Annotated in this window: 97 protein-coding genes, 1 tRNA gene and 1 other RNA gene (2 of these 99 running past the window's edge); 65 read left to right on the top strand and 34 right to left on the bottom strand. The window is 57.5% G+C overall.

Features of this window, described 5'->3' with window-relative positions; all coding sequences use genetic code 11:
• Nucleotides 1–413, bottom strand: the 5' end (the start) of a protein-coding gene (locus U2949_RS04135; RefSeq protein ID WP_321286306.1) for an NAD-dependent epimerase/dehydratase family protein. Its footprint begins 430 nt before the window's first position; only the first 413 of its 843 coding nucleotides appear in the window; the start codon lies at nt 411–413; its stop codon lies off the left edge, out of view.
• 75 nt (nt 414–488) lie between these two features.
• On the opposite strand from U2949_RS04135, the gene U2949_RS04130 reads away from it, so the two are divergent.
• The 8 genes from U2949_RS04130 (at nt 489) to U2949_RS04095 (ending at nt 8674) form a co-directional block, all read left to right on the top strand.
• Nucleotides 489–1931: an aldehyde dehydrogenase family protein gene (locus U2949_RS04130; RefSeq protein ID WP_026485140.1), complete on the top strand. Its 1443-nt coding sequence runs from the start codon at nt 489–491 to the stop codon at nt 1929–1931.
• Between the two features lie 137 nt (nt 1932–2068).
• Nucleotides 2069–2827: an SDR family oxidoreductase gene (locus U2949_RS04125; RefSeq protein ID WP_321286303.1), complete on the top strand. Its 759-nt coding sequence runs from the start codon at nt 2069–2071 to the stop codon at nt 2825–2827.
• An 80-nt stretch (nt 2828–2907) separates the two neighbouring features.
• Nucleotides 2908–3537 (top strand): molybdopterin adenylyltransferase, encoded by a 630-nt coding sequence (mog, locus tag U2949_RS04120; protein ID WP_051316435.1) that lies wholly within the window; start codon nt 2908–2910, stop codon nt 3535–3537.
• 81 nt (nt 3538–3618) lie between these two features.
• Complete coding sequence (fba, locus tag U2949_RS04115; RefSeq protein WP_009455128.1) at nt 3619–4683, top strand: class II fructose-bisphosphate aldolase; 1065 nt, start codon at nt 3619–3621, stop codon at nt 4681–4683.
• A gap of 139 nt (nt 4684–4822) precedes the next feature.
• The gene (locus tag U2949_RS04110; RefSeq protein WP_009455127.1) at nt 4823–5704 is read left to right on the top strand and encodes a phosphoribosylaminoimidazolesuccinocarboxamide synthase; all 882 of its coding nucleotides are present in this window, start codon (nt 4823–4825) and stop codon (nt 5702–5704) included.
• Nucleotides 5705–5946: 242 nt separating this feature from the next.
• Nucleotides 5947–6459: a 5-(carboxyamino)imidazole ribonucleotide mutase gene (gene purE, locus U2949_RS04105; RefSeq protein WP_009455126.1), complete on the top strand. Its 513-nt coding sequence runs from the start codon at nt 5947–5949 to the stop codon at nt 6457–6459.
• Between the two features lie 15 nt (nt 6460–6474).
• The gene (locus U2949_RS04100) at nt 6475–7656 is read left to right on the top strand and encodes a 5-(carboxyamino)imidazole ribonucleotide synthase (protein ID WP_321286771.1); all 1182 of its coding nucleotides are present in this window, start codon (nt 6475–6477) and stop codon (nt 7654–7656) included.
• The gene (locus U2949_RS04095; RefSeq protein ID WP_321286300.1) at nt 7649–8674 is read left to right on the top strand and encodes an L-threonylcarbamoyladenylate synthase; all 1026 of its coding nucleotides are present in this window, start codon (nt 7649–7651) and stop codon (nt 8672–8674) included. Before U2949_RS04100 ends, U2949_RS04095 begins: the two co-directional genes overlap by 8 nt.
• Nucleotides 8675–8739: 65 nt before the next feature.
• On the opposite strand, the gene U2949_RS04090 is transcribed toward U2949_RS04095, so the two are convergent.
• Complete coding sequence (locus U2949_RS04090) at nt 8740–9555, bottom strand: alpha/beta fold hydrolase (RefSeq protein ID WP_257723800.1); 816 nt, start codon at nt 9553–9555, stop codon at nt 8740–8742.
• Between the two features lie 369 nt (nt 9556–9924).
• On the opposite strand from U2949_RS04090, the gene U2949_RS04085 reads away from it, so the two are divergent.
• Entirely contained in the window at nt 9925–10371 is a 447-nt protein-coding gene (locus U2949_RS04085; protein ID WP_035275531.1) for a MaoC family dehydratase, read from the top strand.
• A 263-nt stretch (nt 10372–10634) separates the two neighbouring features.
• On the opposite strand, the gene U2949_RS04080 is transcribed toward U2949_RS04085, so the two are convergent.
• On the bottom strand, nt 10635–11828 hold the full coding sequence (locus tag U2949_RS04080; RefSeq protein ID WP_257723799.1) for an acyl-CoA dehydrogenase: 1194 nt from the start codon (nt 11826–11828) through the stop codon (nt 10635–10637).
• 290 nt (nt 11829–12118) lie between these two features.
• Here U2949_RS04080 and U2949_RS04075 point away from each other — a divergent pair, with 290 nt between their 5' ends.
• The gene (locus U2949_RS04075) at nt 12119–13000 is read left to right on the top strand and encodes a LysR substrate-binding domain-containing protein (protein WP_257723798.1); all 882 of its coding nucleotides are present in this window, start codon (nt 12119–12121) and stop codon (nt 12998–13000) included.
• Complete coding sequence (ggt, locus tag U2949_RS04070) at nt 12997–14742, top strand: gamma-glutamyltransferase (RefSeq protein ID WP_026485150.1); 1746 nt, start codon at nt 12997–12999, stop codon at nt 14740–14742. The genes U2949_RS04075 and ggt overlap by 4 nt, the downstream gene beginning before the upstream one ends.
• Nucleotides 14743–15059: 317 nt before the next feature.
• On the opposite strand, the gene purU is transcribed toward ggt, so the two are convergent.
• The 5 genes from purU to U2949_RS04045 all read right to left on the bottom strand — a co-directional run bounded on the left by purU (nt 15060) and on the right by U2949_RS04045 (nt 19010).
• Complete coding sequence (gene purU / locus U2949_RS04065) at nt 15060–15914, bottom strand: formyltetrahydrofolate deformylase (RefSeq protein WP_164837966.1); 855 nt, start codon at nt 15912–15914, stop codon at nt 15060–15062.
• 25 nt (nt 15915–15939) lie between these two features.
• Nucleotides 15940–17055, bottom strand: coding sequence for an NAD(P)/FAD-dependent oxidoreductase (locus U2949_RS04060; protein WP_321286297.1), 1116 nt, complete (start codon nt 17053–17055; stop codon nt 15940–15942).
• A gap of 88 nt (nt 17056–17143) precedes the next feature.
• Nucleotides 17144–17656, bottom strand: coding sequence for a flavin reductase family protein (locus U2949_RS04055; protein ID WP_045930932.1), 513 nt, complete (start codon nt 17654–17656; stop codon nt 17144–17146).
• Nucleotides 17657–17695: 39 nt separating this feature from the next.
• The gene (gene pdxH / locus U2949_RS04050; protein ID WP_035271119.1) at nt 17696–18328 is read right to left on the bottom strand and encodes a pyridoxamine 5'-phosphate oxidase; all 633 of its coding nucleotides are present in this window, start codon (nt 18326–18328) and stop codon (nt 17696–17698) included.
• A 10-nt stretch (nt 18329–18338) separates the two neighbouring features.
• Entirely contained in the window at nt 18339–19010 is a 672-nt protein-coding gene (locus tag U2949_RS04045) for a gamma-glutamylcyclotransferase (protein WP_009455103.1), read from the bottom strand.
• A 252-nt stretch (nt 19011–19262) separates the two neighbouring features.
• Here U2949_RS04045 and U2949_RS04040 point away from each other — a divergent pair, with 252 nt between their 5' ends.
• Nucleotides 19263–20063 carry a tRNA threonylcarbamoyladenosine dehydratase gene (locus tag U2949_RS04040; protein ID WP_257723794.1) on the top strand — a complete coding sequence of 267 codons (801 nt, stop codon included), beginning with the start codon at nt 19263–19265 and terminating at the stop codon, nt 20061–20063.
• Here the strand turns inward: U2949_RS04040 and U2949_RS04035 are convergent.
• From U2949_RS04035 to uvrA, 3 genes are read right to left on the bottom strand one after another with little or no spacing between them, the layout of a single operon-like run.
• Nucleotides 20040–20690 (bottom strand): aminotransferase class IV, encoded by a 651-nt coding sequence (locus U2949_RS04035; protein WP_026485155.1) that lies wholly within the window; start codon nt 20688–20690, stop codon nt 20040–20042. The two genes, U2949_RS04040 and U2949_RS04035, sit on opposite strands and share 24 nt — an antisense overlap.
• A 10-nt stretch (nt 20691–20700) precedes the next feature.
• Nucleotides 20701–21813 carry an aminodeoxychorismate synthase component I gene (pabB, locus tag U2949_RS04030; RefSeq protein WP_321286291.1) on the bottom strand — a complete coding sequence of 371 codons (1113 nt, stop codon included), beginning with the start codon at nt 21811–21813 and terminating at the stop codon, nt 20701–20703.
• Nucleotides 21786–27488 carry an excinuclease ABC subunit UvrA gene (gene uvrA, locus U2949_RS04025; protein WP_321286289.1) on the bottom strand — a complete coding sequence of 1901 codons (5703 nt, stop codon included), beginning with the start codon at nt 27486–27488 and terminating at the stop codon, nt 21786–21788. The genes pabB and uvrA overlap by 28 nt, the downstream gene beginning before the upstream one ends.
• 225 nt (nt 27489–27713) lie before the next feature.
• On the opposite strand from uvrA, the gene U2949_RS04020 reads away from it, so the two are divergent.
• Nucleotides 27714–27842: a hypothetical protein gene (locus U2949_RS04020; protein WP_003803595.1), complete on the top strand. Its 129-nt coding sequence runs from the start codon at nt 27714–27716 to the stop codon at nt 27840–27842.
• A gap of 251 nt (nt 27843–28093) precedes the next feature.
• Nucleotides 28094–29017, top strand: a complete 924-nt coding sequence (locus U2949_RS04015) for a glycosyltransferase family 2 protein (protein WP_026485158.1) — start codon at nt 28094–28096, stop codon at nt 29015–29017.
• A 6-nt stretch (nt 29018–29023) separates the two neighbouring features.
• Here the strand turns inward: U2949_RS04015 and U2949_RS04010 are convergent, their stop codons facing one another.
• The gene (locus U2949_RS04010; protein WP_257723791.1) at nt 29024–29524 is read right to left on the bottom strand and encodes a hypothetical protein; all 501 of its coding nucleotides are present in this window, start codon (nt 29522–29524) and stop codon (nt 29024–29026) included.
• Between the two features lie 162 nt (nt 29525–29686).
• On the opposite strand from U2949_RS04010, the gene ettA reads away from it, so the two are divergent.
• From ettA to U2949_RS03995, 3 genes are all read left to right on the top strand, one after another.
• Nucleotides 29687–31360, top strand: a complete 1674-nt coding sequence (gene ettA, locus U2949_RS04005) for an energy-dependent translational throttle protein EttA (RefSeq protein ID WP_009455087.1) — start codon at nt 29687–29689, stop codon at nt 31358–31360.
• 10 nt (nt 31361–31370) lie between these two features.
• Nucleotides 31371–31907, top strand: a complete 537-nt coding sequence (locus U2949_RS04000; RefSeq protein ID WP_009455085.1) for an isochorismatase family protein — start codon at nt 31371–31373, stop codon at nt 31905–31907.
• A gap of 125 nt (nt 31908–32032) precedes the next feature.
• Nucleotides 32033–32260 carry a glycine zipper 2TM domain-containing protein gene (locus U2949_RS03995; protein ID WP_026485160.1) on the top strand — a complete coding sequence of 76 codons (228 nt, stop codon included), beginning with the start codon at nt 32033–32035 and terminating at the stop codon, nt 32258–32260.
• A gap of 115 nt (nt 32261–32375) precedes the next feature.
• Here U2949_RS03995 and U2949_RS03990 read toward each other — a convergent pair whose 3' ends face one another.
• From U2949_RS03990 to U2949_RS03970, 5 genes are all read right to left on the bottom strand, one after another.
• On the bottom strand, nt 32376–33524 hold the full coding sequence (locus U2949_RS03990; protein ID WP_321286287.1) for an aromatic ring-hydroxylating oxygenase subunit alpha: 1149 nt from the start codon (nt 33522–33524) through the stop codon (nt 32376–32378).
• A gap of 259 nt (nt 33525–33783) precedes the next feature.
• Nucleotides 33784–34062 carry a cell division topological specificity factor MinE gene (gene minE, locus U2949_RS03985; protein ID WP_009455079.1) on the bottom strand — a complete coding sequence of 93 codons (279 nt, stop codon included), beginning with the start codon at nt 34060–34062 and terminating at the stop codon, nt 33784–33786.
• A gap of 1 nt (nt 34063) precedes the next feature.
• The gene (gene minD / locus U2949_RS03980; protein WP_009455077.1) at nt 34064–34879 is read right to left on the bottom strand and encodes a septum site-determining protein MinD; all 816 of its coding nucleotides are present in this window, start codon (nt 34877–34879) and stop codon (nt 34064–34066) included.
• A 223-nt stretch (nt 34880–35102) separates the two neighbouring features.
• The gene (gene minC / locus U2949_RS03975; RefSeq protein WP_026485162.1) at nt 35103–35873 is read right to left on the bottom strand and encodes a septum site-determining protein MinC; all 771 of its coding nucleotides are present in this window, start codon (nt 35871–35873) and stop codon (nt 35103–35105) included.
• A gap of 10 nt (nt 35874–35883) precedes the next feature.
• Nucleotides 35884–37641: a glutamine--tRNA ligase/YqeY domain fusion protein gene (locus U2949_RS03970; RefSeq protein WP_257723789.1), complete on the bottom strand. Its 1758-nt coding sequence runs from the start codon at nt 37639–37641 to the stop codon at nt 35884–35886.
• 161 nt (nt 37642–37802) lie between these two features.
• Here U2949_RS03970 and U2949_RS03965 point away from each other — a divergent pair, with 161 nt between their 5' ends.
• The 8 genes from U2949_RS03965 (at nt 37803) to yfaE (ending at nt 48902) form a co-directional block, all read left to right on the top strand.
• On the top strand, nt 37803–39143 hold the full coding sequence (locus U2949_RS03965; RefSeq protein WP_026485164.1) for a cytochrome ubiquinol oxidase subunit I: 1341 nt from the start codon (nt 37803–37805) through the stop codon (nt 39141–39143).
• Entirely contained in the window at nt 39140–40189 is a 1050-nt protein-coding gene (locus tag U2949_RS03960) for a cytochrome d ubiquinol oxidase subunit II (RefSeq protein WP_009455069.1), read from the top strand. Before U2949_RS03965 ends, U2949_RS03960 begins: the two co-directional genes overlap by 4 nt.
• A gap of 8 nt (nt 40190–40197) precedes the next feature.
• Nucleotides 40198–41970 carry a ClcB-like voltage-gated chloride channel protein gene (locus tag U2949_RS03955; RefSeq protein WP_026485165.1) on the top strand — a complete coding sequence of 591 codons (1773 nt, stop codon included), beginning with the start codon at nt 40198–40200 and terminating at the stop codon, nt 41968–41970.
• A 21-nt stretch (nt 41971–41991) separates the two neighbouring features.
• A complete protein-coding gene (locus tag U2949_RS03950; protein WP_026485166.1) occupies nt 41992–43128 on the top strand; it encodes a fimbria/pilus outer membrane usher protein in 1137 nt (378 codons plus the stop codon).
• A 9-nt stretch (nt 43129–43137) separates the two neighbouring features.
• A complete protein-coding gene (recQ, locus tag U2949_RS03945) occupies nt 43138–44964 on the top strand; it encodes a DNA helicase RecQ (protein ID WP_321286282.1) in 1827 nt (608 codons plus the stop codon).
• Nucleotides 44965–45162: 198 nt separating this feature from the next.
• Nucleotides 45163–47442 carry a class 1a ribonucleoside-diphosphate reductase subunit alpha gene (nrdA, locus tag U2949_RS03940; RefSeq protein ID WP_026485168.1) on the top strand — a complete coding sequence of 760 codons (2280 nt, stop codon included), beginning with the start codon at nt 45163–45165 and terminating at the stop codon, nt 47440–47442.
• A gap of 18 nt (nt 47443–47460) precedes the next feature.
• Nucleotides 47461–48597, top strand: a complete 1137-nt coding sequence (nrdB, locus tag U2949_RS03935; protein ID WP_026485169.1) for a class Ia ribonucleoside-diphosphate reductase subunit beta — start codon at nt 47461–47463, stop codon at nt 48595–48597.
• A complete protein-coding gene (yfaE, locus tag U2949_RS03930; protein ID WP_026485170.1) occupies nt 48594–48902 on the top strand; it encodes a class I ribonucleotide reductase maintenance protein YfaE in 309 nt (102 codons plus the stop codon). The genes nrdB and yfaE overlap by 4 nt, the downstream gene beginning before the upstream one ends.
• Before the next feature lie 15 nt (nt 48903–48917).
• Here the strand turns inward: yfaE and U2949_RS03925 are convergent, their stop codons facing one another.
• Entirely contained in the window at nt 48918–50732 is a 1815-nt protein-coding gene (locus U2949_RS03925) for an ATP-binding cassette domain-containing protein (RefSeq protein ID WP_026485171.1), read from the bottom strand.
• Nucleotides 50733–50797: 65 nt separating this feature from the next.
• Between U2949_RS03925 and rnpB the strand changes: the two genes are divergently transcribed.
• The 16 genes from rnpB (at nt 50798) to lpxC (ending at nt 69622) form a co-directional block, all read left to right on the top strand.
• An RNA gene (rnpB, locus tag U2949_RS03920) (RNase P RNA component class A) lies at nt 50798–51204 on the top strand.
• 289 nt (nt 51205–51493) lie between these two features.
• On the top strand, nt 51494–51922 hold the full coding sequence (gene mraZ / locus U2949_RS03915; protein ID WP_009455053.1) for a division/cell wall cluster transcriptional repressor MraZ: 429 nt from the start codon (nt 51494–51496) through the stop codon (nt 51920–51922).
• 7 nt (nt 51923–51929) lie between these two features.
• A complete protein-coding gene (rsmH, locus tag U2949_RS03910; protein WP_026485172.1) occupies nt 51930–53000 on the top strand; it encodes a 16S rRNA (cytosine(1402)-N(4))-methyltransferase RsmH in 1071 nt (356 codons plus the stop codon).
• Nucleotides 52997–53299, top strand: a complete 303-nt coding sequence (gene ftsL, locus U2949_RS03905) for a cell division protein FtsL (RefSeq protein WP_009455049.1) — start codon at nt 52997–52999, stop codon at nt 53297–53299. The genes rsmH and ftsL overlap by 4 nt, the downstream gene beginning before the upstream one ends.
• The gene (locus U2949_RS03900; RefSeq protein WP_022983449.1) at nt 53296–55035 is read left to right on the top strand and encodes a peptidoglycan D,D-transpeptidase FtsI family protein; all 1740 of its coding nucleotides are present in this window, start codon (nt 53296–53298) and stop codon (nt 55033–55035) included. Before ftsL ends, U2949_RS03900 begins: the two co-directional genes overlap by 4 nt.
• The gene (gene murF / locus U2949_RS03895; RefSeq protein ID WP_321286278.1) at nt 55032–57809 is read left to right on the top strand and encodes a bifunctional UDP-N-acetylmuramoyl-L-alanyl-D-glutamate--2,6-diaminopimelate ligase MurE/UDP-N-acetylmuramoyl-tripeptide--D-alanyl-D-alanine ligase MurF; all 2778 of its coding nucleotides are present in this window, start codon (nt 55032–55034) and stop codon (nt 57807–57809) included. Before U2949_RS03900 ends, murF begins: the two co-directional genes overlap by 4 nt.
• On the top strand, nt 57799–58971 hold the full coding sequence (gene mraY / locus U2949_RS03890) for a phospho-N-acetylmuramoyl-pentapeptide-transferase (protein ID WP_026485174.1): 1173 nt from the start codon (nt 57799–57801) through the stop codon (nt 58969–58971). The genes murF and mraY overlap by 11 nt, the downstream gene beginning before the upstream one ends.
• Nucleotides 58968–60497, top strand: a complete 1530-nt coding sequence (murD, locus tag U2949_RS03885) for a UDP-N-acetylmuramoyl-L-alanine--D-glutamate ligase (protein WP_026485175.1) — start codon at nt 58968–58970, stop codon at nt 60495–60497. The genes mraY and murD overlap by 4 nt, the downstream gene beginning before the upstream one ends.
• Complete coding sequence (gene ftsW / locus U2949_RS03880) at nt 60494–61687, top strand: putative lipid II flippase FtsW (protein WP_026485176.1); 1194 nt, start codon at nt 60494–60496, stop codon at nt 61685–61687. The genes murD and ftsW overlap by 4 nt, the downstream gene beginning before the upstream one ends.
• On the top strand, nt 61684–62757 hold the full coding sequence (gene murG, locus U2949_RS03875; protein ID WP_026485177.1) for an undecaprenyldiphospho-muramoylpentapeptide beta-N-acetylglucosaminyltransferase: 1074 nt from the start codon (nt 61684–61686) through the stop codon (nt 62755–62757). The genes ftsW and murG overlap by 4 nt, the downstream gene beginning before the upstream one ends.
• Nucleotides 62754–64160 carry a UDP-N-acetylmuramate--L-alanine ligase gene (gene murC / locus U2949_RS03870; protein WP_321286274.1) on the top strand — a complete coding sequence of 469 codons (1407 nt, stop codon included), beginning with the start codon at nt 62754–62756 and terminating at the stop codon, nt 64158–64160. Before murG ends, murC begins: the two co-directional genes overlap by 4 nt.
• Nucleotides 64157–65107, top strand: a complete 951-nt coding sequence (locus U2949_RS03865) for a D-alanine--D-alanine ligase (protein ID WP_321286271.1) — start codon at nt 64157–64159, stop codon at nt 65105–65107. The genes murC and U2949_RS03865 overlap by 4 nt, the downstream gene beginning before the upstream one ends.
• 17 nt (nt 65108–65124) lie before the next feature.
• Nucleotides 65125–65916 carry a cell division protein FtsQ/DivIB gene (locus U2949_RS03860; RefSeq protein ID WP_009455041.1) on the top strand — a complete coding sequence of 264 codons (792 nt, stop codon included), beginning with the start codon at nt 65125–65127 and terminating at the stop codon, nt 65914–65916.
• Between the two features lie 7 nt (nt 65917–65923).
• Nucleotides 65924–67150, top strand: a complete 1227-nt coding sequence (ftsA, locus tag U2949_RS03855; protein ID WP_009455039.1) for a cell division protein FtsA — start codon at nt 65924–65926, stop codon at nt 67148–67150.
• 171 nt (nt 67151–67321) lie between these two features.
• Complete coding sequence (ftsZ, locus tag U2949_RS03850; RefSeq protein WP_026485179.1) at nt 67322–68488, top strand: cell division protein FtsZ; 1167 nt, start codon at nt 67322–67324, stop codon at nt 68486–68488.
• Nucleotides 68489–68698: 210 nt separating this feature from the next.
• Nucleotides 68699–69622 (top strand): UDP-3-O-acyl-N-acetylglucosamine deacetylase, encoded by a 924-nt coding sequence (lpxC, locus tag U2949_RS03845; RefSeq protein ID WP_026485180.1) that lies wholly within the window; start codon nt 68699–68701, stop codon nt 69620–69622.
• Nucleotides 69623–69655: 33 nt separating this feature from the next.
• Here lpxC and U2949_RS03840 read toward each other — a convergent pair whose 3' ends face one another.
• Nucleotides 69656–70138, bottom strand: a complete 483-nt coding sequence (locus U2949_RS03840; protein ID WP_257723783.1) for a DUF721 domain-containing protein — start codon at nt 70136–70138, stop codon at nt 69656–69658.
• 18 nt (nt 70139–70156) lie between these two features.
• On the opposite strand from U2949_RS03840, the gene U2949_RS03835 reads away from it, so the two are divergent.
• The 3 genes from U2949_RS03835 (at nt 70157) to U2949_RS03825 (ending at nt 75042) form a co-directional block, all read left to right on the top strand.
• Nucleotides 70157–71089, top strand: a complete 933-nt coding sequence (locus U2949_RS03835) for a M23 family metallopeptidase (protein ID WP_009455033.1) — start codon at nt 70157–70159, stop codon at nt 71087–71089.
• Between the two features lie 119 nt (nt 71090–71208).
• Entirely contained in the window at nt 71209–73935 is a 2727-nt protein-coding gene (secA, locus tag U2949_RS03830) for a preprotein translocase subunit SecA (RefSeq protein WP_257723781.1), read from the top strand.
• Nucleotides 73936–74148: 213 nt separating this feature from the next.
• Nucleotides 74149–75042, top strand: a complete 894-nt coding sequence (locus tag U2949_RS03825; RefSeq protein ID WP_257723780.1) for an NAD(P)-binding domain-containing protein — start codon at nt 74149–74151, stop codon at nt 75040–75042.
• 289 nt (nt 75043–75331) lie between these two features.
• Here the strand turns inward: U2949_RS03825 and mgtE are convergent, their stop codons facing one another.
• From mgtE to U2949_RS03810, 3 genes are all read right to left on the bottom strand, one after another.
• A complete protein-coding gene (gene mgtE / locus U2949_RS03820) occupies nt 75332–76813 on the bottom strand; it encodes a magnesium transporter (protein ID WP_026485182.1) in 1482 nt (493 codons plus the stop codon).
• 21 nt (nt 76814–76834) lie between these two features.
• Nucleotides 76835–77179 carry an acyl-CoA thioesterase gene (locus U2949_RS03815; RefSeq protein WP_003803527.1) on the bottom strand — a complete coding sequence of 115 codons (345 nt, stop codon included), beginning with the start codon at nt 77177–77179 and terminating at the stop codon, nt 76835–76837.
• 185 nt (nt 77180–77364) lie between these two features.
• Nucleotides 77365–78564 (bottom strand): M20 aminoacylase family protein, encoded by a 1200-nt coding sequence (locus U2949_RS03810; RefSeq protein WP_321286258.1) that lies wholly within the window; start codon nt 78562–78564, stop codon nt 77365–77367.
• An 80-nt stretch (nt 78565–78644) separates the two neighbouring features.
• On the opposite strand from U2949_RS03810, the gene U2949_RS03805 reads away from it, so the two are divergent.
• Nucleotides 78645–80342, top strand: a complete 1698-nt coding sequence (locus tag U2949_RS03805; protein ID WP_026485185.1) for an AMP-binding protein — start codon at nt 78645–78647, stop codon at nt 80340–80342.
• 159 nt (nt 80343–80501) lie between these two features.
• Here U2949_RS03805 and U2949_RS03800 read toward each other — a convergent pair whose 3' ends face one another.
• On the bottom strand, nt 80502–81365 hold the full coding sequence (locus tag U2949_RS03800) for an inositol monophosphatase family protein (RefSeq protein ID WP_009455018.1): 864 nt from the start codon (nt 81363–81365) through the stop codon (nt 80502–80504).
• A 132-nt stretch (nt 81366–81497) separates the two neighbouring features.
• Here U2949_RS03800 and mnmC point away from each other — a divergent pair, with 132 nt between their 5' ends.
• The 9 genes from mnmC (at nt 81498) to glnQ (ending at nt 91417) form a co-directional block, all read left to right on the top strand.
• Nucleotides 81498–83363, top strand: a complete 1866-nt coding sequence (gene mnmC / locus U2949_RS03795; protein ID WP_026485186.1) for a bifunctional tRNA (5-methylaminomethyl-2-thiouridine)(34)-methyltransferase MnmC2/FAD-dependent 5-carboxymethylaminomethyl-2-thiouridine(34) oxidoreductase MnmC1 — start codon at nt 81498–81500, stop codon at nt 83361–83363.
• 151 nt (nt 83364–83514) lie between these two features.
• Nucleotides 83515–85683, top strand: a complete 2169-nt coding sequence (locus U2949_RS03790) for a glycoside hydrolase family 31 protein (RefSeq protein WP_257723777.1) — start codon at nt 83515–83517, stop codon at nt 85681–85683.
• 265 nt (nt 85684–85948) lie between these two features.
• Nucleotides 85949–86024, top strand: a tRNA-Lys gene (locus U2949_RS03785).
• Nucleotides 86025–86270: 246 nt separating this feature from the next.
• Nucleotides 86271–87281 (top strand): methionine ABC transporter ATP-binding protein, encoded by a 1011-nt coding sequence (locus U2949_RS03780; RefSeq protein ID WP_247965900.1) that lies wholly within the window; start codon nt 86271–86273, stop codon nt 87279–87281.
• Nucleotides 87278–87937: a methionine ABC transporter permease gene (locus tag U2949_RS03775; protein ID WP_022983463.1), complete on the top strand. Its 660-nt coding sequence runs from the start codon at nt 87278–87280 to the stop codon at nt 87935–87937. The genes U2949_RS03780 and U2949_RS03775 overlap by 4 nt, the downstream gene beginning before the upstream one ends.
• A 50-nt stretch (nt 87938–87987) precedes the next feature.
• Complete coding sequence (locus U2949_RS03770) at nt 87988–88779, top strand: MetQ/NlpA family ABC transporter substrate-binding protein (protein ID WP_009455007.1); 792 nt, start codon at nt 87988–87990, stop codon at nt 88777–88779.
• Between the two features lie 228 nt (nt 88780–89007).
• The gene (glnH, locus tag U2949_RS03765) at nt 89008–89739 is read left to right on the top strand and encodes a glutamine ABC transporter substrate-binding protein GlnH (RefSeq protein WP_373568170.1); all 732 of its coding nucleotides are present in this window, start codon (nt 89008–89010) and stop codon (nt 89737–89739) included.
• Between the two features lie 173 nt (nt 89740–89912).
• The gene (locus U2949_RS03760; protein WP_022983464.1) at nt 89913–90692 is read left to right on the top strand and encodes an ABC transporter permease subunit; all 780 of its coding nucleotides are present in this window, start codon (nt 89913–89915) and stop codon (nt 90690–90692) included.
• Complete coding sequence (glnQ, locus tag U2949_RS03755) at nt 90689–91417, top strand: glutamine ABC transporter ATP-binding protein GlnQ (RefSeq protein WP_009454997.1); 729 nt, start codon at nt 90689–90691, stop codon at nt 91415–91417. Before U2949_RS03760 ends, glnQ begins: the two co-directional genes overlap by 4 nt.
• Before the next feature lie 111 nt (nt 91418–91528).
• On the opposite strand, the gene U2949_RS03750 is transcribed toward glnQ, so the two are convergent.
• The 3 genes from U2949_RS03750 to U2949_RS03740 form a co-directional block, all read right to left on the bottom strand.
• The gene (locus U2949_RS03750; RefSeq protein ID WP_026485190.1) at nt 91529–92236 is read right to left on the bottom strand and encodes a membrane protein; all 708 of its coding nucleotides are present in this window, start codon (nt 92234–92236) and stop codon (nt 91529–91531) included.
• 163 nt (nt 92237–92399) lie between these two features.
• Complete coding sequence (gene murU / locus U2949_RS03745; protein WP_026485191.1) at nt 92400–93110, bottom strand: N-acetylmuramate alpha-1-phosphate uridylyltransferase MurU; 711 nt, start codon at nt 93108–93110, stop codon at nt 92400–92402.
• Complete coding sequence (locus tag U2949_RS03740; RefSeq protein WP_321286242.1) at nt 93110–94156, bottom strand: aminoglycoside phosphotransferase family protein; 1047 nt, start codon at nt 94154–94156, stop codon at nt 93110–93112. The genes murU and U2949_RS03740 overlap by 1 nt, the downstream gene beginning before the upstream one ends.
• A 123-nt stretch (nt 94157–94279) precedes the next feature.
• Between U2949_RS03740 and U2949_RS03735 the strand changes: the two genes are divergently transcribed.
• From U2949_RS03735 to rsmA, 3 genes are read left to right on the top strand one after another with little or no spacing between them, the layout of a single operon-like run.
• Entirely contained in the window at nt 94280–96667 is a 2388-nt protein-coding gene (locus U2949_RS03735; protein ID WP_321286239.1) for an LPS-assembly protein LptD, read from the top strand.
• On the top strand, nt 96660–98111 hold the full coding sequence (locus U2949_RS03730; protein ID WP_026485194.1) for a peptidylprolyl isomerase: 1452 nt from the start codon (nt 96660–96662) through the stop codon (nt 98109–98111). Before U2949_RS03735 ends, U2949_RS03730 begins: the two co-directional genes overlap by 8 nt.
• An 8-nt stretch (nt 98112–98119) precedes the next feature.
• Nucleotides 98120–98911, top strand: a complete 792-nt coding sequence (gene rsmA, locus U2949_RS03725; protein WP_137431391.1) for a 16S rRNA (adenine(1518)-N(6)/adenine(1519)-N(6))-dimethyltransferase RsmA — start codon at nt 98120–98122, stop codon at nt 98909–98911.
• Nucleotides 98912–99081: 170 nt separating this feature from the next.
• Here the strand turns inward: rsmA and U2949_RS03720 are convergent, their stop codons facing one another.
• From U2949_RS03720 to glyQ, 7 genes are all read right to left on the bottom strand, one after another.
• Nucleotides 99082–100311 (bottom strand): nucleoside recognition domain-containing protein, encoded by a 1230-nt coding sequence (locus tag U2949_RS03720; RefSeq protein ID WP_042483507.1) that lies wholly within the window; start codon nt 100309–100311, stop codon nt 99082–99084.
• 189 nt (nt 100312–100500) lie between these two features.
• The gene (gene gloA / locus U2949_RS03715) at nt 100501–100896 is read right to left on the bottom strand and encodes a lactoylglutathione lyase (protein ID WP_003803488.1); all 396 of its coding nucleotides are present in this window, start codon (nt 100894–100896) and stop codon (nt 100501–100503) included.
• 29 nt (nt 100897–100925) lie between these two features.
• Nucleotides 100926–101807, bottom strand: coding sequence for a M48 family metallopeptidase (locus U2949_RS03710; protein WP_125303686.1), 882 nt, complete (start codon nt 101805–101807; stop codon nt 100926–100928).
• Complete coding sequence (locus U2949_RS03705; protein ID WP_042483513.1) at nt 101773–102522, bottom strand: lysophospholipid acyltransferase family protein; 750 nt, start codon at nt 102520–102522, stop codon at nt 101773–101775. Before U2949_RS03705 ends, U2949_RS03710 begins: the two co-directional genes overlap by 35 nt.
• Before the next feature lies 1 nt (nt 102523).
• Nucleotides 102524–103063: a D-glycero-beta-D-manno-heptose 1,7-bisphosphate 7-phosphatase gene (gene gmhB / locus U2949_RS03700; protein ID WP_045930968.1), complete on the bottom strand. Its 540-nt coding sequence runs from the start codon at nt 103061–103063 to the stop codon at nt 102524–102526.
• Nucleotides 103063–105195: a glycine--tRNA ligase subunit beta gene (gene glyS / locus U2949_RS03695; protein WP_321286236.1), complete on the bottom strand. Its 2133-nt coding sequence runs from the start codon at nt 105193–105195 to the stop codon at nt 103063–103065. Before glyS ends, gmhB begins: the two co-directional genes overlap by 1 nt.
• Nucleotides 105195–106100 (bottom strand): glycine--tRNA ligase subunit alpha, encoded by a 906-nt coding sequence (gene glyQ, locus U2949_RS03690; protein ID WP_026485201.1) that lies wholly within the window; start codon nt 106098–106100, stop codon nt 105195–105197. The genes glyS and glyQ overlap by 1 nt, the downstream gene beginning before the upstream one ends.
• Between glyQ and U2949_RS03685 the strand changes: the two genes are divergently transcribed.
• From U2949_RS03685 to U2949_RS03675, 3 genes are read left to right on the top strand one after another with little or no spacing between them, the layout of a single operon-like run.
• Nucleotides 106047–106292: a hypothetical protein gene (locus U2949_RS03685; protein ID WP_321286806.1), complete on the top strand. Its 246-nt coding sequence runs from the start codon at nt 106047–106049 to the stop codon at nt 106290–106292. The genes glyQ and U2949_RS03685 overlap by 54 nt on opposite strands.
• Nucleotides 106293–106342: 50 nt before the next feature.
• Nucleotides 106343–107110 carry a crotonase/enoyl-CoA hydratase family protein gene (locus U2949_RS03680; RefSeq protein WP_026485203.1) on the top strand — a complete coding sequence of 256 codons (768 nt, stop codon included), beginning with the start codon at nt 106343–106345 and terminating at the stop codon, nt 107108–107110.
• 39 nt (nt 107111–107149) lie between these two features.
• A complete protein-coding gene (locus U2949_RS03675; RefSeq protein WP_257723772.1) occupies nt 107150–108670 on the top strand; it encodes a fumarate hydratase in 1521 nt (506 codons plus the stop codon).
• 322 nt (nt 108671–108992) lie between these two features.
• Here the strand turns inward: U2949_RS03675 and U2949_RS03670 are convergent, their stop codons facing one another.
• Complete coding sequence (locus U2949_RS03670) at nt 108993–109580, bottom strand: TetR/AcrR family transcriptional regulator (protein ID WP_026485205.1); 588 nt, start codon at nt 109578–109580, stop codon at nt 108993–108995.
• A gap of 133 nt (nt 109581–109713) precedes the next feature.
• On the opposite strand from U2949_RS03670, the gene U2949_RS03665 reads away from it, so the two are divergent.
• The 5 genes from U2949_RS03665 to U2949_RS03645 all read left to right on the top strand — a co-directional run.
• The gene (locus U2949_RS03665; RefSeq protein WP_321286232.1) at nt 109714–110916 is read left to right on the top strand and encodes an MFS transporter; all 1203 of its coding nucleotides are present in this window, start codon (nt 109714–109716) and stop codon (nt 110914–110916) included.
• Between the two features lie 24 nt (nt 110917–110940).
• The gene (locus U2949_RS03660; RefSeq protein WP_321286230.1) at nt 110941–112152 is read left to right on the top strand and encodes an MFS transporter; all 1212 of its coding nucleotides are present in this window, start codon (nt 110941–110943) and stop codon (nt 112150–112152) included.
• Nucleotides 112153–112347: 195 nt separating this feature from the next.
• Complete coding sequence (locus tag U2949_RS03655) at nt 112348–112626, top strand: hypothetical protein (RefSeq protein ID WP_022983473.1); 279 nt, start codon at nt 112348–112350, stop codon at nt 112624–112626.
• 139 nt (nt 112627–112765) lie between these two features.
• On the top strand, nt 112766–113971 hold the full coding sequence (locus tag U2949_RS03650) for a putative DNA modification/repair radical SAM protein (protein ID WP_026485209.1): 1206 nt from the start codon (nt 112766–112768) through the stop codon (nt 113969–113971).
• Between the two features lie 52 nt (nt 113972–114023).
• Nucleotides 114024–115343: the 5' portion of a UdgX family uracil-DNA binding protein gene (locus U2949_RS03645; RefSeq protein WP_321286228.1), read on the top strand. 201 nt of this gene lie beyond the right edge of the window; 1320 of the gene's 1521 nt are visible here — the first part of the coding sequence; its start codon is at nt 114024–114026; its stop codon lies off the right edge, out of view.

Raw genomic sequence — 115343 nt, 5'->3', positions numbered from 1 at the left:
AGTACTCGGCCATTGAATTGCGTAGGCTCTGTGGGCGAGTTCTCGTCCACCCATTCAGTGCTCGGCCCGTAGACGGCGCTGGACGATACAAAGACAAAGCGTTTCAGGGCTTTCAGGTCCAGCTCGTTGAGCAGGTTTTCCAGACCGTGCAGAAATACCCGCTCATAAGCAGCCTGGCTACGCTGGTCGGGAGAGACAGCGTAAAGTACGTGGGTGATTTTGCGGTGTTTCAGGCGCAGGGAGGTGGGCTCGCTCAAATCGGCTTCCACCCATTCAATTCCGCTGTGATCGTCCAGGGGGATGTGGCGGCGCAGGCCGATCACCGGCCATTCGTGATGGCGGGCCAGCTTCCCGGTGCGGGTGCCCAGATCGCCAGCGCCCGCTAAGAGCAAAGTACGTTGTCGAGAGTCCAAAGCAGCAAGTCCTTGAGTAGAATGATCTCGAGCAGGGCTCGATTGGCTGAGATAACAATAGCATTGGAGGCGGTCATGGAGTGTCGCAATTGGATTGACGGACAGCAACTTGGCGCGGAGGGCGGTGGTTTGCTACCGGTTATCGACCCCTCCACAGGCGAGACCTTCGCCCGCTTGGCACAATCGTCCGAGGTGGATATTGATTGGGCCGTACAGGCCGCCCGACGTGCCAGCCAGGGGCCGTGGAGCCGCCTGACTGCCGCTCAGCGCAGCCAGTTATTGTTGCGTTGCGCTCGAACTTTGTCTGATGCCCGAGAGGAGCTGGCGCGGCTGGAGTCTCGCGATACCGGCAAGCCTTTGCGTCAGGCCCAGTCCGATGCTGCTGCCATTGTCCGCTATTTTGAGTTCTATGCGGGCGCGGTGGACAAGTTGCATGGTCAAACCATTCCGCTGGGCTGGGAGATGACGGCCTTTACCTTGCGTGAACCCTTGGGCGTTACCGCGCACATCATCCCCTGGAATTACCCCTTGCAGATCTTCGGGCGCAGCGTAGCCGCGTCCCTGGCTGCGGGTAATACCTGCGTGGTGAAACCAGCAGAGGATGCCAGCCTGTCCTTGCTGCGCGTGGCCGAGCTGTTGCACGAAGCAGGTTTACCAGCGGGAGTGCTGAATATCTGCACGGGGCTGGGGAGTGAAGCCGGGCAGGCTCTGTCCGCTCATCCGGATATCAATCACATTTCTTTTACCGGCTCTCCCGGCACGGGCCGTCAGGTGGCCTTGCAAGCAGCCCAGAATTTTGTGCCGGTCACTTTGGAGCTGGGTGGCAAGTCTCCGCAAATCGTGTTCTCGGATGCGGATCTGGATGCTGCTTTGCCGGTTGTGGTCAATGCGATTGTGCAGAACGCAGGCCAGACCTGCTCGGCAGGGAGTCGAGTGCTGATTCAGCGCGCTATTTATGGTGACTTTACCGAGCGTCTGGCCGAAGCCTTCAAGGCGCTGCTGACCGGGGCAGCCAGCGACAATCTGGATTGCGGGCCCCTGATCAGCGCGCAGCAGCAAGCGCGGGTGCGTTCCTATCTGGAAAATCTGGACCAGGACGGCATTGTGGTGCTGGCGCAAGGCAAGCTGGATTCCAAGGCCCCAGCAGGCGGCTTTTACCAAGTGCCTGTTTTATTGGGCCATGTGCCTGTTGAGCATCGTCTGGCCCAGGAGGAAATCTTCGGCCCTGTTCTGGTGGCTCAGCCCTTCGGTACAGAGGAAGAAGCCATCTCCATGGCCAATGGCACGCCTTACAGTCTGGTGGCCGGGGTCTGGACCCGCGACGGGGCTCGTCAAGTGCGTATGGCCCGGCAACTGCGAGCCGGGCAGGTCTTTGTGAATAATTACGGTGCGGCAGGTGGGGTGGAACTGCCTTTTGGTGGAACCGGCCAGTCCGGCATAGGCCGCGAGAAGGGCTTTGAGGCCTTGTACGCCCTGACTTCCCTGAAAACGGTTGCGCTACGTCATGCGGCCAGCTGATCGTAGGGGTATTTAGGGGTAAGCGCGGCTGTGGCGGCTCCGGTTTTCTGGCAGCATGGCAGCTGAACGCTAAACAGGTTTCACCGATGGCGGCGCAAAGCCGCCATTTCTATATAAAAAAGCAGAAGGAGACAAACATGCGATTGCAAGACAAAGTGGCTATCGTGACGGGCGGTGCATCGGGCTTTGGCCTGGGCATTGCGCAGCGCTTTGCACGCGAAGGAGCGCGTGTACTGATTGCCGACCTGAATGCAGAGCAAGGGCAGGCCGCAGCAGCCCAGATTCAGATACAGGGTGGTCAGGCCATTTTTGCCGCTTGCGATGTCTCGCAAGGGGACGAAGTTCATGCCCTGTTGGATATTGCCCTGCGCGAATGCGGCGGGCTGCATATTGTGGTGAACAATGCGGGCACCACGCATCGCAACAAGCCATTGCTGGAGGTCAGCGAAAGCGAGTTCGATCTGGTCTATGCCGTCAACGTGAAAAGCATTTACTGGACCGCGAAGCACTTTGTGCCCTATCTGCGGGCTCAAGGTTCGGGTTCTTTCATCAATATTGCGTCGACCGCTGCCTTGCGTCCGCGCCCCGGATTGGTCTGGTACAACGGCACCAAAGGCGCGGTGGTAACGATCAGCAAGGGTATGGCGGCCGAGTTGGGGCCGGATAACATCCGGGTGAATTGCATTAATCCGGTGATTGGTGACACGGCGTTGCTGGAACAGTTCATGGGTATGCCCGATACGCCGGAAAACCGCAGCCGTTTTCTGGCAGGAATTCCGCTGGGACGTTTTTGTACACCCAAGGACGTGGCAGCGGCAGCGCTGTATCTGGCCTCGGACGAGGCCGAGTTCATTACTGGCACGTGCATCGAAGTAGACGGCGGCCGTTGTATTTAAGCCCCACTGCGATTCGTTACAATCGTGCTATTGGCAGGCCCGTTCAGGGCCTGTAGTTTATTTCGCTTCCAAGGAAAAGCATGACATTCAATCGACAGTCTCCCCGCGAGCATCCGGATCAATTGCGTATCGGCTTGGTGTCGGTTTCGGATCGCGCCTCCAGCGGACAGTACCAGGATCAAGGCTTACCGGCGCTGCGCAGCTGGCTGGACTCCGCCTTGACGGTAGCGCCTGCCTATCTGGAACGGCTGATTCCTGACGAGCGTGCCCAGATTACCGACACTTTGATCGACTTGGTGGAAGCGGGTTGCGACCTGATTTTGACCACGGGCGGCACTGGTCCGGCGCGTCGCGACGTGACGCCGGAGGCCACTCTGGATGCTGGAACGCGCGAAATGCCCGGTTTCGGTGAACAGATGCGTCAAATCAGTTTAAAATTCGTACCAACAGCGATTTTGTCGCGGCAAGTTGCGGTCATCCGAGAAATTCAGGACCACGCTGCTCTGATTATCAATCTGCCTGGGCAGCCCAAAGCCATTCAGGAAACTCTGGAAGGATTACGGGATTCAGAAACCGGACAAGTATTGGTGCCGGGTATTTTTGCAGCAGTCCCGTATTGCATCGACCTGATTGGTGGGCCTTACGCACAAACTCACGAGCATGTGGTCAATGCGTTTCGCCCCAAGTCGGCGCGTCGGACCGCCAGTTAATACGCTTACAAACAATCGGCTGTGCACGGAACCGTGCCCGGCCAAGTTTTTCAATTATTTTAGTCTTCAGGAGGTCTTCTCATGGCCCTAGTTTCCATGCGCCAGCTGCTCGATCACGCGGCCGAGCACGGTTATGGTATTCCAGCGTTCAACGTCAATAACCTGGAGCAGGTCCAGGCCATTATGGAAGCCGCCTCGGAGACGGACAGCCCCGTCATCATGCAGGCATCGGCTGGCGCCCGTAAATACGCAGGCGAAGCATTTCTGCGTCACTTGATCGAAGCGGCTGTCGAGTCCTACCCCAACATCCCTGTGGTGATGCATCAGGACCACGGTCAGTCCCCCGAGATTTGCAAAGGCGCCATCGAACTGGGTTTCTCCAGCGTGATGATGGACGGCTCCTTGCTGCCCGACGGCAAGACCATTGCCGATTTTGAATACAACGTGGAAGTTACCCGCAAAGTGGTCGAAATGGCTCACAAGCTGGGCGTGACGGTTGAAGGCGAACTGGGCTGCCTGGGTTCCCTGGAAACCATGCAGGGCGACAAGGAAGACGGCCACGGCGCTGACGGCGTTCTGACCCTGGATCAGTTGTTGACCGACCCCGAGCAGGCTGCTGAATTTGTGACACGCACTCAACTGGACGCACTGGCCATTGCTATCGGTACCAGCCACGGTGCTTACAAGTTCACCCGCAAGCCTACCGGTGACATTCTGTCCATCGAGCGCGTGAAAGAAATTCACCGTCGTTTGCCCAATACTCACCTGGTCATGCACGGCAGCTCCAGCGTGCCTCAGGAACTGCTGGCTGAAATCCGCCAGTTCGGTGGCAACATGAAAGAAACCTACGGCGTGCCTGTGGAAGAAATTCAGGAAGCCATCAAGTACGGTGTTCGCAAGGTTAATATCGACACCGATATCCGCTTGGCCATGACCGCCGCCATCCGTCGTTTCCTGTTCGAAAACCCCGAGAAATTCGACCCACGCGAATACCTGAAACCTGCTCGCGAAGCCGCCAAGAAAGTGTGCGTGGCCCGCTACCAGCAGTTCGGCGCCGCCGGTCAGGCCTCCAAGATCAAGGCCATTCCTTTGCAGGAAATCGCCCGCCAGTACAGCACCGGCGAGCTGTCCCAGATCGTTCAGTAAATTTGTCAGGCGGAGCAGGAGTGGGCAGCACGACTGCCCGCCCCGATCTCCGCGTCTTTGCCCGGTGCCGCAGGCGCCGGGATTGTCGTCCCGCCTGCATCCATAGTCAGCGGGATGTTTTCGTTTTAAGGATGAAATCGTGCAAGAGCCCTTACATCAATCCAGCCTGAGCTCCCTGCCGCTACTCGCGCGCGGCAAAGTTCGGGACATGTATGCGGTGGGTGAGGACAAGTTGTTGATTGTGGCCAGTGATCGCATTTCGGCATTCGATGTGATTCTGGACGACCCCATTCCCGGCAAGGGTGCTGTCTTGACGCAGATGACCGAGTTCTGGCTGAACAAGCTGGCACACATCATCCCTAATCACACGACGGGCGTGAACCCGGTTGATGTGGTGGCGCCTGAAGAGCGCGCCCAAGTGGAAGGCCGCTCCATGGTGGTCAAGCGCTTGAAGCCCATCATGGTGGAAGCGGTGGCTCGTGGTTACCTGATCGGTTCGGGCTGGAAAGACTACCAGGCTACCGGCGCGGTATGTGGCATCACCTTGCCTGCAGGCCTGAAGCAAGCGGCCAAGCTGCCTCATGTGCTGTTTACGCCGGCTGCCAAAGCAGAAATGGGCTCGCATGACGAGAACGTGGATTTCGCCCACGTGGTCAAGGAAGTGGGTCAGGAACTGGCCGAGCAGATCCGTGACGTGACCTTGCGTCTGTACACCGAAGCTGCTGACTATGCGGCCAGCCGTGGCATTCTGATTGCGGATACCAAATTTGAATTTGGCCTGGACGATCAAGGCCAGCTGCATTTGATGGACGAAGTGCTGACCCCGGATTCCTCGCGTTTCTGGCCAGCCGACAGCTATGCCGAAGGCATCAGCCCACCGTCTTACGACAAGCAATTTGTGCGTGATTGGCTGGAAACCCAGGTTTGGGACAAGACGCCACCCGCTCCTCGCTTGCCTGCTGAGGTGGCCGAGCGTACGGCTGACAAATACCGTGAAGCCCTGGAACGCCTGACAGCGTGAACGGTTTACAGCCCGGACAGGCGCTCGCCGTAAACGAGTTGCCTGCTCGTCCTTCGCAGGGTGCCAAGCGGCTGCATGTCCTTGGACAACTGTGTCACAGCGAGCCGGGCTTTGGGGGAGGGCGATGGGCAGAGCAAAGTCTGCCTTGCCGCAAAACCCATCATTGGATGGACCCTGCTGTTTTTCTATTTACCAAGGCGCCTGGCAGCATGGCGCCTTCTTCCTTTTAGGGCGTATCTCTAATGAGCGTACAAACTCCTGCGGCCCCCACAGTGGGCATTGTGATGGGCTCCTCCAGCGACTGGGATGTCATGAGCCAGGCTGTGGCCATTCTGGACGAATTTGGCGTGTCCTATGAGTGCCGTGTGGTCTCTGCCCACCGCATGCCGATTGATATGGTGGACTATGGTGCCCAGGCTCCGGCCCGTGGCTTGAAAGCCATTATTGCCGGTGCAGGCGGCGCGGCTCACTTGCCCGGAATGCTGGCTGCCCTGACGCACTTGCCCGTGTTCGGCGTACCTGTGCCTTCGCGCTACCTGCGCGGTGAAGATTCCCTGTTGTCGATTGTGCAAATGCCCAAGGGCGTGCCGGTTGCCACCTTCGCCATTGGCGAGGCCGGTGCCGCCAATGCCGCGCTGCACGTGATTGCCAATCTGGCCGTCAACGATGCTGTGCTGACTGAAAAACTGATTGCGTACCGTGCCCGCCAGACCGAGGCCGCCCGAGCTATGCGTGTTCCTCCTGCTACTGCCTGATTTTATTTTGTGATGATGACCCCCATGACTGATGCTGCCCTTCTGGTCCCTGGCTCCTGGCTGGGCATGATTGGAGGCGGCCAACTGGGCCGCATGTTCTGCCATAGTGCCCAAAGCCTGGGCTACAAGGTGGCCGTGCTGGACCCGGACACCCATAGCCCTGCGGGTGCAGTGGCCGATCTGCATATCTGTGCGGCCTACGATGACGCACAAGCGCTTGCCCGTCTGGGGGGCTTGTGCCAAGCCGTCAGTACCGAGTTCGAGAACGTACCAGCGCAGTCCTTGCTGACCTTGGCCCAGCACACACGAGTCACACCGTCTGGTGATGCCGTAGGCATTGTGCAGGATCGTATTCGTGAAAAAGCCTTTATCGCGCAGGCCGGTGTGCCGGTGGCTCCCTATGCGGCCATCGAAAGTCTGGAGGACTTGCAAGCCGCCGATAGCGCCTTGTTTCCCGGCATTCTGAAGACGGCACGCTTTGGTTACGACGGCAAGGGCCAGGCACGTGTGGCAGACCGTGAACAGGCGCTGGCTGCCTTCAAGGAGTTCGGTTCCCAGGCCTGTGTGCTGGAAGCCCTGCAACCCTTGAAGTCCGAAATTTCGGTTGTCCTGGCCCGTGGCCTGGACGATCAGGTCAAAACCTTCCCATGTGCCCGTAACGAGCACCGTGATGGCATTTTGGCCGTGTCCACCATCAGCGCCCAGTTCCAGGATGATGCCTTGTCCGAACAGGCTCGTCAGGCTGCTGCCGCTATCGCCCGTACGCTGGATTACGTGGGTGTCTTGTGTGTGGAGTTCTTCATTCTGGAAGATGGCCGTTTGTTGGCCAATGAAGTGGCTCCCCGTCCGCACAATAGCGGTCACTACACCATGAACGCCTGCGTCACCAGCCAGTTTGAACAGCAAGCCCGCGTGATGGCGGCCTTGCCTTTGGGTGATACCAGCGCTTTGTGTCCTTCCATGATGCTCAACATCCTGGGCGATATCTGGTTTGATGAACAGGGCCAGATGCGTGAACCTGATTGGGCTGCCTTGCTGGCTGTGCCTGGCGTGTCCTTGCACCTGTACGGCAAGGCCGAGGCCCGTGTTGGCCGCAAGATGGGTCACGTCAATATTGTGGGCGAGTCGGATCAGCAAGTGCGTGAACGTACTGCCCGAGCCGCCGCTGCCTTGCGTATCGCGTTTGATCATGAGTGATTCCACCCGTAGCCCTTCCGAGCAGCAGATAGAGCAAGCCGCCCGTGTGCTGGCACAAGGGGGGCTGGTGGCCTTTCCAACCGAGACGGTCTACGGTCTGGGTGCGGATGCTGAGAACCCGGCGGCGGTGCAACTGATTTACAAGGCCAAAGGCCGCCCTGCGAATCATCCCTTGATTGTGCATGTGGCCCCCGGTGCCGACTTGCGCTACTGGGTGACGGATATTCCGCCTGTGGCGCAGCAATTGATTGATGCCTTCTGGCCCGGTCCTTTGACGCTGATCTTGCCGCGCAATCCAGCTATTCCGGATACGGTCAGTGGCGGACAAAGCAGCATTGGTATTCGTTGTCCTTCCCATCCGGTGGCCCAGGCCTTGCTCAAGCGCATGGCGGAACTCAAGCCCAGCGGACAGGCGGGAGTAGCAGCACCTTCGGCCAACAAGTTTGGTCAGGTATCGCCTACGGCTGCCAGCCATGTACGCGATGAATTCGCGGACATGAGTGCAGAGGAACTGCTGATTGTGGAGGCGGGCCCGTCGGAAGTGGGGATCGAGTCCACCATTGTGGACGTGTCGCGTACCCATCAAGGTGTGGGTGCCGTACTTTTGCGGCCTGGTCATATTAGCGCCGCCATGATTGCCGAGGTCATCGGCTATGAACCCGCCAGTCCGGATCAACAAGCCCCGCAAGTTTCGGGCAGCTTGAAAGCGCACTATGCGCCTCGTACCCCGCTGTCTTTATTTGATGAAAACAGCGCGGCTGCGGTGCAGGCTGCTTTGAGCCAGGGGGGCAAGCAGGCCATTGTCGCTTTTGCCTCCTTGCCGCCATTTTCGGCGGAGGTGCACGACTGGTATGTGTGCAGCCCGGATGCGCAGCCTTATGCCCAGGATTTGTACGCCATGTTGCGTCGTCTGGACCAAGGCCAGTACCAGCATATTTGGGTGCAGCGTTGCCCGGATACGCCAGACTGGCAGGCGGTCAATGACCGCCTGGGCCGAGCAGCAGCAGCCTTTGAATAAGTCTGCTGTTTAGTAGCGCGTATGTGCTTTAAGGACTGAGCTCAGGGACTGAGTGAGTTCGCTACTTAGCGGGCTGTTCGTTTCAGAAAGTCCACAATCGCCTGGTTCACCTGCGCTTCCTTATCCCGGTAAGGCAGGTGACCGCATTGCTCCAGTTCCAGCAGCTCCGTGTGGGGCACCAGCTCCTTGATGCGGCGAATCTGTTCCAGCGTGCCGTATTCATCATCCACGCCCTGAATCGCCAGAATCGGGCAGGTGATATGGCTGACCTCTTGTTCAATATTCCAGTCGCGGAATCGGGGGTCGGTCCAGGTGGCGTTCCAGCCCCAGAAAGCGGATTCCACATCATCGTGATAGCGGCCCAGACGTTCGCGTAAAAAGCCTTGCTCGTAGGCTTCGCGGGCAACCAGAATGCCGCGCAGGGAAATGTCTTCCACGAACAGGTGCGGGGCCATCACGACAATGCCTTGCAGCTTGTCGCTAAAGCCACTGGCCGCCAGCAGGGCAATCGAGCCACCATCGCTGTGGCCGACCAGTACAATCGGGCGCTTTTTGCCGTCTTCGCCCAGTTGCTCCAGCAGTTGAGGCAGCACGTCCAGCGACTGTTCATGCAGATAGTCCGGCTCTTTGGGGCGATTGTCCGGGCGTGGGGTACTGCGGCCATAGCCATAGCGGGAATACATCAGGCCGCTACAGCCGGTTTGTTCGCACAGTTGTGCCGGCCAGTCTTTCCACATGGCAATCGAGCCCAGACCTTCGTGCAGGAACACCAGCAAAGGGGCGGTTTCCCGTTCGGGGGCAATGCGTTGATATTCCAGCTGGATGGCTTGTGAGCCTTGAATCAGGCTCGCAAATTGCAAAGATGAATCGAGTGTTGTCATAGCGGTGTTGAATCAAGAAGCCCTGGGCAGGCTGGGCGTGCGAGTGATTAGGAAACTCTCTTTATGCCATAGATTGGTATAAGACGCACAGGCTGGCTTCTCCTGATACCGGATGTGGACAGTTTGCTGCGGTTTGTGGCGCTGTAGGGGCAGGGGCTGCAAATTCTGGCAGAGATGGTAGAGTGGCGATCTCGATCTTTTTTGCCGCCGGGCCGCCCCAAGGTGAAAGCTCCCCCTTGGAGGGGCAGCAAGCCGAAGGTGTAGCGTGGGGGCTTTTTTTGTCGCCGGGCCGCCCCAAGGCAAAAACTCCCCCTCGGGGGGCAGCAAGCCGAAGGCGCAGCGTGGGGGCTTTTTTCGTTGTACAACAACATGAAATTTGCTGAATTTGAAGTGGGTATGGTCATCAAGCACCCACTTGTCCCTGTGACTCGCGAAGAAATGCTGGAATTTGCCCAGAAATACGATCCGCAGTCCTTTCATATTGACGACAAGCAGGCCGAAGAGGGCCATTGGGGCGGTTTGATCGCCAGCGGTTGGCTCACTTGTGGCAAAGCCATGCGCATGGCCGTGGATTCTGCCTTGCACGATTCCGAATCCTTTGGCTCGCCCGGTCTGGAGCGTCTGCGCTGGGTCCTGCCAGTGCGGGCCGGTGATTCAATCCGTCTGGAGGCCACGGTGGCGTCCAAGCGTGTGTCCAGCAGCCGTTCGGACCTGGGCATCATTCGCTGGAATTGGAATGTGTTCAATCAGCGTGATGAGCTGGTGCTGGAAATGGAATCGACCAGCATGTTTGAGTTGAAGTCCGAACAAGAATAAGAAGACCACCATCGCATAGTTTCGGTTTACCAATTTTCCAGCGGCCACTTTGATCTTTAGACGGCCCTGCGACTGGAAAGAGCCTTCATTCCAGGCCTTGTGCCCGCTGCTTATAAAGAGATTCTGTTTGCCTCGAGTCTCTCGGCAGTAAAAACCGTAAATGCAGACGGGAGAGATGTTTCCCTACGGCATGTAATTCACCAGTTTGTTCAGGTTTGAACAGACAAGGGCAAAGCCTCTGGCTTTGCCCTGTTTGGTTTGCTTTAGAAGAAAGCCTGAATCCCGGTTTGTGCGCGTCCCAGAATCAGGGCGTGTACGTCGTGGGTGCCTTCGTAGGTGTTCACCACTTCCAGATTGACCAGGTGGCGGGCAATACCGAACTCGTCAGAGATACCATTGCCGCCCAGCATGTCACGTGCCAGTCGGGCGATATCCAAGGCCTTGCCGCAGGAGTTGCGCTTCATGATGGAGGTGATTTCGACCGCCGCTGTGCCTTCGTCTTTCATGCGTCCCAGACGCAGGCAGCCTTGCAGCGCCAGCGTAATCTCGGTTTGCATATCGGCGAGCTTTTTCTGGATCAGTTGATTGGCCGCCAAGGGGCGACCAAACTGCTTGCGGTCCAGGGTGTACTGGCGGGCGGTATGCCAGCAGGATTCGGCGGCACCCAAGGCACCCCAGGCAATCCCGAAGCGGGCCGAGTTCAGGCAGGTGAAGGGGCCACGCAAACCCGAGACATGGGGCAGCATCTGGCTGTCTGCAATTTCCACATCGGCCATGACGATTTCGCCGGTCAGGGATGCACGCAAGCCTACTTTGCCGTGAATGGCCGGGGTGGACAGACCCTTCATGCCTTTTTCCAGAATGAAGCCGCGGATCTTGCCGTCGTCTTCACCGCCCACGACTTTAGCCCAGACCACCAGCACGTCGGCGATGGGGGAGTTGGTAATCCAGGTCTTGTTGCCGCTCAGGCGATAGCCGCCGTCTACTTTCACGGCGCGGCTTTCCATGGCACCGGGGTCCGAACCGTGATTGGGTTCAGTCAGGCCAAAGCAGCCAATCCACTGTCCGCTGGCCAGCTTGGGCAGGTATTTCTGTTTCTGCTCTTCGCTGCCAAATTCAAAAATCGGCACCATGACCAGGGAAGACTGCACACTCATCATGGAGCGGTAGCCCGAGTCCACACGCTCCACTTCGCGGGCGATCAAACCATAGCTGACGTAGTTCAGACCGGCACCACCGTAGGCTTCGGGAATGGTGGCTCCCAACAGGCCCAGCGAGCCCATTTCGGCAAAGATGGCGGGGTCGGTCTGCTCGTGGCGGAAGGCCTCCAGCACGCGCGGCAAGAGCTTTTCCTGCGCATAGGCGTAGGCGGCATCGCGCACCATGCGCTCTTCATCGCTCAACTGCTGATTCAACAGCAGGGGGTCGTCCCAATGGAAAGAGGGATTGGCAGACATAGAGGTACTCCGGGAAGATCAAAGAAGGTCAGTCAGGTGGAGCCTGGACGGGCGCCATCAGTCTGGAAAATAGAAAAGAGCTGCTTAAGTATCGCTGACAGTCGCCACTATGAGCAGCACGCGCATCATCAGGTGGCTGTGGATCAGCGAGATCAATATAAAGTCTCAGCATAGTGTGCATAAAGCGCACAAAGCAATTGATAAAATTGCACAATGTCGTGTTCTGGCGTAACGATCCGGCCCTGCACTGAATGGGCAGGGCGGAGGCGGCATGATTAAGAGGGAGACCTATGAGACAAGGCGTACCCAGTTTGGGCGCATTACAGGCCTTTGAGGCCACGGCCCGTTTGGGGACTTTTTCCCGTGCGGCCGAGGAACTGTCCTTGACGCATAGCGCGGTGTACCGGCAGGTCAGCGGCCTGGAACAACGGCTGGGTGTGACCTTGCTGACACGGGTGCGGCGGCGTCTGGTGTTGACTCCGGCAGGGCGCGATTATGCTGCTCGCATCCGTCACCATCTGGAGCAAATCGGCAAGGATACTTTCAGCCTGATTGCACGCGCCGGTGTGGGTCGCAGCATCCATCTGGCCGTGCTGCCCACCTTGTCGACCGTGTGGCTGATGCCGCGTCTGGCCCGTTTCTCCCAGCGTTATCCGGACATCACAGTCAGCCTGTCCGTTCGTACCACTCCGTTTCAGTTTGGCGACCACCCCTTTGATGCTGCCATTTATCATGGACGGCAGTTATGGCCGCAAACCGAGGGCATCAAGCTGTTTGATGAAGGCGAACTGGTGCCGGTCTGCTCGCCCAAGCTGGCCGCCAGTGGCGATTGGAAAAAGCTGGTTCACCTGCATATGTCCACTCGCCCCGATAGTTGGTCGGACTGGTATCGATCTGCCGGTCTGGAGCCTGATTTGCGTGTCAGTTCCGGCCCGCGTTACGAGCTGTTCAGCCTGGTGATGGCGGCATTGCATGCTGACATGGGCGTGGCCTTGATGCCGCGTTTTCTGGTGCAACAGGCGCTGGAGCAGGGCGAGCTGATCATGCCGCTGGACCATGCCATGCCTGTCAGTGAGGCCTATTTTTTTAGTTATCCCACGGCCAATGAGCCCAGCGAAGCGGTGCTTTTGCTGGAACAATGGCTGCTTGAGGACCAAAAGGAGAACACATGAGATTGCACTGGAAACCGGCTCTGTTGTCGGCTGCCTTGACCTTGGCTCTGGCGCTACCTGCGCATGCTCGGGAAGCAGCCAGCCAGCATTTGAACCCGGAAGCCGCCAGCAGTGTCATGCAGCGTGACAAGCTGGTCACACAGAAAAGCATGGTGGTGACGGCACATCCTTTGGCGACACAAGCTGGTTTGCGCATCCTGGATCAGGGAGGCAGTGCGGTGGATGCGGCTATTGCAGCGCAGTTGGTATTGGGCTTGGTCGAGCCACAGTCCTCCGGCATTGGCGGTGGCGGCTTCTTGCTGATGTTCCAGCCCAAGGCCGGCCTGATGAGCTATGACGGACGGGAAACGGTGCCCGCAGCCAGCAGTCTGGATCGCTTCGAGCTGGACGGTAAAACCATGTCCTTCAAGCAGGCGGTCAATAGTGGTCGCTCGGTAGGCGTACCGGGTTTGCTGCGTGCCCTGGAGTTGATGCATAAAGACGGAGGTGTGCTGCCGTGGGCGAATTTGTTTGACCCGGCGATTGAGCTTGCCGAGGTGGGCTTTGAGGTCAGCCCACGCTTGAATACCTTGATTGCCGATAACCCTGAGCTGGCTGACAAGGCGGCTACACGTGCCTATTTTCTGAACGAAAAAGGCGAGCCTTGGCCAGTTGGTCATCGTTTGCAGAACAAGGAATACGCGCAAGTGCTGCGCCTTTTGGCCAGACAGGGCGCACAGGCTTTTTATCAAGGTGAACTTGCCCAGGATATGGTGGCTGCCGTTGCCGCCGACCCCATTGCGGGTGACCTGGCAGTGTCTGACTTGACGCAGTACCGCGCCTTGCGTCGTGAGCCCCTCTGTATGGACTGGCAGCAAGTGGCGCTCTGTGGCATGGCACCGCCCAGTTCCGGGGCTATCAGTGTGATGCAGATGCTGGGTATCTTGCAGCACACGCCCATTGCTGAGGCGAAGCCGCAATCTGTGGAAGCGATTCACTATTTCTCTGAAGCGGGGCGTTTGGCCTTCGCGGATCGGGATGCCTGGGTGGCTGATCCGGCGTTTGTGTTTGTGCCTCAGCAGGCTTTGCTGGCTCCGGAGTATCTGAAATCCCGCGCTGCCTTGATTCAGCCAGACCGATCCATGGGACATGCTCAACCGGGTAAGCCTTTGGCCGACTCACAGGCCGCAAGCGACAACACGCCCGAGCTGCCTTCCACGACGCATTTGTCCGTGGCGGATGCCAAGGGGCAGGTGGTGTCCATGACCACTTCGGTCGAGTCAGCTTTTGGCAGCAAGATCATGGTGCATGGTTTCTTGCTGAACAATCAGCTGACCGACTTTGCCTTGAGCCCCAAAGACGAAATGGGACGTTTGTCCGTGAATCGGGTGGAGCCTGGCAAGCGTCCGCGCAGTTCCATGGCACCGATGATGGTCATGCAGGATGGCCGCCCTGTCATTGCCCTGGGTTCACCCGGTGGCAGTGCCATCATTCCTTACGTAGCTCAAGCCCTGACCGGCATGTTGATGTGGAACCTGGATGCTCAACAGGCAGTCAGCCTGCCCCATTACGGCAGCCGCAATTGGGCGACAGAGCTGGAGGCTGGGACCGCTGTGACGGAACAGGCGCAGGCTTTAAGGGCAATGGGGCACGAGGTGCGTGAGCAGCCTTTTCCTAGCGGTACGCATGTGATTCGCTGGACTCAGGGTGGACTGGAAGCCGGGGTAGACCCTCGGCGTGAAGGTTTGGCGTTAGGGCAATAAGCAGAGCTTGTAGCCGTGTACCCTAGGTAAACATGGGTCTTGCCGACGAGACATGCTGCAAGCGTATGGTGGACTTGGGGAAGCAGTCAGTCTGCGGGAGAGGCTGTTGGCGATTTGAAGCAGATACTCGTCAGAGATTGGCAGAGACAGCAGTCGATCGTTGCCAGAGGCTGGTAGAGCTAATTGCCAAGTAGCTAGCAGGCTCAAATCGTCTGGCTTTTGAAAAATGGGAGACCAATAAAAAGCCCTCAATGCGTGGATCTATATCCACAGCATTGAGGGCTTTTTTAGGCTTAAGGTAGGCCTGATCTCGCTGCTTAGCGGAATACCACCGTGCGCTGATCGTTCAGCAAGATGCGGTGCTCTACGTGGGCACGTACTGCACGGGCCAGAACCAGAGACTCCACATCGCTACCGATCTGGGTCAGTTCGGCTGGGCTGACCGAGTGGGTCACGTGTTCCACGTCCTGCTCGATGATCGGGCCTTCGTCCAGGTCAGCCGTCACGTAGTGGGCGGTAGCACCAATAATCTTCACACCACGAGCATGTGCCTGATGGTAGGGGCGTGCGCCCTTGAAGCTGGGCAGGAAGCTGTGGTGAATATTGATGGCGCGGCCAGACAGGGACTGACACAGATTGGTGGACAGAATCTGCATGTAGCGGGCCAGCACAACCAGATCAATCTTCAGATCACGAGCCAGGTCGATGATTTGCTGCTCTTGCTCGGGGCGAGTTTCCGGTGTCACGGGCAGGTGATGGAAAGGAATGCCATAAGAAGAAGCCAGACCGGCATGATCGGTATGGTTGGAGGCCACGGCAGCAATTTCCACCGGCAGTTGGCCGCTATGGGCGCGGAACAGCAGATCGTTCAGGCAGTGGCCTTGGCGGCTGACCAGGATCAGCAGGCGGGCTTTGCGCTGGGCGTCATAAATATTGGCGTCCATGCTGAATTTTTCAGCAATGGGGGCGAAGCTGGTTTGCAGCGCGTTGACGTCCTGCTTTTCGGGCAGGGAAAACTGGATGCGCAGGAAAAAGCGGTTGGTGGCGGCGTCGCCGAACTGCTGTGCCTCAAGAATGTTGCCGTTCTGCTCAAGCAGCCAGCCCGATACGCTGTGGACAATGCCGGTACGATCCGGGCAGGATAGGGTCAAGATGTAATCGTTCATCGACAGTATTGTAAAGATTTCAGAAAAGTTTTTAAGCTGCCTGGGCCAGGGTTTCTTGGCTGTGTTGTGCAATCGCTAAACACGCGGTCAGGCCGGGCGATTCGATGCCGAACAGATTCAGCAAGCCGGGTATGCCGTGCTCGGCGGGACCCGAAAAGACAAAGTCGGCTGCCGCATGGCCTGCGGGCACAATTTTAGGCCGGATACCGCTATAGGCGGGGTTCAGGCTGTTATCAGGCAAAGCGGGCCAGTACTCGCGCACGGCCGCGTAAAAAGATTGGCCCCGCTGCGGGTCCATATCGTAGTTCTCGTCCTGCACCCATTCCGTGTCCGGGCCAAAGCGGGCCTGACCGGCCAGATCCAGCGTCAGATGCACACCCAGCCCGGCTTTATTGGGCATGGGGTAAATCAGGTGTTTGAAGGGCGAGCGACCCGTCAAAGAGAAATAGCTGCCTTTGCACAGATAGGCATTCGGGATATGGTTGGCATCCAGCCCCTCGATCTGGCGTGCGGCGGCGACCGCGCCCAAACCAGCGGCATTGATCAGGTGGGTAGTCGTCAGGCTGAAAGCTTCTGCTCCACCGACGTGGACCTCAAAACCTTGCCCGGGCAGGACACGCGCACTGACAAAGGGGGTATTGAAGACCAGTTGGGCACCGTGGTTTTCTGCATCGCCTTGCAGGGCCAACATCAAGGCGTGGGTATCCACAATGCCGGTGGAAGGGGAGAGCAGGGCGGCGCTGCAATTCAAGGCCGGCTCCAGAGCCTGGGCTTGGGCGGCATTTAGCCACTGCAAATCGTCCACGCCACAAGCGCGCGCCTGGGCCTGCAGCTTGAGCAGAGCGGCTTCCTGTTCGGGCGTGGTCGCCACAATCAGCTTGCCGCAACGGGCGTGGGCTATATGGTGTTCCTGGCAGTAGTCATACAGCCGGGCCTTGCCTTCTACACACAGGCGGGCCTTCAAGCTGCCCGGTGTGTAGTAAATGCCCGCGTGTATGACCTCTGAATTGCGGGAACTGACGCCATTGCCAATGCTGGCGGTTTGCTCGATCAGCAGAACCTCCATGCCTTGCTGGGCCATTTGTCGGGCGCAGGCCAAGCCTACGACCCCCGCTCCCAGCACTATGCAATCGACATCGTTTGCCATGAATCAGGACCTTATTGGCGCGTTAAAGCAAAAGGCGTAGTGTACTCCCGCCATGCTGTCGGCGTCAGGGCTGCGTTGCAACACCCTGTCACGCCAGGGATGGGGTCAGGTCAAAGTCGCCCGCATGGTAGATCAGGGGCTGATGGGCGCTGCGTTCGCAGTGGGTGACTTCACCGATAAAGATCAGGTGGTCGCCTGCCTCATGCACGGCATAAGGCTTGCACTCGAACCAGGCACTGCAACGCTCGTCGTCCAGCATGGGCAAGCCGTGCGGGGAGCGTTTGGTGGGGTGATCGCGAAAGCGCTCGGCTTGTTCGCCCCAGGCAAAACGCTTCGCCAGCGATAGCTGACTGGCTCCCAACACGTGAATCACATAGCCTTCACCATCCACAAAATGCGGCAGGGACTGGGAGCGCTTGGCCAGCGACCACAGTACCAGAGGCGGGTCCAGGGAAACAGAGTTAAAGGAGCTGACGGTCAGGCCAATGGCCTGATCCGGGTGGTCTTTGTTGGCTCCGGTCACCACCGTCACGCCGGTGGCGAAACGGCCCAGTGCCGAACGAAAGAAGTCGCTATCGAAGGTAGAAGAAAAAACAGTCATTGCATCGAGTCTGCGGGCAGGCGTACCCAAGGGTACGTCTTAAGGAGCCAGTCGGCTCACCTGCCAGTCAGATGTGTCCTTGCGGTCGAACACCAGCCTGTCGTGCAGGCGCGAGGCACGGCCTTGCCAGAATTCGACATGGTCTGGAGTCAGTCGGAAGCCACCCCAGTGTTCAGGGCGGGCGGGATGTTCACCTAAGCTTTCAGTGTACTGCTTGGCACGGGCATCCAGCTCTGTGCGGCTGATGGGCTGGCTTTGCGGCGAGGCCCAGGCCCCAATGCGCGAGCCCAGAGGGCGGCTGTGAAAGTATTCGTCGGATTCGGCCGCGCTGATGCGGCTGATGCGGCCTTCGAAGCGCACCTGGCGCTGCATGGAGGCCCAGAAAAAGGACAGGCTGGCCCAAGGGTTATGGTCCAGGTCCGTACCCTTGCGAGATTGGTAATTCGTAAAGAACACCAGGCCTTGTTCGTCGTAACCCTTGAGCAGAACAATGCGCGCCGATGGGCGACCTTCCGGGTTCACGGTGGCCAGCGTCATCGCCGTGGGTTCGACTTCCTTCAGCTCAATCGCCTGATCCAGCCAGCGTTGAAATTGCTGGCGAGGATCGGCACAGAGTTCGTTTTCGCTCAGGGAAAAGCGTTCGTATTCGTTACGCAAATCGGCAAGGGACATGGGGGCGCTCTTAGGCTTGTTGAGGATTAAGCAGTGCAGTCTGGCTCTGTAGTAATTGAACCACTGATTGCAGGCGTTTATCCAGAATTTTAGAGCGTTGCAGCGCCGAGGCGGTCTCCATGACGTATTCGATGCAAGGGCCGTTGGTTCCCTGGGCCGAGTACACCACTTGTCGCAGCTGTTCATCCGGCATACGGGGGACGTAGGCGTCGGTCTTGCGGTTCATGGTAAAGACCAGGGCACGAATATCGCCCTGGCTGGTGCGGCAGCGCAACCAGCGAGGAATATAGGCACCGCTGGGCATCTCGCGTAGCCATAGGGCGTCGAATACCTTGGGGACGCTTTCGGCGGGGATACGAAAAGCCATGCCCCGGCAAGAACCGCCTACATCCAGCCCGAAAACCAGACCGGGCTGCTCGGGCGTACCGCGGTTGATACGTGACCACAAGCATAGCGCCCGGTGGTAACCGCGCAGCAAGGCTTGGCGCTGCTCGGCAAATTCAAAATCGGGACGCCAGATCAGGGAGCCGTAGCCATAGACCCACAGGTCTTGTTTTTCACACCACTGCACCTCTTCCAGGGATTGACGCAAAGAGGCGTTGCGCTCTTCGTCAGTCAGGACACGAAAGCTGCACGGTGTGGGTACGGCGGAAGGCGAGGCGGAAATAGAATCGATGTTCACGGCAAAAAGGGGTGGTAAGCCAAAATCACAGATGCTTGAAACCTATGACAATTGTAGAGCAAGCACAGTCCACTGTAGCGGGCTTTGATGCTGATAACTAAGGAAAAATACTAATTTGCTTATATGAGTGTTGCTATTTGGCAGGGCCCAGTCAAGCCACCAGGGCATAAGGCCCGTTTCACAGGCTGGTCAGGGGCAATTAGACGTAGAATTAACGGGTTTGGCCGCATGGGCCGGTGATGGACAGATTGCATGACAGAGCAGCACAACATGGATGCCGAACGCCGTTTCGGCGGTTTGGATCGTTTGTATGGAGCCGGAGCGCGCGAGCGTCTGGCGGCCGCCCATGTGATGGTGGCGGGTATCGGGGGCGTGGGAACCTGGGCGGTGGAAGCGCTGGCCCGTTCGGCCGTAGGCCGCATTACCCTGATTGATCTGGATAATATTGCCGAATCGAATATCAACCGCCAGTTGCCTGCTCTGGACAGCACCTTGGGCATGGCCAAGATTGAAGCCATGGCCCAGCGCATTGCGCAGATCAATCCCCAGTGCCAGCTGCAGCTGATTGAAGATTTTGTCACCGAGGACAATGCAGCCAGCCTGATGGAGCAGCATCCCGACGTGTTTCTGGATTGCACTGACCAGGCCAGCGCCAAGATTGCTCTGATCTTGCAGGCCAGGCGCTGCAAGGTGCCCCTGCTGAGCTGTGGCGGGGCAGGAGGCAAAACTGACCCGCTGACGTTACGCCGGGGAGACTTGTCGGTAGCACGCCATGATGCCTTGCTGGGCAAGCTGCGCCAGATCCTGCGCAAGCAGCATGGCTTTGCGCGTGGCAGCGATGCTCAGGGCCGCGCCTTGAAGCGTGTGCCTCGCATGGGAGTGGATTGCCTGTGGTTCGAGCAGGAAACGCGTCTGCCACAAAACTGGACCCAGGCCGAAGACGGTGCGCTGCAAGGCTTGGCCTGCGCGGGTTATGGCTCCGGGGTCACTGTGACGGCCAGCATGGGCATGCAGGCCGCTGACTACGCCTTAAACCGGATTCTGAACCAGTAAGGCGTTCTGCCAGCCGCGCAGGGCGTTTGAAACACGAATTGCCCGTGCATGCAGCAAGTCATCCAGAAAAAGCTCCGTTTCACGGGCCAGACCGCTATTCAGAAGCGCCTGTCGTTGCACGCCAGGCAGGAGCCAGCCTTCTGCGGGTGGCGTCCACCAATGACCCTGCTCATCCTGGATATAGATATTGCTGCGGCTGCCTTCACAAACCCGGTTCTGTGTATCCAGAAAGATCACATCAAAGATTTGGGGATACTTTTCCAGCAGGGCGCTGGCCTCTTGATACCAGGGGCGATGCGTCGTCTTGTGCGAAAGCAGCGGATCCTGGGCTGGCAGAGGGGTCTTGGACAGGCACAGTTGCAATGGCCCTTCCAGAGCGGGCAAGGCCTGTGCCTCGGCCTTCGCACTGGCTTTTGCGTTCCATAGAATGCGTAGCCGCAAGGGAGTATTGACGGGAGCCTGGCCCAGCGCCGTATGCATGGCTTGCAGCCAGGTCTGGGCGTCCCAGTCGTAGCCCAGTTCCGCACAACTGCGTGCCACGCGCTCCAGATGCAGTTCCAGCAGGGGGATCTGGCCGTCCGCGTCTACCCGCAAGGTTTCTATCAATTCAGGTTTGCTTTGGCTCATGATGCTGCCTTTAAGTCAGTGTTACAGGGGCCTGCAAGACACGTGCTTTCCACAAGCACTCCAGCCATTCCTGGTCCGGGTCCGAATCCAGCACAATGCCACCGCCCACGCCAAATGTTCCTTGACCGTGATTGCCCAGTTCCAGACTGCGGATGCTGACATTCAGGGACAAGTCGCCCTGGGGGCTGAGATACCCTACCGAGCCGCAGTAAATACCGCGTCGCTGCGTTTCCAGCTGGCGTATGCATTGCATGGCAGCCAGCTTGGGGGCGCCGGTAATCGAACCACAGGGAAACAGGGCACGTAGCAGGGTCTCCAGGCTGCAGTCCGGGTCTACCTCTGCCTGAATACTGGATGTCATGGTCCAGACCGAGGCATATTGCTCTACATCGAACAGGCTGGTGGTGTGCACCGTTCCCGTGCGGGCCACCTGGCCCAGATCATTGCGTAGCAAATCCACAATCATCAGGTTTTCGGCCCGGTCTTTCAGGCTGCTTTGCAGATCCTGGGCGTTTTTCTGATCTTGAACAGGGTCGGTGTCGCGCGGGCGCGTGCCTTTCATGGGGCGGGTCCGCACAGTGTTGCCACGCTTTTCCAGAAAGAGTTCGGGTGACAGCGACAGGATATGGCGATCACCCAGATCAAGATAAGCACCGTAGGCCACAGGGTGGCGGCTGGCCAGTGCGGTATAGAGATCACGCGGCGTCATGCCCGACTGAATACTGAGGGGCATGGTGTAGTTGATCTGGTAGAAATCTCCGGCCTGCAAACCTTGCTGAACCTGGGTCAGTGCATCCCGATAGTCTTGCTGGCTGATTTGCAGTTTGACCTTCAGCTCGGGTGTGACCTGACTATCCCATAAAGCCACTTCCTGAGCCTGTTCAAATACCAGTGCGTTCAGGGGCGCATGTGGCGCAGCGTCGCGAGCGGGCAGTCGGGGTTCGAACAGCTCGGCCAGTTCGTAGTCCAGCGCCAGGGCCACCCAATGGCCGGCCTGACGAGCCTGTTCGATTTTTTCAAAAGCAGTACTTAAGTCTTCCGGGCTACGAGCCTGGATATGGCCCAGGTAGCCCTGCATTTCCAGCGCATAGCCTTTTAGTCTGTCTTCAAATCGGCCATACATGCGCCGTGTTCCTTTAAAAATTCCGCCAGGGCCATGCCAGTATGCGAGGCATGGTTGGTTTGTACTTGATCCGGCGTGCCTTGCACCACCAGTCTGCCGCCGCCCGAGCCGCCTTCGGGGCCCAGATCGACAATCCAGTCTGCTTCGGCAATCAAATCCAGATTATGTTCAATCACCAGCACGGTATGACCGGCATCGACCAGTCGGTGCAGCACCACAATCAGTTTTTCCACATCCGCCATGGACAGGCCAACGCTGGGTTCGTCCAGCACGTACAGGGTGTGCGGAGCCTTGTAGGCGCGACCGGTACGGGTCAGGCCTTCGTCCAGACGGGCTTTGACCAGTTCGCTGACCAGCTTGACGCGCTGCGCCTCGCCACCGGACAGGGTGGGGGAGGGTTGGCCCAGGGTCAGATAGCCCAGGCCCACGCTTTGCATCAGCTGCAGGGGGCGCAATATTTTAGGATGAGCAGCAAAGTATTCAACCGCCTCATCCACATCCATTTGCAGAAGCTGACCGGCGGAGACGTCGCGCCAGGTCACCGCCAGGGTTTCCGGATTGAAGCGCTGGCCGTGGCAGGCGTCACAAGGCACCTTCACGTCCGGCAGGAAGCTCATTTCCAGGGTGCGCATGCCTTGGCCTTCGCACAAGGGGCAGCGACCATCGCCGGTATTGAAGGAGAAACGTGAGGCGCTCCAGCCGCGCAGGCGGGCATCGTTGGTGTTGGCAAACAGTTTGCGCACCTCGTCCCAGAAGCCGATATAGGTGGCCGGGCAGGAGCGGGGTGTCTTGCCAATTGGGGTCTGGTCCACTTCCAGCACGCGGTCCAGGCTTTCCCAGCCGCTGATGCTGGAACAACCCTGCCACACCGGTTTTTCTTTGCTGCCGACAACGCGCTGCAAATTATCCAGTAGTACATCGCGGGCAAAGGTGGATTTGCCGGAGCCCGATACACCCGTCACCAGACTGAGCTTGCCCAGCGGAATACTGGCCTGAACCTTGTTCAGGTTGTGCAGACTGGCATGGTGCACCGTCAGCATGGGCGCATCGGCCTGGACGGGGCGGCGCGCCTGCATGGGATGTTTGAGCGGCTCGCGCAGATAGCGGCCGGTCAGCGAATTGGGGTTGGCCTCGATTTCTTCCAGTGTGCCCTGGGCGATGACTTCACCGCCACGTTTGCCCGCACCGGGGCCCATATCAATAATGTGCTGGGCACGGCGTATGGTGTCTTCATCGTGCTCGACAACCACCAGCGTATTGCCGTTGCCTTCCAGACGCGCCATGGCGTTCAGCAGAATCTGGTTGTCGCGCGGGTGCAGACCGATGGTGGGTTCATCCAGCACATAGCACACGCCCTGCAGGTTCGAGCCCAACTGGGCCGCCAGACGGATACGCTGGGCTTCCCCACCCGACAAGGTGGGGGCGGCACGATCCAGTGCCAGATAACCCAGGCCCACTTCGTGCATGAAGTCCAGACGGCTGCGTATCTCGTTCAGAATGTCGCGCGCAATATCGGCTTCGCGGCCACTCATGTTCAGGCTGCCAAAAAAGGTCTGTGCTTCGTCCACGGGCAAACCGGCCAGCTTGGCAATGGATTGGTCGCGCCATTCAAATGCCAGAGAGACCGGGTTCAAGCGCTGGCCGTGGCAGCTTGGGCATTCCACGGCTTCGCCGTCGTAGCCGTTGTTCCAGCTGTTTTCTTCGCCCGTTTGTTCCTGGTCGAAGCCGGTCAGCTTCAAGCCCGTACCAAAGCAGTCCTTGCACCAGCCGTGCTTGGAGTTGTAGGAGAACATGCGCGGGTCCGGCTCGGGGAAGCTGGTGCCGCAGCACGGGCAAGCCCGCTTGACGGAGAAGTGTTGCTGGCTGGCCGTGGATAGCGGTTGACCTTGCCGGCGTTGTTCCAGCGACAGGGAACCCGATGGCGTCAGGGGAGCCAGCACACTGAAGGAGCCGTGACCCAGTTCCAGCGCTTCGCGTATGGCTTGGCGCAGTTGCAGTTCGTGGCGTGGATCAATAATCAGGTCGGCCACCGGCAGTTCCAGCGTGTGTTCGCTATAACGGTCCAGGCGGGGCCAAGGATTGACGGGAATGAATTCGCCATCCACACGCAAATGGGTGTAGCCCTTGCCCTGCGCCCATTTGGCCAGGTCGGTGTAGTAGCCCTTGCGGGCCGTGACCAGGGGAGCCAGCAAACCAATATGCTCACCCTTGTGATCACGCAGCAATTGCGCGGCGATTTGCTCGGCCGTTTGCGGGGCCACAGGCACATGGCAGTCCGGGCAGTATTGGGTGGCCAGTTTCACATACAGCAAGCGCAGGAAGTGGTGGATCTCCGTCATGGTAGCCACGGTGGACTTGCGACCCCCACGACTGGTGCGCTGCTCAATGGCAACGGTAGGTGGAATACCGTAGATTGCGTCCACATCGGGCTGACCGGCAGGCTGCACAATCGCGCGGGCGTAAGCGTTCAGGGATTCCAGGTAGCGGCGTTGGCCTTCGTTAAACAGAATATCGAAGGCCAGGGTGGATTTGCCGGAACCAGATACACCCGTCACGACGGTGAAGGTGTTGTGCGGGATGTGCACCGATATGTTTTTCAGATTGTGCTCGCGCGCATTCAGGATGGCGATCTGGCCATCGTTGCTGCCGCCCGAGCTGGCCTTGTAATCCACCTCGGGTTCCTGGAACAGGGCCGAGCCTTTACCCAGAATGGCTTGTTCGTATTCTTTCAGGGCATGGCCGGTGTGCGATTGCTCCAGCGCCATGATGTCGCCCGGCGTACCCGTGCCCAGCAATTGGCCGCCATGTTCGCCGCCTTCGGGGCCCAGATCAATAATCCAGTCTGCCGCGCGGATCAGGTCCAGATTGTGCTCAATAATCAGCAGGCTGTGACCGGCGGCCAGCAGCTTGCGGAAGGCGCGCATCAGGCGGGCAATATCGTCAAAGTGCAAGCCGGTGGTGGGCTCATCGAACAGGAACAGATTGCCTTTCTTGGCGACCTTCACCTGGCTTAGACGGGTGCGCGAAGCCTGGGCCAGATAAGCCGCCAGTTTCAAGCGTTGTGCCTCACCGCCCGAGAGTGTGGGCACAGGCTGGCCCAGTTTCAGGTAATCCAGACCTACATCGGCCAATGGCGCCAGGCCGGTTTGCACATCGCGCAGGCCTTCAAAGAACTCCATGGCTTGATGCACGGTCATGTCCAGCACCTCGTCAATCGAGGCACTGCGACCAAAGTGTTCGATACGCACTTCCAGCACTTCGGGGCGGAAGCGCTTGCCATCGCAGTCCGGGCAGCGCAGGTACACGTCCGACAGGAACTGCATTTCGATATGTTCAAAGCCCGTGCCGCCGCACGTTGGACAGCGGCCATCGCCACTATTGAAGCTGAAGGTGCCGGGCGTGTAGCTGCGTTCCTTGGACAGCGGAGCCTGGGCGAAGAGCTTGCGGATAGGGTCAAAGGCACCGACATAGCTGGCCGGGTTGGAGCGGGCCGTCTTGCCGATAGGCGTCTGGTCCACCATCACCACTTCGGCAATCTGCTCGGCACCCAGCAGGGCACCGTAAGGGCCAGGGGCTTCCGTTGGTTTGCCTTGTTGTTTCAGGATGGCCGGGTAGAGCACGTCCTGAATCAGCGTGGATTTGCCCGAGCCGGAAACGCCGGTCACGCAGACCAGACGGCCCAGCGGAATGGAGACGGAGATATGGCGCAGATTGTGTGCGCTCACGTCTTCCAGCAGCAGGCGAGGGGTGTTGTCGGCCACAGGCATGGGGCGGGGCGATTCAATGCTCAGCTCGCCACTCAGGTAGCGGCCTGTCAGCGTTTCTGCACCGCGCAAGGCTTGGGGCGAACCATCAAACAGAATCTGACCGCCACGCTCGCCAGGGCCGGGGCCCATGTCCAGAATACGGTCGGCGGCCACCATCACTTGCGGGTCGTGTTCGACCACCACCAGGGTGTTGCCATTGCCGCGTAGACGATGCATTACTTCAATAATGCGGTGCATGTCGCGTGGGTGCAGGCCAATTGAGGGCTCGTCCAGCACGAACAAGGTGTTTACCAGCGAGGTGCCCAGTGCCGTGGTCAGGTTGATGCGTTGCACCTCACCGCCAGACAGGGTGCGGCTTTGGCGGTCCAGGGACAAATAAGACAGGCCCACATCGCACAGATAATCCAGGCGGGACAAAGTTTCTTTCAAGAGCAGATCAATGGCCGCATCGCGTGCATCGCCAAAGTGCAGGCCTTGGAAAAAGCTGCGTACGTGCTCGATAGGCAAACGCATCAGGTCCGGGACGCTCAGGCCGGGCATGGCATCCAGTTGCTCGCGCAGCCAGTTGGAGTGCACGGGCATGAAACGTGGGTAGCGGGAGTCGGCGGGGGCCGCCTGATCGCCCACACGCCACAAGCTGGCTTCGGGTTTCAGACGCGAGCCGGCGCAGGCCGGGCAGGTGTTGTAGCTGCGGTATTTGGACAGCAGCACGCGCACGTGCATCTTGTAGGCGCGCGACTCCAGCCAGTCGAAAAAGCGCTGTGCACCGTACCACTGGGTTTTCCAGGCCTGATTGCCGCCTTTCCAGTCCGGGGTGCCGTTAATCACCCAGTCGCGCTCTTCCTGGCTCAAGTCTTTCCAGGGCACGCTCAGGCGTACACCGGCTGCCGGGGCGTAGCGCTCCATCTCGACCTGACATTCTTTGTAGCTAGCCGTTTGCCAGGGACGAATCGCACCCTCCAGCAGGCTTTTGCCGGGATCGGGAACGACCAGGCCGTAATCAATGCCCATCACCCGGCCAAAGCCACGGCAGGATTCACACGCGCCCAAGGGCGAGTTGAAGGAGAAGGTGCTGGCAACGGGCGTGCTGTATTCAATATCGCACTGGGCACAGTGCAGACCCTGGCTGAAACGCCAGGCGGTTTCCGGGCCATCGGCACTAGCCGAGGCATACACCGTCAACTTGCCCTGGCCGTGGCGCAAGGCCGCTTCGATCGCTTCCATGAAACGTTCCGGCTCTACCGTGCTGGCACGGAAGCGGTCCTGAATCACATAGAGAAGCTTTTGCTCCGTGGGGGCGGCTTTGCTGCTTTTGCCCTTTTTCGTGCTGCTGCTGACCGTGACGGTCTGTGTTTCTTCGTGGTGCAGGCGGGTGTAGCCCTGCTGATGCAGCAAGGTCTCAATTTCTTGCTGCGTGAAGTTGGCCGGAACCTTGACGGCAAAGGTCAGGACTAGACGCGGATCGTCGTGGTCCACCGCCAACTGGCGAATCTGTTTGGCGATGCTGTCGGCATTGTCGCGGCGCACAGGCTGGGCGCACTGGCGGCAATACAACTCGCCCAAGCGGGCGTACAGCAGCTTGATGTAATCGTTCAGCTCCGTCATGGTGCCCACGGTGCTGCGTGAGTTGCGCACCGGGTTCACCTGGTCAATGGCAATGGCGGGCAGAATGCCTTCAATGCGATCGACCTGGGGCTTGTCCATGCGGTCCAGGAACTGGCGCGCATAAGGGGAGAAGGTTTCTACATAGCGTCGTTGGCCTTCTGCATACAGAGTGTCGAAGGCCAGCGAACTTTTGCCTGAGCCGGAAACGCCTGTAATAACCAGTAACTCGCCCGTTTTGATACGTACATTCAGGTTTTTCAGAGTGTTCTGGCGGGCGCCAAAAATGCGAATTTCTGAGCTCATGGCAAGGTCGGCTTTCTGGAGAGGGCAGAGTAGGGAAGCGGCAGCGAAAAGGCCTGTCAAACAGGCCCCATGCGCCAGTGAGAGCGGTACACGCCAGCAAGGTGTTGCCAGGGATGCACACTCTAGCCTTTGTATCTTAACGCGGATTACGGTAGAATTTCTGGTTAGCTATTGCGCTTTTGTCGGGATCATCCGGCAGGGCTTACATTAAGATCGGAGATCACCATGGCGGAAATCAAACGCACTCGCCGCAACACGCTGGAGCGTCGTTGCCTGGGTAAAGCATTCAAACGTCTGTTTGTGCGCGCACCCAAGGGCGTTTTCAAAATGCTGGAAAAGGTCAAGCGCGTCTAAGTGCCTGGCTTGAGCGGTGTACAAGCAGAAACCTGATTTTTCAGCTTGAAATCACACCCAGCAGCAAAAAAACCACAGGCTTGCCTGTGGTTTTTTTGTGCGCGTTTGATTTTGCTTCGGGTTTGTCTGGAGCCCTGCAGATAGTGCGCTGCATAGCGCCGTGCTTGCTTTATGATGATGTCATTCTGATGCAGATCTAAGTAGCTGCCCGCAACAATAATCAAAACAGTGGTTTATGGGGACACCCGCGTATGGAATGGCGCCATTTGTTCACCGTCCTGACACCTAGCTATAACCGTGCTCATACCTTGGAGCGCGTGTATCGTTCCTTGTGCGAGCAAACCTGTCAGGACTTTGAATGGGTTGTCATTGACGATGGTTCCACAGACGGGACACGGGAACTGGTGCAAGGCTGGCAACAGCAAGCCTCCTTTCCGATTCATTATGCCTGGCAGGAAAATCGTCACAAGAAGGCGGCGTTCAATCACGGCGTGGCCTTGGCCCAAGGCGAACTGGTCGTCGCTTTGGACAGTGATGACACCCTGCTGGTGAATGCGCTCTACGATATGGCGCAGATCTGGGCCGACATCCCCGTATCAGAACGAGCGGGCTATGCGGGCATTACAGGCCTGTGTGTGCGACCGGATGGCAAGGTCGTCGGTGATATGTTCCCCCAGGATATTTTTGATGCCAGCTCTTTGGACATGAGTTTTCGCTACCACGTGCGGGGCGAGAAGTTCGGCTGTTTGAGTACCGTTGTGTTGCGCAAGTTTCCCTTTCCCGATCAGATCGACGGCTTTGTGCCTGAAAGCCTGGTGTGGCGGGCGATTGCCCGTGCGGGTTACAAGAACCGCTTTGTGAATACCGTGTTCCGTGTCTACCACGACAGCCCGGACTCTTTGTCGGTGCAAGGCAAAACCAGTCAGCAGCATGCACTGGGTTTGTGGCTGCTGGCGCAGGATACGGTGGTGAAGTGCCTGCCCTGGTTTCGCTACGAACCCAAGGCGTTCTTGATGGCTGCCGCGCGTTACACCCGCTTTAGGCTGCACCTGCGGGCCAGTGGGCGCAAGCCACCAGCAGGCTATGGCTTGAAAGGCCTGGCCTCTTATCTGCTGGTGGGTTTGATGTGGCCGGTGGGTGTCGCTTTATATCTGCGGGACAAGCGACGGACCTGAACGCGATTAGTGCAGGGTGTGGCCGTGCACGCCTGGTTCCGGGCTGTCATCATCATCGTCCTCGTCGTCTTCATCCGTATCGTCTTCGGCGGCGAAGGCATCTTCGCTCAGCGCGAAAGGCAGCAACTCTTCCAGGGTTTCGGTCCAGGCGACTTCCTCGCCTTCTTCGTCCACTTTGATAAAGCGTACGGGCTCGGCATCGCTTAACTGGATGGCCCACAGGTAACGGCAGGCGTAGATCGCAGTGTCCTTGGGGTCCAGACCACCGCGGTTGCCCACGATGCGGGCCTGCTCGCCGCCTACCTGCACAATCGTGAATTCGCTCTCGTCTTCATTCTTGTCCAGGGGCATGGCAAAGATGACCCATTCAAAGCCGGTTTCTTCCGCTCCCACGATCTCGGCCAGGACGGCACGACCCAGGTAGGCACTCAGCGCATCGGCGGTGCGGCCCAGGGTTTCGATCTCTTCGGTGGTAAATACAAGTTCAGGGGCGTCAGGTGTGGGCATGGCGTTTTTGGATTGTCAGCAAAAGTGAGTATATTACCTGAGACAGGCCTGCACTCAGGCCGGGTGTTTCGTTCTGAACCTGACAGAAGCGCACCTTTCGGGCGCCAAACGCCTACAATCCCAGTTTTCCGAACACGACCTGTTTTTCCTTTTTAGGTTTATATGGCTCAATACGTTTATTCGATGAACCGCGTGGGCAAGATTGTGCCGCCCAAGCGGCAGATTCTGCGCAATATCTCCTTGTCTTTTTTTCCAGGTGCCAAGATTGGTGTGCTGGGCCTGAACGGCTCGGGTAAATCCACCTTGCTCAAGATCATGGCCGGGGTAGATACCGAGATCGAGGGCGAAGCCGTCCCCATGGCGGGGATCAAGATCGGTTACCTGCCACAAGAACCTCAGCTGAATCCCGAACACAGCGTGCGCGAAGCCGTGCAGGCCGGTTTGGGTCAGGTGTTCGAGGCGCGTCAGCGTCTGGAACAGGTCTACGCCGAATACGCCGAGCCCGATGCGGACTTTGACGCTTTGGCCGCCGAGCAGGCCGAGCTGGAATCCATTATTGCTGCCGCCGCTACCAGCGGTGCTGACGACATCGAAACCCAAATGGAAATCGCGGCGGATGCGCTGCGTCTGCCACCTTGGGATGCTTCCATTGCCAATCTGTCCGGTGGTGAAAAGCGTCGCGTGGCCTTGTGCCAGTTGCTGCTGTCCAAGCCTGATATGTTGTTGCTGGACGAGCCCACCAACCACCTGGACGCGGAAAGTGTGGACTGGCTGGAAGTATTCCTGCGCCAGTTCCCCGGCACCGTGGTGGCAGTCACCCACGATCGTTACTTCCTGGACAACGCTGCCGAGTGGATTCTGGAACTGGACCGTGGTCACGGTATTCCCTGGAAGGGCAACTACAGCTCCTGGCTGGAGCAGAAAGACGACCGTCTGAAGCAGGAAGAGGCGTCGGAAAGTGCTCGTCAGCGCACCATCAAGAAAGAGCTGGAGTGGGTACGTCAGAACCCCAAGGGGCGTCAGGCCAAAGCCAAGGCCCGTCTGGCCCGCTTCGAGGAACTGTCCTCGCACGAGTACCAGAAGCGCAACGAAACCCAGGAAATCTTCATTCCTGTGGCCGAGCGTTTGGGTAATGAAGTTATTGAGTTTGAAAACGTCAGCAAGGGCTATGGCGATCGTCTGTTGATCGACAACTTGAGCTTCAAGGTGCCAGCCGGTGCCATCGTCGGGATTATTGGTCCTAACGGTGCCGGTAAGTCCACCTTGTTCCGCATGCTGGCCGGTAAAGAGCAGCCTGATTCCGGTACGGTCAAACTGGGCCAAACCGTCAAGCTGGCTTATGTGGACCAGTCGCGCGATGCACTGGCCAATGAAAAGACCGTCTTTGACGCGATTGCCGATGGCGCAGACCTGCTGACCGTGGGCCGCTTTGAGATGCCATCACGTGCTTACCTGGGTCGCTTCAACTTCAAGGGCGCGGATCAGAACAAGATCGTGGGCAATCTGTCCGGAGGAGAGCGTGGTCGTCTGCACCTGGCCAAGACCCTGATCGCCGGCGGCAACGTCTTGCTGCTGGACGAGCCGTCCAACGACCTGGACGTGGAAACCCTGCGTGCCCTTGAAGATGCCTTGCTGGAGTTTGCCGGCTCGGTCATGGTGATCAGTCACGATCGCTGGTTCCTGGACCGTATCGCCACTCATATTCTGGCTTTTGAGGGTGATTCGCAGGTCGTATTCTTTGATGGCAACTATCAGGAATACGAAGCAGACAAGAAGAAACGTCTGGGCGAAGATGCTGCCAAACCTCGTCGTATCCGCTACAAGTCCCTGAAATAAGGAAAGTGCCATGCCTGTGCTCAATGCTCACCAGTCTTTCGTCCTGATTGTGGATATGCAAACCGGGCTCCTGCCCGCCATTGCAGACCACCAGGCCTTGGTCGAACGGGCCGGGAAGCTGGCGCAGGCGGCGCGTCTCTTAGGGGTGCCGGTGCTGGCAACCGAGCATTGGGCCGAGAAAATCGGCCCAACCGATGCTTCTTTGTTACCACATATTGATAAAGTGCTGCATAAAACCCACTTCGATGCCACGCGCGAAGCCGATTTTTTGCCGGCTTTGCCGGTAGGGCGCACACGAGTCTTGTTACTGGGTACAGAGTCTCACGTGTGTGTGTTACAAACTGGCCTGGGTTTGATGGAGCGTGGTTATGAACCCGTGCTGGTCGGGGACTGCGTAGGCTCGCGCCATCCCGAGTCCCGGCAAGCTGCCTGGGATCGCTGGGCGATGCATGGATTGGAGCGCGTTAGCGCCGAAATGGCCATGTTTGAATGGTTGGAAACGCCGGCTAACCCCGTATTCAAGCAGGTTCTGGCCCTGATCAAATAAACTGAACAAAAGCTGAATTACATCTGTTGCGTTGCCTAACAATAGGGTCTGGACTAATTGGCTCCGTAGGGTGAAGATAGACTTTAATGCCGTGTTGAGCACGGATACTTCACGGAGGTTTACGGATGAAAATGACGACTATCACTAAAGTGGGTATGGCCACGGTTCTGGCCGTCGTGATGGCGGGCTGCTCTTCCTGGGATGGTATGAGCAAACGTCAAAAGGGTGCGGTAACCGGCGCTGGTCTGGGTGGTGTGGCTGGTGCAGTCATCACTAATGGTGGCGTTCTGGGTACGGTCGGTGGCGCTGCGATCGGTGGCGTAATCGGCGATCAGGTCGGCAAGAACCGCTAGATTCAAATTTTCTGACTGAGCTGAAACGCTCATCGGAACAAAAGCCTCAAAGCTTGGGACAGGAGTCCCGACTTTGAGGCTTTTTTATGGGCTCTATCAACAACAGACTTGTGCCTTATGGTCGGCGGTCCTCGTCCATCATGGAGCGATACCATTCGTGAAAGTGCTTCATGCCGTCTTCCAGCGGTGACTGGTAGGGGCCTACCTCGCAGACTCCACGCTCCATCAAGGCGCGGCGGCCGGCATCCATGCGTTCGGCAATCTCATCATCTTCTATGGCCGTTTCCATATAGGCGGCGCGCTGCGCTTCAACAAAGTCACGCTCGAAGGCCACGATGTCCTCGGGGTAGTAGAACTCCACCACATTCATGGTTTCCTGTGGCCCCTTGGGGTACAGCGTGGAGAGCACCAGCACATGCGGATAGATCTCGATCATGTGGGTGGGGAAGTAGGTTACCCAGACGGCACCGAAGTCCGGCGCTTCGCCCTGGCGGTAGGCCAGCAGAGTGTCATGCCATTGGCGATAGGTAGGTGAGCCTGGATTGGTCAGGGCCTGATGCACGCCGACTCGTTGCAGGCTATACCAGTCGCTGAACTCCCACTCCAGGTCATCACAGGTCACGAACTGACCCAGACCAGGGTGGAAGGGGGCGACGTGATAGTCCTCCAGATAGACCTCGATAAAGGTTTTCCAGTTGTAGTTGCACTGGTGGATTTCGACGTGATCCAGCACATAGTCCTGAAAGTCGAATTCAGGGCGGCTGAACAAGGCGGCCATATCCTGGGCTGGATCGCGCGGGCCTTCAAACAGCAGGCCATGGCAATCCCGCAAGGGGTAGCGTTCCAGGTTCAGACAGGGCTTGTCCTTGAAACGGGGAGCCGCCAGCAAGTCGCCTTGCGCGTTATAGGTCCAGTTGTGCAGGGGGCAGACAATATTGCCGCCTGTGCTGCTCAGGGAGCCGTGGCTGGCCTGATTGGACTGGCCGGGCATGCCACCCAGCATCATGGCCTGGCGATGCCTGCAGACGTTCGAGAGCAGTTCTACGCCGTGTTGGTTGCGTATCAGAGTACGGGCAGCGTTTTCCTGAATCAGGGTGCGCCAGTCGCCGGGTTCGGGAACGAGCTTTTCATTGCCGACATACAAGGCCGATTGCTGAAAAATACGCTCTTGTTCGCGCTCGAACAGAGCGTGGTCAAAGTAGGCGCTAACAGGAAGCTGGGGGTGAGTGGGCACAAGACGTGCCATCTGACCGAGCTCGGTCATGATTCCCTCCGCATGGGTCAATAAGCCAGGCCTTTAGGGGGCAGCGGATGGCACCACTTGCCATCTCTGGCGCGAAGCAAAATCGGAACTGGCCGATTACCAAGGCAAAATTGTACCTTATCTATTAGCCGCCTAGCCGCATTGCGCCAGCCTTGGTGGGTGTTTTGCGTAATGCTTTTGGTATAGGGAACAGCCAAGAAAATGGCCATCCGCAAGGGATGGCCATTTCAAGCAGCAAAGTTTTTCTGTCAGCAACGCTTTACTTGTTTTCCAGCGTGCTGGCATCAATTTGCGGCATTTCGATTTTGACTTCCAGCACTTCCAGCGAGTCCTGGCGATCAAGGTTCACCTTGATGTCATCGGGATTAATCTTCACGTAGCGCGAGATCACTTCGACCAGCTCTTTTTGCAAGCGGGGCAAGTAGTCCGGGGCAACACCCCCTTGGCCACGTTCATTAATAAGGATCAGTTGCAGACGGTCCTTGGCAACTGTTGCCGACGTTTTCTTGTGACCGAGCAGGAAGGACAGGAAAGACATATTACTTTCCTCCGAACAGGCGCTTGAACAGACCTGGCTTTTCGTAATCCACAAAACGCAATGGTTTTTCGCCACCCAGGTAACGATCTACGATGTCCTGATAGGCCTGGGACACATCACTTTCCTTGATATGGATAACGGGTACTCCTTGGTTGGATGCTTGCAGCACGGTTTCCGACTCGGGGGTGACACCGATCAGCTTGATGCGCAAGATATCTTCAACGTCTTGCAAGGACAGCATCTCGCCGTCCGACACGCGTTTGGGGCTATAACGGGTCAACAACAAATATTCTTTGATGGGCTCTTTGCCCTGTTCACCACGTCGCGATTTGGCGGCCAGAATGCCCAGGATGCGGTCCGAGTCACGAACCGAGGACACTTCGGGGTTGGTCACAACCAGCGCATCATCTGCGAAGTAGGAGGCCATCAAGGCGCCGGTTTCGATACCTGCGGGCGAGTCGCACACAATGTATTCAAAACCCATGCCCTTGAGCTCTTCCAGTACTTTCTCCACACCTTCGCGGGTCAGCGCGTCTTTGTCACGCGTCTGGGAAGCGGGCAGGATGAACAGATTTTCCAGCTGCTTGTCACGGATCAGGGCCTGGTTCAATGTGGCTTCGCCCTGGATCACGTTGACGAAGTCATACACCACGCGTCGCTCGCAACCCATGATCAAGTCCAGGTTGCGCAAGCCGACGTCAAAGTCGATGACCACGGTCTTGTGACCGCGCATCGCAAGACCAGATGCAAAACTGGCACTGGTGGTGGTTTTGCCCACGCCACCCTTGCCGGAGGTCACTACAACTATACGCGCCATGACAATCGGATTCCTTTGTTTTTCAAGTCACATAATCGTAAAGCATAACGGGCCTAATTTTGACATCCGTTCTGCCACTTAGCCTACTGCTTAGAAACAAAACATATCAATTGCTTTGTTCCGTGTCAGCTTACACGGTTGCGCTTGCACTTGCTTGCTCTCATGCGGGCTCTCAGTGCAAGCCTCTATAAAAAGCGCCGGCAAAAGCCGGCGCCTTGTACTGCTAGGAGCTCAGAGGATCAAATCTGAGCGTATCTTCTTCCAGCGTGACGACAACGGGCTTGTTGCGTAGCTGCGCATCCAGTCGCGTTTCAATAATGCGGTACACACCGGCAATGGCAATCAGTTCCGGGTCCAGCTCGGTGGTGAAGATGCGTGCTTTTGCATCGCCACGGGCACCAGCCATGGCCTTGCCGCGCAGTGGACCGTAGACGTGGATATTGCCATCGGCCACCACTTCTGCACCCTGGCTGACCGCCCCGATCACGATCAGATCCGTGTGGCGCGCGTAGATGCGCTGGCCGGAACGTAACTGACGGTTGATGATGAGCGCAGCCGGAGCAATAGCGGGCGGTGGCGGGGCGACCGCCGCTGGTGCTTCTTGCTGGGCGGCTTGCGACAACACGGGCACTTCCTTGTCCGGTGCGGCCTGGGTTTGGGGGCGGGCTGGTGGGTTGGACAACTCCACATGCGGCAAGCCGCTGTCGATGGCGTTATCGGCATGGTCAGGGTGGGCAATGATACCCACCGGGTGCAGCTTGTGCTCACGCAAAGCGGCAACCAGGGTGGCCCAATCCACCGGCGCATCAATAGCGCTGGCATCAATGACGACGGGTTCGTCCTCAAAGAAGGAGCCAGCGTCTTTCATGCGTTGAGACAGAGCGGCTAACTGCTCGGCCGTGTCAGCCGAACGCAGCACCACCCGTACGGCGTACAGCGTGGCGCTTTTGAAATCCAGGGCCTGCGGCCCTTTGGCATGAGTCTGATCGTTCACGTCAATAGCCTTAGACCCAAGTGTCTTTCAGAGTCGTAGTACGGTTAAGAACGGGTTTTTCTGGCGTGGAGTCCACACGGTCCGCCACAAAGTAGCCCAGGCGTTCAAACTGCCAGCGGGCATCGGGCGTGGCTTTGGTGCCAGGTTCCAGCCACCCCTGAATCACGCGCAGCGAGTTCGGGTTGATGTGCTCCAGGAAGTCCTGGTCGGCTGCATCGGGCTGAGGGTGGGCAAAGAGACGGTCATACAGACGAATCTCGGCGGCAATCGCGTGCTCGGCGCTGATCCAGGTGATATTGCCCTTGACCTTGACCGAGTCCGCGCCGGGCGTGCCGCTCTTGGTGTCGGGCAGGTATTCCGCCAAAACCTGGGTGACATTGCCTTGCTCGTCCTTGACGCAGCCGGTGCAACGCACGACATAGCCGTATTTCAGACGCACAGTATTGCCGGGGAACAGGCGGAAGTACTTTTTGGGTGGCTCTTCCTTGAAGTCCTCGCGCTCGATGTACAGGCGCCCGGAGAAGGGGAACTCGCGTTGACCGGCTTCCGGATTGTGCGGATTGCGCGGTGCGTTGCACAGCTCGCTTTGGCCTTCAGGGTAATTGGTAATGATCAGTTCGATCGGGTCCAGAATGGCAACGCTACGGTCGGCCACCGGGTCCAGATCATCGCGCAGGGCTTGTTCCAGCAGGCTGTAGTCCACATGTTGGGCCGCCTTGGACACACCCAGGCGGTCGGTGAACAGGCGGATGGCACCGGCGCTGTAACCACGGCGGCGCAAACCGGCCAGGGTAGGCATGCGCGGATCGTCCCAGCCCGATACGTGGTTTTCCTGAACCAGCTGGCGCAACTTGCGCTTGCTGGTGACCACGTAGGACAGGTTCAGACGCGAGAACTCGTACTGCTTTGGCAGCGGGTCGGACAACTGGCCCAGTTCGACCAGGCGTTCCAGAATCCAGTTATAGAAGGGACGCTGGTCTTCAAATTCCAGGGTACACAGACTGTGGGTGATGCGCTCGAGCGCGTCTTCCACGGGGTGCGCCCAACTGTACATGGGGTAGATGCACCATTTGTCGCCAGTGCGATGGTGTTCGGCATGGCGGATACGGTACATCACCGGGTCTCGCATATTGATATTGGGCGAGCCCATGTCAACCTTGGCGCGCAGGGCCATGCTGCCGTCGGGGTGCTTGCCGTCGCGCATTTCGCGCAGCAGCTTGATGGACTCCTCGGCAGGGCGATCGCGCCAGGGCGAGTTCACGCCTTTTTCAGTCAGGGTGCCACGGTTGGCACGCATTTCTTCAGCGCTTTGCTCGTCAACGTAGGCATGGCCTGCGCTCACCAGGGCTTCGGCGAACTGGTACATATAGTCGAAGTAGTCGCTGGCAAAGTACAGGTTCTCTTCTTTATTGAAGGTCCAGTCAAAGCCCAGCCATTTCACCATGTCGATAATGGCGTCCACGTACTCCTGTTCTTCTTTTTCAGGATTGGTGTCGTCAAAGCGCAGGTGGCAGGCACCTTGGTAGTCGCTGGCCAGTCCGAAGTTCAAACAGATACTTTTAGCGTGCCCAATGTGCAGATAGCCGTTGGGCTCGGGGGGAAAGCGCGTACGGATACGCGCGGCATCAACAGCCGCCCCTTCCTGGGTACTGGCCGGGCCTGGCTGACCGGCCCAGGATTTTTGTGCGTAACGGCCAGCGCTCAGATCCTGGTCGATGATCGTGCGCAGAAAATTAGATACGGGAGCGGGAGTGGTGTCAGAGGTCATACACGTTTGAAATAAAGAAGCCGACAGACTAATCGACCATTTTGCCACGTTCTTGTTTTAGAGGGGTATTTACCCCATGAACGGGTTCTAAAAAATCAGGGAAGAACTTGGGGTAGTATGGTGGCGTTGGCAGGCCAATTCACCCTACACTAGCGCTCATTATGACGCACTCCGCCCTTTCTCTGTCTCATGCCCAGTTTTTCCTTAGCCTGGGCTTCATGCTGCTGTTTCTGGCCCTGGAGCTGGGACTGGCCTGGGTGTTGCTGTATTTCAAGATCAGAACCTTTGGCAATAAGGCCGCGGCCTGGATGGGGGCGTACCGTTTTTGGGTGCGTCTGTTTGCGCTGGCGTTTATTTTAAGCTTTGCGGCGTCCATGCCCGTGCTGCTTCAGTTTGGCAGTGTCTGGCCGGGCCTGATGGAGCAGGTGGGCGATGTCATCGGTCCCATGCTGGCCGCCTCCATGCTGTCCTTGTTCATTTTCAAATCCTGCTTTTTGGGTGTGATGCTGTTTGCCCAGCGCATGCTGTCCAATCTGGTTCATACCGTGGTGGTGCTGATGGTGGCCCTGGGCGTTACCGTCACGGCGTTCTGGCTGGTGGCGATTGTGGCCTGGATGCAGGTGCCAACGGGTGTGGATGTGATTGAAGGCCATTATGTGGTGATGGAATGGCTGGATGTGCTCAGCACACCCGCCTTGCCCTGGTATGCCGGTCTTTTGTTTGCAGGCAGTTTGCTGACGGTGGCCTTTTTCATGTTGGGTGTAACCTGCGCCCAGACCATGCAAAAGCCGGTTACCGACCAGGAGCGTCTGGCCTTTCGCAGTGCCTTGTTTCTGGGTGGGGCGGCTTGGCTGGCCCTGATCCTCGCTGTAATAGGCAATGGTTTCATGACTGCGGAGCATCAGCCTGCCAAGGCAGCGGCTGCAGCGGCGTACTGGGAAAGCGGCTCGCAGCCTGATCTGATTCTGGTGGCGGCGCCCTCCGCCATGCAGGACAGTGTTCTGGGTGTGCTGCGCTGGTCTCATGCAGGTGGACGCTGGTTGGGTCGTAATGACAGTGGCATTTTGATGGGCCTGGATCAGTTTTCCGACGCCATGCCGCCCGTCACCCTGACCTTCTGGTCCTTCCGTGTAGCCGTGCTGGCAGGAGCCTTGATGTTGTTCCTGCTGCTGTGGGTCTTGTTGCGCACTCGTCGTTATGGCCTGGACCCGCACTCTCTTTCTTATAGAGAGCGTCAGGTCATGGTGGTCGCCTCGGTGTTGGGCTGGATCATGTTGCTGGGTGGCGCAGCCTACGTCCTGTTGGGCTTTTTGCCTTATCTGGTCGGTAACGATATTCAGGCCGTGCAAGTGCAAAGCACCGAGAGCGTCTTTACCGTCGGGCTGGGTTTGCTGAGTTACGGCCTGGTCTATGTCTTGTGCATGATTGGTTTTTTCCAGAAGTTGCGACATGCCGTTCGTTTTGGTGTGGTACCGATCGCGCGTCATCGGGGGCGGGCATGATTGACTCTTTTGCAAATGCGCTGGGCCTGGGTGCCCATGATCCGGCGTTCTGGATGCCGCTGGCGTTTCTGGCCCTGTTCTTTTTGATCATTGTGGCCGGGACGGTTCTGGACGGCTTCGATATTGGCGTGGGCTGCCTGTCCTTGCTGGCACCAGACTCCTTGCGTCCCCGCATGCTGTCATTGCTGAGCCCCTGGCGCGATGCTAACGAGTTCTGGCTGTTTCTGGGCCTGGGTTTGTTTGTCTGCGCTTTCCCCAAAGCCTGGGGGGCGGTGATGGGCGGCCTGTACGGACCGTTATGTGCGCTGGGTGTGGGCGTTTTTGCCCGTTCCGTCTCCTTCGAATTCCGACTGCGCGCGCCGGTAGAGCGTCAGTCCCGCTGGCAAATGGGTTTTGCCCTGGGGTCCTGGTTGACGGCGTTCTCCCATGGTGTGCTGCTGGCGCAGGTCGTAGTGGGCTTTCAGAGCGATGCCGGTTATATCTGGTTCTCTGTCTTCATGGGCTTTTGTGCTATTGCCGCGTACTGCTTGCTAGGCGCTAGCTGGCTCATCATGCGTGAAGCCGGCGAGCTGCGTGCCCGAGCGGTCAATTGGGGCCGTCGTTCGGTACGCTGGTTTGCAGCCGGTGCCGTGGGTGTGTCCGTCGTGTTGGCCTTTGTGAATGCCGGCGTGCTGCTTAAATGGAGCGACGGGCCGTATTGGGGCTTGGTATTGTTCCTGTGGGCCTTGATTCTCAGCTGCTTTGTGTCGATTGAAATGAGCCTGCAGCGCATGATCAACAGCAGCTATCGCACCACGACCTTGCCCTTTTTGCTGACCCTGTTCGTGATGGTGTCCGTCATGGCCGGGCTGGCGTTCAGTTTCTTCCCCTATCTGATCCTGGACGAGATGACGATCTGGGACGCCGCTGCCGGGGTGCCAGCCCTGAGCCTGATCCTGTCGGCGATTGTGATTACCTTGCCCATCGTGCTGATTTTCAACGTGTGGGTGTACTGGCGCATGTTTGGATTGTCTCGCCCACCTTTGCCGCCCAGCTTTAAAGGCTGACCTTTTTTATGATTGCCCATTCCGTGCTGTCGATGCGCAAGCGTCTGCAGGGTTTCAAGTGGTTGTCTGATATGCCCGCCATGCTGGCCTGGGCGGTCTTGGCTGGTATTTTGGGTGCCTTGGCGACTTTGGCCTTTCATCAGGGCATGCGCTTTGTGCAGCAAGTTGTCACGGGTCAGCACGGGGGGATCGTCGCAGTCACGGAAAGTCTGCCCTGGTACATGCGCCTCCTGTTTCCCGCCTTGGGCGGTTTGTGTGCCGGTATCCTGCTATGGCTGGCAGGGCGTCTGCCGTCGGGAAGCAATTCTGACTATATGGAAGCTGTGGCCATTGGCGATGGCCGTTTGTCCATTCGCCAGGGGCTGCTGCGATCCTTGTCGTCCTTGATGACGGTGGCCTCGGGCGGCTCGATTGGCCGGGAAGGGGCGATGGTGCATCTGGCCTCCTTGTCCGCTTCCGCGATTGGCCGCTTCACCTTGTTTGGAGAAGCCCGCCTGCGCTTGCTGGTTGCCTGTGGCGCCGCAGCCGGTGTGGCAGCCGCCTATGGTGCCCCCATTGCCGGTGCCGTGTTTGTGGCCGAGATTGTGCTGGGCACCATGACCATGAGCAGTTTTGGCCCCCTGTTGATGGCGGCGGTCAGCGCTCACCTGACCATGCGTGTGCTGGGGGGCTATCACGCCCCTTATGAAATGACGAATGTTCAGGCCGTTGCGGGTTGGGACATCTTGCCCTTTCTGGTTCTGGGCGTCCTGATTGGCCTGGCTGCGCCTGCTTTCCTGAAACTGCTGAATCTGTTCCGTACCCTGTTCAAGCGTACCGGCCTGGGTCTGCCCTTGCGCCTGGCTCTGGGCGGCCTGTTGCTGGGGCTTTTGCTGATCGCCATGCCGCGCGTGGCCGGTAATGGCTTTAGCGTAGTGTCCTCCATGCTGCACAGCGACTGGGCCTGGTACAGCGTGCTGCTTATCCTGGCGTTCAAGGTTCTGGCCACAGGGCTGACGGTTGGTTCGGGCGCTGTCGGCGGTGTGTTTACCCCCGCCATCTTTGTGGGCGCGGCCTTTGGCACCTTGTTTGGTCAACTGACTTTGCTGATCTTGCCGGGTCTGGATTTACCGTTGTACTTGTTCACCCTGGTGGGCATGGGCGCGTTTCTGGGGGCCGCCACCAGTGCTCCCTTCATGGCCATTCTGATGCTGTTTGAAATGACATTGAGCTATCAGTTGGTGCTGCCCTTGATTGTGGCCTGTGTCATGGCTTATTTTGTGTCCCGTGGTGTGGCCGAGGTCGCCATGTATGAAGTCACCCTGGTGCGCGAGCGCGATGCCTTGCTGCGCCACAAGTTGCGTCACACCACTTTGGCCGAGCTGGTACGTCCAGCTGATACCGTCGTCAGCACCACCACCCAGATGCGCGATGCCTTGCAGATGTTCCTGGATTACCCCGTGCGTTATTTGTATGTGGTGAACGAGGAGCAGGTTTACCAAGGTGTGATTGCTCAGCCTGACCTGACTCGTATGTTGCTGGACGACAACGCTGCTCAGGAGCGTGTGGTGGGCGATATTCTGCGCATGGATTTCGTCAAGACGCTCTACCCGAATATGAGTCTGGACGAGGCTCAGGAACACTTTGTGAGCTTTGCCGGAGAGCGTCTGCCTGTATTGAATGGTGACGGCTCGGGTCGTCTGATTGGTGTAGTCTATAAGTCTGCTGTGCTGGAAAAATACTCCGCCATCAAACGCTCCCTGGATGCGAGCGGCGAAGTGATGTTGGATGCCCGGCGCTAAACTCTTTTTGTGACATAAATCATGCGTACAAAAGCTTGCCAGCGAGGCTTGGCAGGCGGGCTGTTGGTCGGTCTTGCCATGCTGTTCGCTGTTCCATTGGCCACCGCTCAAAATCGTGTTGGGCTGGAGAATTTGTCTGCTACCCGCGTGTATGGCGTGGATGAGGCGCAGGCCATCCCGGCCCAGGAGCTCCCGCCTGTGGAGCCATTTTTTGATGCTACGCAGTGGCATCGCCAAGGAGATCAGGACCTGCTCAGTCCAGCGGCCTCCATGGATTTCACATTTTCCGATTTCAGTCTGAGCGGTGCCAGCACCGCTAGCCTGGCGCGCTCCATCCAATATAGTCAGCAGTCCTCTCCAATTTGGAGTGCCCGCTGGTTGAGCAGTGCGCCCGATCAGGTCTGGCAGTTTGGCGAGCGCAACTGGCGCTATGTGAATGAAGACGGGCTGCAACTGACCCTGGGCAATGACACGGTTACCGCACCGGACTGGGCGCGGCCCGTGGAACTGGGCGGTATCAATATCACTCAGCAGTTCGAGCAGGGCCCGGCCGGACCATGGCGTTATGCCCTGGCCGTTGGTGCGCTGGATATGACGGGCAAGCAGGATAATGGGGATCTGGTGTATGGCTCTTCGGCCGGCAGCTTGATGCTCAGCACCGATGTCACCAGTCGTACCAGTATTGATACCCAGATGGAAAGCGCTCGTGATTTTGGGTTGACCGGTCTAGGTGCAACCTATCGATCGCCAGACTTTGGCGTGTGGCAGGCCAGCGTGGCCAAAGCTTCCCATGCGGTGGGGCAAGGTTGGCGTTATCAGGCAGCCTATGGCCTGGATGTGCTGGATGATTTGCACCTGCAGTGGCAGGGTGAACGCTACCAGGACAATTTTCTGGATTTGAGCCGTTACCAGGGCATGAAGGTGGATGCGGCCAGCAGTCGGCAGATTGTCGGTCTGTCCGTGCCCTTGCGCCGCTGGGGTGAAGTGAAGACTCAGTACGAGGTGCAGCAGGTAGTTGCCGGGGGGGAGAACCGCTACCTTGGGGTCACGCAGCAGTTCTGGTACAGTCCCCACCTCAGGGTGGGTTTGCAAGCTCGCCGTCATCTGGAAAGTCGTCAGTCGAACATCGCGCTGCGTTTTTCTATTCCGATTTTTTAAGCAGGCGGCATGGCCCAGTCAGCACTTGAGGTTCTTCAGGAAGTTTTTGGTTATGACAGTTTTCGTGGTTCTCAGCACGAGATTATCGAGACCCTGATCCAAGGCGGTGACGCCCTGGTCTTGATGCCCACTGGCGGCGGCAAGTCGCTCTGTTACCAGATTCCTGCTTTGGTGCGACCCGGCACCGGCGTGGTGGTGTCTCCCCTGATTGCCTTGATGCAGGATCAGGTGGACGCCCTCAACGAGTTGGGCGTTAACGCGGCGTATTTGAACTCCACTCAGGATTGGCAAACTGCCCGCGAGGTCGAGCGCGAATTTCTGACGGGGCAGTTGGATCTGCTCTATGTGGCTCCTGAGCGCTTGCTGACAGATCGCTGCCTGGATTTGCTCGCGCGCGGCCAGATTTCCCTGTTTGCCATTGACGAAGCCCACTGCGTATCGCAATGGGGTCACGATTTTCGCCCGGAGTATCTGGGTCTGGACTTGCTGGCCCAGCGTTGGCCAGGTGTGCCACGGGTTGCCTTGACGGCTACCGCCACTCAGTTGACGCGGGTAGAAATTGCTCAGCGCCTGAAGCTGGAAGAAGCCCGGCATTTTGTTGCCAGTTTTGATCGTCCCAATATTTGCTACCGCATCATTGAAAAGAACGAGGTGCGCAAGCAGCTCTTGAGCTTCATTCAGGAAGAGCACTCCGGAGATGCGGGGATTGTGTATTGTCTGTCGCGCTCGCGCGTGGAAGACACGGCCGAGTTCCTGTGCAAGAACGGTATTCATGCCTTGCCCTATCATGCAGGACTGGAGGCGCAGCAGCGCGCCATCAATCAGGCCCGCTTTCTGCGCGAGGAAGGAGTGGTCATGGTGGCGACCATTGCTTTTGGCATGGGCGTCAATAAACCGGATGTGCGTTTTGTAGCCCACATTGACCTGCCCAAATCGGTGGAAGGGTATTACCAGGAAACCGGGCGGGCAGGGCGCGATGGCGAAGTGGCCACGGCCTGGCTGGCCTATGGCCTGCAGGACGTGGTGCAATTGCACCGCATGATTAACCAGTCGCAAGGCGATGCGGCACACCGACGCCAGCAGGGGCAGGCGCTTGATGCCATGTTGGGCCTGTGCGAAACCATTTCCTGCCGGCGTCAGCGCTTGCTGGCGTATTTCGATCAGCAGATCGAACCTTGCGGTAACTGCGACACCTGCCTGGAAGCGCCAGAAGCCTGGGATGGCACAGTGGCGGCGCAGAAAATGCTCTCCACCATCTATAGATTGTGGCGTGAGCGCGGTCAGCGCTTCGGGGCCGGGCACCTGATCGACATTTTGCTGGGCAAGCTGACGGATCGTGTCAAAGAGCATGAGCACGACAAGCTTACCGTCTTTGGTGTGGGCAAGGATTTGACCGATCAAGCCTGGCGCGGAGTGCTGCGCCAGTTGCTGGCTCATAGTCTGGTCACGGTGGACCCGGAGGGCTACGGCACCTTGTTGCTGACCGAGGCCAGCCGCGAAGTGCTGAAAGGGGAGCGCACCCTGATGTTGCGGCGCGAAACCGTAACACGTGGACCGGCTGCACACCGAGTAAAAGGTCAGGCGCCTGCCGGACCTGCTCTTGAACCCGATCAACAAAGACGATTCGAGGCTTTGCGCGCCTGGCGTGCGGCCACCGCACGCGAACATGGTGTGCCGGCCTATGTCATCTTCCATGATGCCACTTTGCGCGAAGTGGCCATTCGCTGCCCTAGTTCAGAGGCTGATCTGGAGCCGATTACAGGCATAGGCGTACGCAAAAGAGAGGCCTATGGCGAGGCTTTGCTGCGCTGCGTTCAAGAGTTCCAGACTCAATAGGAAATTGTTAGCAGAGCAAAGATTAGTTGCATTTTTATGCGCTGAATCTGCTCTGCAGTCGCAAAACCGCTATTCGCTCAATCCGCTATATGTAGTAGAATGACGCCAATATCACACTATATATGGTGTGCATCAACTGACGCTGGCGGCTGCAAAAGCCGCGTCTTCCGTCAATCACCCCCGATTTCAGAGACTGACATGCAATCAACCGAACAGCTAATGGTCACCAAACGAGATGGCCGTACAGAACCTATTAACCTCGACAAGATTCACCGAGTGGTTGATTGGGCCGCTGAAGGTCTGAGTAATGTGTCCGTCTCCCAAGTAGAGCTGCGCTCTCACATTCAGTTCTATAATGGCATTCGCACTAGCGACATCCACGAAACCATCATCAAGTCGGCTGCGGATCTGATCTCCGAAGATACGCCTGACTACCAATATCTGGCTGCCCGTCTGGCGATTTTCCACCTGCGCAAAATCGCTTTTGGTCAGTTTGAACCTCCAAGCCTGTTCGATCACGTGACCTTGCAAACCAAGGAAGGTCGCTACGATCCGCATCTGCTGCAAGACTACACGCGTGCCGAGTTCGATGAGCTGGATGCTCATCTGGACCACTGGCGTGACATGAACTTCTCTTACGGTGCCGTCAAGCAGCTGGAAGGCAAGTACCTGATTCAAAACCGCGTGACCAAGCGCATCTACGAAAGCCCCCAGTTTCTGTACATGCTGGTGGCCATGTGCCTGTTCGCCCGTTACCCAGCCGACACACGTCTGAGCTTTATCAAGCGTTTCTACGACGCGGTATCGCAATTCAAGATTTCCTTGCCCACGCCCATCATGGCTGGTGTGCGCACACCCACTCGCCAGTTCAGTTCTTGCGTGCTGATCGAATGTGACGACAGCCTGGACAGCATCAATGCCACGACCAGCGCCATTGTTCGTTACGTATCGCAGCGCGCCGGTATCGGTATCAATGGTGGCCGCATTCGCGCCGTCGGCAGCGAAATTCGCGGCGGTGAGGCTCAGCACACCGGCTGCCTGCCTTTCTTCAAGATGTTCCAGGCGGCTGTGAAGTCCTGCTCGCAAGGCGGCGTGCGTGGTGGTGCGGCAACCTTGTTCTACCCCATGTGGCACCTGGAAGTGGAAACACTGCTGGTTCTGAAGAACAACCGTGGTGTGGAAGAAAACCGTATCCGTCACCTGGACTACGGTGTTCAGATCAACCGCTTGCTGTACCAACGTCTGATCAAGGGCAGCCACATTACGCTGTTCTCGCCGCACGACGTACCTGGCCTGTACGAAGCTTTCTTTGCCGATCAGGACGAGTTCGAGCGTCTGTACGAGATGTACGAGCAAGATCCTGCCATCCGCAAGCGCAGCCTGCCTGCCGTGGAGCTGTTCTCCCTTCTGATGCAAGAGCGTGCCAGCACTGGCCGTATCTACATTCAGAACGTGGACCACTGCAACACGCACAGCCCATTCCAGGCAGATCGCGCTCCCGTGCGCCAGTCCAACCTGTGCATGGAAATTGCTCTGCCCACCAAGCCTTTGAACGATCTGAACGATCCCGAAGGCGAAATCGCGCTGTGCACGCTGTCGGCTTTCAACCTGGGTGCTCTGGAGTCCCTGGACGAGCTGGACGGTCTGGCTGAACTGATTGTTCGTGCTCTGGATGCTCTGCTGGATTATCAGGATTACCCGGTCAAGGCCGCACTGAACGCAACCAACAAGCGTCGCTCCCTGGGCGTTGGCGTTATCAACTACGCTTATTACCTGGCCAAGAATGGCACCCGTTACTCCGACCCGGCAGCGTTGGGCCTGACCCACCGCACCTTTGAAGCCATCCAGTACTACCTGCTGAAGGCTTCGGTACAGCTGTCGCGTGAATACGGTCCTTGCGATGCCTTTGACGAAACAACCTATGCCAAGGGTCTGCTGCCTACCGACACCTACAAGAAAGATGTGGACGGTATTTGCAACGAGCCACTGCACCTGGATTGGGAAGCCCTGCGTGCTGACATCGTCAAGCACGGTCTGCGCAACTCCACCCTGACAGCCTTGATGCCTTCGGAAACCTCCAGCCAGATCGCCAATGCCACCAACGGTATTGAGCCTCCGCGTGGCCTGGTGTCCGTCAAGCAGTCCAAGGACGGTATCTTGCGTCAGGTGGTGCCTGAATTTGAAAAATATAAGGATCAGTACGAGTTGCTGTGGCAAATGCCCGGTAACGACGACTACCTGAAGTTGGTTGGCGTGATGCAGAAGTTCGTTGACCAGTCGATCTCTGCGAACACCAACTATGATCCACAGCGGTTCGAGGGTGGTCGCGTACCGATGAAGCAACTGCTCAAGGACTTGCTGCTGGCCTACAAATACGGTGTGAAGACCTTGTACTACCACAACACCCGCGACGGTGCCGATGATTCGCATGGCGAAGTAGAGGACGACGGTTGCGCAGGCGGCGCGTGCAAGATCTAAGCAAGGGTAAATAGCATCATGACTACCTATAGTACTTTTTCTAAAACGGATAACGACCAGCTCAAAGAACCCATGTTCTTTGGGCAGCCGGTCAACGTGGCTCGCTACGATCAGCAAAAATATCCGATTTTTGAAAAGCTGATTGAAAAGCAGTTGTCCTTCTTCTGGCGTCCGGAAGAAGTGGACATCACCCAGGACCGGATCGACTACCAGAACCTGCCTGACCACGAAAAGCATATTTTCATCAGCAACCTGAAATATCAGACCTTGCTGGACTCCATTCAGGGCCGCAGCCCCAACGTGGCCTTCCTGCCTCTGGTATCGATTCCGGAGCTGGAAACCTGGATTGAAACCTGGGCTTTCTCCGAGACGATTCACTCGCGCTCGTACACGCACATCATTCGCAATATTGCCAATGATCCGTCCGTCATTTTTGACGACATCGTGCGTAACGAAAACATCCAGCTGCGTGCGGCCGATATTTCTTCGTACTACGATGATCTGATCAGTGACACCATGCTGTATGCCCAACTGGGCGCGGGCGAGCACGAAATCAACGGTGAAACTCGCACGCTAAGCGTCTACGAACTGAAGAAGAAGCTGTACCTGTGCATGATGAGCGTCAATATTCTTGAGGCCATCCGCTTTTACGTCAGCTTTGCCTGCTCCTTCGCTTTTGCCGAGCGCAAGTTGATGGAAGGTAATGCCAAGATCATTCGCTTGATTGCGCGTGACGAAGCGCTGCACCTGACTGGTACGCAACACATCATCAATATCCTGCGTTCCGGTAGCGACGATCCCGAGTTCGCTCAGATTGCCCGCGAACTGGAGCCGGTCTGCTTTGATATGTTCAAAGACGCAGCCGAGCAGGAGAAACAGTGGGCGGATTACCTGTTCCGCGACGGTTCCATGATTGGTCTGAACAAGGACATTCTGGGGCAGTACGTGGAATACATCACCAATATCCGTATGGGTGCTGTGGGCCTGAAGCCTGCGTTTGAGTCCGTCAAACACAACCCTATTCCCTGGATCAACACCTGGTTGTCCTCGGACACCGTACAGGTGGCACCTCAAGAGGTGGAACTGAGCTCTTACCTGGTCGGTCAGATCGATTCGGCCGTGTCGGCTGGCGACTTCGACGGTATCGAGTTATGAGTCAAGTCCGGACAACTGATCATGACTTTCAGTTGCGGGACGGCGAAACTTTGTTGGAAGGTTTGGAACGAACCGGCCATCAGGTTGAGTATCAATGCAGGAGCGGCTATTGCGGCTCCTGCCGTATTCCTCTTGTGTATGGAAAGGTTGCTTATAAAGAGCAACCTTTAGCGTATGTCGGCCCAGGCGAGGTTCTGCCGTGTTGTTGCACGGTACTCGAACCGATCATGGTCGATTGTCAGCGCATTGCCCGGATTCAGGAGGAACCGGAGGATCAGTTCGGCTTTACCGGGCTGAATCCCTGATTCCTCTGTCTCCCTTTAGCTGGCCAGGCGCTTTTCTTCCAACTTTTCCCAACGCTCAAATAACTGCTCCAGGTCAGTGTTGAGCTGATCCAGTTGTTGGTTGATCTCGTCGGCTCGAGCAGAGCCATCTTTATACAGATCCGGTGCGCTCAGCTGTTCCGCCAGTTCGGCTTGCTGGCTTTCTATAGCCGCAATCTTCTCGGGCAGCGCGTCCAGTTCCTTTTCTTCCCATGGGGCCAGACGACCAGGCTTGTTGGCCTTGTTGTTGCGCTCTGCAGCAGGCTTTTCAGCGACGGCGGGAGTCGGAGTGCTGGCTGCTGGTGTCTCGGCTTTGGCCTGCGGACGTTGTGCCAGCCACTCGTCGTAGCCACCCACATACTCGCCCCAATGGCCGTCGCCTTCGGCCGCAATCACCTGGGTGACCACGTTGTCCAGGAAGGTACGGTCGTGGCTGACCAGCAGCACGGTGCCCGTGTAATCCTGAATCAGGTCTTCCAGCAGCTCCAGAGTTTCGATATCCAGGTCGTTGGTCGGTTCGTCCAGTACTAATACATTAGTAGGTTGGGCAAACATGCGGGCCAGCGCCAGTCGGGCACGTTCACCGCCAGACAGACTGCGTACCGGGGAGTGAGCGCGGGCTGCCGGGAACAGGAAGTCTTCCAGGTAGCTCATGATGTGCTTGCGCTGATTGCCAATTTCCACCCACTCACTGCCGGGGCTGATGGTGTCCGCCAGAGTGGCGTTTTCGTCCAGGCGACTGCGCATCTGGTCAAAGTAGCCAATGTTCAGTTTGGTGCCGTGGCGTACGGTGCCAGAATTAGGCTCTTGCAAACCCAGCATGATGCGTAGCAGGGTGGTCTTGCCGGCGCCGTTGTGGCCGATCAGACCAATACGGTCACCGCGCATCAGCACGGTGGAGAAATCCTTGATCAGGATGCGGTCGTCGTAGCCGTGTGTGACATCTTGCAGTTCAGCGACCAGCTTGCCGGAGCGCTGGCCTTCGGAAATGGCGAACTTGACGTCGCCCGAGCGCTCGCGTCGTTCGGCACGATCACGGCGCAATTGTTCCAGGCGGCGAACTCGACCTTCATCTCGGGTGCGGCGGGCTTGCACGCCTTTGCGAATCCAGACTTCTTCCTGGGCCAGGAATTTGTCGAATTTGGCATTTTGTTGCTTCTCTGCTTCCAGGTATTCAGCCTTGCGCTCCTGCCATTGACTGAAGTTACCGGGGAAACTGAACAACTTGCCGCGATCGAGCTCGACAATTCGCGTTGCCACCACATCCAGGAAACGGCGGTCGTGGGTAATGATGACCGCGCTGCCACGGAAATCCAGCAGCAATTGTTCCAGCCAAAGAATGCCGTCAAAGTCCAGGTGGTTGGTGGGTTCGTCCAGCAAGAGCAGGTCGGGTTCGTTCACCAGGGCATTGGCCAGGGCGACGCGTTTACGCTGTCCGCCCGACAAGCTGCCAGCCAGTGCATCCGGATTCAAGCCCAGCTTGTCGATCAGGGCGTTGACGCGGGCAGGGCGTTGCCAGTCTTCGGCTTCGGTGAAATCGCCACACAGCAAATCATAAATGCTCAGATTCGGATCCAGCTCCGGTTCTTGTTCGACGGTGGCTACTTTCAGCCCGCCCAGTCGTTTGACCTGACCATCGTCGGGAGCTTGACGTTGATCCAGAATTTTCAAAAGCGACGATTTGCCAGCACCATTGCGACCGATCAGACCGATACGTTCGTTGCTTTGAATGACCAGATCGGCATGGTCCAGCAAAGCATGGTGGCCGAATGCCAATTGGGCATCGGTCAGGGAAATCAGATTGGTGGACATAAGACTCCAGATAAATCAGCGCGTCCTGCGAATTTCTCTATTGTCGCAGGTTACAATGCATCTGTGAGGCAGGCTGGGCAGTCGCGGTACGCAAGTATCGAGGAAGGTCCGGACTCCATAGAGCAGGGTAGCGGCTAACAGCCGTCCGGCAAGTGTGGCATCACGCCAGACGAGCCGAGGACCAGGGCCACAGAGACGAGACCACAGCAAGGGCTTGCGCAAGCAGGCACAGATACGGCGACTTCCGTGTTTTCTTGTACTTCGGTGCAAAGTGCTGTGGGGTGAAACGCGGTAACCTCTACCCGGAGCAATACCAAATAGGCATACGCAGGCTTTTAGCCCGAGAGGCGGCTCGTCTCAGTATGCGGGTAGGTAGCTAGAACCGGCCAGCAATGGTCGGTCCAGAGGAATGATTGCCGGCCAGCGGGTTCCCGTTGGCATACAGAATCCGGCCTATAGGCCTGTCTCACACTTCTCCCGGCGTTCGCCACCAATTGCACCGATTTCGTACATTTGAAAGCAATTGTTAAGGATGTTGAATCCTTGGCAAGAGTCGCTTGCGCGCATTTTTATAACAATTCACTTTTAATGCGCCCTGCAATTTCTTGATTTCACACAGTATTTTTTTTTAGCCACTTCTAGGATAGTGCGCTAAGTGCTTGTTGTGATTGAAAAAATTGCAACCACTGCCTTGACCGCAAAGGCTTTCCCCCGTAGAGTGGGGAAAAGTAGGAAATAGTGTAAAAAAGTGGGGGAAAATAGTGTTCCAAGGCAGCAGCGCACTCACACTGGATGCTAAGGGTCGGATGTCCATTCCGACTCGGCACCGTGACGCGCTTTTGCAGCAGGAACAAGGCCGCTTGACCCTCACTCGCCATCCCGACGGCTGTTTGCTGGTGTATCCGCGCAGTGTGTGGGAAGAAAAGCGCGAACAAATTGCCCGCTTCCCCATGAGTGCCCGTTTCTTGCAACGCCTGCTGCTGGGTAGTGCTCAGGACGTTGATCTGGACTCCGCTGGTCGGATATTGATCGCTCCCGAACTGCGCACCGCAGTGGGACTGGAGCGCGACGCCATGCTGCTGGGTATGGCCACCCATTTTGAGTTGTGGAATGCGCAGGAACTGGAACGCCGACAGGCCCAGGATCTGGCTGAAAACTCCACAGACGTATTCGACACTTTTTCTTTCTGAGTAAGTCATGACGCTGGTACATCGATCCGTGCTGCTGGAGCCTACGGTGGCGGCCCTCGTGGATCCGTCCTTTGAGGCCCGGCGCTGGGCACAAAACCCCGAAATCCAGGGTTTGGTCGATGGTGTGTACGTCGATTGCACTTTTGGTCGTGGCGGTCACAGCCGTCTGTTGTTGTCGCACTTGAGCCCCCAAGGGCGCCTGATCGTGATCGACAAGGATCCGCAAGCGATCGCCGTGGCCCAGGAGCTGGCAGCACAAGATAGCCGTGTGACGGTTGTACATAGTGGTTTTGGTGATTTGGCCCAGGCTCTGGACGAGCTGGATGTGGGGCCATTGCAAGGCGTCATGATGGATTTGGGCATTTCCTCGCCACAAATCGACGATGCAGAACGAGGTTTCTCTTTTATGCGCGAAGGTCCGTTGGACATGCGCATGGATACCAGCGGCGGTTTGACCGCTGAACAGTGGCTGGCCGAGGTCAGCGTAGAAGTTTTAAAGGAGGTCATTGCAGAATATGGCGAAGAACGGTTTGCTTTCCAGATTGCAAAGGCGATTGTTGATCGCCGCCAATCCCGCCCGCTACATACAACGCGTGATCTCGCCGAGCTCGTCGCCGGTGTCGTCCGCACGCGCGAAAAGGGTCAACATCCGGCAACCAGGACCTTCCAGGCTATACGGATTTACCTCAATCGTGAGCTCGAAGAGCTCGCGCACGCGCTTCCGTCAATTCTGAGTCGATTGGCGACTCGGGGCAGGCTTGCTGTGATTGCATTTCATTCACTGGAGGACCGCATGGTCAAACAGTTCATGAACGCAGCTGCGCGTCCCGCGCAGGAACAGTCACGTCTACCTATCCTGGAAAAAGACTTGCCCCAGCCTCTGGTGCAGTCTTTGGGCAGAATCTTGCCCACCGACGAGGAGTCCAGCGACAACCCCCGAGCTCGCTCGGCGGTATTACGTGTGGTGCAACGCACCGACACTCCCATCCCCCAGGACTGGATGCGCAGCGCCAGCGAGCGTCTGTTGCAACAGGCCGCCTATAGCCGACAGCCCGCCGGCAAGCGAGGCCGCCGATGATGCGCCTGGTCATCACCCTCTCTTTGGTGTTGATGCTTTCGGCCATCTCTTTGGTGACGGCGCGCTATCAGGCGCGCGAGCTGTTTGTGCAAACCGATCGTCTGGTCACCAAAGCCGGTGAACTGGATACGGACTGGCGTCGTCTACAATTGGAACGGGCCGAACTGGCCCGTAACGCCCGCGTGGACGATATTGGTCGCAACGAATTGGGCCTGGTGTTGAGCTCTCCCGAGCGCACTCTCTATTTGCAAGGGGGTGAGCTGAGCTCGACCCAAGTGCAGTCCGGAGGGCGGCCATGAAACGATTCGGCTATCACGAAAATCCCGTCCTGAGCGTCCAGATTCCATTCTGGCGCTCGCGTTTGGTGCTGGTCCTCTTGTTTCTGGGCTTTGGCGCCCTGATCGTCAAGGCTTTGTATTTGCAGGGCCTGTCTACTGAATTTTTGCAGCAGCAAGGCGAGCGCCGTTACGAGCGCACCCAAGTGCTGCCGCCCATGCGTGGCAAGGTCTTTGATCGTAGTGGTTCCGTGGTGCTGGCCTCCAGTGTGCCTGTCAAAGCCATCTGGGCTATTCCTGATGATGCTCGGAATGCCAAACCCGAGCAGATCGGTCAGTTGGCCAAGCTCCTTGGTATGGGGCAGTCCGATATCGAGCGTCGTCTGTCCGTTGAAGATCGTAACTTCGTCTACATCAAACGTCAGGTGGATGTGGATGTGGCCGCTCAAATCGCTGAACTGAAAATCCCGGGTATCCACCAACAAGAAGAAATGCGTCGTTTCTATCCCGAAGGGGATGTGATGGCGCACATTGTGGGCTTTACGAATATTGAAGACCAGGGCATCGAGGGCATTGAGCTTGCCTTTAACTCTGCCTTGTCCGGCACGCCCGGTTCGCGCCGCGTAATTCGTGACCGTCTGGGACGTGTGGTGGAGGACGTACGCGCCATCATCCCGCCTACCCACGGTCAGGATTTGCACTTGTCCATTGATGCCGGCTTGCAGTTCGACGCGTACACCGCCTTGAAGAAAGGCATGGAAGACGTCAAGGCCAATGCCGCTGCGGCCGTGGTCATGGACGTGAAAACCGGGGAGATTCTGGCCCTGGTGAACTTGCCTACCTACAACCCCAACGATCGGGATGATCGCAAGGGTCCGGCCCTGCGTAACCGTGCCTTGACCGATACCTTTGAGCCCGGTTCCATCATGAAGCCGTTTACCGTGGCTCTGGCGCTGGATATCAACCGTATCACCACCGCCACCCAGTTCAACACGGGCAATGGTCAGTACCGCTACCAAGGTAGCGTGATCAGTGACGTTAGTCGCAACAATGGCATGCTGGATGCTGCCGGTATTTTGCGTCGGTCCAGCAATATTGGCATGACCATGATTTCCGAGCGCCTGACTTCGCAGGAAATGTGGAACAAGTTTACCGAGCTGGGTTTTGGCCGTTCTCCGCAGGCCGATTTTCCCGGTATTGCCAGCGGAAGACTGCGCCCCTGGGAGCGCTGGCGTCCCATCGAGCGCGCCACCATGTCGTATGGCTATGGCCTGTCGGTTTCCCTGCTGCAAATTGCCCACGCCTACACGGCGTTTGCGCGTAATGGCGACATGGTTTCCATGACTTTGCTCAAGCGCGAAGGCAAGCCCGCCAGCGTTCAGGTTTACACCCCTAAAGTGGCCGCGGAAGTTCGCGCCATGCTGGAAGCTGCGGCGGGCCCAGCCGGTGCCCGTCTGGCTCAGGTGCAAGGCTATCGCGTCGCTGGCAAGAGCGGCACGGCCCGCAAGATTGTGGATGGTCGTTACAGCAAGTCCTTGTATCGCGGCTCTTTTGTCGGCTTCGCGCCTGTCTCCGACCCTCGCATTGTGGTGGCCGTCACGATTGACGAACCACATAGTTCCAATTATTACGGCGGGCGTATTGCCGCGCCGATTTTTTCAGAAATTGTGGCCCGGAGCTTGCGACGCCTAGGTGTCCAGCCTGATGCGCCCATAGATTCGCTGGTGGCCGTTGGCCCCGGTGCGGAGAATGTACGATGAACGCCGCAGCAATATTGGAGTGGCTGGCGCAGCATGTAGCGCCCACGGCTAATCTGTGTTTGGATTCCCGCCAGATCAAGGCGGGTGATGCGTTTTTCGCCTGCCGCGGCCATCAGGGTGATGGTCGTGAGTACGAAGTTCAGGCTGTGCAGCAAGGTGCAGTGGCCATTGTGCGCGAGCAGGGCGATCAAACAGTTGATCCCGGTGTGCCTGTTTTGCAGGTTCCCAATCTGGGTGCCTTGCTGGGTGAAGTGGCCCACGAATGGTGGGGCCGTCCTTCCGAGGCCATGACTGTCGTGGCGGTGACCGGCACCAATGGCAAGACGTCCACCGTGCAGTGGGTGGCGTCGGCCTTGAATCATTCCCAAGTGCCTTGCGGCACGATCGGTACGCTGGGCGTGACCTTGCCTGATGGCTCCAATCTGGGTGGCGTTCTGACCACGCCGGACGTGCTGACCGTACACCGTAGCCTGGCTGCTATTCGCGCCCAAGGTGGCAATGCCGTGGCCCTGGAAGCCTCGTCGATTGGTCTGGAGCAAGGCCGTCTGGATGGTGTCCGTATTGATATTGCCGGGTTCACCAACCTGACGCATGACCATCTGGACTATCACCACAGCATGGAAGAATACAAACAGGCCAAGCTGCGCCTGTTCAGTTGGCCCGGTCTGCGTAGCGCCGTCGTGAACGCTGACGATGAAACGGGCCGTGAATTGATGCAGGCCGGTCTGGCTGCCCGTGTGATTTCCTACTCCATGAGCCAGCCCGAGGTGGATCTGCTGGCTCAGGACGTGCATACCGGTGCCGACGGCCAGGTATTCAATCTGGTGACCGCTCACGGCACCGCACAAATTTTGACTCACTTGCTGGGCGAGCATAACGTGGCCAACCTTCTGTTGGTGGCGGGTGTGCTGCAGGAAGTGGGTTGGCCTGTGTCCAAGATCGCGCGCATCATGGACAAGCTGGAGTCCGTGCCTGGTCGTTTGCAAATTGTGACGCCCAAGAGCACCGCAGGTCGTCAGCCCTTGCCTTTGGTTGTGGTGGATTACGCCCATACTGCCGATGCACTGGAACGCGCCCTGCAAGCCTTGCGTGAAGTGGCCAGTGTTCGTGGCGGCAAGCTGATTTGTGTATTTGGTTGCGGCGGTAACCGCGACACGGCCAAGCGCCCCATCATGGGTGAAGTGGCGGCTCGTCTGGCTGACAGCGTTCTGGTCACGACCGACAACCCTCGTTTTGAAGATCCTGCCGAAATCATCCGTCAGATCGTGGCTGGTATGCCTGAGGCGCCAGCCGTGCAAATGGATCGGGCTCGCGCCATCCTGTCTTCGATCTGGGCTGCCAGCCCTGAAGATATTGTTTTGCTGGCCGGTAAGGGCCACGAAACCTATCAGGAAGTCCAGGGCGAGCGCTCTGTGTTTGACGATTCCGACTGGGCCAAAGCCGCCTTGCTGTGGTTGCGTGGCGTGCGTTTGAGCACCGATTCCCGCAGCCTGAGCAAAGGTGATGTGTTCCTGGCCCTGAGCGGCGAGCAGTTCGATGGTCATCGCTATCTGGAAAAAGCGAAAGAGCAGGGTGCTGTGGCGGCCCTTGTGGCGCAGCGTGATGCTGAAGTCGAGTTACCTCAGATTGTGTTGGGCGATACGCGTCGTGCGCTGATGACCTTGGCGACCGAGTGGCGCTCGCGCTTTGACATCCCTGTCATCGGCGTGACCGGCAGCAATGGCAAGACCACGACCAAGGAAATGATTGCCGCGATCTTGCGCGCCTGGTTGGGCGAAGCAGAAAGCCTGGCAACTCGCGGTAATTTGAACAACGATCTGGGCGTACCCCTGTCCATTCTGCGTTTGAGCTCCGAGCACAAAGCCGCCGTTCTGGAAATGGGCATGAACCATCCCGGTGAGATTGCCGTGCTGGCGTCCATGGCTCGCCCCACGATTGCCCTGATCAATAACGCACAGCGTGAACACCAGGAGTTCATGCACAGTGTGGAAGCGGTGGCTCGTGAAAACGGTGCCGTGATTGACGCGCTGCCACAAGATGGCGCGCTGGTGATCCCTGATGATGATGCTTTCAGCGCCATGTGGGCTGAGCAGGCTGGTCAGCGTCCCGTATTGCGTTTTGGCCTGAGTGGTCAGGAAACTGTCTTTGCGGCCGATATGTTTGTCGAGCCAGCTCAAACCCGTTTTGTGTTGCATGTGGCAGGCCAGTCTTCTGCTCTGACCCTGAACAGCCCCGGTATCCACAACCTGCGCAATGCCTTGGCCGCTGCCGCTTGCGTTCATGCCGCCGGTGCGCCGTTGAGCGCGATTGTGCAGGGTCTGGAAAGCTTCCGTCCTGTCACGGGCCGTATGCAGCCCAAGCAGCTGTCTTCCGGTTACCAGTTGATTGACGACACCTACAACGCCAACCCGGACTCGGTACGTGCTGCCATTGATGTGCTGGCACAGCTGAAAGGCCGCAAGGTGCTGGTGCTGGGCAATATGGCCGAGATCGGTGATAACAGCTCCGAATTGCACGCTGAAGTGGGTGCCTACGCCAAAGAGCGTGGCATGGATGAATTGCTGACCTTGGGTGGCGATGCCAGCCATGCTGCCCAGGCTTTTGGTGCGCGTGCGCATCAATTCGAGACTTTGGAAGACATGGTGGCTTATCTGCTGGCCCTGGAGCCATCCCATGTGTTGATCAAGGGTTCGCGCAGCGCCCGTATGGAGCGTGTGGTTGCCGCCTTGGAGAACCACTTCTCCCATAACGAAGGGGCTACTCATGCTTCTTGAACTGGCACGCTGGCTATCGGACGATCATATTCGCGCCTTTGGGGTGTTTGAGTACATCACCCTGCGTGCTATTTTGGCCAGCGCCACTGCGCTGGCAATTGGCTTGTTGGCAGGTCCCTGGGTGATTCGCAAGCTGACCGAACTGAAGATCGGTCAGGCTGTGCGCGCTTACGGCCCTGAATCGCATTTGCAAAAGAATGGCACCCCCACCATGGGCGGTGTCCTGATCCTGATTTCTATCGGTATCAGTACCTTGTTGTGGGCAGACTGGACCAATCGTTTTGTATGGGTCGTTCTGCTGGTGACTTTTGGTTTTGGCTGGATTGGTTGGGCAGACGACTACAAGAAAGTCGTCAATCGTGACCCCGAAGGCATGTCCTCGCGTCAGAAATTTTTCTGGCAAGCCTTGATCGGTATGGTTGCGGCCGTGTACCTGAGCTTTGCCGTTTCGGTGCCTGCCAATACCGAGCTGTGGCCCTTGTTCAAAGAGTGGGTCCTGAGCGGCTTCACCATGCCCCTGCCTACACAGGCTGACCTGATCGTGCCGTTCTTCAAGTCCGTCAGCTACCCGCTGGGTGTACTGGGCTTTGTGGTGCTGACCTGGGCAGTGATTGTTGGCTCCAGCAACGCCGTCAACCTGACGGACGGCCTGGACGGTCTGGCCATCATGCCTACCGTGCTGGTGGGCGCTGCCCTGGGCATTTTTGCCTACGTGGTTGGTCGGGTCGACTACTCCAAATATCTTTTGTTCCCCTATATCCCCGGCGCGGGTGAGTTGATGGTGATCTGTGCGGCCATTGCCGGTGCGGGTCTGGCCTTTTTGTGGTTCAACGCCTATCCCGCCCAGGTGTTCATGGGTGATGTGGGTGCGCTGGCCCTGGGCGGTGCGCTGGGCACGATCGCGGTGATCGTTCGCCAGGAAATCGTGCTGTTCATTATGGGTGGCGTGTTTGTGGTGGAAACCTTGTCGGTGATGCTGCAGGTGACCTGGTTCAAGTACACCAAGAAACGCTACGGGCAGGGCAGACGAATGTTTCGTATGGCGCCGCTGCACCATCACTTTGAAGTTGGCGGCTGGAAAGAAACACAGGTGGTGGTTCGCTTCTGGATCATCACCATGATGCTGGTCATGGTCGGTCTGTCTACATTGAAATTGCGATGAATGCTCTGAGTTTTCCTTCGATCCGTAAAGACGGCCTCATGCTTATCCTTGGGTTAGGCGAGACAGGCTTTGCTGCGGCTCGCTGGTCGTTGGCCCAGGGGGCCAGCATTCGTTTGGCAGATACACGCGAAAATGTGCAGGGTCTGGACAAGCTTCAGGCCCTGAGCAGTTCCGCTCTGGATACGCGTCTGGGGCAAAATGCCCTGCAGGCCGATAGTCTGAACGACGTGCATACCTTGGTGATCAGCCCCGGCTTGTCGCCCCTGGATCCTGCTCTGGCCGCCTTTTTAAGCCAGGCACGAGATCGTGGAATCGAAGTCATTGGCGAGATCGAGCTATTTGCCCGTGCCTTGAAAGACCTGGCTGATCAAGGCCATGAAAGCCGCGTGGTGGCCATTACCGGCACCAATGGCAAGACTACCGTCACGGCCATGACGCGCCACTTGCTGGAGCAGGCAGGTGTTTCTGCACTGGCCGTGGGCAATATCAGCCCCGCTGCGCTGACCGCCCTGTGCGACGCTCTGGAAAACAATGCCTTGCCTCAGGTCTGGGTGCTGGAGTTGTCCAGCTTCCAGCTGGATAGCACTTTTAGCTTGCAGGCGGATGCTGGCGTTGTACTGAATATTTCGCAGGATCATCTGGACTGGCACGGCGGCATGGACGCTTACGTCGAGTCCAAGCAGCGCATGTACAGCATGTGTGATGTGGCCTTGGTCAATCGTGATGATCCAGCCGTCATGGCCATGATTCCCGATGCCAGCCAGGAGTCGGTGCGCAGCTTCGGTTTGGACCAGCCCGCCTTGCTGGGCGATATGGGCTTGCTGACGGATGGCGGCATGCAGTGGTTGGTGGCCAATGAGCCTACTGATTTTGAGCTGCCGGCCACAGGCCTGAAAAAACGTAATGCACCGGTTGAGCCTGCCGTGCGCGGCAAAGGTGGCTTGAAACGCCTGATGCCGGTTGAGGCTTTGCAGATCAAGGGTCGTCACAACGCCTTGAATGCCCAAGCAGCCTTGTTGCTGGCTCGTTGTCTGGGTCTGGGTTGGGCTGAATTGCTCAATGGTCTGCGCACCTATCAAGGTGAGCCGCACCGAGTCGAACTGGTGCGTGTGCTGGACGGTGTTCAATACCTGGATGACAGCAAAGGTACTAATGTCGGTGCGACTGTTGCCGCCTTGCGCGGTTTTGATCAGCGTGTCTGGCTGATTGCCGGTGGTTTGGGCAAGGGCCAGGATTTTGAGCCGCTGGCCGTTGCGGCTGCCTCGAATGTGGCCGAAGTATTCCTGATTGGGCAGGACGCCAAGCTGATTGCCTCTGTTCTGGACGCCCATGATGTCCGACACCGTTTTTGCGAGGGTCTGGAAGCTGCTGTGCAAGCTGCAGCCGAGCAGGCTCGTTCGGGCGATGTGGTCTTGCTGTCTCCGGCCTGCGCCAGCATGGATATGTTTAAAAGCTATCACCATCGCGGTATGTGTTTTGTCGCCGCCGTGACCGAGATGGCACTGGATAGAGGAGAGCCGGCATGAGTCTGTTTGCTGAGCTGACCTCGGGTGTCAATGCCGTACGTCCCGGACGCACGGCATTGCCTGCGTTTGATCGCCCCTTGCTGGCCGCCACACTGATGCTGACCCTGTTTGGTTTGCTGATGGTGTATTCGGCCTCGATCGCTTTGGCAGACGGACCGCGCTATGAAAGCTACGGTCGTTACTACTTTGTAATTCGCCACGCCCTGTTCATTGTGGTGGGTGTGGTGCTGGCCATGTTTACCGCTACCGTGCCGCTGCGTGTGTGGCAGAAGTTGGCGGTGCCGCTGTTTGCTCTGGCTATTTTCTTGCTGCTGGTGGTGCTGGTTCCCGGCATTGGCCGTGAAGTAAACGGTGCACGCCGCTGGTTGCCTTTGGGCATCATCAACTTCCAGCCCTCGGAGCTGATGAAAGTAGCCATGGTTCTGTATGCCGCTGATTACACCGTGCGCAAGCAGCAGCACCTGCATACCTTTATTCGAGGTTTCCTGCCTATGGCGGTGGCCCTGGGTCTGGTTGGTGTGTTGCTGTTGATGGAGCCTGACTTGGGCGCCTTCATGGTCATTGTGGCCATTGCGGTGGGCATTTTGTTCATTGGCGGAATTAATGGCAAGTTGTTCTCTGCCTTGCTGGGCATTATGGTCAGCAGCTTCCTTTTGCTGATCTGGCTCTCGCCCTGGCGTCGTGAACGTTTGTTCGTGTATCTGGACCCCTGGAATCCTGACAATGCTTATGGCAGTGCCTATCAGTTGTCGCACTCGCTGATTGCTTTGGGCCGAGGCGAATGGTTTGGCGTGGGCTTGGGCTCCAGCGTGGAAAAATTACATTACCTGCCTGAAGCCCATACCGACTTCATCGTCGCGGTAATTGGCGAAGAGCTGGGCTTTGTTGGCGTGGCCGCTCTAGTCCTGACCTTTGGCTTTGTCGTATGGCGCAGCTTCAATATTGGTCGTCAGGCCTGCGCCATGGATCGCTTGTTCAGCGGTGTCGTCGCTCAAGGTGTGGCGCTGTGGTTCGGCGTGCAGGCCTTTATCAATATTGGTGTGGTGCTGGGCTTGTTGCCTACCAAGGGTCTGACCTTGCCTTTGGTCAGTTACGGTGGTTCGGGCATTGTGATGAATCTGGTGGCTTTTGCCTTGTTGCTGCGGGTGGATTTTGAGAATCGGCAAATGATGCGAGGTAAGCGCACATGAGCACTCCAACCATCCTGATCATGGCAGGCGGTACAGGCGGGCACATCATGCCCGGGCTGGCCGTGGCTGAAGCCATGCAGCAACGCGGCTGGCAAGTGTTGTGGCTGGGTCATCCCGAGCGCATGGAAGGTAGCTTGGTCCCACAGCATGGGATTAAAATGCTGCCTCTGCGATTTTCCGGACTACGGGGCAAAGGCGTGAAGGCATTGCTCTCTTTACCCTTTACTTTGATCCGTGCCTGCTGGCAGGCGCATCGCTGCCTGCAGGAAGCCAAGCCGGATGTGGTACTGGGTATGGGCGGCTACGTGGCGTTCCCCGGTGGCCTGATGTCTTTTGTGTCGCGCCGCCCGCTGGTAGTACACGAGCAAAATGCGGTGGCCGGTACGGCGAATCGCTACCTGGCCAAAATGGCGACCAGTGTGTTGACCGGCTTCCCCGGTGCCTTGCCTGGTGCAGTAACGGTGGGCAACCCGGTGCGCGATGCTTTCGTAGGCCAAGGTTCGGCTGCCGAGCGCTATGCCAAACGCAGCGGACCGCTACGCATTCTGGTGGTGGGTGGCAGTCTGGGGGCCGCAGCGCTGAACAAAGTGGTGCCTGAGGCCATGGCGCTGATCCCTGCCGAGCAGCGTCCGCATGTAACCCATCAGTCCGGCCAGCAGCATCTGGAAAGCTTGCAGAAAAGCTACGCGGACAATCAGGTGCAGGCCGACTGCAAGGCCTTTATTGGCGATATGGCGCAGGCCATGAAAGAGGCCGATGTGCTGATTTGTCGCGCCGGTGCCATGACGGTAGCTGAAGTGGCTGCAATCGGCGTAGCGGCTCTGTTCGTGCCTCTGCCACACGCGATTGACGATCACCAGACAGCCAACGCCCGCTACCTGAGCGAATGCTCGGGTGCGTGGCTCAAGAAACAATCGGAGTTGACGGCTCAGTGGCTTGCGCAGTGGTTGCAAGGACTGAACCGTGAAGAGTTAAGTCGTGTGGCCAGCCACGCGCAAGAACATGCACAGTTGAATGCCACGCAGCAGATTGCCGAAGCATGTCAGCAGGCGGCAAGGAGGGTGGGATGAAACACCGCATTCAACATATTCATTTTGTAGGGATTGGCGGCTCGGGCATGAGCGGCATTGCCGAAGTCATGCTGAACCTGGGCTTTGCCATCAGTGGCTCGGATATTCAGGAAACGGCGGTGACTCGTCGCCTGGAACAGCTGGGTGCTCGTATTGTGATCGGCCATAAAGCCGAAAACGTCGCTGGCATGGGCGCTATCGTCACCTCCACCGCCATTGCGGGTGACAACCCCGAAGTGCTGGCCGCGCGTGCCGCCCGCATTCCGGTGGTGCCACGTGCCCTGATGCTGGCCGAGCTGATGCGCTTGAAGCGCGGCATTGCCGTGGCTGGTACGCACGGCAAGACCACCACCACCAGCCTGGTAGCCAGCCTGCTGGGCGCAGCTGATCTTGACCCCACCTTTGTGATCGGTGGTCGCCTGAATTCCGCCGGTGCCAATGCCCGCTTGGGGCAGGGCGATTACATCGTGGTGGAAGCCGACGAGTCCGATGCTTCTTTCCTGAACCTGTTGCCGGTGATGGCCATCATCACCAATATCGACGTCGACCATATGGACACCTATGGTCATGACGTTGCCCGACTGAAAAGCGCCTTCATCGACTTCACGCACCGCCTGCCGTTTTACGGCAGCGCCATCGTGTGCAACGACGATGCGAATGTGCGCGAAATCATTCCTTTTGTATCGCGTCCTGTCACGACTTACGGCATTGATACCGATGCCCAGGTCCGCGCGATCAACATCGAAAGCCGTGGCACCACCATGTGTTTTGATGTGCAGCGCAAAGGGGCCACAGGCGATCTTCCCCTGCTGTCCGTGTGCCTGAATCTGCCCGGAAAGCACAATGTACTCAATGCCTTGGCTGCCATTGCGGTTGCCACTGAGCTGGGTGTCAGCGACCAGGTCATTGCCCGTGGCCTGAAAGAGTTCACCGGCGTGGGGCGCCGCTTCTCCATGGTGGGTGACTTCCCGGTTTCCCAGGCGCAAGGTGGTGGCACGTTTACCGTTGTTGACGATTATGGTCACCATCCTGTCGAAATGGCTGCTACCTTGGCGGCCGCACGTGGTGCTTGGCCTGATCGCCGCATCGTGCTGGCATTCCAGCCACACCGCTACACACGCACCCGTGATTGCTTTGAAGATTTCGTGCAGGTACTTAGCCAGGCCGATGCGGTCCTTCTTGGAGAGGTCTATCCCGCCGGTGAGGCTCCCCTTGTGGCCGCCGATGGCCGAGCCTTGAGTCGCGCAGTGCGTGTGCTCGGCAAGGTCGAACCCATTTTCGTGGCCGAAATCAGCGATATGGCACAAGCCGTTCTGGACTTTGTCCGTGACGGCGATGTGGTGTTGGTAATGGGTGCAGGGTCCATCAGCCGGATCCCTGCTCAATTGGGAGAAATGGCATGACAGCGGATTTTGGTCGGGTCGGCGTGTTGTACGGCGGCAAGTCCGCCGAACGTGAAGTGTCCTTGATGTCTGGCGCAGGCGTGCATGAAGCGCTGTGCAGCATGGGTGTGGATGCGCATTTGTTCGATATGGGCGAGAAAGGACTGACCGAACTGGCTCAGGCCGGTTTTGACCGCGTGTTTATTGCTTTGCATGGTCGTTACGGCGAAGACGGCACCTTGCAGGGTGCTCTGGAATGGATGGGCATTCCTTACACCGGCAGCGGTGTGATGGCTTCCAGCCTGGCCATGGACAAGATCATGACCAAGCACATCTGGCAGCACCTGGGTTTGCCCACTCCCGGTTTTGCGCAACTGGATCATGTCAGTCAGGTTGCCGCTGCGGTTGAACGTCTGGGTGTGCCCCTGATCATGAAGCCGCCCCATGAAGGTTCCACCGTGGGGGTGGTGCGTGTGGATCGCGCCGAGGAGGCTGTTGCTGCCTTTGAAACTGCCATGCATTACGACACGGTCGTGCTGGCTGAGCAATTCATTCGTGGTCGCGAGTTGACTGTACCCATCATCGGCGTGGGTGCCCAGGCACGTGCCTTGCCCGTGATCGATATTGTGGCCCCACAAGGCAATTACGACTTTGAACACAAGTATTACTCGGACGAAACCCAGTACTTCTGCCCTGCAGATCTGTCGCCTGAATTGACGGCACATATCCAGGACCTGTCCGTCCGTGCGTTCAATGCACTGGGCTGCGAAGGCTGGGGCCGTGCCGATTTCATGCTGGACGGACAAAACCGCCCCTGGCTGCTGGAGATGAATACCTCTCCGGGCATGACCAGCCACTCTTTGGTGCCCATGGCAGCCAAAGCAGAGGGCACCAGCTACGCCCAGTTGTGCGTGAACATTTTGGCAACGGCGCGCTGCAAGGTGCAGGCCATTGCTCGCAGCCTATAGAACGGGGAGCCTGACTCATGTTTTCCGATGCACGTCTGACCAACCTGATCGCCAATACGCTGGCTTTGCTAGCGGTATCGGCATTGGTGATCAGTGTTGTGGTTTGGGCTGTGCGTCGTCCGTACTTCAATATCGAACGCATTCAGATCGAGTCCTCGCAAGGCGAACGTCTGGCCTATGTGACTCCTGAAGGGGTGAAGGCCACGATTGCCGGCCGCCTGCAAGGCAACTTCTTCACAGTAGATCTGGACAAGTCCCGCGCTCTGATTGAAACGGCTCCTTGGGTACGTCGCGCGCAGATCCGCCGCGTTTGGCCCAATAGCTTGTCGGTACGGATTGAAGAACAGCAGCCGCTGGCCTATTGGAACGAAGACGAAATGATCAACACCTGGGGTGAATCATTTTCGGCCAATAAAGCCGTGGTGCCTGATGATGTGGATTTACCCCAGCTAAGCGGTCCTCCGAATTCGGAGCGTCTGGTGGTGCAACGGTATGCCGAGCTGGCACGCTGGTTTGGCCCCCTGGATGTACAGGTCAGTGAAGTGACGCTGAGCCCGCGCTACGCCTGGGATGTGGTGCTGTCCAACGGCATGCAGCTAAGCCTGGGGCGTGACCCGGCTGCTGATATTGCTGACCCGCACGGACGTAAAGGTGCATTGCCCTTTGCGGTACGTGTTGAACGATTTGTGCAGGCTTGGCCTGCCTTGATGCAACGGCTTGGCGACCGTGCTTTGCAAAGTGCCGACTTACGTTACCCGAATGGCTTTGCGATAACGCTGGCTCCGGTTTCATCTACCCCTGTGAAGTAAAGAACATATGACTCGTGACATCAAAGACCTGATCGTTGCATTGGACATCGGCACCAGCAAAGTGGTTGCGGTGGTGGCCGAAGTGCTGCCGGAAGGCCGGTTTGAAGTGCTTGGTCTGGGACAGCATGAATCCCAGGGCATGCGCAAAGGGGTGGTCGTCAATATCGAGACGACAGTCAATTCCATCCAGCGCGCTTTGGAAGAGGCGGAGTTGATGGCCGATTGCAAGATCCGTGAGGTCTACACCGGAATTGCAGGCAGCCACATCACCAGCTTCAACTCCAGTGGCATGGTGGCGGTGAAAGACAAGGAAGTCACAGCGACCGATGTGGCACGCGTGATTGAAACGGCCAAGGCCGTGAATATCCCCACCGACCAGCAAGTGCTGCACGTGCTGACGCAGGAGTTCATCGTGGATTCGCAAGAAGATATTCGCGAACCCATAGGCATGAGCGGTCTGCGTCTGGAAGTGCGGGTACACATTGTGACCGGTGCTGTCAGCGCGGCGCAGAACATCGTCAAGTGTGTGCGTCGTTGTGGCCTGGAAGTACAGGACCTGATTTTGCAGCCTCTGGCCTCCAGCCTGTCTTGCCTGACGGCGGACGAGAAAGAGCTGGGCGTGGTGCTGGTGGACATTGGCGGCGGCACGACCGATATCGCCATCTACACCGGCGGTGCGATTCGTCATACCGATGTGATCCCGATCGCGGGCGACCAGATCACCAGCGACATTGCCGCCATGTTGCGCACCCCTACGCCGGATGCAGAAGAGATCAAGCTGCGTTTTGGTGTGGCCAAGCAATCGCTGGCCCATCCGGAAGAAATGATTGAAGTGCCCGGTCTGGGTGATCGTCCCAACCGCCAGGTCAAACGCCAGGCCCTGGGTGCCGTGATCGAGCCGCGTGTGGAAGAGTTGTTCACCTTTGTGCAGCAAAGTCTGCGCGAATCGGGCTATGAAGACTTGCTGTCTTCGGGCGTGGTGCTGACTGGCGGTACGGCCATGTTGCCGGGCATCGTGGAGCTGGCCGAGGACGTGTTCCTGAAACCTGTGCGTATTGCCGTGCCCAGCTACGAAGGTAGCTTGGCTGATGTCATGCGCAACCCACGTTTTTCGACCGTGATGGGCTTGTTGACCGAAGCACGCCTGCAAAGCGCTCGTGGCCGCAAGGTGGCCCAGCAAAAAGGCAGCGTCAAAGGTCTGATGGCCCGTATGAAGGAATGGTTCATGAATTAAGGGCGTTGCAAGACGCTCAGGTCGGGCAGCCTGAAAGGGCGGTCCAGGAGGCAGTTCAAACCGGGTGCGAACCCCTTGGTTGGCAGATGTTTTGAGCTGATTCCAAATTTCAGTTGTATCGGGGAAGTACGTAGAAACTTGACTAATTAAGTGTTTGAGTGGGAGTCAATCATGATGAACTTTGAAATGTTAGATACCAGCGGTAGCGGCACGGTCATCAAGGTCGTGGGCGTGGGCGGCGCAGGCGGTAATGCTGTGACGCATATGATCAACTCTGGTGTTCAGGGCGTTGATTTCATTTGCGCCAATACCGACTCGCAGGCGCTGGCCAGCAGCGAGGCACCTATCCAGATTCGTCTGGGCCGCAGCGGTTTGGGCGCCGGTGCCAAGCCTGACCAAGGCCGTGCGGCCGCTGAAACCGCTCGCGAAGAAATTCGCGCAGCATTGAACGGCGCCAACATGGTGTTTATTACAGCCGGTATGGGCGGTGGCACCGGTACGGGTGCCAGCCCCGTTGTGGCTGAAGTGGCCAAGGAATTGGGCATTTTGACCGTGGGTGTCGTCACCAAGCCATTCTCCTTCGAAGGCAACCGCCGTTTGCGCATGGCCGAAGAAGGGATCGAGGAGCTGAGCAAGCACGTTCACTCCCTGATCGTTGTATTGAATGAAAACCTGTATGACTTGATGGATGAGGACGCAACACAGTCCGACTGCTTCAAGGCAGCTGACGATGTCTTGCACAATGCCTGCGCCGGTATTGCCGAGATCATCAATGTTGAAGGTAACGTGAACGTCGACTTCGAAGACGTGAAAACCATCATGGGCGAGCAAGGCCAGGCCATGATGGGTACCGCTGTGGCTTCCGGCTCGAACCGCGCTCGTGAAGCGGCTGAGCGTGCCATCGCTTGCCCATTGCTGGAAGGTGTGGACCTGCACGGTGCCCGCGGCATGCTGGTGAACATCACCTCCTCGTCGTCCCTGAAGATGCGCGAAACGCGCGAAATCATGGACACCATCCGTGGTTACGCTGCAGAAGACGCAACCGTTATCTTCGGTACGGCTTACGACGAGTCCATGGGCGACAGCCTGCGTGTGACTGTTGTTGCTACTGGCCTGGGTCGCAAGCAAGCGCGCCCACAGTTGGTACAAAACAACGAAGAAGTGTTACGTACAGGTACGGACAACATGCCTGTCATCGGTGCGGATTACGCCAACGCCGACGTGCCTGCCGTCATCCGCAATCCACGCAGCCAGGCTTCGGCTCAGGTGCGTGCACTGGAGACTGCCGGTATGGATCACTTCGACATTCCGGCGTTCTTGCGCAAGCAGGCTGATTAAAAATCAGGTTCGGCGATTACCCGAGTCGCCAATTTGATTTCTCCCACGACTCCCCCTGGGCGTTCGCGCTCAGGGGGCGTAAGTGCTTTGTTGTGTCGGGGTGTTTGACGCTTGACAATTGCTTATGTTTTTAGAAAGCGTATAGTGGATAACCCGTATTACGGTTACAATAGTCTTTGCGAACAACACTTTACAAATACAAGAACAGCCATGCTTCGTCAGCGCACCATCAAGAATGTCATCAGTACCAAAGGAGTCGGCTTGCACTCTGGTCGTCGTGTCGAACTGACACTGCGCCCTGCTGCGCCTGACACGGGTATTGTGTTTCACCGTATCGATCTGCCCGAAATCGTGGATTTGCCCGCACAGGCAGACAAGGTCGGTGGCACGCGTATGGCTTCGGTGCTGATCAAGGATAATGTTCGGGTTTCAACCGTCGAGCATTTGATGTCGGCCATCGCTGGCCTGGGCATTGATAATCTGCACGTGGACCTGACGGCTGAAGAAGTGCCCATCATGGATGGCAGCGCCGGCACATTTGTGTATTTGTTGCGCTCGGCAGGCTTGCAAGAGCAGGAAGCTGCCAAGAAGTTTTTGCGTGTCCTCAAGCCCATCGAAGTTTCTGAAGGCGAGGGGCAGGACATTAAATGGGCCCGTCTGGAGCCCTATGAAGGCTTTGCCCTTCAGTTTTCCATCGATTTTCACCACCCGGCCATTGATGCAACGGCCAATTTTGCCGAGGTGGATTTTGCGCACGACTCGTACGTGAAGACCATTTCGCGTGCGCGCACCTTCGGGTTCGCCAGCGAAGTGGAAGCTTTGCGTGCGGCTGGTCTGGCCCGTGGCGGCAGTTTGGACAATGCCATCGTCATGGACGAGTACCGCGTCCTGAACAGCGACGGTCTGCGTTATGAGGACGAGTTCGTCAAGCACAAGATTCTGGATGCTATTGGCGACTTGTACCTGATTGGCCACCCCCTGATTGCACGCTACGTGGCGTGCAAATCCGGCCATGGTTTGAATAACCAGCTGGCGCGTGCCTTGCTGGCCGCCCAGGATAGTTGGGAACTGGTGACTTTCGAGTCGGCTGCCAGTGCACCCCATGCTTTTTCCAGCGAGTGGAAATTCGCTTGATACTTGCTTAGGGGCCCGATCCTGGTGCTTTGCTTAGCCGCGATGATGACGCAACAAGCGTTCGATGGCTTGCGCCAAGGGACCTTGCGGCAATGAGTCATGCAGCTTTTCAAATGATTCCAAGGCCCGTTCGTCCAGGACTTGTACCTGGCGTGCGGGCTTTTCTGTCACAGCTGCAAACAAATGGGCTTGCACGTGCACCAGCGTCTCGCTAATGTTCCAGCCAGCGGCATTCATCTGCCGTGTGACAGTGGGCAACAGCTGACGCAGCTTGGCCGCATGTGCGGCGCTGGGAACTGCCAGCGTCAATTGCTGTCTGTCTATACGGGCTACTTTACAAGCCTTGCCCAAAGCAGGTGGCAAGGCTTTGCTTACATGGGTCTGCGCCGCCATCAGCTGCCGGGCCATTTCCAGTACCTGGGAACCTTGCTGGTCGCTGGCCAGCCAACCCAAAGCGTGGCTTTGCCCGCTACTGCGTTTTGGCGCGGATGAGGAAAAAGGAGGCTTCCAGGACATGTTCGAGGTTATACGAGAGTGGATCAACATAAAGACTATACGTCCTTAGATGCCAAAGCCAAAGGGGTGCGCCGCACGGTGATCGCCCTGGTGGCTCTGGTATCGCTGGGCGTTTCCGCAGCGGCGGGAGCTCTGGTGCAGTCGCACTGGGGTGAACGCGGGGGCGTGTCGCTGGATGCGGACATGGCCCAAAGCCAGGCCGCTGCCATGCAGGACAACGTTACCCGCCTGGCCGAAAAAGTCGGCGGTTTGCAGGCCAAACTGATCGAGATGGATGGTGTCAGCAAGCGCGTGGCCAAGGCGGCCGGCATTGAGTACACCGATCCGGAGCTGGCCGGTGCCATGCCCGTGCAGGATCTGGCCGTCATGGATAGCATGGATGGAGCCGACCTTGTCTGGAACGCCGACCGTCTGGGCGAGCAGCTGGATAATCTGGCCAAACAGATGTCCGAGCAACAGGACTGGTTTCAGATGCTGGACTCCGTGCTGACCGAGCGTACCGGCAACGAAGCCCGTCTGCCCAATTACCGTCCGGTGGATTATGACGAGGTGGCCTCCTCCTTTGGCTGGCGTCGTCACCCGATTTCGGGCCGTCATGCCTTGCACGAAGGTTTGGACTTTCCAGCACCCAAGGGGACGCCTATCTATGCCGCATCCGGTGGGGTGGTATCGGAAGCCCGCTATATGACAGGTTACGGCAAGCTGGTAGAAATCAATCACGGCAATGGCATGAGCACGCGATACGCCCATGCGTCATCAATCGTTGTTAAATTAGGCGACGTAGTAGAAAAAGGGCAGTTGATCGCCCGTGTCGGATCTACTGGGCAGTCCACAGGCTCGCACCTGCACTTTGAAGTGCGCATGGCCGGACATGCTCTGGATCCCAAGCTTTTTCTGCCGGCGCGTGAGTATGTAGAACAGCAGATCGCGCAATTGGATTCGGACAAGTAGTTCCGTCTTGCAGCATGTGCGTTAAACTGATTGTTTGCTTGCGCATCCCTTTTAACCAGAGATAGGCTCGAGGCACAGATTCAAGCCCTTGCGGCCTCGCCTACATTGACGACACAAGAATGGTTTCATTGCTGAAAAAGCTTATTGGCAGTCGTAACGACCGACTGCTCAAACAGTACCGTAAGCAGGTCGCCCAGATTAATGCTCTTGAGCCTACTATTCAGGGCCTGAGCGACGAGGCCTTGGCAGCCAAGACGCAGGAGCTGCGCCAACGTGTTCAGGATGGCGCCTCGCTTAATTCGCTCCTGCCCGAGGCTTTTGCTGTAGTGCGCGAGGCGGGTGTCCGTGTATTTGGCATGCGCCACTTTGACGTGCAGATGCTCGGTGCCATTGCCTTGCACAACGGCAAGATTTCCGAAATGCGTACGGGTGAGGGTAAAACCCTGACCGCGACTTTGGCCGTGTACCTGAATGCACTGTCCGGCAAAGGCGTGCACGTGGTGACCGTCAACGATTACCTGGCTCGACGCGATGCGAACTGGATGGGGCGTCTGTACAACTTCCTGGGTCTGAGCGTGGGCGTCGTAGTTCCCCAGCAAGACAATGCCGAAAAGATTGCTGCCTACCAGGCTGACATTACCTACGGTACCAATAACGAATTTGGTTTTGACTACCTGCGCGACAATATGGAATACCGCGCCGAGGATCGCCGCCAGCGCGGTTTGTCCTACGCGATTGTCGACGAAGTTGACTCCATCCTGATCGACGAAGCCCGTACCCCGCTGATTATCTCCGGCCAGGCCGAAGACAATACCGAGCTGTACGTGCGCATGAACGTGGTTCCGCCCATGCTGACCCGCATGACGCAAGAGCCTCGTCCACACGAGCCCGAACCCGAAGGCGACTTCTGGGTCGATGAAAAAGGCCAGCAGGTTCATATTTCCGAAGCCGGTCACGAACGTGCCGAGCAGATCCTGACCGAAATCGGTCTGCTTCCCGAAGGCGAGTCGCTGTACGAGCCACGCCACATTTCCCTGATGCACCACCTGATGGTCGCTCTGCGCGCCCACAACCTTTTCTTCCGCGACCAGCAATACGTGGTCCAGGACGGCGAAGTGGTGATTGTGGACGAATTCACTGGCCGTTTGATGGCCGGTCGCCGCTGGTCCGATGGCTTGCACCAGGCTGTGGAAGCCAAGGAAGGCGTTCGCATCCAGAACGAAAACCAGACGCTGGCGTCGATTACTTTCCAGAACTACTTCCGTATGTATGACAAGCTGGCTGGCATGACCGGTACAGCAGATACGGAAGCCTACGAGTTCCAGGAAATCTATAGTCTTGAAACCGTCATCATTCCACCGAATCGTCCGCTGGCCCGTAAGGACCAAAACGACCAGGTCTTCAAAACCGATGACGAGAAGTTCAATGCCATTCTGAAAGACATTCAGGACTGCCACGAGCGTGGTCAGCCTGTACTGGTGGGTACCACCAGCATTGAAAACTCCGAGCTGATTTCCACACGCCTGAATGCCGCTGGCGTCAAGCACGAGGTGCTGAACGCCAAGCAACACGCCCGTGAAGCCGACATCGTGGCTGAAGCTGGTATGCCCGGTCACGTGACCATCGCCACCAATATGGCCGGTCGTGGTACGGACATTGTCTTGGGTGGCAGCATCGAACGTGCAATTTCTCAGGTGCGTGAAGACGAGTCCCTGAGTGCAGAGCAAAAAGAAGCCAAGATCCAGGCTATCCGCGCTGCATGGGAGCCACTGAACCAGCAGGTCAAACAGGCTGGTGGTTTGCGCATTATTGGTACCGAGCGTCACGAATCCCGCCGTATCGACAACCAGCTGCGTGGTCGTGCCGGTCGTCAGGGTGACCCAGGTTCCTCGCGTTTCTACCTGTCGCTGGAAGATTCGCTGATGCGCATCTTCGCCGGTGATCGTGTGCGCGCCATCATGGAGCGTCTGCGCTTGCCAGAAGGCGAGCCTATCGAAGCCCGCATGGTGACTCGTTCCATCGAATCCGCTCAGCGCAAGGTCGAGGCCCGCAACTTCGATATTCGTAAACAGCTGCTGCAGTACGATGACGTGGCCAACGATCAGCGCAAGGTGATCTATGCTCAGCGTAATGAAGTGCTGGAGTCGGCTGATATTTCCGACACGATCAGCAGCCTGCGCGAAGCCGCCGTCAGCCGTCTGTTCCGTGAATACGTGCCGCAAGACACCATGGAAGAGCAATGGGATATTCCCGGCCTGACCACCGCTTTGCAGAGCACCTTCCAGATTGAGCTGCCTTTGGCTGAAATGCTGGAGAAAGAATCCAATCTGACCGACGACGATTTGCATGATCGCGTTATCGAAGAATCCCAGCGTCTGCTGCAAGCCAAGATTGATCTGGTGGGTCAGCCTAACTGGGGCAACTTCGAGCGTTCCGTGCTCTTGCAGTCCATTGATACGCAATGGCGTGGCCATTTGCAGGCTCTGGATCACCTGCGTCAGGGGATTCATCTGCGTGGGTACGCCCAGAAAGACCCCAAACAGGAATACAAGCGCGAAGCTTTCGAGCTGTTCTCCGACATGCTGGATCGTGTGCGTGATGAAGTGGTCAAAGTGCTGATGACCGTGCGCATCCAGACTCCGGAGCAGGTCGAGGAAGCCGCGGTTGAGGTTCCTGCCAATTCCAATGTCCGTTTCCATCATTCGGACTACGATGCTGCCTTGAGCGGTGAAGATCCCGGTCTGGACGAAGCGGCCAAGGGCGAAGTGCCACGCGTAGGCCGTAACGATCCTTGCCCATGCGGCAGCGGCAAGAAGTACAAGCAGTGCCATGGCCGCTTGAACTGATTCTGACTCAAGCTGCCCAGCCGGCAGGCTGCGAGATCAAACCCCATGAGCCCCTGGCACATGGGGTTTTTTCTTGGATGCCAGCTTTGTTGCTGCGAACTGATCTCTGAATGGCTATATCCCGCTCATGCAGGGCCGTTTTTCCCTGTAAGCTACAGGGCGCAGCTTGGTGCTAAAGGCTGCAGCTGATCGTTTCTTCTGTGTGTTTTTTCTATGACAACATCTCCCTTATTGCATCGTGTTGCCTTGATCGGGGCGGGCGAAGTCGCGCGTTTTTATGGTGCTGCCTTGAAGTCGGCTGGTGTGCAGGTGCCGTTTATCCTGGTGCGCCGGGAAAGTGCCGCAGCCAGCGAACTGGCGCAGCAGTTGGGAGCGCAACTGTGCTTGCAGGCGGATACGGGCTGGCAGAGTCTTGATAGCGTGTTGTCGGCAGTGACGGGAACGCAGGCAGATGTGGTGGCCAGGGCCGTCATGCCGCATTTGTCAGCGGGGACGCTGTACATGGATTTGTGTACGGCCGAGCCCCAGGACATGGAGAGCATGGACGCTTTGGCGCGACAGCATGGAATCGAGCTGGCTGACCTGGCAATTATGGGCTCTGTGCCTTCTACAGGCGCTCAGACGGCTTTGTTAGCGGCAGGGCAAGGGGCAGGCAGGGCTGCGGCGTTCTGGCAGGCTCAGGGCGCTCCTGTGCGTATCTTGCCGGGACAGGCGGGGGACGCAATGCGCTTGAAGCTGCTGCGCAGTCTGATGACCAAGGGGCTGGAGGCCTTGGGGATTGAAAACCTGATGCTGGCTGAACGCATGGGTTTGCGGGCCGAGCTGCATGAAGTCCTGGAGGATTTGAATCAGCGGGGCTTGCAGGACTTCATGGAGTCCTGCCTGCGTAGCCATCTGGTGCATGGTGTGCGCCGCCGTGACGAGGTTCTGCAAGTGCGTCGTCAGCTGGAGCTGGCAGGCATTGCGCCGCGAGTGACCAATGGCGTACTGGATTTTTTTGAGCACACGGCGCAGACCGAGTCTTTGCAAAGAGCTCAGGCCGTGGGGACACAGGAGAGTCTGGAAGTGTTCTTGGAAGAGGCCCGACAGTCGTCCTCACGCTCTTAGTTGTTTGGAAGGACGGTTTGGTGCTCGTGTTTGAGTTTGCAGCAACTTCTGAGATTGGCTTCCACATTTTTCCCCGGGAAAAGGTAGAGAGCTTGTGCTTAACAGGATAAAGCAAACATACTGAAATCCAACGGATCAACGGGCCAACGCCCCGATATTTAGATGTTCCAGTGTTCGGATTTTCAGGTTCTCTGAGGCTAAAAGATTAAAAAAGACGACTGACTCCCTTTGATGCAGAAATAAAAAAACCGGCCAGAAGCCGGTTTTTTTAATCATGCCTGCAGGTGATTTACAGCAAGAACACCGTCGCCAGCCCCAGGAACAGCAAGAAACCCAGCGAGTCCGTCGCAAAGGTCAGCAATACTGAGGAACCCACAGCCGGGTCATTGCCAAAGCGATCACGCAAAATCGGGATCATCACGCCCAGCGCCGCGCCAATCAGCATATTGCCGATCATGGCGGCCATCATCACGGCAGCAATGGCGATCGAGCCGGAGATAAACCAGGCAAAGAATGCCGTTACCGCGCTGCCACAGACACCAACCAGAAAGGTCACCAGCAGTTCGCGCTTGATCAATGGCAGCACGTTGGAACCTGTGACTCGGCCGGTGGCAATGGCACGAATGATCATGGTCATGGTCTGGTTGCCGGAGTTGCCACCAATACCGGCCACAATCGACATCAGGAAAGCCAGAATCACGATGTGGCTGACGGTGTCCTCAAAGCGCGAGGCAATGAAGGAGGCTGTTGCTGCCGTACAGAGGTTGATCAGTAGCCAGGGGGCCCGGTTGCGGATAGCCGTACGGATGGGCGAGAAAATGTCGTCCTCTTGCAGACCGGCACGAGACAGGGCCTGTTCTTCCGAGTCTTCTTGCAGCACGTCCACCACTTCGTCAATGGTGACTCGGCCAATCAGGCGGCCAATATCGTCCACCACAGGAGCAGAAACCAGGTCATAACGCTCAAAGGCCCCGGCCGCATCCGAGTCCGAATCCAGTGGATTCAGAGTCAGATAGTCGGTGGACATGACAGAGGACACCAGGGTTTCAGGCTCGCTGACCAACATGCGGGTCAGGGACAGTGTGCCTTGCAGTTTATCGGCCCGGTCCACCACGAAAATCTGGTCAGTGTGGTCTGGCAGTTCCTGCAAACGACGCAGGTAACGCAGGACCACTTCCAGGGTGACATCCTCGCGCACGCGCACCATGTCAAAGTCCATGATGGCGCCCACGGTGTCTTCGGGGTAGCCCATGGCTTCGATCAGCTGTGCACGTTCCTCGTCCGTCAGGCCGCGCTGTACGGCGGCCACCACATCGGGCGGCAGGTCGGGGACCAGATCGGCAATTTCGTCGGCATCCATATTGCCGGCGGCCGCGATCAGGTCCGCGGCGTCCATGGAACGAATCAGGGATTCACGTGCCCAGTCCGCCACTTCCAGCAGCACGTCGGCGTCATGCTCGGCATCCACCAATTGCCAGATGGCCTGGCGCTCCAGCTCGGGCAAGGACTCCAGAATGAAGGCAATGTCGGCCGGGTGCAGATCGTTCAGTATGGCCTTGATCTCGCTTTCATGCTGGCGATGGATCAAGCCCTCAAGCAGGTTGGAGCGGTCGTCGTCCTCGAACTGGCGCTGGGCCAGCGATTCCACCACTTCCTGGCGCTTGAGGATGTTTTTCAGGCGATAAAGTGCCTGCTGCGCATCCTCGGGCTCCAGGCGGCGTGGCTTGGGAGTGTCACTGGGCGAAGTAGGGGGTACCAGGTTTTCCTGCATAGGCCTGCCTGTCACGAATACTTAGAGAGGGGGCAGCGGGCGGCTGCGGCGCTCGTCATCGGTAGCCACATAGGTAAGCGTGGCTTCCGTTACCTTGACCGTTTCAAGTTGCAGGCGTTTGCGTTCTGCATACACTTCCACCGAAACCGTAATGGAGGTGCGGCCTGTTTTGATGATTTCTGTGTAGAAACTGAGCAAATCACCCACAAACACGGGCTGCTTGAAGGTGAAGGCATTCACGGAAATGGTGGCAACCCGGCCTTGGGCGCGTCGTGTTGCAGGAATCGCTCCGGCAATGTCCACCTGGGACATGATCCAGCCACCAAACACGTCACCGTGAATATTGGCGTCTGTGGGCATGGGCATGACGCGCAGGGTGGGGGCTCCGTCCGGGAGCGAAGAGATGTTGCTTGAAGTAGTCACAAATACTCCCGTATAGGAAGAAAGGGTGGTGGGACAGATGCCCGTCGCGCGGAGCGCACGCCGTCAACAATAGAACCTGCCATTGTAACGGCAAGCTTTGACCCCGCTATGAAACATTTGTTAAAGCATCAACGGTGTTGTGCCAGCCAGTCCAAAGCCAGTTTGGCCCAGTAGCTGGCACCAATAGGAATCAGGGCGTCGTTGAAGTCGTAGCTGCCGTTGTGCAGCATGCACGGACCCATGCCGTGGCCCTGGCTGCGATGGTCGCCATCGCCATTGCCTAGCCAGACATAGCAGCCGGGGACTTCTTGCAACATGAAGGAGAAATCTTCGGCACCCATGGAAGGGCGGATGTCCTGACGCAGCTTGTCGGGGCCGACCAGCTCCTTGATGACTTGCGCGCAAAAGGCCGCTTGCTCGGGATTATTGATGGTGGGAGGGTAGCGGCGGTCAAAGTCGAACTCGGCCTTGCAACCCTGGGCGGCACAGCTTTGCTCGCACAGTTCGCGCATGCGGGTCTCGACCAGGTCCAGGGCTTCGGTGGAGAAGGTGCGTACCGTGCCGCGCATGACGGCTTCGTTGGGAATGACGTTATCGGCAGAGCCGGCATGAATCTGGGTAATGCTCAGCACCACGGGTTCGAGGGGGTCCACATTGCGGCTGACAATGGTTTGCAGACTTTGCGCCAGTTGCACGGCCGCCATGATGGGGTCCACGCCCAGATGGGGCATGCCTCCATGGGCGCCTTTGCCTTCAATGCGAATTTCAAAGGTATTGCTGGAGGCCATCATGCCGCCTGGCAAAACCCCGAAGGTGCCGGCGGGCATGCCGGGCCAGTTATGCAGGCCGAATACAGCTTGCATGGGGAACAGCGTGAACAAGCCATCCTTGATCATTTCGCGTGCGCCGCCAAAACCTTCCTCGGCAGGCTGGAAAATCAGATAGATGGTGCCCGCAAAATCACGGTGCTCGGACAGGTAGCGCGCTGCACCCAGCAGCATGGCGGTATGTCCATCGTGTCCACAGGCATGCATCTTGCCGTCGTGACGGCTTTTGTGTTCGAACTCGTTCATCTCCTGCATGGGCAGGGCGTCCATATCGGCGCGCAGCCCCACGGATGGACCCTCGCCGCCCGTACCCTTCAGGATACCGACAACGCCTGTCACGCCCAGGCCACGATGTACTGGAATATCCCATTTCTCCAGCCAGGACGCGACTTGATCGGCCGTCCGGGTTTCCTCGAAAGCCAGTTCGGGGTAGGTGTGGAGATCGCGCCGGATGGCCGCAATTTCATGCGACCAGGCGGAAATGGGTTCAAACAGCTTCATGATGCGGGCTTGTCCTTGGGTTTGAACAATAAAGTAGAGTAGAGTTAACCATAAATAAACACGTATTAGGTGACAAGCCCTTGGATACTCAGCAAAAACCTTGGCTCGAGCATTATCCGGCCTCCGTGCCCCATGAGATTCAGTTAGGCGCCGAGCAGACTTTGATCGATTGTCTGGATGCCGCCATGAAAAAGCATAAGGACAGGACTGCGCTGACCTTTATGGGGCATGACATTTCCTATGAACATCTGGACCGTAGCGCGGATGCCTTCGCGGCCTGGTTACAGGCACAGGGGCTGGAGCGTGGCAGCCGTGTGATGCTGATGCTGCCTAATGGTTTGCCCTTCCTGATTTGCCTGCTGGGCACCATGCGGGCGGGCATGGTGGGCGTCAATACCAACCCGCAATACACCGAACGCGAACTGGAGTTCCAACTGGCCGATAGCCAGGCCCAGGTCATTGTGATTCTGGAAACCTTTGCGCATGTGCTGCAGCAAGTTCCTGACAATGTGAAGCCTGCCCACGTGGTGTTGAGTACCGTGGGTGATCTGATGGGGCTCAAGGGCAGCGTGGTGAATTTCGCCGTGCGTTATTTGAAACGCATGGTGCCGTCTTATTCCTTGCCGGGTTCGCACAGTCTGGAGGCCGTGCTGGAGCAGGGCAGCAAATTGAGCCTGAGCCGTCAGCCCGCCAAACCGGATGATCTGGCCCTGTTGCAATACACGGGCGGCACAACGGGCCGTCCTAAAGGCGCCATGCTTAGCCAGCGCAATTTGATGGCAAACGTCTTGCAGGTGGAGGCCGTGGGCTTTCCCGCTCTGGGCGACTTTAAAGGCCCGGCTTACACCATGATGGTGGCCTTGCCGCTCTATCACATCTTCGCGCTGACGGTTTGCGGTCTGTTTGCCATGTATGCAGGTATGCATATGGTGCTGGTGATGAATCCGCGCGATCTCAATTCGGTTTACAAGGCCTGGAAACGCAATCCGCCTGAAGTCGTTCCAGCAGTGAATACCTTGTTCAATGCGCTGGCTAATCACGAAAAATTCCGTACCTTGCCGTTTGCGCAGCTCAAACTGTGTCTGGCTGGTGGTGCCGCCTTGCAAAAAGCCGTGGCCGAGCGCTGGCTGGCTGTGACGGGCTGCCCTTTGATTGAAGGTTATGGTCTGTCGGAAACCTCCCCGGTGGTGGCGGTGAACTCGACGGATTCACGCGATTACAGTGGCACGATTGGATTTCCCTTGCCTTCAACCGATGTGCTCTTGCTGGACGAACAGGGGCAACCGGTTGCCATGGGCGAACAAGGCGAGCTGGCCGTCAAAGGGCCGCAGGTTATGTCGGCTTACTGGAATCAGCCAGAGGAAACCGCCAATGTCTTTACGCCCAATGGTTTCTTGAAGACGGGTGATATTGGTGTCATGGATCAGCAGGGGCGTATTCGTCTGGTGGATCGCAAGAAAGACATGATTCTGGTGTCGGGCTTCAACGTCTATCCGAATGAAATTGAAGACGTGGTGGCGGCTCACCCTGATGTGCTGGAAGTGGCAGCGGTGGGGGTGCCCAGCGAGCACAGCGGTGAAAGCATCAAGCTGTTCGTGGTCAAGCGTAATCCGTCCTTGACTGAAGCCGATATCAAGCAATGGTGCAAAGAGCGTCTGACGGCGTACAAGCGGCCACGCATTATTGAGTTCCGGGATGAACTGCCCAAGAGCAATGTGGGCAAGATCTTGCGTCGAGTCCTGCGGGATGAGGAGGCCAAGACTGAAGCGCAGGCTTGATTTGGAGGTTTGGAGGTCGGGGCGACTATTCAGCAAATTGCTAAACCTGGCCTGCAACCTGATCTGCATGAAAAAAGCGAGCCGTCTTAAATGGCTCGCTTTTTTATCGGGCGATGAAAATCGGAGCAGGAAGTTTGGCAACTGGCCCCGAATAAGGCGTTAAGGCTTGGGTTTGGTCGGACGCTGTGTCAGCGACGGACGCACCATGCCCAGCAACTCATCGGCAATGTGGGCATTGCCTGCGTAGACGTGACCGCTGACGGGCCAGGGCTCTTCCTGATACAGGTCCTGACACACACCCTTGGCTTCACGCACCAGCAAGGTGCCAGCGGCAACGTCCCAAGGGGCCAGGCCCATTTCCCAGTAACCGTCGTAACGGCCACAAGCCACCCAGGCCAGATCCAGTGCGGCGGCACCCATGCGGCGCACACCACGGCTGCCTGTAATGGAGGCGTTCAGGCTGGGCATGTATTGGTCGGAAAAAGAGAAGTCGCGGAAAGGAAAGCCTGTGGCCAGGACCGAGTCCGCCAGTTTTTTCGATGAGGATGTCTGAATACGGCTGCCATTCAACCAGGCGCCCACACCGTACATGGCGGTAAACAGCTCTTCGCGATTGGGGTCGTAGACCACGGCAATGACCGGGGTGTCCTGGGTCAGTACGCCGTTATCCATTTGGGTGCCGGCAGGAGCAATCAGTGCTACTGAGACGGCATAGTGGGGGATGCCGTGCAGAAAGTTGGTCGTGCCATCCAGCGGGTCGATATACCAGGTGGGACGGCCTGTATTCACGCCGCCGCTTTCCTCGGCCACGATATCAATGTCCGGGGTGCGCTCCATCAGCACACTGATGCAGGCCTGCTCGGCTTCGTGATCGGCTTGCGACACCAGATCGTTGTGCATTTTGTTGCTGATCACCAGAGAGCTACGGTCCGACGCATAGGCTTGTAAAATAGCGGCGGCGGCATGGGCTGCGGTAACAGCAGCGTCCAGGCAGGCGCTGAGCGGTAAACGTGACAATGGCATGGCAATCCGGTTTTAAAAAAGAAAAGTCTGAAGCTGAGACTTTTCATTGTACGTGTTTGTTGGTGTCAGTTTGATTAAGGCCAGTTTAAGGGGTTAGAGCGTGTGTGAGTGTTGTTATGGGCAGGAAAATTAATGGCTGCCTCTGCGTTTGAGCCTCTGGTCCCGGCTGTTCTGGAATTCAATGAGCATGGTGTGCCTGTCAGTGCGGTGTACCAGGATAGCTATCACCCGGCAGATGGCCCTTTGGGGCAGGCTCGCCGGGTGTTTCTGCAAGGCAATGGTTTGCCCGAGCGTTGGCGGGGGCGATCTCAATTCACGATTTGCGAAACCGGCTTTGGACTGGGAGCCAGTTTTCTGGCGACCTGGCAGGCCTGGCGTCAGGGTACGGAACGCAGTCAGAGACTGCATTTTGTCTCGGTAGAAGCCCATCCTTTCCGTCAGGCGGATCTGGCGATTCTGTACGCCCGTTTACCCGAGGAGTTGCAGCCTCAAGCCCAGGAACTGCTGGCAGCCTGGCCCATGCTGGTGCCGGGCATACACAGGTTGGAGCTGGATGGGGGGCGAGTCACACTGACCTTGGCCTTTGGGCAAGCCGAAACCATAATGCGTGAGCTGCAATGCCATGCGGACGCGTTTTATCTGGATGGCTTTGCGCCCCGTGGCAATCCTTCCATGTGGTCACGTTCGGTCCTGGGGCAACTGGTGCGTCTGGCTGCGCCGGGGGCGACAGCGGCTTCCTGGTGCTGTGCCGGGCAAGTGCGACGTGATCTGGCCTCGGTAGGTTTTGAAGTGGAAAAAGTTCCCGGTGCCGGGGGCAAGTGGTGCACCATTCGCGCTCGCTTGCGTCCCCACCTGGGACGACGCAGCAATTTGCCACCACAGCAAGGGCGGGTGGTAGTGATTGGTGCTGGTTTGGCGGGGGCGGCCTGTGCCTGGGAGTTGGCCCGCAAAGGTGTGCCTGTTCTGGTTTGTGATCCGGCACTGAGCAAGGGCCTGGATGCAACGCATCAAGGTCACCGTCTGGCTGCCATCTCCCCCGTGTTCGCCCTGGATGATGCCCCCTTGGCCCGCTTGAGCCGTAATGCTGTTCTGCATGCCTGGCAGGGCTGGAAAGACTTGCCGGAAGCGGCTCGCCCGCGTCGAGTCGGAACCTTGGTGTTTGGTCAGGCGGGCAATAGTGATGCCGATATTCAGCAGGCGCTGGAGCGTTTGGCCTTGGACCAGGATTGGGTGCAATGGCTGGATCGCGAGCAGGGCTCGGCCTTGGCTGGAGTGCCGCTGCAAGGCGGGGGCCTGTATTTCCCGCAAGGCATGGTGGTGAATCCCGGCGCACTGGTGGCCTATTTACTGGATCATCCTTTGATTCAATGCCTGCCAGAGCAGGTGTCCTTGCGAGCCGGCCTGGAGCCGGGGGTGTGGGATATCTGCAATCAGCAGGGGGAGCGCCTGGAAAGCAGCAATCGTGTAGTGATAGCCGCGGCAGCCCAAAGTCTGAGTTTGCTGCCCGACGAGTTCCTGGCCCAGCATCCCCTGCCACGGCTGGAGGCCATGCAGCGTCTGGCCGGGCAGGTGACGTATTTGTCTGCCGAACAGGCTTTGACTCGTGGTGAAGTGACTTTAAGTGGTCAGGGCTATATCCTGCCTGTAGACCCGCAGGGGCAAGTCATCGGTAGCACCTACGAACGTTTTGGTGAATCTGCCCAGGTCAGCCGCCAGGGCCATCAGCAAAATATAGAAAAAGTTTCTGTCATGCTGGCCAATCCCGCTGTGGCGGTGGCAACACCTGCACAAGGATGGGCCGGTTGGCGCTGTGCTTTAAGTGATCATTTGCCCGTGATGGGTTTTGTGCCGGGCCTGCCCGGTTTGTTTATGGCTGCGGCTTACGGCTCACGTGGTTTGAGTTGGAGCCTGCTGGCAGCCAGTTTGTTTGCCGCTTATTGTCTGGAGGAACCCGTTCCTTTGGAGCGGCGTTTGGAGCAAGCCTTAATACCTCGCTAAGGCCTATTTTTCGAATTATTTCGGCGAAATTTGAAGCAACATTTTCCTTTGTAGCGCAAATACGTCAAAATAGTGGCCTTGTTAAGTAATCTTGAGCGTGACCCTGCGATCAGCATCGTGCCGTTCGCTCCACTCTGACGACGTGACACAATTGTTTAATCATCTGAGTTTGTTGACGACGAAACCGGCCCAGGCCGATTTCGCTTTTGTCGAAACCGATTTTGCGCTGCGCATCGAAGCTCATGCGCCGGGTGTTTTTCGTTTCCGCTGTATGCCGGCTACCCGGCTCGATAATGAAAAGCTCAGTACCCGTGCCAAAGCTTTGGGCGATATGCTGCTGGCCCGCCATGAGGCGGTCAGCGAATTTCAACTGGAAGCAGCCGATTCGGGCTGGCGGATTGAGCAGGGCGAGCTTGCCCTGCACATTCAGGCCAATCCGTGGCGCTTTGAAGTCCGGCGTGGCGAGCAACTGCTCTTGAGCAGTGGCGATCAGCCATTGATGCTCGAGCAAGAGCCCGATAGTTGCTGGCAGCTGGTTCTGGCCCTGGCCGAGGAAGACGCCCTGTATGGTTTGGGCGAAACCCTGGGCGAACTGGACCGCCGCGAGGAAACGGTTGATACCGATCGTCCGGACGACCGCAGCCTGCCTTTGCTCTGGAGCACCCAAGGCTGGGGTTTATACATCAATACCTTCGAGCGGGTTGAACATGATCTGGGTCAGCAAGACCTGGATGCGTACCGCGCTCGTGTACACGCTGCCGAACTGGATTTTTTCCTGTTCCTGGGTGATCCCAGCGAAATCATCAATCAGTACTCGGCCTTGACGGGTCGTGCCGGTCAGCCCGGTGTCACGCCTATGGGCTTGTGGCTGGATGGCGCTCAAGCGCAGGATGTAACGTCCTTGCGTGAGCTGGCCAATCAGTGCCGCGAGCAGGGTATTGCGCTGGATGTGGCCGTCTTGCCGCCACCGGAGCCTTACGATTTTCAGCAGGACAAGCCTACGCTGGAGTGGGATGCCGCCCGCATGGCTGACCCTCGCGACGCTTTCTCTGCCTTGCAGAATGATCAGTTGCAGCTGGCCGCCTGGACTCGTCCTTGCGTACTGGCGGGCACCAGCTTGTTCGAAGAGTGGGAAGATCGCGGTTGGTTGCTTATCAATGATGACGACGGCTGCGCCTATGTCTTCCCTGGCGATGAGCTAAGCGGTGGTCGCGACTACGGTTTGCTGGACCTGACCCACAAAGACGTGTTCCGCATGTGGACCGAGCGCCAGCGTCAGATGGTCGACGATGGTCTGGGTGCCGTGCTGTGCAATGCCCGTTTTGATATTCCGGATGCCATCACCAGCCGTGGTGGCGAGTCGGGCGCCCTGTTGCGTGCGATTTACCCTGTGCTGGCACGTCAGGCCCTGTTTGACGCTGTTGCCGGTCACAAGACACCGCAAGAAGGCGTGGTTGCCAGCCGTGACTTGAGCCCATCTTCCCAGCGCTTTGCCTGGCAGTTGGGCCCGCAGGTGGAAAACACCTGGGCAGGTCTGACTGAATCCTTGAAGTCCGCCTTGGCTACCGGTAATAGCGGCGTGCCTATCCAGATTCATGGCTGGGGTAATGCGGCTGCATCGACTAGCGAAATGACGCCAGAACTGTATCTGCGTTGGTTGGCCATGTCGGTTTTCTCGGCAAACTTCAGTCTGCAAGGTATTCCTGCCTTGCGTCCTGATGCGTTTGATGAAGAAACCCAGGCTCAGGTTGCTCATTGGCTGGAGTGGCGTTTCCGTCTGGTGCCTTATGTATTGGGCATTATTGAAGACGCCGTGCGTACTGGCTTGCCGGTACAGCGCTCCATGGCTCAAAGCTTCCCGGCAGATGCCCAGGCTCGCTTGTGGGATACCCAGTATTTGTTGGGTCCTGCCTTGCTGGTGGCTCCTGTCTTGCAGCCAGGTCAGGATGTTGAGGTCTATCTGCCTGAAGGCGATGCCTGGTGGGATCTGAGCACGGGCTGGCGCTATGAAGGCGGCACCACCCTGAAAATGACTGTGGGTCTGGATCGCTTGCCGGTCTTTGGACGCGAAGGCCATATGCTGTGTCTGGGACCGGTGGTCAAGCATACATCCGAGTTCAACTCGGCTCGTTTGCTGGATGAGGTCTGGATGTTTGGCATGCCCGAGCACAGCCCGGTTGTGATGCGCAACAAGATTCGCGTCATGCAGATGCAGGGTTCCAGCTACATCAAGGGTCTGGAAGGATTGAAGATCCTGCCGTCCGAAGGGCTGGAGGTCAAACGCCGTGGTGCCGAGGTCCGTATTTCTCGTGCCCGTTAAGTGCTAGACGAACCTGATCGTCTTTGAATGCCTCCCGGCATTGGGGTTTGACCTCAGTCTCGGGAGGCATTTTCTATTTTCAGCAGTAAATACTCCTGGATAGATGTTCCGATTTTGTTTCTGAAACAGGGAAAAGGGCAGGGGCGGGGCCTTGGCAAGACGCTGTTTTCAGGTTTTTTAAAGAAAAACGCCTTTTTTCCAATTATTTTGCATTTAGTGCTTGACGGCTCCTTCGAATCAGGCCATAATTTCATCTTTCAGTCGGGGGTCGTTAGCTCAGTCGGTAGAGCAGCGGACTTTTAATCCGTTGGTCGCGCGTTCGAGTCGCGCACGACCCACCACTAAACTGAAACGTAGAAACAAGGCCGCTCTTAGCGGCCTTTTTCTTTGGGCGCTTGCCTTGCACAGCCAAGGTCACATCCGCGCATTGGCCGGTCGGAAATCTTGCTATACAGTGCAGCCCTCAGTATGGTTTCAATATTTCCTTGGGTTATATCTATCTGGTCATAGTCAAATTTGCTTTATGGTAAATTTCGCTTACAGCTCAGGCTTTTATAACTCGACTGACTAACTAGGCTGAGTTCATCTTGATTCGTCTTGAACACATCTCAAAAACCTATTCCTTGGCAGGCAAGACCGTTCATGCTTTGAACGACGTTTCCTTGCAGATTCACCAAGGAGAGGTCTTCGGTATTATTGGTCGCTCGGGTGCTGGGAAAAGTACGCTGATCCGCATGCTCAATCTGCTTGAGCAACCCAGTTCAGGCCAGGTCTGGGTGCAGGATCAGGACATCACACGCTTTTCGGGTGCGCAGTTGCGCGCTTTCCGACAAGGCGTGGGCATGGTGTTCCAGCATTTCAATCTGCTTCATTCCCGCACGGTTCTGGATAATGTCTGTTTTCCTCTGCGCCTGGCAGGGGTAGACCGCGCCCAACGTCACGCTCGCGCTCTGGAAGTGCTGGAGCTGGTGGGCTTGAAGGACCATGCCAATAAGTATCCCCGTCAGTTATCGGGCGGGCAGCAGCAGCGCGTCGGTATTGCTCGTGCCCTGGCCAATCGACCGCAGCTTTTGCTGTGCGACGAAGCGACCTCGGCGCTGGATCCGGAAACCACCCAGTCGATCTTGCGGTTGCTGCGCGAGATCAATCAGGAATTGGGGCTGACGATTGTCCTGATTACCCACGGCATGGACGTAATTCGTTCTGTCTGTGATCGGGTTGCCGTGATTGATGCCGGCAAGATTGTGGAGTGTGGCGAAGTGCTGGATGTGTTTCTGCACCCGCATCACCCCACCACGCAGTCCTTGCTTAGTGAAAGCGGCGTGAACGCTGATGACTGGCATGCGCTGGCCGAAGGAGTGACTGGCAGCGTCATGCGCCTGAGTGTGCGCGGTGTGGCGACGACAGAGCCCCTGATCAGCCGTATTACCAGCCAGTTGGGGCTGAATGTCAGCATCTTGCAGGGAGCCATTGGCCGCATCAAAACCGAGCCCTACGGACAACTGGTCGTGGCCGTGCAAGGGGATGCGCAGGCTAAAGCAGGGCTGGATGCCTTGCTGACTGAATTGAATGTCCAATTTGAGGTATTGCGACCATGAACTTTAGCAACCTGGATTGGGCGCTGATTGGTGAGGCCACGATTGATACCTTGTTGATGACGGGTATTTCGCTGGGCTTTACCGCAATTATTGGTTTGCCATTAGGCGTGCTGCTGTTTCTGACCAGCCGCAAGCAGATGTTGGACAATGCCTGGATCTACCAGAGCTTGTCCCTGATCGTGAATATTTTGCGGTCCGTGCCGTTCCTGATTCTCCTGATCGTCATTATTCCTTTGACGCGCATTCTGGCTGGTACGTCGTTGGGGGTGCAGGGTGCGATTCCGCCTCTGGTCTTGAGCGCCGCGCCGTTTTTTGCCCGTTTGGTCGAGAACGTTCTGCGTGAACTGGACCCCGGTGTGAATGAGGCCTGCCGTGCCATGGGAGCGAACTCCCGTCAGACCGTTTTGCTGGCTTTGCTGCCCGAAGCCACAACCGGCATTGTGGCGGCCCTGATTGTGACCGCGATTGCGCTGGTGGGGTATTCGGCCATGTCCGGTGTGATCGGCGGCGGTGGCCTGGGTGACCTGGCCTTGCGCTTTGGTTATCAACGATATCAAACGGATGTCATGGTGGTGACCGTGACTATCCTGGTGGTGCTGGTGCAACTCCTGCAGGTGTTTGGAGACGCCATGGTGGCTCGCTTGAGCCGAAAATAAGTCCTGGCAGCTATCGTCATAGTCTTGCCTTTCTGAAACTGGAGTCGCTCATGTCTTTGAAGAAATTTGTTCCCGTTCTGGCCTTGTCCGTGTCGGCTCTGCTGGCCAGCGTGGCCCAAGCTGCCGAGACCCTGTCGGTTGCTGCTACCCCCGTGCCGCACGCCGAACTGCTGGAGTTTGTGAAGCCTGCTTTGGCCAAGGAAGGTGTGAACCTGGATATCAAGGTGTTCACCGATTATGTGCAGCCCAACCAGCAAGTTGCTGACGGCCACATCGATGCCAACTTCTTCCAGCACAAACCTTACCTGGATACCTTCAACAAAGAACACAAAACCGATCTGGTGTCGGTGGCCGTGGTTCACGTTGAGCCCTTCGGTGCCTACTCCACCAAGATCAAGAGCCTGGACGAGCTGAAAGAAGGCGCACTGGTGGCGATCCCTAACGATCCTTCCAACGGTGCCCGTGCCTTGCTGTTGCTGCAAAAAGCCGGCGTTCTGACGCTGAAAGATCCCTCCAACATCCTGGCAACCTCGCGTGACGTGGATCAGAACCCCAAGAAGCTGAAGTTCAAGGAGCTGGAAGCCGCTACCTTGCCTCGCGTTCTGGCTGATGTGGATATCGCCCTGATCAACACCAACTACGCGCTGGAAGCCGGTCTGAACCCCACCAAGGATGCTCTGGCTATCGAAGGTGCAGACTCCCCTTACGCTAACTTGATCGCTGTGGCTGCCAAGTCCAAGGACGACCCACGTGTGGCCAAGTTGATCCAGGCTCTGCATAGCGAAGACGTGAAGAAATTCATCGCTGACAAGTACAAAGGTTCTATTGTTCCTGCGTTCTGAATTTGAGTGTTGATACGACTCGCTGTATGAAAAAACCTCGGGATTTCCCGAGGTTTTTCTTTTTTTAAAACTATTAAATACAAACAGTTGTGCTGCTTCGGGTAGGATAGATCAACGCTGGGGCAGGTCATGAGCCTGCGCTGACTTGGGTAAAACATCGAACTGGCTGGTTTTGGGTCAGTCCCTACAGAGGAGTAACGGATGTTCAATAAGAAAATGAAAACCCTGATGGCTGGTTTGGCCTTGGCTTTGGCTTTGCCCGCTGGGCAGGCTCTGGCACAACAAGGCAAAGAGCTGGTGGTCGCAACCGATACGGCGTTTGTGCCTTTTGAGTTCAAGCAAAACGGTAAATACACCGGTTTTGACATCGACCTGTGGGATGCGGTCGCCAAGAAGGCCAATCTGAATTACCGCTTCCAGCCCATGGACTTCAACGGCATTATTCCAGGCCTGCAGACTCGCAATCTGGATGCCGCGCTGGCCGGGATCACCATTCGTGATGACCGCAAGCAAGTGATCGATTTCTCCGATCCTTACTACGAAAGCGGTCTGGCCATTCTGGTCAACACCGATAACTCTGCAATCAAGACTGCCTCCGATCTGGAAGGCAAGACTGTAGCGGTGAAGATCGGTACCGCCACGGTGGACTTCATGCAGCGCTCGGTACCTACCGCCAAGCTCAAGCTGTTCCCCAATATTGATAATGCTTTCCTGGAGCTGGCAACCGGCCGTGTGGACGCGGTGGTGCACGATACGCCTAACGTACAGTACTACGCCCAGACCGGTGGCAAAGATCGTGTGAAGGTCACTGGTGCTGTGAAAAGTGGTGACTTCTACGGTATTGCCTTTCCCAAGGACAGCGAACTGGTGCCAGTCGTGAACCAGGCTTTGAAAGATATTCGTGCTGATGGCACCTACGACAAAATCTACCAGAAATGGTTTGGCAAGCAGCCTGAATAAACAGGCGTAAAGCCAAGCGCATGCCAAGCGGTGATCGCGTGTCGTAACGGGATCACCGCTTTTATTTTTTGACGCTCTGTTGTGGGTGTTTATTCAAAGACAAAGGTAGCACTGTGACTTTTGAATGGGACGCTATCTGGGGGGCTTTACCCAGCCTTCTGGAAGGTACAAAAATGACGCTGCTCATTACCCTTTTGGGTTTGGTGGGTGGCGCTATATTGGGTTTTCTGACCGGGGTGATTACCACCTATATTCGGGTACCGGTCACCTGGCGCCGAGCCGCCTTGTTCGTGTTGGGCGTGTTTGCACTGGGCTTTGCGCTCAAGGGCCTGTCCTGGCTGATGAGCAATTGGCTGAGCTTTGTGCCAGCCTGGATCTGGAGCTCCATACAGGCGCTGATCGCTCTGTCGCTATTGGGCTTTTTCAGACGCTATCTGTTGTATGTGCTCTCTTTCCTGTGCCAGCTTTACGTGCTGTTCATACGCGGCACGCCTATCGTGGTGCAGGTGATGTTCATCTACTTCGCGCTGCCCATGCTGGCCAGTATCCGAATTGACGGGCTGACCGCGGCGATCTTCACCTTGATGATCAACTCCGGGGCCTATATTTCCGAGATTGTGCGTGGTGCCTTGCAATCTGTGCCCAAGGGCCTGAAAGAGGCCGGAGAGGCCATGGGCCTGCCATTTCACAAGATCTTGCGCCACATTATCGGACCGGTGGCGTTTCGCCGCATGATTCCCGCCATGGGTAATCAATGCATTATCAGCTTGAAGGATTCTTCGCTGTTTATTGTGATCGGGGTTGCCGAGCTGACCCGTCAGGGCCAGGAAATTATTGCGAACAACTTCCGTTCGGTGGAGATTTGGGGAGCGGTGGCGGTGATCTACCTGATCCTGACCAGCCTGATTGCCCTGACGCTGAAGTTTATTGAACACCGCATGAGGATTGTATGAGTATTGTCGAGTTCAAGAAGGTAACCAAGCGCTTTGGCGACAATATCGTGCTCGACGATATCAGTCTGAATATTGATAAAGGCGAAGTGGTTGTGGTGGTTGGTCCGTCCGGATCGGGGAAATCCACCTTCCTGCGCTGCATCAACAAGCTGGAAGACATTCAGGCTGGCGATATCGTGGTCAATGGTTTGAGCGTCAATGGCACGCCCGCTCAGGTACGCGATTTGCGCCGGGAAGCAGGGATGGTGTTCCAGCAGTTCAATCTGTTTCCACAGATGAGCGCTTTGGAAAACGTCATGTTCGGGCCTATCCATACGCGTGGCACCAGCCGCTCTCAGGCGCGTGAGGAAGCGACGGAGCTGCTGGCCAAGGTCGGCCTGGCCGAGCGTATGAATCATTATCCTAACGAGCTGTCCGGTGGTCAGCAGCAGCGGGTCGCCATTGCTCGTGCCTTGGCGATCAAACCCAAGCTGATGCTGTTTGATGAGCCTACCTCCGCACTGGACCCGGAACTGCGTCAGGAAGTGCTCAAGGTCATGCAGTTGCTGGCTGAGGAGGGCATGACCATGGTGGTGGTGACGCATGAGATGGATTTTGCGCGTCGTGTGGGTAGCCGTCTGATCTTTATTGATCAGGGCAGGGTGGCGCACGATGGCCCGCCTGCGGAGTTGCTGAGCAATCCACCTAGCCAACGTTTGAAAGACTTTTTGCAGCACGTGGCTTAAGAGTCTGGCTGGATCGTCGGCTATAAAAAAGCCCTTCAGGATTTTGGCGATGAAGCCAAGGGCCTGAAGGGCTTTCTTGTGACTGCCAGCCTGTGCGTGACAGGCCAGCGCTTATCGGGCAGGCGTCACGTAGATGGTGCGCGTGGCAACGACGCGGTTCGCACCATCCGGCTTGATGCGGATCGTGACCTGACGGGGCGTAAAGCCGGCTGGCAATTCTGCAGAGCCATTGATGTAGGCGTAACGACCTACGCTGACAGGCTGGCTGGGCAGGTCCACATTGCCGCTGCGACCATTGCTGTAGCGGCCAGCAGCAACCAACTCCATGGTGCCGGTGAATTCGGCGTCCTTGCCCTTGTCCTGCATCAGCAGCACAAAGTGGTTCAGTTGGCCGTCCGTAACCGAGAACTCGGCAGCGCGAATGCCCGGGGAGGTGCCGCGTGGGTCAGGAGGCATGGCATCGGCAAATAGCGCGATATCCTTTTCCAGCTTGGTGACCATGGCCTGCAGATCGCTGGTCTGCTTGCCCAGCTTGTCTTCCTTCTGGCTGACATCTTCAAGATCGCGACTGGTCTGGTTCAACTGAGCCTGCAGGCGTTGCTTGTCAGCATTGGCGCTGTTGAGGTCATAGTGCAGTTGTTCCGACTGCTCCACGGTCAGGCGCGTAGGGCCATAACTTTTTTGCAAGAACAGCAGGCCACCAGCACCTAGGGCAATACCTGTCAAAAGCAGGACAAACCAGCGTGGAATACGGCGTTTTCGACGGCTGGAGCCGTAGGCGGTGGGTTTGAATACGGTGCGTTTGGAGGAACCAAGCATGAGAACAGACGTTCCTGTCAGACAAGGGACTCAAAGCAAATCAAGTCCCGATTACAAAACCCATTAGCATAGACGTCATTGGGGCTATGGAGGCGGGATGGCTGGCTTTGTTGCCCTTTGTTGTGCTTGGAAACGTCTGCCAGCTAGCCTGGAAAATATCAGTTTACTGTGAGGGTGCTAACGATTCCAAGTGTTGGTTTAACTGGGCTAATCGTTCAGGGGTACCGACATCCATCCAGAAACCTTGATGGAGGCTGCCCAGCACCTGCCGGCGCTCGATGGCAGCATGCAGCAAAGGAGCGGCTTTGGCAGGCTGGTCTTTGGGCAGATGGGCGAAGAGTTCGGGTTTGTAGACCCCTATGCCGCTTAAAGTGGCACTACGGGCACCCGCAAGGGTTTTGGCGCATAGGTGCAATTGTCCGTCTTGGATGCCAAAGTCCCCTTCGGGATGGTGGGGCGGGTTGGGTGTCAGGATCAACCAGGCCTGCTCCGGGCCTGCTTGCAGACGTTCGGCCATGACAAAGGCTTGGGCAGGATCCCAATCGGACCAGATATCGCCATTCATCAACAGGAAAGGCTGGTCCTGGAAAAAATCCAGTGCCTTGGCAATGCCACCGGCGGTTTCCAGCGCTGATGATTCAGGCGAGTAGCTCAGGCGCAGGCCCCATTGGCTGCCATCACCCAGTGTGGATTCAATCTGCTCACCCAACCAGGCGTGGTTGATGATCACTTCTCGAAAGCCGGCTTTGGCCAGCGCGCGCAAGTGCCAGACGATGAGAGGCCGACCACCTGCCGGAATCAGGGGTTTGGGGCAGGTGTCGGTCAAGGGGCGCATGCGCTCGCCTCGACCGGCCGCCAGAATCATGGCGCGCATCAGACCGTCATGCCCAAAACAGTTTGGCGACCTTCCAGGCGGTTCAGCAGGCGCAGCAAACCGTTGAAACACTCGTAGCGGCTGGCCACCTGATGTACATAGCCCAGCAGGCGGGGCATATGATCCAGATAATGATGTTTTCCGTCACGCAGAGAGAGGCGGGCAAACACACCCAGAATGCGCAGATTGCGTTGCAGGCCCATCCATTCGTATTGCTGGTGGAACACGGCAAAGTCGGCAGGCACATCCAGGCCCGCTTCCATGGCGGCCTGCCAGTAGCGAATCGCCCAGTCCAGTTGCTGCTCTTCCGTCCAGGTAACGCGCGCGTCCATGACCAGGGAGGCAATGTCATAGGTGATGGGGCCTGCCAGGGCGTCCTGGTAGTCGATAACGCCGGGCTCGCTCTGGCCGGGCAGGGGCATCATCAAATTAGGGCTGTGGAAATCCCGGTGTACGAGTACAGTAGCGCTTTGCACATTGGCCTGAACCAGCTCGGCAAAGGTTTTGCGCAACATCCCATGATCTTTTTCGCTTAGTTCGAACTGGCGATGTTTTTGGATGTACCACTCGGGGAACACCTGCAGTTCTTCCAGCAAACGCTGTTCGTTGTAGGGAGGCAAACCCGTGGTGTCGGCTTGTTGCAGTTTCACCAAGGTCAACAGCGTACTGCGGTACAGTTTGTCCAGCTCGCTTTGCGGCATGGGGTTTTTCAGTGCGGTCTGAAAATTGTCCTGACCCAGATCGCTGAGCAGCAAAAAGCCTTGTTCAGTGTCTGCTGCCAGGATTTCGGGCACGTGGATGCCCGTCGGTGCCAGCAGTTCGGTAACGTGCACAAAGGGCTTGCAGTCTTCCGTGGCCGGAGGCGCATCCATCAAAACGACGGTTCGATCCTGGGCTTGCAGGCGAAAGTAACGGCGAAAGCTGGCGTCGCTGGAGGCCGTTTGCAGGCTGTCCAGATCCAGTCCAAAACGGGACTTCAGGGTGTTCAGCCAGGTAATTGCTTGCTGCAAACGAGGGTCGGTAGCGGCAGAAATAGAAGCAGACATAAATAAAGGGAAGCAGAAGATCGTAACGGATTAGTGTTTAGCAGTGCCGCTAAACGGCAGGCTTAACTATAATACTGGGTCGCCAGGGTTTTTCGTCTCTGGTGGAACAAATGCAGGACATAAATGCAGGACACAACTGGAGGCGCAGTCTTAGTGCGAGTTGCGGCGTGGTATATCGTGTTGATGATGACAGGCATGGGGGTCGCCCAGGCTCAGTCGTCCGTGCGTCCGTCTTTAAAGACGTCCCCCGGTTTGCAAGTGCGCAAGCTCCAGGAAGAGGATATGGCCGTCTATCTGATAGGCGACCAGATGAAAACACTGGAAGATGGCACCTTGCGTCTGGAAGGCGGTGCTCAGGTCCGGCGCATTGATTCTGTCGTCAAAGGCGACCGGATCGACTATCAGGAAAAAACCGGCCAGGTGGAAGTACGTGGCAACGGCCTGATCATGCGTGATGGCGCCTTGGTGCGCAGCCCGGAGTTTGATTACAACCTGGACGCGGATACAGGACGCATGTCGTCCCCGGAGTTCTGGCTGGGGGCCACCGGCGGCAGCGGTACAGCGACGCAGGCTGATATTCTCAGTTCCAACCATATGCGGCTATCCGATGTGAATTACTCGGGTTGTCCATGTCCTGAACCTGCCTGGTATATCCAGTCGCCCAAGGTTGATCTGTATTCCAAGGAAAACGAAGGGGTGGCGCGTAATGGCGTCTTGTACTTCAAGGGTATGCCCCTGTTGTATTCCCCCTACCTGACCTTTCCGCTCCGTAAAGAGCGCAAGTCCGGTTTCCTTTTGCCTACTTACGGCATGACGACGCGGGGTGGCATAGACCTGAGCGTGCCGTATTACCTGAATCTGGCCCCTAATTACGACGCCACCCTGACGCCTCGCTTCATGGCTAAACGCGGCGCCATGTTGGAGGGGGAATTCCGGTACCTGGGTGACAGCTTCTCCGGAGAGTTGACCGGTAACTACCTGCCTGATGACAAGGAGCTGGGTTATAAACGCTGGCTGTTCATGGGGCAGTATCGTCAGAGTCTGCCTGCCAGCTTCTATTTGAATGCGGATATCCGCCGTGTCTCGGATGATGATTATTTCCGTGACTTCAGCAGCTTTGGATTGAACGATTCCACCATCCAGGATCTGGCCAGCACGGTGACTCTGGGTTGGGGCGGTTCCAAGTATTTCCGCTCTCACGTCAGTGCGACGCGCTATCAGACCCTGCAGGATTCTTCTACTGGATATCGTCAGCCACAGTACGACAAATTGCCTGAGTGGTATTTGGGTGCATCCCGTTATAACTGGGGTGGCTTTGATGTAGTCAGCGATAACTATGCAACCCGTTTCCGCTTGCCGTTTTACAGTGGCAACCTGAGCGAATTTGACGATATGCGCAGTACCCGTCTGGCTCCAGACGGTACGCGTTTCTCGTCCTACACAACGGTGGCTTATCCTGTCATTCGCCCAGGCTGGTACATCACGCCCAAAGCGGGCCTGCACATGAGCCAGTACCAGACAGACTGGTATGTGGGCGATCCTAATATGGTGCGTTTCGCGGACCGGGCCCGTACGCAAAGTCGTGTCTTGCCTATCCTGTCCGTGGATACGGGCATGACCTTCGAGCGTGATACGACCTTGTTTGGCAGCGACTCCATTCAAACTCTGGAGCCGCGTGTTTACTATCTGTACGTGCCTTATCGCGACCAATCCTCGCTGCCCTTGTACGATACCAGTCTGGCCAGTTTCAACTTTGCCCAGGCTTTCAGTGAAAATATCTTCTCCGGTGGTTGGGACCGTATTTCCAATGCAAACCAGGTCACCGTGGGTCTGACGTCCCGCTGGCTGGATGCTGACACGGGCTTCGAGCGTCTGGTTCTGCAGGCCGCTCAGCGCTTGTATTTTGATAAGCAAACCGTAACACTGGGCGATGAACAAGCGCGTACCAGCACCCGCTCAGACTATCTGGTCGGTGCCAGTGCGGCTTTGACCAATACGTTCTCGGTCAACTTCGATGCGCAGTTCAATCCAGACGAGAAACGTCGTAATCGTCTGGCCTCCGGTATTCGTTGGCGTCCTAAACGCCTGGCAACACTGGGTGTGAACTATCGTTATGAGCGTGACCCCCGTCAGGTCGTTGATCCCAACTTCACGCCGACAGACGAAGACCATCGTGGCAAGGAATACGTTTCCATGACAGGCCAATGGCCTTTGAGCAACAAGGTGTACGCTGTGGGACGTTACGATTATTCCATCCAGGAAAGCCGTGGCACGCAAACGGTGCTGGGGCTGGAGTATAAAGGCGACTGTTGTTGGGCGGCTCGTGTGGTGATGCAACGCTATGCGGTTTCGGCCAGGGAAACCAATAAGGCCCTGTTCTTCCAGCTGGAGCTGTCCGGTTTGGGCGGAATTGGCAACGACCCTATCAAAATGCTGCGTGACCGTGTGATTGGCTATGAACCCGTCACCAATCCCGTACAGGAAAAAATGATTCATGAGAGGTATGAATAATATGCGTTTCAGCTTGAAAAACCGTACCCTGTCATTGGCTTTGATGGCCGTCATGGGGCTGGGCACGGCTCAAATGGCTCAGGCGCAGTCCAAGCCCGCTGCAGCCAAGGCGGCACCCGCTGCTTCCTCCCAGTTTGTGGATGGCATTGCTGCCGTGGTCAATGACGAGGTGATTACCCTGCGCCAGGTTGATCTGGAAGCCGCACAGGTGCTGGAACAGTTAAAGCAGCAGAAAATTCCTGCTCCTGATCATGACATCTTGCGCAAACAGGTTTTGCAGCGTCTGATCAATGAACGCCTGGAGCAGCAGGAAGCTCGCGCCATGGGGATTTCAGTCGGTCCACAGCAAGTGGATGAAGGTGTGCGCATGATTGCCTCGCGCAACAATATGACCGAAGCCCAGTTGCGAGCCGAAATTGAAAAGAATGGCATTAGCTGGGAGCAGTACCGTGCCAATCTGAAGCAGGAAATCCTGCTGGATCAGTTGCGCATGCGTGCGGTCGACAGCAGCATCAATATTACGGACGCCGACATTGATATGTACCTGCGCTCTCAAGGTGGCGCAGGTTTGGGCAATTTGGGGCAATCGGCAGCACAGGCGCAAAATGCACCTGTCAGTCTGGCGCAGATCCTGGTGCGTGTGCCTGAAGGCGCGAACTCCAGTGAAGAAGCGCGTTTGCGGACCAAAGCTGAAGGCTTGTTGGCCCAGGCTCGTTCGGGCGCAGACTTTGCCGGTTTGGCTGCCTCCAACTCGGATGGTCAGGAAGCTCTGAGCGGCGGTGTGATGGGGACTCGGTCCTTGTCCGACTGGCCTGACTTGTTTGCACAAGCTGTCCATAACCTTGCCCCCGGCCAGGTTTCCGACCTGATTCGCAGTGGTCAAGGTTTCCATATTCTGAAGGTGCTGGAGCGTGGCGGTGCTGCGCCTGGCAATACCTCGCCTGTGCCCAGTGCGGCATCGGCTCAGTCCGGTCCCATGATGGTGACCCAGACTCATGCCCGCCATATTCTGGTCAAGCTCTCCAAGGTTATGACTTCCGAGCAGGCTCGTCAGCGTATTGAGCAATTGCAAGAGCGTTTGCGCAATGGCGAGTCCTTCCAGGATCTGGCCAAGCGGTACTCGGAAGACAGCAGCGCACCACAAGGTGGTGATTTGGGTTGGCTCTCGCCTGGCGAGACAGTGCCTCCGTTTGAGCAAGCCATGAACAAGCTGCAACCCGGTAACGATACCGCCGTGGTGGAGTCCCAGTTTGGCTGGCACCTGATCCAGGTGATCGAGCGCCGTACCCGCAATATGGAAGGCGAGTACAAGCGCATGCAGGCCCGTCAGGCTCTGTTCCAGCAGCGTGCCGAGCCTGCCTTTGAAGATTGGCTGAACAGCCTGCGCGGCCGCGCTTACATTGATAACCGTTTGGACCCCGAGTCCAGCACCCGCCGTCGCTAAGGATAAGTATGGCCCAGCATCAGGCGCGCAAGCGCTTTGGACAGAACTTTCTGGAAGATGAGGCCATCATCGACCAGATCATCCGTGCGATTGGCCCTCGGCCTGTCGATAATATGGTGGAAATTGGTCCGGGCCTCTCGGCCCTGACCCGACCGCTGACGCAGGCGCTGGAGCGCTTGCGTGTGGTCGAGATTGACCGTGATCTGGCAGCCCGTCTGCGTAATCACTATTCGCCCAGCAAGCTGGAAATCATTGAGGCTGATGCCTTGAGCGTGGACTTCGGTGCTTTAGGCCCGAATCTGCGTATTGTGGGTAATCTGCCGTACAACATCTCCAGCCCCTTGCTCTTTCATTTGCTGGACTATGCCGATGCCGTGGTGGATCAGCACTTCATGCTGCAACGCGAGGTGATTGATCGCATGGTCGCCAAACCCGGCTCTTCAGACTACAGCCGCCTGTCGGTGATGTTGCAGTCGCGCTATCGCATGGTGAAGTTGTTTGAAGTGCCGCCCGAGGCATTTAACCCGCCACCGCGTGTTGTGTCGGCAGTCGTGCGTATGGTGCCTTTGGCGGCAGATCGTCCCCAGGCTCGTGATGCGCGTGTATTCAGCCAGGTTGTGGCGCGGGCCTTCTCGCAAAAACGCAAGATGTTGCGCGGTGGTTTGGGTGACTGGACGGCTCATATCGACTGGGAGGCGCTGGAAATTGCACCTACCAGCCGACCGGCTGACTTGTCCCTGGAACAGTACATTGCCCTGGCCGATCACCTGATGGATAAGGGCGTTATCCAAGCCGTCTGATAGACAAAATCCCGTAAAGAAAAACACCCCAAAATTGGATATCGATTCCGTTTTGGGGTGTTTTTTTTTATGGCGGGTCGTGTAAGGCTACTCGTCCTTGGAATGATCTGTTATGCCAGCTTGATTCTGCTGGGGCAAAGGGTCTTGCCCCCACGCTGAACCCTGGGCTCCTAGCCAAAGAACCAATAACAAACCGCGATCGAGGCCAGTACCCCCGCCAGATCGGCAATCAGGGCGCAGGATACGGCATGGCGCGCACGTTGTATGCCGACCGCGCCAAAATACACTGCCAGCACATAGAAGGTTGTTTCCGTGCTGCCCTGCACGGTTGCACCCAGCAGGGCCGGGAAGCTGTCCACGCCGTGATGCTGCATGGTTTCAATCAACAGGGCACGAGCGGCACCGGCTGAAAAGGGTTTGACCAGAGCGGTAGGCAAGGCATCAATAAAACGCGTATCCAGTCCGGTCAGGTTCACCAGCCAGCGGATCACGTCCAGTACGATATCCAGGGCACCAGAGCTCCGCAGCACGCCCACAGCGCACAGCATGGCAACCAGATAGGGCAGTAGATCCCTGGCGACGCCAAAGCCTTCTTTAGCACCTTCTACAAAGGCCTCATACAGAGGAATCTTGCGTCGCCAGCCCATCAGCAGGAAAAGCCAGATGATGGACAGCAAGGTCAGGTTGCCAAGCAAGGACGAAAGTGACTGGATAGCCGCTGCACTGAGTGTGGCCAGCAAGGCCATGAAAGATCCCAGGATCAGCGCAAAGATTCCAAACCACAGCATCAGCACCGGATCAAACAGACGCAGGCGCTGCACCAGGGCCACGCTGAGTAGTCCGGCCAGCGAGGAGGCGGTGGTAGCCAGCAGAATGGGCAGAAACACCATCGTGGGATCAGGCGCACCTTGTTGAGCCCGGTACATGAAGATACTGATGGGGATCAGTGTCAGTGAGGAAGCATTGAGCACCAGAAACAGGATCTGGGCGTTGGTGGCGGTGTCCGGGTGCGGGTTCAGTGTTTGCAGTGACTTCATGGCCCGCAAACCGATGGGCGTGGCGGCATTGTCCAGGCCCAGACCATTGGCGGCGAAGTTCAGGGTGATCAGTCCCAAAGCCGGGTGGCCGGCAGGCACACCTGGCATCAGGCGGCTGAACAGCGGTCCCAGCCAGCGAGCAAGGGTATCGATCAGCCCGGCTTTCTCGGCAATCTTCAAAAAGCCCAACCACAGGGTGAGCGTGCCAAAAAGTAGCAGCATCAGTTGCACGGACAGGGCGGCCATATCGAACAGGCTGCGCACCATTTGTGCAAAAATTTCGCTATTTCCCCCGACCAGCCACTGGTAAAACCCGCTGACGGCGGCAATCAGGAAGAAAAACAGCCAAAGAGTATTGAGCATAGTGTTGGCAGTAAACAGGGCAGGGAAAAGCCAAGCTAGATTGTCGCAGAATACAGGTGGGTTTTAACGGCTACGGTATGTAAGGGTGGCGGCACAAATAGTCGCAAAACACGATTTGGGCATATTTTTGCTGGGTTGAAAAATAAGGGGCCAAAAAAAACCGGCCAGTTAAGGCCGGTTCTGTTTGCTTTAATCCACGCGCCCTTTGGCCTGGATTAGTTCAATCTTGTAGCCGTCCGGATCTTCCACAAACGCAATCACGGTGGTGCCGTGCTTCATGGGGCCGGCTTCACGTACGACCTTGCCGCCGCGGGCCTTGATGTCCTCACAGGCTTTGTAGGCATCAGGCACTTCCAGGGCGATATGGCCATAGCCATTGCCCAGATCGTAGGAGGGGGTGTCCCAGTTGTGGGTCAGTTCCAGCACGGCGGCTTCGGACTCGTCCTGATAGCCCACAAAAGCCAGGGTGAAGCGGCCGTCCGGGTAGTCGGACTGGCGCAGCAATTTCATGCCCAGCACTTCGGTGTAAAAGGCCAGAGAACGGTCCAGATTGCCGACACGCAGCATGGTGTGCAGGATACGCATAAGGTAGAGCTCCTAGAGTTCAACCTGCCTTAAAGCAGGGGCAGGGTGCCTGGATCATATTGTCGTAACTGATTGCGCGCATTGACAAAATCAGGGTAGAGCGTTTCGACCAAGGCCCAGAAACGTGGGCCGTGATTCATCTCTTGCAGATGCGCGACCTCGTGAGCGACGACGTAATCAATGATGGTTGGGTGAAAGTGTATCAGGCGCCAGTTCAGCATAATCGTGCCGTCACTGTTGCAGGACCCCCAGCGTTTGGCAGGCGCAGCCAGCCGTAATTTGCTGGCACTCAAACCCGACAGGTTCAGATAGTGTTGCAGCCGCTGTTCAAACCATTGCCTGGCCTGTTTCTGCAGCCAGGCCTGGGTCAGCTCCTGGACACGCTGGGGTTCGGCGCCGACGGGTAGGGGTAGCGACAGGCATTGACCCCGTTGAACCTGACCGGCTTGTCCGTCGAAATGTACCTGCTGAATCTGCGGGTTCAGGCTAAGGCGGATGGGCACCCCCATAAAGGGCAGGGTATCGCCATCAACCCATTGCAGGCTTTGCAAGGCCAGTTGTTCGCGACGTTGCTGATATTCGCGCAGCTTGCGCAGTATCCAGGCGCTTTTGCTGTGCAGCACTTGTTCTGCCTGACTGATCTTGACCCAGGAGGGCAGGGCAACGGTCAGGCCACTGTCGTTGATGGTCAGGCCCAGGGTACGGCGGCGGGAGCGTTTGAGCTGATAGCCAATGGTGTGGCCATCCAGCTGCACCTGCTGCCATTGCACGCCTTCCGGCAAGCTTTCGGGCCGGACAGTCAGGGCACTTTGGGGGGGCAGAGCAGAACCGGCGGGCGGCTTTTCTGGCCGCTGCGCCGGGTGGGGAAAGGCCGTGTCAGGAAACAGGGCCAGTTGTGGGGGGACCGTCATAGCGTTCCGGGTTCAAGACGCGCATTTCGGTTTCAATCCATGTCTGTACGCGTTGGTTGACTTCTTCAGGGGTCAGCCCGGCAGGATCAATGGGCGGACCAAAGGAGATAGTAACCAAGCCCGGCGTCTTGATAAAGGCATTGCGACGCCAGCATTCGCCCGCATTGTGCGCTACGGGGATAATCGGCGTGCCCGTACGGCAGGCCAGCAAGGCGCCACCCATTTTGTAGCGGCCAGTAGAGCCAGGGGCGGTACGAGTCCCTTCCGGGAACAAGAGGGGCCAGCGGCCTTCGTCAATGCGCTGCTGCCCGATCTTGATGACTTGTTCAAAGGCATCCCGGCCCTTGGCGCGATCAATAGGGATCATGCGCAGCAGGGCCAGTCCCCAGCCAAAGAAAGGGACTTTATGCAGCTCGCGCTTGTAGACAAAGCACACCTGACGCGGCATGTAGGAAGGAAAGAACAGCGTTTCCCAGGCCGACTGGTGCTTGGACAGGATGATGGCCTTGCCGTCGGGCAGGTTGTCCCAGCCCTTGGTCTGCCAGCGTATGCCCAGAATCGTGCGTGCTCCCCAGACAGCCAGCCGCGGCCAGCCGGTGGTAAAGCGATAGCGCATGTCCAGCGGCAGCGGCGCGATAATCAGGCAGGCAAAGGCGTAGGGGATAACGGTAATCAACAAAAAGAGTTGATAGAGTGAAGCGCGGATAATGCCCATATCAGTTTCCGTGGAGCCATTTGTCGACAACAGCGGCCAGATCGGCCTCGACGCGCGTGCCCTCGGGCAAGCCGCCTTTCTCTAGGGTACGCATGCCTTTACCCGTCTGAACCAGCCAGGGCGCACAGCCGGCTTGGCTGGCCGCTTGCAGATCACGCAAGGAATCGCCCACCGAGGGTACGGTTTGCAGGTTCACTTCATAGCGATGTGCAATGTCGCGAAACATGCCAGGGGCCGGTTTGCGACAGGTACAGCCCTCATCCGGGCCATGCGGGCAAATAAAGATGGCGTCGATAAAGCCACCCAGCAAGGCCAGTTCACGGCGCATCTTGGCATGGATGGCGTTCAGCGTGGTCATGGAAAACAAACCACGTGCCAGACCGGACTGGTTGGTGGCAATCACCACCTTCCAGCCGTTTTCGGTCAGGCGGGCCAAGGCCTCCAGGCTGCCTGGAATGGCCTCCCACTCCTGTGGGCTTTTGATAAAGGCATCGCTGTCATGGTTGATGACACCGTCCCGATCAATAATGGCAAGTTTCACTAGTTAGCCAGCCTGGAAAGATCCGCAACCTGGTTCATCAGTGCATGCAGCTTGGCCAGCAAGGCCAGACGGTTGGCACGGATGGCAGGGTCTTCGGCCATGACCATGACGTCCTGGAAGAACTTGTCCACGGCACCACGGGCCTGGGCCAAGGTGGCCAGGGAAGCGTCAAATTCACCCGCTTCAAACTGGGCCTGGGCCACGGGTTGCAATTCCTGAATCTTGGCAGCCAGCTCGCGCTCGGCAGGTTCGACCAGTAATTTGTCATCCAGTGTTGCCAGTTCGCCTTCGGCTTTCTTGAGCAGATTGCTGACGCGCTTGTTGGCGGCAGCCAGGCTCTCGGCTTCAGGACGTTGGGCAAAAGAGGCGCAAGCCTGAATACGGGCGTGAACCTGCTCCAGTGGCGGACGCAGGGCCAACACGGCATCCACCACGCTGCGCTCGTAATCGTTGCTGAGCTGGTTACGGTAGCGTTCGTAAATGAAGGCTTGAACCGCATCTACCGTGTCAGCCGCCAGGACACCATCCTTGAAGAAGGACGCAGTGGTGTTCAGCAGCGTATCCAGGTTCAGGCTATTGGCCTTCAGCTGGGCACCGGCTTGCAACTGTTCGTAGGCGCTGATCAGGCCCAGAGCGGCACGGCGCAGGGCATAAGGGTCGCGCTCACCTGTAGGAGCCAGACCAATGCCCCAGATACCGACCAGAACTTCGGCACGTTCGGCCAGGAACAGAATGGCCTGGGTCAGGCTGGCTTCTGTGACAGGCTGGTCCAGACGGTGACGGTATTGCTCGCGAATCGCCAGCACGATGTCCTCGGGCTCGCCATCCCCTTGGGCGTAGTACGCACCCATCACGCCTTGCAGCTCGGGGAACTCGCCCACCATATTGGAGTTCAGGTCCGCCTTGGCCAGAAGTGCGGCACGACGGGCGTGCTCTTCATTGGCACCCAGTTGCTTGGCAATGTAGCCAGCCACGGATTGCAGACGCTCGATACGGTCCAGCTGCGAACCCAGCTTGTTGTGGTACACGCTGCCAGCCAGCGTGGACACACGCTCGGCCAGAGTCTGTTTGCGATCGGTTTCAAAGAAGAACTGGGCGTCCGCCAGACGGGGGCGAACCACGCGCTCGTTACCTTCGATGATGTTGCTGGGATCGTCCACCTTCATATTGCTGACGATCAGGAAGCGATTGGTCAGCTTTTGTGTGGCGGGGTCAAACAGCGGGAAATACTTTTGATTCAGACGCATGGTCAGAATCAGGCACTCGGAAGGCACTTGCAGGAATTGTTCGTCGAACTGGCCCACGTACACGGTGGGGTATTCGACCAGAGCGGTGACTTCGTTCAGCAACGCTTCCACTTCGGGATCGTCGCCCAGGGTGGAGTTCAGGCGTTTGGCTTCAGCTTCCAGGTCTGTACGAATCTGTTCGCGGCGAACTTCGAAAGAAGGAACCACCCAGCCTTGTTCCTGGACCTGTGCGGCCCAGCTATCGGCATCACGGATGTCGAAGGGGGCATCGCACATGAAGCGGTGACCGTGTGTCTGGCGACCCGCTTGCAGGCCCAGAGCGCTGACGGGAACGATGTCCGAACCCCACAGGGCGACCAGACCGTGGGCAGGGCGCACAAAGCGCACGCTGCTGACACCATCGGCCAACTGATAGCGCATCACTTTAGGGATGGGCAGGTGGGTAATGGACCATTCCAGGGCCTCTTGCAGACCGTCTTTCAGGGCGGCGCCAGTGGCAATGCCGCTGGCGTACAGGTAGTCCTGCTTGCCATCGGACTCGCGTAGCAGGTCGCTGGCCTTCAGATGTTCCAGGCCTTTGGCGGTCAGGCGCTTGGCCAGCGCCGGAGCGATCTCACCATTGGCATCCAGGCCAATATGGGCGGGCATCAGCTTTTCGGTATAAGGCTGGTCTTCGGCTTGCTGGTACGCAGCGCTGAACCAGGCAGCCAGACGGCGAGGCGTGGCGTAGGCACGCACTTCACAGTTCGGGGCCAGCAGGGCTTGTTCGCCCAATACTTTTTGCAGACCTTCGCTAAAGGCTTGCCCCAGCTGTTGCAGCGCTTTGGGGGGCAGTTCTTCGGTGAACAGTTCAATCAGCAAAGGCTGTGTCGTGGAGGCGTTCATTACTTGGCCTCCGAGGATTTGTTGCTCAGCATGGGGAAACCTAGGCGTTCGCGGGAGTCGTAGTAAGCCTGTGCGACAGCGCGGGACAGATTGCGGATACGGCCAATATAGGCAGCGCGCTCGGTCACACTGATGGCGCCGCGGGCATCCAGCATATTGAAGGTGTGAGCAGCTTTCAGCGTTTGCTCGTAAGCGGGCAGGGCCAGCGGCACGTCAATGATGCGCTTGGCTTCGGCTTCGTAGTCGTTGAAATGCGCAAACAGTACATCGGTGCTGGCGTGCTCGAAGTTGTAGGTGGATTGTTCCACTTCGTTCTGGTGGAACACGTCGCGGTAGTAAATACGCTGGCCGTTGTGACCTTCGGTCCAGACCAGATCGTAGACGCTTTCCACACCTTGCAAGTACATGGCCAGACGCTCCAGACCGTAGGTGATCTCGCCCGTGGTTGGCGTGCAGTCCAGACCGCCTACTTGCTGGAAGTAGGTGAACTGCGTGACTTCCATACCATTGAGCCAGACTTCCCAGCCCAGACCCCAGGCACCCAGTGTCGGGTTTTCCCAGTCGTCTTCAACAAAACGGATGTCGTGCGCTTTGGGGTTGATGCCCAAGGCTTCCAGCGAGCCGATATACAAGTCCAGAATGTTTTCAGGTGCGGGCTTGAGCACGACCTGAAACTGGTAATAGTGTTGCAGGCGGTTGGGGTTGTCCCCGTAACGCCCGTCTTTGGGGCGGCGCGAAGGCTGCACATAGGCAGCGCGCCACGGTTCAGGGCCGATGGCCCGCAAAAAGGTTGCCGTATGAGAGGTTCCGGCACCGACTTCCATATCGTAGGGCTGAAGCAGAGCGCATCCGTGCTTGTCCCAGTATTGCTGGAGCGTAAGTATGATTTGCTGAAAGGTGAGCATGAGCAATGGCCAGTAAAGCGAGAATCTGCAAAATTTTTCTATTTTAGCGTGAACTGCGCCCCTGCAGCAGAAAAGCGCCCGCAATGGGCTATTTTGGCCGTCCGGGCCATGGGCAAGGCCGCTGTGTACCGGGCGGTCAAGTTGTTTTTAGACGTATCATATGCGTTTGTCCAAATACTGCTTATTTGCTGACCTGATCTTGAAACAGAATCTCGGGCGGCAGTCTAAAGGAGGCTAGGTCCATGAGTGAACTTGTCACGCTTGAACGTATCGGCAAGGTGTTGTTGATTACTTTGAACCGTCCCGAGGCACGTAATGCCATCAACCTGGAAACCGCGCAGGCGCTGGCCCAGGCTCTGGATGAGTTCGATGCCGACCCCAGCATTGCCGTAGGCGTGCTGACAGGGGCCAACAATACCTTCTGCGCCGGTATGGATTTGAAAGCCTTTGCCAAGACTGGCCAGCGCCCCTATGTAGGCGACCGCGGCTTTGCCGGTATTTGCGAGCGTCCACCTGCCAAACCTCTGATTGCTGCCGTGGAAGGCTACTGCCTGGCCGGTGGTTTTGAAATTGCCCTGTCCTGCGATTTGATTGTTGCGGCCAATAGCGCCAACTTTGGCCTGCCTGAGGTGAAACGCGGCATCGTCCCCGGATCGGGCGGCATGGTGCGCTTGCCTAGCCGTATTCCTTACCACATGGCCATGGAAATGGTGCTGACCGGTGGTATGTACCCTGCCGCCCGTATGGCTGAGCTGGGTCTGGTCAGCCGTCTGGCCGAACCTGGCAAAGCCACCGAGCAGGCGCTGGCACTGGCCGAGCAGATTGCCGCCAACGGTCCCTTGGCCGTGCAAACCGCCAAGAGCATTATTTCCCAGTCGCGCGACTGGCGTCAGTCGGATCTGTTCGATCTGCAGCGCCCTCGTATCGCCAGCATCTTTACCTCTGCAGACGCCAAGGAAGGCGCGACGGCTTTTGCCGAGAAGCGCGAACCTGTCTGGCAGGGCAAATAGTTTCCCCTTGTTCATCCCGTTTTTTATATAGACGCCACCATGACCACGATCAAAGAAGACGATCTGATTCAGTCCATCGCTGATGCGGTGCAGTTCATCAGTTACTATCATCCCACCGACTATCTGGAGCATCTGGCCCGCGCTTACGAGCGTGAGCAGAACCCGGCGGCCAAAGATGCCATCGCCCAGATCCTGACCAACTCGCGCATGTGTGCCGAGGGCCATCGCCCTATCTGTCAGGACACCGGGGTGGTGAACGTATTCCTGAAAGTGGGCATGGGTGTGCGCTTTGATACCAAGCGCTCCTTGCAGGAGCTCTGTGACGAGGGGGTGCGTCGCGGTTATCTGAATCCGGATAATCCACTGCGCGCCTCCATCCTGAATGATCCCTTGTTCACCCGTAAAAACACGCGTGATAACACCCCCTGTATTGTGAATGTGGAACTGGTCGCTGGGGATCAGGTTCACATTCAAGTGGCCGCCAAGGGCGGTGGTTCGGAAAACAAGAGCAAGTTCGTGATGCTCAACCCCAGCGATTCTCTGGTGGATTGGGTTCTCAAAACCGTTCCTACGATGGGTGCTGGCTGGTGTCCTCCGGGCATGTTGGGTATTGGCGTGGGCGGTACAGCCGAAAAAGCCATGCTGATGGCCAAGGAAGCCCTGATGGAAGACATCGATATGTACGAGCTGCTGCAACGCGGCCCGCAAAACAAGCTGGAAGAGCTGCGTATCGAGCTGTACGAGAAGGTCAATGCTCTGGGTATTGGCGCTCAAGGCCTGGGTGGTTTGACCACCGTGCTGGACGTGAAGATCAATACCTTCCCGACTCACGCCGCTTCCAAGCCTGTGGCCATGATTCCCAACTGTGCGGCAACCCGTCACGTACATTTCTCGCTGGACGGCAATGGCCCCGCCGAGCTGGCACCTCCACCACTGTCGGCCTGGCCTGACATTCACTGGGCGCCGGACTACAACAAGTCCCGCCAAGTGAACCTGGATGAGCTGACCCCTGAAGAAGTGGCTTCCTGGACGCCAGGCCAGACCTTGCTGCTGTCGGGCAAGATGTTGACTGGCCGTGACGCTGCTCACAAGCGTATTCAGGACATGCTGGAAAAGGGCGAGTCCCTGCCTGTGGACTTCACCAACCGCGTGATTTACTACGTGGGTCCGGTTGATCCTGTGCGTGACGAAGCCGTTGGTCCAGCAGGCCCAACCACCGCCACTCGCATGGACAAGTTCACCGAGATGATGCTGGCCAAAACCGGTTTGATCTCCATGATCGGCAAGGCTGAGCGTGGCCCAACCGCGATTGAAGCGATTCGTGCCCACAAATCGGCTTACCTGATGGCCGTGGGTGGTTCCGCGTACCTGGTTTCCAAGGCCATTCGCAATGCGAAAGTGGTGGCTTTTGAAGACCTGGGCATGGAAGCCATTTACGAGTTCGAAGTTCAGGACATGCCCGTGACTGTGGCTGTGGACTCGCAAGGCGTGTCCGTGCATAACACCGGTCCTGCCGAGTGGCGCAAGCGTATTGCAGAGATCTCTTTGGTCGCTGTGTAAGACGTGAAGTGGGAAGCTTGGGCTTCCCGGCTTTGTCGATAAGAAACCCGCATGAGTGTTTCCGGCCTGCTTGTAAAAGCAGCGTCAGCACAACATTCAATGCGGGTTTTTATGTCTGGCGTTTGTGTGACCTTTGCTTGGCTGCCTGAATGTTTTGGTTTTAGGAGAGGCTCATTACCATCACAAATGCCAGGGCCGTATATTTCTGGCGGCTCAAGAGGTCGCGAAAAAAGAATTCGATCTGTTGATCTGCCTTCCGCTAGAAGCAGATGATCTCAGGCCCGCTCTTTGCCTGGACACCGGCTTTTTCAGCATCGCCCGTTCAGGATTTGATCAGCAAGCCGCGCAGTAATAAATCCAGTGCAGCCAGCCCTTTTACCAAACGGGCATCCCCATCCTCTCCTTGCGCAATCCAGAAGGCGGCTTCGGCCAGACTGCCGTAAATCAGGGAAGCCAGGGCGTGGGGATCTGCCTGTTCAATCCGACCTTGATCCATCAGTGCCTGAATCAGGCCTTCCATGGAACCCACGCAATACTGATGCGATTCGGGCGATGCGCCCCCCAGTACGGCTTTGGCATCACACAAGACAATGCGCTGCATTTCCGGTTCCAGCGCCATTTCCAGATAGGCATGGCAGCGGCGTACAAACCCGTCCCAGGGGTCCTCGGCATTGTTTGAAATCGCCTGCAGGCGCTCATCCATTTCTGCATCGATCTGGTCGACCACCGCCGCCAGCAACCCCTTTTTGTCACCGAAATGATGGTAGAGCGCACCACGTGTCAGGCCCGCTTGCGCCGTCAACTCGTCCATGGATGTGTCGGCATAGCCACGTTCCGCAAAGAACGTGCGAGCGGTGGCGAGCAGGGTGGCGCGGGTTTCTTCCATCTCGGCGCGGGTACGGCGTGCCATAGTTTCTCCTTACATACGAGCTGAATGTATATTTACATGCGCAGCGTATGTATATATCATTTTAAACATACGCCTTGTATGTATTGTCGACGCATCACCGTGTCGTGGCAAGCGGGCGCTCACGGAGAATGTAATGGCTCAGCCTTATCGAGAACTTTTTGCCGCGCCTGGCACACGGGGATTCGCCCTGGCCGGGCTGCTGGCCCGGATTCCGCTGCCCATGATAGGGATAGGAATCATCACCATGCTGTCGCAACTGCGGGGCAGCTATGCCTTGGCGGGGGCGGTGTCCGCCTCCTTTGTATTGAGCTATGCGCTGCTATCGCCACAAGTGTCCTGTTGGGTGGACCGGCGTGGGCAAAGTCGTGTTCTGCCGCTAGCAACCGCCATTAGTATTCTTGGCTTGTTGCTCTTGTTTGGGGCGACATGGTGGCAAGCGCCTGACTGGACCTTGTTTGCAGGCGCGGTGCTGGCCGGTTTCATGCCTAGCATGTCGGCCATGGTGCGTGCACGCTGGACGGCGATTTATCGTGGACAGGATCGCTTGCAAACAGCGTATTCGCTGGAAACCGTGCTGGATGAAGTCACCTTTATTGCCGGGCCGCCTTTGTCGGTGGGTTTGGCGGTCCTGGTGTTTCCGCAAGCCGGTGTGCTGGCTGCTGCGCTATTGCTGATTGCCGGTGTGTCGGCTCTGTTGTTGCAAAAGGGGACTGAGCCGCCGATTCATGTGCAGGAGCAAGGTAGCCGCCCTTCGGTCCTGCGTCTGAATAGTGTGCGTTTGCTGGCATTGCTGATGGTCGCCATGGGCGTGATTGTGGGCACCGTGGATATTGTCAGCGTGGCCTTTGCCCAGCAGATGGGGCAGCCGGGGGCGGCCAGCCTGGTGCTGTCGGCTTACGCCTTGGGTTCTTGCGCAGCAGGTCTGGTGTTTGGTGGTTTGAAGCTGAACATCCCTTTGCATCGCCTGCTGCTGTTGGGCGGTTTGGCCACCGCCGCCACGACCTTGCCTTTATTGCTGGTGGCCAGCGTGGCGCTGCTGGCAGGGGCGGTTCTGCTGGCTGGTCTGTTTTTCGCCCCCACCATGATTGTGGCCATGTCGCTGGTCGAGCGTGTGGTGCCGGAGCAGCAGTTAACCGAGGGCATGACCTGGCTGCTGGCTGGTCTGAATATTGGTGTGGCTATGGGGGCTGCCGCTTCGGGGCGGATGGTGGATCAGGGCGGAGCCAGCTCCGGCTTTATGGTTGCGCTCTATGCCGCTGCCCTGATCGTCTTGCTTGCCTTGTGCAGCTATCAAAGCTTGCGCGCACCCGTAGTAGCCCGCTCCTGCGCTGTCTAGCCTTCTTTTTTTGAGCATGTAGCGATGAATACCTCTTCTCTATCCATGACCGGGCAGCCCAGCAAGCGGCAGTCCTGGCTGGCCGTTATCGCTGTTGGCCTAGCCACCTTTTCAGTGGTCACCACAGAAATGCTGCCCGTGGGTTTGCTGACTCCTATTGCAGATAGTTTGCAGACTTCCACGGGGACGGCTGCTTTGCTGATTTCCTTGCCCGCCTTGTTGGCGGCCCTGTTTGCGCCTCTGGTGGTGCTGGCCTCTGGTGGCGTGGACAGACGACGCATTCTGTGCGGTTTGCTGGCCTTGCTGGTGATGGCCAATATCGCGTCCGCCCTGGCTCCCAGCATCGCCTGGATGCTGGCCGCCCGTGTTCTGGTTGGTTTTTGTATGGGAGGCATCTGGGCCATTGCTGGTGGTTTGGCGTCCCGGCTGGTTCCGGCTCAGTCTGCAGGTTTGGCAAACTCGATCATCTTCGGTGGGGTTGCCGCCGCTTCTGTGTTGGGCGTGCCATTGGGTGCATTGATGGGCGAACTGGCTGGATGGCGCTGGGCGTTTGGCGGCATGGCGCTGCTGAGCGCTTTGGTGTTGATCTTCCATCTTGCCGTGATTCCGCCCCTGTCCGTGTCGCGCTCGACTACATGGCGTCAGTTCGCCGAGCAGTTTGGCAATCGGCAGTTATGGTTTGGTTTGCTCTTGACCCTGATTCTGGTCGCAGGTCATTTCAGCGCATTTACCTTTGTGCGTCCTCTTTTGCTGTCTGTTTCCGGCATAGGTGCTCAATGGATAGGAGCCTTGTTGTTTGCTTATGGAGTGGCCGGGATTGTGGGCAATTTCCTGATCGGGATGTCGGCGGCCAAACGCACTGAAGCCAGCTTGATGGCGATAGCGTTGGGTCTAAGCATCACTGCTTTGCTTTTCTTGACAGTGGGTAGCTCACCGCTGAGTGGAGGTGCGATTTTGCTGCTTTGGGGCCTGGCGTATGGCGGGGTGTCGGTAGGGCTGATGAGCTGGATGATGAAGGCCGCTACCAATGCTGTTGAGGTGGCTACGGCGTTGTACGTGGCTGTGTTCAATATCGGCATAGCGCTTGGCTCCTGGCTGGGCGGGCAGACTGTGGATGCCTACGGTTTGAGCACGAATCTGGGGGTGGCTGGAGCCGGATCGCTTGTTGTGTTTTTGCTGCTTTTCGGAACAATTTTGCATCAAAAAAAATGGGCAGAAAAAACGCGCCCGGACTGATTTTTCCGGGTTTGTCAGGGCGCAAGCGCGGGTTATTGCTTATTGGAGTCTTGGAGGAGCGCTGCGACGATGTCTGTCAGAACTCCTTGAAATATTCTGTACATCGTTATGTTGTACGGTATAGGGATGCTTTCTGGCTGACCTCCCTTATGGGCACACAACGTCGGTATGGGTGGTCTTAATTAAGGGCCTTGTATGACGCAACTTCAGCGCTCCATCACTATTCCGCAGCTCAACCCCACAATCTGGAACACTCTTGAGCTCGTGCGCTTACGCCAAACCCCCTGGCACAAGAAACAAGCAGTTTTTGAACAATTACAGTCGCTGGGATTAGTCCAAGCCATCCCGCAAACGACGCAGACTCCTTCCCCTTTCCCCGCTCCCCTGATAGCCATGTTGACCGAAGAAGGGCGGCAATTGCTGGAAGCTCGATCCAATCATCAAGAGGCCTTGATCAAGCTTTTGGACGCGTGATCCTTTAGCTTGAGCTGGTTTGGCTGGCTTGTCCTTTGCCGGACAGGCCAGGCCGCTTGTCCTCTTGGAACGTTTTCTGGATAAGTGACGCCTTGAGCGAAAACTGTATAATGCTGTTTTTATATACAGTATTTCGATCATGGAGCTATCGCGCAAACTCGAAATTCTGGCCGACGCGGCAAAGTACGATGCCTCTTGCGCCAGCAGTGCCGCGCCCAAACGGGATTCCCGTGGGCGTACGGGTCTTGGGGCCAGTACGGGGGCCGGCATCTGTCATAGCTTTACGCCTGACGGGCGCTGCGTATCGCTGCTCAAAATACTGCTGACCAATTTTTGTCAGTATGACTGCCTGTATTGCGTGAACCGGCGCTCCAGCAACGTGCCACGCGCGCGTTTTCGGCCTGCCGAAGTGGTTGATCTGACGCTGGATTTTTATCGGCGTAACTATATAGATGGTCTGTTTCTGAGCTCGGGCATCATACGAAGTTCGGACTACACCATGGAGAGCCTGGTCGAGGTGGCGCGCTCCTTGCGCGAAGATCACCATTTTCGCGGCTATATCCACCTTAAAACCATTCCTGATGCAGATCCCCAGCTGATTACGTTGGCTGGTCTTTATGCAGACCGCCTCAGCGTCAACATCGAGCTTCCCACAGACGCTGGCCTGAGCCGTCTTGCGCCCGAGAAAAGTGGGCATACGATCAAGCGCGCCATGGGCGTCATTCGTCTGTCCCAGGAACAGGCTCAGGAGGAGAAGCGGCCTAAAGTGCCTGCCGGGCAAAGTACACAAATGATTGTCGGTGCGGATGCAGCGGATGACCGCAATATCTTGCAAACGGCGCAGACCTTGTACGGAGCCTACAAGCTCAAGCGGGTGTATTACTCGGCATTCAGCCCCATCCCGGACAGCTCGTCGGCACTGCCTGCTCAGCCGCCGCCGCTCTTGCGGGAGCATCGTTTGTATCAGGCCGATTTCCTGCTGCGTAGCTACGGTTTCCGGGCCGAGGAGCTGTTTCAGGATAAGGGCGATTTACCCTTGGATATTGACCCCAAGCTGTCGTGGGCCTTGTCCAATCGAGCGGTTTTTCCGGTAGATCTGAATCGGGCGCCAGAGCGTCTGATTGCGCGTGTTCCGGGTATAGGCATACGCAATGCCAAGCGCCTGGTCGAGCTTCGTCAGATGCGGGCGATCCGATATCAGGACTTGATTCGCTTGCGGTGTTCCATCAAAACATTGCAGCCGTTTGTAGTGGTTCAGGATTACCGTCCCGGCCTTGCTGACGCCGCGTCAGACAAGCTACGACGCATGCTCTCGAGCAATCCGCAGCAACTGAGCTTGCTATGAATCCTCCTTGTGTAACGACCTTGCTTCTTTCTGGCCGCAGGAGCCAACAGTCATGATGACTCTGATGGTGAACGGCGGCTATCTGGCCTGGCGCGAGCAGGCATTACGCGCTTTGGCCGAGGGCTGGTCGCCGGAGGAGCTTTGTTGGGCAGAAGCAAGCCCGGATTCGGGGCGGCAAGGGCAGCAAATCGGGCTGGAGTATGAAGCATCCCAGACGCCGCTTTCCTCGCCTGTTTCCTTGCAAGAGCCCCAGGCGCATCAGCCCGTTTCCAGTGTGTCTGTGCGTATTTCCAAAGGGCTGGCTGCTTCGCTGCAGGATGCGGCCCTGTGTCGTGCGCCGGCGCGTTGGGCCTTGCTTTACCGTGTCCTGTGGCGCTGGCATCAAGGTGATCGCAGTGTGGAGTCCGTGGCAGACGAGGACGGTGCCCGTTTGTACGAGATGGCCAAGGCGGTACGTAAGGAAAAACACGACATGATGGCTTATGTACGGTTCCGCCATTGTGGCAAGGGGATGCAGCCCGAGTACTGGGCCTGGTTTGAACCCGAGCATGATGTGCTGGAGTGGATTGCAGACTATTTCTCCAGACGCATGGGGGGCACGTCGTGGTGTATCGCGACGCCGCAAGGGATTGCACTATGGGATGGTCAGAATCTGCAGCTGCTGGATGCCCCCGACAATATAGAGGAGTTACGGGCGGGCCCGGCTGATGATCAGGTGGAGGCCTTGTGGCTGCGCTATTACCAAAGCATTTTCAATCCCGCGCGACTGAATGAAACCGCTTTGCAGCAGAGCATGCCAGTGCGATTCTGGAAAGGCCTGCCCGAAGCCAGCTTGATTCCCGCCATGATTAGCGAGGCCCGTAATGGCGCCCGGCGAGTGGGGCAGTTTAGTGCGGTAGCCCGGATGCCGGGCAAGGCAGTCGCGGTGGAGGCACACTGTGCGCAGCCTCAACGCAGTGAGCCTTCCGTACTGGAAGCCTGTCGTCGCTGCGGCCTATGGGAGCACGCTACGCAAGCAGTGCCGGGAGAAGGCCCGGCAACAGCGCGTATGATGTTGCTGGGCGAGCAACCCGGTGATTACGAGGATTTGGCAGGGCGTGTCTTTGTCGGTCCTGCAGGGCAGGTTCTGGATCAGGCTTTGCAGCGTGCCGGTATTGAACGCAATGCGCTGTATCTGAGCAATGCCGTCAAGCATTTCAAATGGAAAGGGAGGGGCAAGCAGCGTTTGCATGTCAGCCCTTCTCAAGCCGAAGTGCAGGCATGTGGGCACTGGTTACAGGAAGAACTGGCGCGCCTTGAACCTGCTGTCATCGTCACCTTGGGGGCGACGGCCTTGTCTGCTTTACTGGGAACCCAGGTGCCGCTTGCTCAA

The sequence above is a fragment of the Alcaligenes phenolicus genome, from assembly GCF_032063905.1.
Taxonomy (GTDB): Bacteria; Pseudomonadota; Gammaproteobacteria; order Burkholderiales; family Burkholderiaceae_B; genus Alcaligenes; species Alcaligenes phenolicus.
Note: the sequence above shows the minus strand (reverse complement) of the source record. Positions and strands in the feature narration are given on the sequence as shown.

What these genes read in the sequence shown, in the direction of transcription:
- U2949_RS04130 (WP_026485140.1), top strand. Translation starts at nt 489, where the DNA reads ATGGAGTGTCGCAATTGGATTGACGGACAGCAACTTGGCGCGGAGGGC.
- U2949_RS04125 (WP_321286303.1), top strand. Translation starts at nt 2,069, where the DNA reads ATGCGATTGCAAGACAAAGTGGCTATCGTGACGGGCGGTGCATCGGGC.
- mog (WP_051316435.1), top strand. Translation starts at nt 2,908, where the DNA reads ATGACATTCAATCGACAGTCTCCCCGCGAGCATCCGGATCAATTGCGT.
- fba (WP_009455128.1), top strand. Translation starts at nt 3,619, where the DNA reads ATGGCCCTAGTTTCCATGCGCCAGCTGCTCGATCACGCGGCCGAGCAC.
- purE (WP_009455126.1), top strand. Translation starts at nt 5,947, where the DNA reads ATGAGCGTACAAACTCCTGCGGCCCCCACAGTGGGCATTGTGATGGGC.
- U2949_RS04100 (WP_321286771.1), top strand. Translation starts at nt 6,475, where the DNA reads ATGACCCCCATGACTGATGCTGCCCTTCTGGTCCCTGGCTCCTGGCTG.
- U2949_RS04095 (WP_321286300.1), top strand. Translation starts at nt 7,649, where the DNA reads ATGAGTGATTCCACCCGTAGCCCTTCCGAGCAGCAGATAGAGCAAGCC.
- U2949_RS04090 (WP_257723800.1), bottom strand. Translation starts at nt 9,555, where the DNA reads ATGACAACACTCGATTCATCTTTGCAATTTGCGAGCCTGATTCAAGGC.
- U2949_RS04085 (WP_035275531.1), top strand. Translation starts at nt 9,925, where the DNA reads ATGAAATTTGCTGAATTTGAAGTGGGTATGGTCATCAAGCACCCACTT.
- U2949_RS04080 (WP_257723799.1), bottom strand. Translation starts at nt 11,828, where the DNA reads ATGTCTGCCAATCCCTCTTTCCATTGGGACGACCCCCTGCTGTTGAAT.
- U2949_RS04075 (WP_257723798.1), top strand. Translation starts at nt 12,119, where the DNA reads ATGAGACAAGGCGTACCCAGTTTGGGCGCATTACAGGCCTTTGAGGCC.
- ggt (WP_026485150.1), top strand. Translation starts at nt 12,997, where the DNA reads ATGAGATTGCACTGGAAACCGGCTCTGTTGTCGGCTGCCTTGACCTTG.
- U2949_RS04060 (WP_321286297.1), bottom strand. Translation starts at nt 17,055, where the DNA reads ATGGCAAACGATGTCGATTGCATAGTGCTGGGAGCGGGGGTCGTAGGC.
- U2949_RS04055 (WP_045930932.1), bottom strand. Translation starts at nt 17,656, where the DNA reads ATGACTGTTTTTTCTTCTACCTTCGATAGCGACTTCTTTCGTTCGGCA.
- pdxH (WP_035271119.1), bottom strand. Translation starts at nt 18,328, where the DNA reads ATGTCCCTTGCCGATTTGCGTAACGAATACGAACGCTTTTCCCTGAGC.
- U2949_RS04040 (WP_257723794.1), top strand. Translation starts at nt 19,263, where the DNA reads ATGACAGAGCAGCACAACATGGATGCCGAACGCCGTTTCGGCGGTTTG.
- U2949_RS04035 (WP_026485155.1), bottom strand. Translation starts at nt 20,690, where the DNA reads ATGAGCCAAAGCAAACCTGAATTGATAGAAACCTTGCGGGTAGACGCG.
- pabB (WP_321286291.1), bottom strand. Translation starts at nt 21,813, where the DNA reads ATGTATGGCCGATTTGAAGACAGACTAAAAGGCTATGCGCTGGAAATG.
- uvrA (WP_321286289.1), bottom strand. Translation starts at nt 27,488, where the DNA reads ATGAGCTCAGAAATTCGCATTTTTGGCGCCCGCCAGAACACTCTGAAA.
- U2949_RS04020 (WP_003803595.1), top strand. Translation starts at nt 27,714, where the DNA reads ATGGCGGAAATCAAACGCACTCGCCGCAACACGCTGGAGCGTCGTTGC.
- U2949_RS04015 (WP_026485158.1), top strand. Translation starts at nt 28,094, where the DNA reads ATGGAATGGCGCCATTTGTTCACCGTCCTGACACCTAGCTATAACCGT.
- U2949_RS04010 (WP_257723791.1), bottom strand. Translation starts at nt 29,524, where the DNA reads ATGCCCACACCTGACGCCCCTGAACTTGTATTTACCACCGAAGAGATC.
- ettA (WP_009455087.1), top strand. Translation starts at nt 29,687, where the DNA reads ATGGCTCAATACGTTTATTCGATGAACCGCGTGGGCAAGATTGTGCCG.
- U2949_RS04000 (WP_009455085.1), top strand. Translation starts at nt 31,371, where the DNA reads ATGCCTGTGCTCAATGCTCACCAGTCTTTCGTCCTGATTGTGGATATG.
- U2949_RS03995 (WP_026485160.1), top strand. Translation starts at nt 32,033, where the DNA reads ATGAAAATGACGACTATCACTAAAGTGGGTATGGCCACGGTTCTGGCC.
- U2949_RS03990 (WP_321286287.1), bottom strand. Translation starts at nt 33,524, where the DNA reads ATGACCGAGCTCGGTCAGATGGCACGTCTTGTGCCCACTCACCCCCAG.
- minE (WP_009455079.1), bottom strand. Translation starts at nt 34,062, where the DNA reads ATGTCTTTCCTGTCCTTCCTGCTCGGTCACAAGAAAACGTCGGCAACA.
- minD (WP_009455077.1), bottom strand. Translation starts at nt 34,879, where the DNA reads ATGGCGCGTATAGTTGTAGTGACCTCCGGCAAGGGTGGCGTGGGCAAA.
- U2949_RS03970 (WP_257723789.1), bottom strand. Translation starts at nt 37,641, where the DNA reads ATGACCTCTGACACCACTCCCGCTCCCGTATCTAATTTTCTGCGCACG.
- U2949_RS03965 (WP_026485164.1), top strand. Translation starts at nt 37,803, where the DNA reads ATGACGCACTCCGCCCTTTCTCTGTCTCATGCCCAGTTTTTCCTTAGC.
- U2949_RS03960 (WP_009455069.1), top strand. Translation starts at nt 39,140, where the DNA reads ATGATTGACTCTTTTGCAAATGCGCTGGGCCTGGGTGCCCATGATCCG.
- U2949_RS03955 (WP_026485165.1), top strand. Translation starts at nt 40,198, where the DNA reads ATGATTGCCCATTCCGTGCTGTCGATGCGCAAGCGTCTGCAGGGTTTC.
- U2949_RS03950 (WP_026485166.1), top strand. Translation starts at nt 41,992, where the DNA reads ATGCGTACAAAAGCTTGCCAGCGAGGCTTGGCAGGCGGGCTGTTGGTC.
- recQ (WP_321286282.1), top strand. Translation starts at nt 43,138, where the DNA reads ATGGCCCAGTCAGCACTTGAGGTTCTTCAGGAAGTTTTTGGTTATGAC.
- nrdA (WP_026485168.1), top strand. Translation starts at nt 45,163, where the DNA reads ATGCAATCAACCGAACAGCTAATGGTCACCAAACGAGATGGCCGTACA.
- nrdB (WP_026485169.1), top strand. Translation starts at nt 47,461, where the DNA reads ATGACTACCTATAGTACTTTTTCTAAAACGGATAACGACCAGCTCAAA.
- yfaE (WP_026485170.1), top strand. Translation starts at nt 48,594, where the DNA reads ATGAGTCAAGTCCGGACAACTGATCATGACTTTCAGTTGCGGGACGGC.
- U2949_RS03925 (WP_026485171.1), bottom strand. Translation starts at nt 50,732, where the DNA reads ATGTCCACCAATCTGATTTCCCTGACCGATGCCCAATTGGCATTCGGC.
- rsmH (WP_026485172.1), top strand. Translation starts at nt 51,930, where the DNA reads ATGACGCTGGTACATCGATCCGTGCTGCTGGAGCCTACGGTGGCGGCC.
- ftsL (WP_009455049.1), top strand. Translation starts at nt 52,997, where the DNA reads ATGATGCGCCTGGTCATCACCCTCTCTTTGGTGTTGATGCTTTCGGCC.
- U2949_RS03900 (WP_022983449.1), top strand. Translation starts at nt 53,296, where the DNA reads ATGAAACGATTCGGCTATCACGAAAATCCCGTCCTGAGCGTCCAGATT.
- murF (WP_321286278.1), top strand. Translation starts at nt 55,032, where the DNA reads ATGAACGCCGCAGCAATATTGGAGTGGCTGGCGCAGCATGTAGCGCCC.
- mraY (WP_026485174.1), top strand. Translation starts at nt 57,799, where the DNA reads ATGCTTCTTGAACTGGCACGCTGGCTATCGGACGATCATATTCGCGCC.
- murD (WP_026485175.1), top strand. Translation starts at nt 58,968, where the DNA reads ATGAATGCTCTGAGTTTTCCTTCGATCCGTAAAGACGGCCTCATGCTT.
- ftsW (WP_026485176.1), top strand. Translation starts at nt 60,494, where the DNA reads ATGAGTCTGTTTGCTGAGCTGACCTCGGGTGTCAATGCCGTACGTCCC.
- murG (WP_026485177.1), top strand. Translation starts at nt 61,684, where the DNA reads ATGAGCACTCCAACCATCCTGATCATGGCAGGCGGTACAGGCGGGCAC.
- murC (WP_321286274.1), top strand. Translation starts at nt 62,754, where the DNA reads ATGAAACACCGCATTCAACATATTCATTTTGTAGGGATTGGCGGCTCG.
- U2949_RS03865 (WP_321286271.1), top strand. Translation starts at nt 64,157, where the DNA reads ATGACAGCGGATTTTGGTCGGGTCGGCGTGTTGTACGGCGGCAAGTCC.
- U2949_RS03860 (WP_009455041.1), top strand. Translation starts at nt 65,125, where the DNA reads ATGTTTTCCGATGCACGTCTGACCAACCTGATCGCCAATACGCTGGCT.
- ftsA (WP_009455039.1), top strand. Translation starts at nt 65,924, where the DNA reads ATGACTCGTGACATCAAAGACCTGATCGTTGCATTGGACATCGGCACC.
- ftsZ (WP_026485179.1), top strand. Translation starts at nt 67,322, where the DNA reads ATGATGAACTTTGAAATGTTAGATACCAGCGGTAGCGGCACGGTCATC.
- lpxC (WP_026485180.1), top strand. Translation starts at nt 68,699, where the DNA reads ATGCTTCGTCAGCGCACCATCAAGAATGTCATCAGTACCAAAGGAGTC.
- U2949_RS03840 (WP_257723783.1), bottom strand. Translation starts at nt 70,138, where the DNA reads ATGTCCTGGAAGCCTCCTTTTTCCTCATCCGCGCCAAAACGCAGTAGC.
- secA (WP_257723781.1), top strand. Translation starts at nt 71,209, where the DNA reads ATGGTTTCATTGCTGAAAAAGCTTATTGGCAGTCGTAACGACCGACTG.
- U2949_RS03825 (WP_257723780.1), top strand. Translation starts at nt 74,149, where the DNA reads ATGACAACATCTCCCTTATTGCATCGTGTTGCCTTGATCGGGGCGGGC.
- mgtE (WP_026485182.1), bottom strand. Translation starts at nt 76,813, where the DNA reads ATGCAGGAAAACCTGGTACCCCCTACTTCGCCCAGTGACACTCCCAAG.
- U2949_RS03815 (WP_003803527.1), bottom strand. Translation starts at nt 77,179, where the DNA reads ATGCCCATGCCCACAGACGCCAATATTCACGGTGACGTGTTTGGTGGC.
- U2949_RS03810 (WP_321286258.1), bottom strand. Translation starts at nt 78,564, where the DNA reads ATGAAGCTGTTTGAACCCATTTCCGCCTGGTCGCATGAAATTGCGGCC.
- U2949_RS03800 (WP_009455018.1), bottom strand. Translation starts at nt 81,365, where the DNA reads ATGCCATTGTCACGTTTACCGCTCAGCGCCTGCCTGGACGCTGCTGTT.
- mnmC (WP_026485186.1), top strand. Translation starts at nt 81,498, where the DNA reads ATGGCTGCCTCTGCGTTTGAGCCTCTGGTCCCGGCTGTTCTGGAATTC.
- U2949_RS03775 (WP_022983463.1), top strand. Translation starts at nt 87,278, where the DNA reads ATGAACTTTAGCAACCTGGATTGGGCGCTGATTGGTGAGGCCACGATT.
- U2949_RS03770 (WP_009455007.1), top strand. Translation starts at nt 87,988, where the DNA reads ATGTCTTTGAAGAAATTTGTTCCCGTTCTGGCCTTGTCCGTGTCGGCT.
- glnH (WP_373568170.1), top strand. Translation starts at nt 89,008, where the DNA reads ATGGCTGGTTTGGCCTTGGCTTTGGCTTTGCCCGCTGGGCAGGCTCTG.
- U2949_RS03760 (WP_022983464.1), top strand. Translation starts at nt 89,913, where the DNA reads ATGACGCTGCTCATTACCCTTTTGGGTTTGGTGGGTGGCGCTATATTG.
- glnQ (WP_009454997.1), top strand. Translation starts at nt 90,689, where the DNA reads ATGAGTATTGTCGAGTTCAAGAAGGTAACCAAGCGCTTTGGCGACAAT.
- U2949_RS03750 (WP_026485190.1), bottom strand. Translation starts at nt 92,236, where the DNA reads ATGCTTGGTTCCTCCAAACGCACCGTATTCAAACCCACCGCCTACGGC.
- murU (WP_026485191.1), bottom strand. Translation starts at nt 93,110, where the DNA reads ATGCGCGCCATGATTCTGGCGGCCGGTCGAGGCGAGCGCATGCGCCCC.
- U2949_RS03740 (WP_321286242.1), bottom strand. Translation starts at nt 94,156, where the DNA reads ATGTCTGCTTCTATTTCTGCCGCTACCGACCCTCGTTTGCAGCAAGCA.
- U2949_RS03735 (WP_321286239.1), top strand. Translation starts at nt 94,280, where the DNA reads ATGCAGGACACAACTGGAGGCGCAGTCTTAGTGCGAGTTGCGGCGTGG.
- U2949_RS03730 (WP_026485194.1), top strand. Translation starts at nt 96,660, where the DNA reads ATGAATAATATGCGTTTCAGCTTGAAAAACCGTACCCTGTCATTGGCT.
- rsmA (WP_137431391.1), top strand. Translation starts at nt 98,120, where the DNA reads ATGGCCCAGCATCAGGCGCGCAAGCGCTTTGGACAGAACTTTCTGGAA.
- U2949_RS03720 (WP_042483507.1), bottom strand. Translation starts at nt 100,311, where the DNA reads ATGCTCAATACTCTTTGGCTGTTTTTCTTCCTGATTGCCGCCGTCAGC.
- gloA (WP_003803488.1), bottom strand. Translation starts at nt 100,896, where the DNA reads ATGCGTATCCTGCACACCATGCTGCGTGTCGGCAATCTGGACCGTTCT.
- U2949_RS03710 (WP_125303686.1), bottom strand. Translation starts at nt 101,807, where the DNA reads ATGACGGTCCCCCCACAACTGGCCCTGTTTCCTGACACGGCCTTTCCC.
- U2949_RS03705 (WP_042483513.1), bottom strand. Translation starts at nt 102,522, where the DNA reads ATGGGCATTATCCGCGCTTCACTCTATCAACTCTTTTTGTTGATTACC.
- glyS (WP_321286236.1), bottom strand. Translation starts at nt 105,195, where the DNA reads ATGAACGCCTCCACGACACAGCCTTTGCTGATTGAACTGTTCACCGAA.
- glyQ (WP_026485201.1), bottom strand. Translation starts at nt 106,100, where the DNA reads ATGCTCACCTTTCAGCAAATCATACTTACGCTCCAGCAATACTGGGAC.
- U2949_RS03680 (WP_026485203.1), top strand. Translation starts at nt 106,343, where the DNA reads ATGAGTGAACTTGTCACGCTTGAACGTATCGGCAAGGTGTTGTTGATT.
- U2949_RS03675 (WP_257723772.1), top strand. Translation starts at nt 107,150, where the DNA reads ATGACCACGATCAAAGAAGACGATCTGATTCAGTCCATCGCTGATGCG.
- U2949_RS03670 (WP_026485205.1), bottom strand. Translation starts at nt 109,580, where the DNA reads ATGGCACGCCGTACCCGCGCCGAGATGGAAGAAACCCGCGCCACCCTG.
- U2949_RS03665 (WP_321286232.1), top strand. Translation starts at nt 109,714, where the DNA reads ATGGCTCAGCCTTATCGAGAACTTTTTGCCGCGCCTGGCACACGGGGA.
- U2949_RS03660 (WP_321286230.1), top strand. Translation starts at nt 110,941, where the DNA reads ATGAATACCTCTTCTCTATCCATGACCGGGCAGCCCAGCAAGCGGCAG.
- U2949_RS03655 (WP_022983473.1), top strand. Translation starts at nt 112,348, where the DNA reads ATGACGCAACTTCAGCGCTCCATCACTATTCCGCAGCTCAACCCCACA.
- U2949_RS03650 (WP_026485209.1), top strand. Translation starts at nt 112,766, where the DNA reads ATGGAGCTATCGCGCAAACTCGAAATTCTGGCCGACGCGGCAAAGTAC.